The sequence below is a fragment of the Nocardia sp. XZ_19_369 genome, assembly GCF_015355715.1.
Classification (GTDB): domain Bacteria; phylum Actinomycetota; class Actinomycetes; order Mycobacteriales; family Mycobacteriaceae; genus Nocardia.
Map to the genome: position 1 here is coordinate 173,015 of NZ_JACVED010000011.1, position 112,729 is coordinate 285,743.

The window sequence follows — 112,729 nt, forward strand, 5'->3', positions numbered from 1 at the left end:
GCCCGCGGACCGTACAGCACCGCGCCCCACCCTCTATCTGCTCGACGGAAACGGCTCGACCGAGACTCAGCCACTGAGCACCTGGACCATGCGCACCGACATCGTGAGCTTCTTCGCCGACAAGAAGGCCAACGTCGTGATGCCCGTCGGCGGTGGCGGCACCTTCTACACCGACTGGCTGAAAGACGACCCCGCACTCGGGCACAACAAGTGGGAGACATTTCTGACCGAGGAGCTGCCACCGCTGGTCGATAATCTGCTGCACGGCAACGGAATCAACGCCATGGCCGGTGTCTCGATGGGTGCGCAGGCCGCGACCACGCTGACCTTCCGCCACCCCACGCTGTACCGGGCTCTTGCCGCCTACAGCGGCTGCCTGTACTCCAGCAACCTCGGGCAGGCCACCGTCCGCACGGTCGTGGCCGACAAGGGCGGCAATGCCGACAACATGTGGGGCAGCGTCGCCAACCCCGAGTGGCCCGCCCACGACCCGATCCGGCACGCCGAAGCCCTGCGCGGCAAACCCATCTACCTCTCCACCGGCACCGGTGTCCCAGGACCCTACGACCTCGCCTTCGACCCGAGTTACTCCTACCCCACCGACCTCCCGGCCGCCATCGCCATCGAGCAGGTCGCCCACGAATGCACGCTGCTCTTCGACGCGAAGCTGCGCCTGCACCGCATCCCCGCAACCATCCGCTACAACACCCCCGGCACCCACGCCTGGCCGTATTGGCAGGATGCCCTGCATGATTCGTGGCCGACGCTCAGAGCCGGTCTCGGAATCTGACCGATCCCGCCGGGTACTGATCAGCGCTCTGTCTCGTAACGATCGTGCCCGGCGAGCTTGTCGTAGGCGGCGCAGGCGGCGATCAGGGCTTGATGAGTGTCGACCTGGCGGGGCAGGTCGTCGCCGGTGCTGACATCGCGCCAGTCGACCCAAGCGCGGGCCAGTTCGTCGACGGCGTTGCCGACGCCGCCGATGCCGGGGGCCGCGGCGGCTATTCCTTCGATCAGGTAGCGGCGCAGGGTGCGCGCGGCGCGTTCGATCCCGGGGCCGTTCACCCGGCGCGACGTGGGCGGGCTCGCCTCGATCGCGGCGCGATGGCGGTGGATCCACTCGTCCACCGCGGCGAGCAGGCAGGCGGCCCGCAGGATCGGCGCGGCCGGATGCCGTTCGGGGACAACGTCATGCATCGCGTCCAGCAGTTCGTAGGCGGTGGGGAGGGCGGGCGATGGCCGCTGTCCCGGGGACGGTCGGTCGGGCTCGGACATGGTTCCGACTCCAGCTACTCGGCGTTCGGCAAACGAGCTGAGGCACAGAATCGCAGTCCAGGTGGTGAGCTGTCTTGGGCTGTGCACCAAGGACTAGTTCGTAACTTGTTCTCCGACACAGCCATTCGATAGGTCGATCAGCCTGGGTAGTTCCCCGGTCGAGGTGGCGACCCGATCTAGGCCCAGGACCGCCCGACGACCTCGTCGAGCCGCCATCGCGTCGAGTTGGGCGAATCGCCGTCCAGTGGGCTGCCCAATTGCCTTCGGCGTGTCGGCAAGCGGGCGGCAACAAGCGCTGGATAATTCGGAATGTGGCAGTGGTGACGATGCGTCGCAGGTCCGCGCTGGCCTTGGCGGCAGGCCTGCCTCTCGGCCTGCTGGCACTGAAGCACGCCGCGGCCACCGGACCGGTGATGCGGTACACGATGACCGCGTTCACCCATTCCAGCGAAACCGATTTGTACGTGTACGAATCGACCGATGCGACAAACTTCCAGCTCCTGCGCGGACCCGCCTACCGTCCGCCGACCGGCCTGTTGCGCGACCCGTCCCTCTTTCGCCACGTCGACGGCGTCTACTACCTGACGTACACCACCGCATGGGAGGGCCGCACGATCGGCTTCGCGCGCAGCGACGACCGCGTGAACTGGACGCACATGTACGACTACGAGGTGGCGGACCCGAGCGTCACGTCGACCTGGGCGCCGGAATGGCTCGTCGACGCGCAGGGGAACGTCACTGTGATCGTGTCGCTGTCCGACGGATGCCGGTTCACGCCGCATCTGATGCGGGCCGTAGACAAGGAACTGAGTACGTGGGGTCCGCTCACGCCGCTGGCCGGGCTAGGTCCGCCCGCCGGCTACCAGACCCCCGTCGATCGCCCCACCTGCGACCACTTCGGCTACGGCTACATCGACACCACCGTTGTGCACCACTACGGCCGCTACTTCGCGTTCACCAAGAACGAGACCAGCAAACTCGTCGAACTCGCCGTCGCCGCCGACCCGGCCGGCCCGTATGTGTTTGTCGCAACCGGAGATTGGGCGCGCTGGGGCGCGCCGCGCGAAGGTCAATGCGTCATCCCGCTGCCCGGCGGCGGCTGGCGGATCTTCTTCGACGACTACAACGAGGACCACCCCCGGTACTTCTACAGCGACAGCCGCGACGATTTCCGAACCTGGTCCGAGCCAATCGAACTCCCCCACCTGTCCGGCACCGTCCGCCACTTCACCGTGCTCCCCGAGACCAGCCGGTAGGCCACAGCTCGGCGCTGACCGCCGTCCGGCAGATTGCCCGAACATAACCAAAGAGGCCAAACCGGCCCAGGAATGACCTGAAATAGGGTTACGGTGAACCGCGTCACCGACGAGACTTGTAGTTGCATCCGGCGCCGGGCGCTTTGCTCCCTTATCTCGGGTACGCGCAGAACGACCGGCCTCACCCAGAGGATATGGCCGGTCGCCGGTGCCGGATGCACCTCGACCGTCGCTAGGGAAGGCCTACCTTGCCCACGCAATCGGAACATCGAACGATGGGGGACGCGCGGTTTCGCGCGTGCGCTATGCAGCAGAGTCTTCGCAGTGAGGCACGAGCCGGTCGCATTTGCCAGGCGCATGCACCAGGCCGCGCCGACCCCGTCACGTGACCGTGCAGACCGCCGACGGACCGAGGCCATGGGCGATGTGCGGCGAAGGCGGCCGCCGGCCGCTCCTGCCGGACTGGCACGAACTGTCCGCCGCATTGCGACTGCAAACCGGGGACCGTCCGGGCGACCACCTGGTCATCCAACTGGCTCGAGCGTTGGCGCAGTTGCACCACACCCGCCGCGCACAGCCGGACCGCCTGGTGGAAATCGACTGCCGCCGTGGCGAAGTCGTCACCGTGATCGATGATTGGGTGGCCAAGCAGGTCCCGCCGCGGCGCACGGACGACCAGCAGGCCGAGTCCCTCGGCAGCACCATCGACCGGATGGCGGCCGCCCAGATCCTCGCCGACCACCTGTTGATGACCGCCGAGAACGTGCCCGAACAGCGCGTGCACGCGGCGTGGTCCCGGCTGGCCGCGCTCGCCAACCAGTGGACCGATCTCGCGCACGACATCGAGACGCGCCGACCACGATCGATCGGCCATCGCTGAGTTGTTGTGTGAGTGCCGGTCTCGGCGCTAGGCCTGTTTCGGCGCTATGTGGGAATGGTCCAGAGATAAGCCGATATCGGCGGCAGTTCCGTGGTGTCTTCGAGGGGGTCGACGCGTAGTAGGCCGATGAATTCCTCGACCGACGTATAGCGCGCCAAAATGTCCTCCAGCAAGCGGCGCGCGGCTTCCTCCGGTTTCATGAGCCGGTTATGCCCACGGGTCCGAAATACAAACTGACCAACAGGTTTCTTTGGTGCTCGATAGTTCGCTGATCGCCGATCCGTTCATTACGGCCTCCACGTGTGGGGTCACTGCTGATCGGATGTGCCGAACGACTGCTGGAAAGATTCGCCGAAACGAGGCTTACTCACATTACCTATCCGGCGCACGTTCGGCTGCAACCAAGCAGTGTGCGTCGCGTAATCGAATGTGCCGCGCCCCGATACGCCGGGCAGCAGAATGAGCGCTATGACTGCCTTGGATCAGGAAGCCCTCGACTGGCTCGTGCAGTTCGGGGCACAGGCGCGCAGCGACGAGCAGACCCAGCAGCTGGTCGACCTGGTCGACGGCCGGATCAGTGCGGTCAACGCGCAACTGCCCGGTGACGCCGAACTCGCCGAGCAGTTGCATGCCGCGACCCGCTCGCACTGGCGCAGCTTCCTGGCCATGGTGAGCCGGGAGGTGTTCGAGGTGCATCCACCCGCGGAGGTGCTCGCGCTGTCGCGGACGGTCGCCCGGCGCGGGTTCGGCATCGACGTGGTGATGCGCACCTACCGGGTCGGGCAGGCCATGCTCTGGCAGTACATCACCGACTTCCTGAACAAGGCGATCGAGGACGACCAACTCCGCAGCGCCGTGCTGCTGCTGTTCTGGGATCGCGTGCTCGAATGGACCGACACCTGTGTGGAGGCCTCGGTCGCGGTGTACACCGACGAGCGTGAGCAGTGGCAGCGCGGCGCGCTGGCGCGGCGGTTCGGGCTCGCGGGTGCGCTGCTGCGCGGCGACGCGGTCGACGTCGATCAGGCCGAGACCCAGCTCGGCCACTCGCTGCGCCGCTACCAAACCGCGCTGGTGCTGTGGACCGACGAGTCGCTGGCCACCCCGGACCCGGTGCGCACCCTGGAGAAGTTCGGCAACGACATCGCCACCCTGCTCGACGCGCCGCGACCGCTGATGCTGTCGTCCGGGGTGCGCGGCATGTGGGCGTGGCTCGCCACGGCGGGCGTGCCGGACCTCGCCGCCCTGCCCGCGGCCGGCCAGCCCGGCCTGCATGCCGCTGTTGGATCGTCGGCCCCGGATATCGCCGGGTTCCGGCAGAGTCATCGCGAGGCCATCGCCGCACAGCGGGTGGCGATCGCAACCGATTACGCCGCGACGGTGATTCGCTACAGCGACGTCGAATTGGTCTGCCTCACCACCGGTGACGGCAGCGTCGAGGCGATGCGTGCCATGGCGACAAGGGAATTGGGCGCGTTGATGAACACCGACGAGACCACCGCCCGGTTGCGCGAAACACTGCTCGCCTATCTGGCCTGCGGCCGCAATGCCCCCGCCGCCGCTCAACAATTGAACGTGCACCCCAACACCGTTCGCTACCGCATCAACCAAACCGAGGAATTGCTGGGGCATTCCATCGAAGAGCGGGCCACCTATATCGAATTGGCGCTCCGCTGCGCACAAACCTATGGCGACAAATTCCTGACGCCCCAGCCGGACCGCGCGATCGCCTAGGCCTCGCGGCGTCGCCGGCCATCGTGTCCATGTCGTAGCCATCCATGGCCGGCTGGGTGCCACCTCGGCCGCGCCAGTCGATGGCGCGGCAGCGTCGGACTGTGCAATGTGCATAGTCCAGCGGGCGGTGAATTAGAACATTGCCTCTGGACCTATCACCCGCTTTAGCATTTGCTGTTACTTAGCCTTACAGAAATTCTGGTGGGTTACGCGCGGCGCGCCGTTCACCGGCGCGCAGTCGTGGCCGGAATACTTTCTCCGCCCGACAGATCCCTTCATCGGATCTCATCAGCACCGCTCACCAGCGAAAGAAGCCGCAATGAATACCGTCATCCCCGGTAAGCTCGGGCGATTCCGCACTGCGGTTCTCGTCGCCCTCATCGCGATTGCCGCGCAGGTTGCTGCCGGAATACCAGCAATTGCCGCACCGGCCGAGCAAAACCCTGTCGCGCAGCAGGTTCCGGTGCAACCGCCGCTGCCGTTCCCGATTCCGCCGTCCCCGCCGGAACTCGACCCGGCGTTCTACGCACCCCCGGCCGATGTGGTGGCGTCGAAGCAGCCCGGCGAGATCATCGCGGCGCGCGCGGTGCATCTCGCGTTCTACTCGACTATTCCGTTCAACATCGACGCGTGGCAGTTGTCCTACCGATCGACCAACACCCGGGACGAACCGATCGCCGCGGTCACCACGCTGATGAAGCCGCGCGGCGACAACGGCGGCGTGCCGCGCCCGCTGCTGTCCTATCAGTTCCCGCAGGACTCGAACGCCCAGTACTGCGCGCCATCGTATGTGCTGCAACAGGCTTCGGTGCCGGGCAACATCAGCGGCCAGTTCGACATCCCGTTCGAGTTCGTGCTCCCGCTGACCGGGCTCGGGGCGGGCTGGGCGGTGGCGATGCCGGACCACGAGGGCCCGAACTCCGCCTTCGCCGCCGGTCCGCTCGGCGCCCGGATCACCCTCGACGGCATCCGGGCCGCGGAGAACTTCGAGCCGATGGGCCTCGGACCGCAGACCAAGGTCGGGCTGGCCGGGTACTCCGGCGGCGCGATCACCACCGGGCACACCGCCGAACTGGCGGCGTCCTACGCACCGGAGCTCGATATCGTCGGAGCCTCGGAAGGCGGCGTCCCGGCCGACATCAAGGCGATGTACCAGATGGCCAGCGGCAATCTCGGCTCGGGACTGATCTTTTCGGGGCTGCTGGGTGTCGAGCGGGAGTATCCCGAGCTGGCCGCGTACAACGCGCAGCACATGAATGCGTTCGGTAAAGCCTTGGCTCCGGTCAAGAATTCGCTGTGCCTGTACTCCGCCGCGATCCTGCCGTTCATGAATCTGGAAGGCGGACTTTATGATTCACCGAACGCGTTGAACGATCCCGTGCCCACCAAGGTCTTCGACGCGCTCCGGATGGGTCATGCGGTCCCCGACATGCCGATGTTCATCTTCAACTCCAACCCCGACTGGATCGCACCGGTCGGCCCGGTGAACGCGCTGGTCGACCAGTACTGCCGTGACCCGAAGGCCCAGGTGCAGTACACCCGCGACCACTTCAGTGAACACATCACGCTCGAAATCGACAGCCTCGCACGGGTATTGCTGTGGCTGAAGGAACGCTTCGACGGTGTCCCCGCGCAGCCCGGCTGCGCGATCCACGACGAGGGCTCCATGGCGTTGGATCCCGCGAGCTGGCCGATCTGGCTGCAGGGTGCGGGCACGGTGCTCGCCGGGCTGGTGCAGCAGCCCATCGGCAGCCGGTAGCCCGCGTCAGAAGAGAGTCATCGGGTCGGTGGGCGCCGGTTCGGGCAGCGGTGCGAGCTCGGGCAGCTCGGCACGCACCGCCTCGTGGAACCGGCGCGCGAGCGGGACGGCCTCGGCATTGTCCGGGGTGTGGATGAAGACGGTCGGCGATCGGCCCTCGCGCAGCCATTCGACGACCGTGCCGATCCACGGCTGCCAGCCCTCGACCGTGCGCTCGGTCGAGTCGCGGCCGTGGTAGCGGACGATCGGGAACTCGGTGAGGGCGCGGGTCCGGCGCGGCACCCGCGGCTTCTTCGACCACGCTTCCTGCTCGGCGGCGGTGACCGGTAGTCCGTCGAAAAGTGTTGTGGTGTCGAAGGGTATCCACTCGGCGCCGACCCGGGCGAGCACGCTTTCCAGCTGCCGGGCGGCCTGCTCGTTCTCGAAGAACGCGCGATGCCTGACCTCGACCGCCGAGCGGTACTGCTGCGGCAGCCTGCGCAGGAACAGCGCGAGCGGGCCGAGATCGTTCGGGCCGAACGAGGCGGGCAACTGCACCCACAGGGCGTGCGCGCGCGGGCCGAGCGGTTCGATCGCCGACAGAAACGCGCGCATCTCCTCGTCGACCCCGGCCAGCCTGCGCTCATGGGTGATCGAGCGGTGCAGCTTCACCACGAACCGGAACTCGGGCGCGGTCTGCGCGGCCCACGACTCCACCGTGCGGCGCGCCGGTATCGCGTAGAAGGTGGTGTTGCCCTCGACCGCGTTGCACCGGTCGGCATAGGCGGCCAGCCGCGCCCCCGAAGACGGTTGCCATTCCTGCCATGCCGCGTGCGTCCACATCGCACAGCCCACGTGAAGCCGCATGCCAGCGACGGTAGTACAGCGCCGAGCCGGCCGAGACCCTGGCCAGCCCCGACGCCGGTTTCCCCCCGCCCGACGCCCCGCCAGTTGTTTTTCGGCGGCCGAGTTCGGCCGACGACGGAATGTGACGTTGTACCGAGTGGAAGCGGAATTCGGGCGAATATCCGTTCGGGTGCTTACAGTTTGAGTAACGCAGTAGCGGGCATCCGGCGTACGCGGGGATGCCCGCGTAATGTACCGACTCCGAGGAGATCGTCCGACCGTGGTTCGTTCAGACAAGTTCAGAGCTTCGCAGAAAGTATCCACGCATAAGACTGCCCGATCGGGTCCCGCCGTCGTGTGGCCAGACCCGAGCCCACTCGCCTCCTGGTGGCAGCAGGTGATGCAATCCGGGTCCGGCGAGCGCGCGAGCGCCTTCGAGGTCGCGCGATGACCGACGGCGAGAACTGGGTGCACGGCACCGTCCGGTGGTTCGACACCGCCAAAGGATTCGGCTTCCTCGAATCCCCCGAATACCCGAACGGGGTCTTTGTGGAGTATTCCAGCATCGACTCCCCCGGCTTCAAAACCCTCTCCGCGGGCCAGCCCGTAGTTTTCACCTGCGAGCTGCGCCCGCGCGGCGTCGAGGCCACCGCGGTACGCCCGATGGCATTGTTATCCACCGCTGCCGCATAAACCCGCACAGCCCTTGATGTCTCGCACGCCCCACGGTCGTGGTGTGCGACGCATCAAGCGAGGGCGAGCACTTCGGCGCCGATCGCCGCGGCCGCGGGCACGATGCCGGGGAACGCGCGCAGATGGGGAGTCAGTGCGAGGTCGTTCAGCATCGACTGCGCGGCCTGCACACGTATACGTGCGGGGATCGGGTCCCAGTCCGGGTGTACCTTGCGCAGCAGGTGTACCCACTCGGCGATATAGGCGCGCTGCGCGGCCTTCGCGCGGGCGCGGTCCGGGTCGGGCAGATGCCTGGCCTCCGACACGAGAATCTGCATGAGATAAGGGTTTTCGAAGACGAATGCCCCGTAGCCCGCGAGTAGGCGTTCGAGTCCGTCGCGCGGGTCGGCGGCTTGCGCGAGAGCACGGTTCAGATCTATGCGGAGCCATTCGTCGCCACGGACGATGCCCGCCATGAGAATGTCCGCTTTCCCGGCGAAGTGGTTGTAGACGCTGGGGCCGGCAATGCCGACGGCGGCACCGATCTCGTCCACGCTGACGCTCGCGAAACCCCGTTCGGCGAACAGCGTGATCGCCTCGGTGAGGATCGCTTCCCGCCGGGCCCGCGCGGCCAGCGGCACCGCCACGGCAGGCTGATCCGATCGCTGCCCCAGCTGCGGCACCGGCGCGGCCAGCACCGCGCCGACGAGTTCGCCGAGCAGCGTGCCGAATTCCGGCTCCGGCAACGAAAGACCGTGGAACGACACGCTATTGGCGACGGCCAAGGCGCTCCAGGAGAGCAGGTCGGCCGCCGCCGGATCCAGGTCGGGGCGGCGCGCGGCGACGACCTCGGCGAGCCGGGCCCCGATCTGCTTGGCCTGCTGCCGAAACGCGGCTCGATCATCGTCGGACAGGTGCCTGGCCTCGCGCCGCCACAGCACCCCGACATCACGGCGGGCCAGCACGGTCGCGGCCAACGTGCCCGCGATGTCGGCGGGCTCGCCCGCCGCCGCGTCGAGTGCGGCGGCGAATGCGGTCAGCGCCTCGTCGACAACGGTGGCCAGCAGACTCTGCTTGCCGCGGAAATGCCGGTACAGCGCGGACGGTCCGATGGCCACCGCCTCGGCGACCTCGCCCATGCCCACATTCGCGTATCCGTTGCGGCAGAACAGTTCCGCGGCCGCCGCGACGATCAGCGCCCGCCGATTCGCCGGCCGGGTGCCACGGGCCGGCCGGACCACGCCCGGCCCGTTCACCATTCGATGCCGCTCCCTCAGGAAACTTGACTGTCGCTGGGATCCCAATACTTCTTGCGAAGTTCGCGCTTGAGGATCTTACCTGCGCCCGATATGGGCAACGCGTCGGTGAACTCCACCGTGCGCGGGGTCTTGTACCCGGCGATCAGCGCTTTGCAGTGCGCACGCAGCTCCTCGCCGGTGGCCTGCGCGCCGGGCAGCAGCACCACCACGGCATGCACGCGCTCGCCCCACTCGGGGTCCGGCACCCCGATCACCGCGCAGGCGGCGACCGCAGGGTGCGCCGCGAGGGCGTTCTCCACCTCGGCGGAGTACACGTTCTCGCCGCCGGTGATGATCATGTCCTTGATCCGGTCGACGATGAATACATAGCCGTGCTCGTCCATTCGCCCGCCGTCGCCGGTGTGCATCCAGCCGTCGCGCACGGCGGCGGCGGTGTCCTGCGGCCGGTTCCAGTAGCCGAGCATGACGTTGTCGCCGCGCACGACGACCTCGCCGACCTCGCCACGCGGCACCTCGTTGTCGTCGGGGTCGACGATGCGTACCTCGACATGCGGCATGGCACGGCCCGCCGAACGCCGCAGCGCCGGATCGTCGTGGTCGGCCGGGGACAGCAGCGTCGCGACGGGCGCCAGTTCGGTCATGCCGTAGGCCTGGGTGAAGCCCGCGCCCGGGAAGACCTTGCGGGCCCGGCCGAGCACCGCCTCGGCGATCGGCGAGGCACCGTAGGTCACCGTCTCGACGCCGCTGAGGTCGAAGTCCGCGACGGCGGGATCGTCGACCAGCAACTGAATCATGGTGGGCACCAGCAACAGATTGGTGACGCCGTGTTCGCTGATCGCCCGCATGACGCCCGCCGGGGTGAACATCGGCACGATCACGTGCGTGCAGTTGACCAGGTTGCCCGCCGTCAGCATGGCGATATCGGCGAGATGGAACATCGGCGCCGCGTGCAGCACGGTGCCGCCGCGGCTGACGAACTCGCCGCCCGCGGTGCTGCCGAGCGCGGAGATGATCATGTTGTCGTGGCTGAGCATCACGCCTTTGGGATGCCCGGTGGTGCCGCCGGTGTAGAAGACACCCGCCAGGGCCACGTCGCCGGTCCTGGTGTCCTCGGCGGGCGCGTGCTCGGCGACGAGTGTCTCGTAGTGCAGTGTGTCGGCCGGTGGTTCGCCGTCGCCGCAGAAGATCACCGTGGCCAACTCCGGAAACTGTTGGCGGAGTGCGGGAATCATGGCGGCGAAGGCGTCGTCCACCAGCAGCACCCTGGTGTCGGATTCGCGCAGCGAGTAGCCGATCTCCGCCGGACTCCAGCGGATGTTCACCGGGTTGACCGCCGCCCCGATCCACGGCACCGCGTACAGATATTCGTAGTAGCGATCGGAATTGAGCGCCAGCATGCCGACCCGGTCGCCGGGCCGGACTCCGAGCGCGGCCAGCGCACCCGCGAATCGCGCTATGCGATCGGCCGATTCGGCCACGGTGCGCACCCGGTCGCCGTAGATCGTCAGTGGTCGATCCGGGCTCTGTTGCAGGTTGCGGTGCAGGGATTGGGTCAAATACATTGCGGGTCCTAGATGTTGAAGCCGCCGCCGCAGACCAGGGTCTGCGCGCTGACGTAGTCGGACTCGGGAATGCACAGCAGGTACACCGCGCCCGCGGCCTCGGCCGGCGTACCGCCGCGCCCGAGCGGCACCATCTGCTCCATCGCCGCGAGCAGGTTGGGGTTCACACCGACCTTGATCTCCTTGCCCTGCACGTCGATCGTGCCGCCGGTGCCCGCGGGCGCCTCGGTGAGCCTGGTCTTGATCAGTCCGAACGCCACCGCGTTCACCGTGACGTTGTAGCGGCCCCACTCCTTGGCCAGTGCCTTGGTGAGCCCCAGGATGCCCGCCTTGCCCGACGAGTAATTCGCCTGTCCCGCATTGCCGCCCGTGCCCGCCAGCGACGAGATGTTCACGACCTTGCGGCACGGCACCGGTTCACCCGCGGCCTTGGCCTGCTTCACCGCCGCGGCGATCACCGGCTGCGCCGCGCGCAGGATCCGGAACGGCGCCTTGAGGTGCACATCGAGGATGGCATCCCACTGTTCGTCGGTCATCTTCTGGATCACCGAATCCCAGGTGTAGCCCGCGTTGTTGATGATGATGTCCAAGCCGCCGAATTCGGCAACGGCGGTCTGCACGAAACGTTCCGCGAAGCCCTCCTCGGTCACGCTGCCGACACACGAAACCGCCTGCCCGCCCGCGGCTTCGACCGCCGCGACCGTCTCCGCGGCCGGCTCGGCGTCGAGGTCGTTCACCACGACCCTGGCCCCCTCGCTCGCCAGCTTCAGCGCGATCTCCCGTCCGATGCCGCGGCCGGAGCCGGACACAATGGCGACCTTGCCATCCAGAGTTCCCATGTGCTGCTTGTCCTTTCAGAAGGCGACAACGGCGTCGCCGGTGCGGGTGGGCGTTCGCTCACCGCACCTTCTCGTACAGGGTCACCACGGCCGCGCCGCCGAGCCCGATGTTGTGCTGTAGTGCGACCTTCAGATCGGCTGCGACCTGGCGTCCCTCGGCCTGTCCGCGTAGCTGCCAGACCAGCTCGGTGCATTGGGCGAGCCCGGTCGCGCCGAGCGGATGCCCCTTGGACAGCAGTCCGCCGGACGGATTGGTGACCACGCGGCCGCCGTAGGTGTTGTCCCCGTCGTTGACGAATTTCTCCGCCGTACCCTCCGGCGTGAGACCGAGCGCCTCATAGGTGAGCAGTTCGTTGGCGGTGAAGCAGTCGTGCAGCTCGACGACCCGGATGTCCTCGGGCGAGACCCCCGACGCTTCGTAAACCTGCTGTGCCGCAGCCTTGGACATGTCGTAGCCGACGATCTTCGTCATGTCCTTGTCCGCGAAGGTGGACGGGAAGTCGGTGGTCATCGCCTGCGCCCTGATCACGACCGACGGGTCGATGCCGTTGGCCGCGGCGAAGTCCGCGCTGACGATGACCGCGGCGGCCGCGCCACAGGTGGGCGGGCAGCACTGCAGCCGGGTCAGCGGGCCGTAGATGTGCGGCGAGGCAAGCACTTCGGCCACCGTCAGCGGATCGGTGAACACCGCTCGTACCCGAGACCGGCATCCAGCAGCGCGGCCCGCGCCGCCTCGGTGCCCATGACGTCATAGGTCCGGCTCCGGCTGGGCGTGGTGAACGGAATCATGCCCACTCCCGCCACGACGGCGTGTCTGCTCATGGCATTCCTATCGACAGTGACTAGCGGCTGTTCACTTATTGAACAGCACGACACCTGAAGCAGGGAGGAAAATCCACGAACTGGCTGGTCAGTGACCCGAGTTGCACTATCGAATATTCACTTAGCTCCACGTGAGCACCCCGGAAACGGCCCGAGCCCCCGCATCTCTCGAGGAGATGCGGGGGCTCGCGTCATGTCCGGCGTCAGGCGTGCGGCGGCGTGGCCTCCCCGAAAGCAGACCCGGAGCCGTCTTCGGCTCTGCTGAATACCGGCTGATGATGTACGTCACTGCTCTCGGCAGGCGTATACACCTGGATGGGAATGGTGTCATGGCTGAACAGCCCGGACCCTTGCCCGCTTTCCTGACTCATTCGTCGAGCCTCCTCCGATCGGCCGCGAATAGCCAATCCCCTCTATTGAACCCTGTCCGCGCCGCAGATTGCGCACGATCCCACTCCACTGGAATGTTGTCGTGCCCGGAAAGCCACGTTCCCGCGCAGCCATACACCGTTTTTCCGGCGGCCGTCTGCTGTTGACCTGGCGGTATCGGAAGCGCTGGTAGCGTCGAACCAAGAATCTCGTCGGCCTTTCGCATCGGCCGACCTTCGAGCTCGGTTCAGCTGAGCAACGCCGATCGCTCCCCGTGTCGGCGGCCCGACCGGGCTTCCCTGCGCCTGCGCAGCCGATCCATCCGAAGAGGACCCATGGCCATCACCGACATTGCTGTGTACGCGCACCTGAGCAAGGAAGACATCGAGGCGCTCGGTACCGAGCTCGACGCGATCCATCGGGACGTCAGTGAATCGCTCGGCGGCCGCGACGCCGCCTACATCCGGCGCACCATCCGGTTCCAGCGCGCCCTCGACACCGTCGCCCGGCTGCTCATCGCGACGAACCGGAACAAGGCGGGCTGGCTGCTCGGCACGGCGGCCCTGGCCGCGGCAAAGAGCATCGAGAACATGGAGATCGGGCACAACGTCTCGCACGGCCAGTGGGATTGGATGAACGACCCGGAGATCCACTCCACCAGCTGGGAGTGGGACATGGTCGGGCTGTCCAGCCAGTGGAAGTACTCGCACAATTTCCGCCACCACCTCTACACCAACGTGCTGGATATGGACGACGACATCGGCTTCGGCGTGATGCGGGTGACCAGGGACCAGCCGTGGCAACCGAGCCATCTCTTCCAGCCGGTGCAGAATCTGCTGCTGGCCACCACTTTCGAGTGGGGCATCGGCCTGCACGGGCTGTACGCGGACCGGGACCGTTTCGAGACGAAGGCCGAAAAGTCCGCTGTGACAAAGGCTTTCCTGAAGAAGATCTCCCGGCAGGCGCTCAAGGACTATGTGCTCTTCCCCGCGCTGAGCGGAAAGCGCTGGCGCCGTGCACTGACGGCCAACGTCACCGCCAATGTGGTGCGCAATGCCTGGACATACGTGGTCATCTTCTGCGGCCACTTCCCCGACGGCGCGGAGAAGTTCACGCCCGCCGCGCTCGAAGACGAGACCAAATCCGAGTGGTACCTGCGCCAGATGCTCGGCACCGCGAACTTCGACGCAGGCCCGACCCTGGCCTTCGCCAGCGGAAACCTGTGTTACCAAATCGAACACCACCTCTTCCCCGACCTGCCCAGCAACCGCTATGCCGAGATCGCCGTCCGGGTTCGCGCGCTCTGCGACAAATACGACCTGCCCTACACCAGCGGTTCGCTACTGCGCCAGTACCTGCTGGCCATGCGGACCATCCACAAGCTCGCGGTCCCGGATCGCTTCCTGATCGCCACGTCGGACGACGCGCCGGAGACCGCCTCGGAGCGCAAGTTCCAGACCGGCACCACCTTCGCCGTCCCGGAGATCTCCGATGTGACAACAGGTTTGCGCACCGCGCTGCACAACGGTCGCGTCCGGCTGGAACTCGAGGCCGGGCTCAAAGGTGGCCGGTTGCGCCGGACCGCCACCCGGGTCCGTTCGAATATCGCGGGGTCGCTGCGCGCTCCGGTTGCCGGCACCGGATAGGTAACACGGTCGGGGCATCTCGCCTCGGCGCGTAGCTTTGCCGCGAGCCGATCTGTCTCTGACGACGCACCGCTCGACGACGAAGCGCGTCAGGCGCCCTGCCGATGTCGTTTCGAGCGTAACCAGCCGAAGGTCAATTGCACTGCGCGCTGCCAGTTCTCGTACTCGTCCGCGCGATGGACCGGGTCCATCTGCGGCATCCATTGCGCGGCGAGGCGCCAGTTGTTGCGCAGGCCCTCCAGGTCCGGCCAGTAGCCGACGGCCAGCCCGGCGGCGTAAGCCGCACCGAGCGAGACGGTTTCGGCGTTGAACGGGCGCATGACGGGCACGTCGAGGACGTCGGCGACGATCTGCATGAGCAGGTTGTCCGACGTCATGCCGCCGTCGACGCGCAGCGCGCGGGCTTGTAAACCGGAGTCGGCGTTCATCGCGTCGACCACCTCGCGCGTCTGCCATGCCGTCGCCTCCAGCACGGCACGGGCGATGTGGCCCTTGGTGATATAGGACGTCAGGCCGGCGATCAGGCCGCGCGCGTCACTGCGCCAGTGCGGCGCGTACAGACCGGAGAACGCGGGCACGATGTAGCAGCCGCCGTTGTCTTGCACTGTGCGAGCGAGGGTTTCGATCTCCGGCGCGCTGGTGACCAGGCCGATGTTGTCGCGCACCCACTGCACCAGCGAGCCGGTCACCGCGATCGGCCCCTCCAGCGCGTACACCGGCTGTTCATCGCCGATCTGGTAGCCGATGGTGGTGAGCAGGCCGTGCGAGGACTGCACCAGTTCGCGGCCGGTGTTCATCATCAGGAAGCCGCCGGTGCCATACGTGCACTTGGTTTCCCCACGCGCGAAACAGGTTTGGCCGAACAGCGCGGCGTGCTGGTCGCCCAGCGCGGCGGCGATCGGGATTCCGGGCACCACCCGGCGGGTCGTGCCGTACGACGCCGTCGAGGGCTGGATGCGCGGCAGCATGGCCGCGGGGATCTCGAAGAAACTCAGCAGCTCCGCGTCCCAGGTCAGCGTGGTGAGGTTCATCAGCAGGGTGCGGCTGGCATTGGTGACATCGGTCAGATGCAGCCCGCCGTCGACGCCGCCGGTCAGATTCCAGATCAGCCAGGTTTCCATGGTGCCGAACAGCACCTCGCCGCGTTCGGCCCGATCCCGCAGGCCCGGAATGGTATCCAGCAGCCAGCGCAGCCGGGGCGCGGCGAAGTAGGTGGCCAGCGGCAGCCCGCAGATCTCTCGAATGCGTTGCGCGCCAGGCTTTTCCTCGAAGTCACGGACCAATTCCTCGGTGCGTGTGTCCTGCCAGACGATGGCCCGCCGGATCGGCGTGCCGGTACGGCGATCCCACACCACCGTGGTCTCCCGCTGGTTCGCGATGCCGAGGGCGGCCACCCGATCGGCGGTGATACCGGAGTCGCGCAGCGCCTGCGGCACGATCCGGTCCACATTGCGCCAGATCTCCATCGCGTCCTGCTCGACCCAGCCCGGCCGCGGATAGTGCTGCTGGTGCTCGCGCTGTGCCACACCGACCAGGCGTGCGCGCTGATCGAACAGGATGCACCTGGTGGAGGTGGTCCCCTGGTCGATCGCGAGCACAAACCGCTGCGTCATCCGTGTCCTCTCGTGCCATATAGGTGTGTCAGTGTCCGGCGCCGAGATCCCGCGAGACCGCGTGCGCGGCGTCGCGCACCAGGCCGATCAGCGTGGGACGGTGCCGTAATTGCGGGTCGCAGAGCCGGTCGACCGGTCCGCTGATGCCGATGGCGCCCACCACGAGTCCGCCGTGCGAACGAATGGGTGCCGCGATGCCCGCTTCGCCGGGCCGGAACTCCTCGGTGTCCCCGGCCCAGCCGGCCTGCCGCACCGCGGCGAGAGCTCGATTCAGTGCGGGACGGTCGACGATGGTGCGGCGGGTGAGCGAGGGCAGCTCGCCCGCGCGCATCGTGGCCGCGAGTTCCGCGTCGAAGGCCAGCAGCACCTTGCCGAGCGCGGTCGCGTGCGGCGGCAGCAATTCGCCCAGTTCCAGGGCCTGTTCGGTGTTGTCCGGACGGAAGACGTGGTGCACGACCACCACGCTGCCGTCTACCGGCGCACCGATGCGGACCGCCTCGCCGGTGCGTGCCGCCAGGGCGTCGGCCCAGTTGATGGCGCGCGAGCGCAGCTCGTTGGCATCGAGATAGCTGGTACCGAGATGCAGCAGGGCCGCCCCCAGCTGGTACTTGCCGGTCGCCGCGTCCTGTTCGACGAACCCGACGCCCTGCAGGGTGCGCAGGATGCCGTGTGCGGTGGGTTTGGCGAGGTCGAGCGCACCGGCGATCTCCCCGACGCCGAGGCGGCCCGCGCCGCGGGCGAGCAGCCGCAGAATGGCCGCCGCTCGTTCGATCGATTGGATCGGACCGGGCATGAACCGAAACCTAACCTCTCGATTCGACAATGTCGAACATCTGGTGAACGGCGAGCAACACACGCGCCGCGCCGGTGTGACGTGCGTCATGTCGACGCCCTCGGGCGCCCGACAGTAGCGGCAGCGGCCCCCCACAACCACCCCGGCCGTTCAGCATTGTCGAACGTGCCCTATGTCCGGTTCCTCGATCCGGTCGTAACGTCGAGGTCCGCAGGGTCGCATCGGCGGCCGCAGGGCGAACGGAGACTCAACGGTGAACTTCGGCTCGATCTTCCTGAGTGAAGCACTCGGCACGGGAATGCTGGTGCTACTCGGCGTCGGCGTGGTCGCGAATGTGTTGCTGACCAAATCCAAGGGATTCGACGGTGGCTGGTTACTGATCAACTTCGGCTGGGGCATGGGCGTGCTCGCCGGGGTGTATGTCGCCTATAAAACCGGCGGCCACCTCAATCCCGCTTACACCATCGGCGTCCTGTTCAGCGGCGCCGATCAATACGGCCCCGACATCGACATTACTGTCGTCACCACCATCGCCTACATCACCGGGCAGCTGGTCGGCGCGTTCATCGGCGCGAATCTGGCCTATGTGGCCTACAAGCGGCACTTCGACGAGGAGACCGACGAGGCGAAGAAGCTGGGTGTGTTCGCCACCGGTCCCGCCATCCGCGGGCTGCGCTGGAACTTCGCCACCGAGGTGATCGCCACCTTCGCGCTCGTCCTGGTACTGCTGTCCATCGGCCACACCGCGACCGGTCTCGGCCCGCTCGCGGCGGCGTTGCTGGTGGTCGGTATCGGCGCCTCGCTCGGCGGGCCGACGGGGTATGCCATCAACCCAGCCCGCGATCTCGGCCCTCGGCTGGCGCACGCGCTGCTGCCGGTCAGCAAGGGTGCGGCCGCCGCACCGGTTCGTGAGCCCGCGGGTGCGGGTGTCGGCGGCTCTTCCGCCGAACGACTCCCCGAACACACCGGTTCGCCCGGTCCCAATCGCAAGAGTTCCGACTGGAGCTACGCCTGGGTCCCGATCCTCGGTCCGCTGGCGGGCGGCGTGCTCGCCGGGCTGGCCTCTCAGGTCCTTTTCTGAATCTCTTTCTCGCTCAGTAGTTTTCTTTCGAAAGGACCACGATGAGCCAGTATGTCGGCGCCATCGACCAGGGCACCACTAGCACGCGCTTCATGGTGTTCGATCACAACGGCAACGAGATCGCTCGCCACCAGCTCGAACACCAGCAGATCCTGCCGCGCGCGGGCTGGGTGGAGCACGATCCGACCGAGATCTGGGAACGCACCAGGGCGGTCATCCAGAGCACCCTCACCAAGGCCGATCTCGACGCGAGCGACCTGGCCGCGGTCGGCGTCACCAACCAGCGCGAAACCACCGTGGTGTGGAGCCGCCGGACCGGGCGTCCCTACTGCAACGCCATCGTCTGGCAGGACACCCGCACCGACCGCATCGCCGCCGAACTCGAGCGGGCCGGCCACGGCGACACCATTCGGCACAAGGCCGGATTGCCGCCTGCCACTTACTTTTCCGGCGGCAAGCTGCGCTGGATCCTGGACAACGTGCCCGGTGTCGCCGAGGCGGCCGAGCGCGGCGAGGCGATCTTCGGGACCACCGACAGCTGGCTGCTGTGGAATCTGACCGGCGGGGTCGACGGCGGCGTGCACGTCACCGATCCGACCAATGCCAGCCGCACCATGCTGATGAACCTGGAAACCTCCGACTGGGACGACGAACTGCTGTCCATCTTCGGTATTCCACGGTCGATGCTGCCGACCATCGCGCCGTCGTCGAACCCCGAACTGTTCGGAAAGACCAGGGCCGATGGACCTTTCGGCGGTGAAGTACCGCTGGCCGGTGTGCTCGGCGACCAGCAGGCTGCCACGGTCGGCCAGGTGTGTTTCCGGCCCGGCGAGGCGAAGAACACCTACGGCACCGGAAACTTCTTGCTGCTCAACACCGGTACCGAGATCGTGCGCTCGCAGCACGGGCTGCTCACCACGGTCGCTTACCAGTTCGGCGACGACAAGCCGGTGTACGCGCTCGAAGGTTCGATCGCGGTGACCGGTTCGGCGGTGCAGTGGCTGCGCGATCAGCTCGGCATCATTTCCGGTGCGTCGCAAAGCGAATCGCTGGCCAGGCAGGTCGACGACAACGGCGGCGTGTACTTCGTGCCCGCGTTCTCCGGACTGTTCGCGCCCTACTGGCGCTCCGACGCGCGCGGCGCCATCGTCGGGCTGTCCCGCTACAGCACCAACGCCCACCTGGCGCGGGCGACGCTGGAATCCATCTGCTACCAGACCCGCGACGTGGTCGAGGCCATGCAGGCCGACTCCGGCGTGCAGCTCGACGTGCTGCGGGTGGACGGCGGCGTCACCGCCAACGAGCTGTGCATGCAGCTGCAGGCCGACTTCCTCGGCGTGCCGGTGTCGCGGCCGGTGGTCGCGGAGACCACCGCGCTCGGCGCCGCCTACGCGGCCGGGCTGGCCGTCGGATTCTGGAGCAACACCGACGAACTCGTGCAGAACTGGCACGAAGACAAGCGCTGGAACCCCACCGGAACCGAGGAGCAACGCGCACGCGGCTACGCCCGCTGGCAGAAGGCCGTGTCGCGCACCCTCGATTGGATAGACGTAGACGACTGAGTCGCCGACGCGAATATCACTGGAAATAGGAGAGATTCATGTCAGCACGATTAGACCCCACCTACCGCGCCACCGCGGTCGAGGCACTAGGCGACAACGAGATCGATGTGCTGGTGATCGGCGGCGGCGTGGTCGGCGCGGGCGCGGCTTTGGATGCGGCCTCGCGCGGCCTGAGCGTCACCCTGGTGGAGGCCAGGGACTTCGCGGCGGGCACGTCGAGCCGCTCCAGCAAGCTCATCCACGGCGGGCTGCGCTATCTCGAACAGCTCGACTTCTGGCTGGTGCGTGAGGCTTTGAAGGAACGCGGCCTGCTGCTGAACAAGCTGGCGCCGCATCTGGTGCGCCCGGTGTCGTTCCTGCTGCCGCTGCAACATCGGGTCTGGGAGCGCGCGTACATCGGTGCGGGCGTCGCCCTGTACGACACCATCGGTGGCGCACGGGCGCTGCCGATGCACCGGCACCTGACCCGCACGCGCGCACTGGAATTGGCGCCCGCGCTGCGCGAGGACTCGATGACCGGCGCCATCCGCTACTTCGACGCCCAGGTCGACGACGCGCGGCACACCATGACGATCGCCCGCACCGCGGCCCAGCACGGCGCGACCGTGCTCACCCGCACCAAGGTCACCGGGCTGCTGCGCGACGGTGAGCGGGTGATCGGCGCGCAGGTCACCGATCTGGAGACCGGGCGCGAGCACACCGTGCGGGCCCGCCGGGTGATCAGCGCGACCGGCGTCTGGACCGACGAGATGAACCGGATGACCGGCGTCGAATTCCCGTTCCACGTGCGCACTTCCAAGGGCGTGCACATCCTGGTGCCGCGCGAACGCCTCGACCTGGACACCGGGCTGATCATGCGCACCGAGAAGAGCGTGCTGTTCGTGATCCCGTGGCACCAGCACTGGATCATCGGCACCACGGACACGGATTGGTCGCTGGACAAGGATCATCCGGCCGCCAGCAACGCCGACGTGCAGTACATCCTCGATCACGTCAACGCGGTGCTGCGGGATCCGCTGACCCGCGACGACATCGTCGGCACCTATGCCGGACTGCGCCCGCTGGTCTCCGGTGCGTCCAGCGATACCGCGAAGCTGTCGCGCGAACACGCTGTGGCCGAACCGGTTCCGGGTCTGTTCGTGATCGCGGGCGGCAAGTACACCACCTACCGGGTGATGGCGGCCGACGTGGTGGACGCCGCAGTGCAGGGGCTCGGTCGTGCGGTTGCCCCGTCGGTGACCGAGAAGCTGCCGCTGCTCGGTGCGGTCGGCTACCAGGAGATGGCCGCCGACCTCGACAGCCTCGCGCAGCGCACCGGGCTGCCGAAGGCCACCGTCGAGCATCTGCTCGGGCGCTACGGGTCCGCCGTGCACGACCTGTTCGAGCTGATCGCCGAGGATCCGGCGCTGGGCGAGCCGCTGGCGGGTGCCGAGGAGTACCTCGCCGCCGAGGTCGTCTACGCGGTAACCCACGAGGGCGCACTGCATCTCGACGATGTGCTCACCCGGCGTACCCGGATCTCCATCGAGGCGTCGGACCGCGGTCTGCTCGCCGCGCCGGAGGTGGCCTTCCTGATCGGCGCCCGGCTCGGCTGGGATGCCGCCGACGCCGAGCGTGAGCTCAGCCGCTACCGGGACCGGGTCGAGGCCGAATTGGCGGCCAACCAGGCTGCCGACGACGAGGCCGCGAACGCCGCACGTTTGGTCGCCGTCGCCTGACACCCTGACGCTCGGTGAGCTCGATTTTGTTCCAGGCCTGCTGTTTCGGCCGCGGATCGAGCTCACCGAGTTTTCGGCGGAACCGGATTTCGGGTACCGATCGTTGACCTCAACCCGTGTTCAGGGTCGATCATCGTAGGTATGACCAGTCCTGCCGAATTCTGGAATGCCGCTTACGACAACGACAGCGCCCCTTGGGTGATCGGTGAACCGCAGCCTGCGATCGTCGCGCTGGAGCGCGACGGATGCATCTGGGGGCGGGTGCTCGACCCCGGTTGCGGGGCAGGCGAACACACGATCATGCTGACGAAGATGGGCTACGACGTGCTCGGTATCGACCTGTCCCCCAGCGCGATCGAGTTCGCCCGCGCGAACGCTGCCGCGCAAGAGGTTCCGGCTGCCGAGTTCGAGGTGGCCGACGCCATCGCGCTCGGCACTACCGAGGCTGCACCGATTTTCGACACGATCGTGGACAGTGCCCTGTTCCACATCTTCGGTACCGAACCCGAAGCACGCGCGGCCTACGTACGCAGCCTGCACGCACTGTGCAAGCCGGGCGGGCTGGTCAATATCCTCGCGCTGTCCGATGCGGGCCCCGGCTTCGGGCCGCAGATCAGCGACTCGATAATTCGCGAATCATTCACCGAGGGTTGGGAACTGGAAGACATCCAGCCGTCGCAGTACCGCGGCCGAGTCACTCGATCCGCACTGGAACAGCGGCCCGACCTCGGCCTGCAAGAGGGCAGCATCATCGACCTGGTGGCGTGGCAGGCTCGGATCCGCCGCGTCTAGCCATCCATTCCGGCGTGCCCGTCCGGGGTCGACTCATCGGTCTCCAACTCGGCCCCCTTCGGATGCTCCTCCGCATGCGTCGGCTTCGAATGCTCGCCGGCGAAGTCCGCCTCCTCCTGCTGCACCTCGGCCGTCGTCCGATCCTTCTCTGGTCCACTCATGCCCGCCGAATACCCGCCCTTGATCCGAGCATGCAGATGCATGTCGTGCCAGCCATCCGCGTGCAACCCCGCGCTCCGCTTCGTGCCCTCCAGGGCATAGCCGAGCTTGGCCGCTACGCGGCAGGACCGTTCGTTTGCCACCGAGTGGGTCAGCTCCAAGCGATGAAAGCCGGTCTCGAAAGCCCAGGCGGTGAGCGCGGATATCGCGCGCGGCGTGACAGCTCGGCCGCGGGCGGCGGGCGCCGTCCAGTAGGCGACCTCGGCTTGCCCGCCGTCGAGCTCCAAGTTCTTCAAGGAGGCTCGTCCGACGAGCCGACCGGTGCCCATATCGGCTACCGCCCAGTTGGCGGCGACACAGGTGCGCCACGTCCCCACCCACGCGTCGATCCATTCGCGAACCTCGGCGAGGGAGTCGGCGCTACGGACATGCCAGCGTCGGATCAGCGGATCGGTGAAAGCCTCCAGGACTTCCTGCGCGTCATCGGCCGTCCACGGCCGCAGGACCAGACCGTCGCCCGTGGTGAGCACGGGCTGGGTTGCGCGGGTGAATCTTTCGGCGGCGACCAAACTTTCCGTCAGCAGAGGCATGCCGCGAATTGTCCGCCTCGGGCGGCATTCGCGGCACGTCTTATTTCGGGGTCAGAGCCGCTTGGCCAGCAGAGCCTTGCCCTGTTCGCCGCCCTTCACGCTTTCGCGCTGGGCGCGGCGGAAGAATTCGCCGAGCTCGGCGTCGCCGTCGCGTTCGGCGTCCTGCGCGTAGAGCTCCATGCGCAGCGCGTTGCTCAGGCACTGTTCGGTGAACCAGATGAGGTTGTAGTTCTTGTCTTTGGTGCCGGTGATCGCACCGGTTTCCTGATCGATGGCCATGTGCCATACCTCCTTTGTCGTCCCGCTATCGCCGTACCCGGCCAATCCGCACGGAAACCGGTGGTGACCAGATGATCTAGGGTCGAGTTATGGAGACGGATGTGGCGGAGGTCGAGCGGGTTTCCGCGCTGCTGGCGGCGGAGGCCAAGGCTGTCGCGCTGTTCGACGAGGTGGTCCGCCGAGGCATCATCGCGCCGGGCATGCGCGAATCAGCGGTGAGCGACGCGGTGCGCGATCTCGCGGATGAGATGTTCGGCACGCGGCGGTACTGGCACAAGCGGATCGTGCGATCCGGGAGCAACACCCTCGAGCCGTACAGCGCGAACCCGCCGGACCGCGAAATCGGCGCGGACGACATCTGTTTCCTGGACTTCGGGCCGATCTTCGCCGAATGGGAAGCCGATTTCGGGCGCACCTTCGTGCTCGGCGACGATCCGGCCAAGCTGGCCCTGCGGGACGCGCTGGAACCACTCTGGGAGCAGGGCCGCGCCTACTTCGAAGCCCACCCCGACATCACCGGCGACCAGCTCTACACCTACGTTTCCGGCCAGGCCGCCGAGCAAGGGTGGGAACTGACCGCGGAAATCGCAGGCCATCTGGTGGGCGAGTTCCCGCACAAGCAGATCTCCGGCACCGAGCTCACCTCGTACGTGGCGGCGGGCTCGACCGTGCCGATGCGCCGCCTCGATCCGAAAGGCCGGATCTGCCACTGGATTCTGGAGATCCACCTGGTGGATCGCGCGCACAACATCGGCGGCTTCTTCGAGCAACTGCTGGATCTGCGGCCCGCGGCGGATCAGGCGACGGCCTCGTCCTGGCCGCGGTTCGAGCCGACGCCGTAGCCGGGCACATTGATCCCCGGCACGTCGGCGCCCAACGCGATGATCTGATTGAGCGTGTTGTGGTACTGGCGCACCTCGGCGATCGCGCCGCCGTCGAAGCGGACCTCACTGAGCACCATCGCGTGATAGAGCCGTTCGCTTTCCAGCGCGGTGAATTCACCCTCGACCTTGGCGAGCCAGGCGTGCGCGGTGGCGAACGGGCGGACGGTGATGCGGGACAGGCTGCCCGGACTCCACAGTTCGGTGCTCCACCAGAGCATGCTTTCGTGCAGCTCGGCGCGCCCCTCGATGATGGTGGGCAGGCCCGGTAGTTGCCACGGTGCGTGGAACAACACGTCGTCGGTGACCAGGTCCAGCACCTGTTCGTGGTCCTGCAGGAAAAGCAGTTCGTAGAAGCGTTCGAGCGCGGCGCGTTCGACAGCCGCGTCGGGGAGCCCGGCGGAGCCCGTGCTCCGGTTACCGACACGTCTCCGGTCCAGCGGAGCGGTTGTCATGCTGATCATCACAAGCCTTCCTATCGTGCCGGTTGATCGCTCAATGATGTGCCAGCAAATCATGAGCAAACAAGTGTCGTCAATGACGGTTACCGTTAATATCGCGCCAACCGACCAGCCGATCAGCGCATATAGGACGACCTCGACACCCTCGCCCGACCCGGATGCGGCCAGAAGTGCACCGCCCGCGGGCCGGTAAACTTCTGAACGGGACAAAAGTCGAGAGAGGTGCGCAGCGGGAAGCGCACGGCGAACACAGGAGAAATCATGTCGAGTCGCCGCTTCCGATCCAGCGTGGCCGGGATTGTCATCCTGGTCATCGCACTGGTGGTTGCCGGTTGTTCAGGGTCGGAGTCGAAGCAGCCGGGAGCGGCCGACCCCGCGCCGCCCGCCATCTCCTTCACCCCGGCGCAGGGCGCGAAGGACATCGACCCGACCGCACCGGTCCAGGTCAGCGCGGGTGACGGCATGTTGACCTCGGTCAGCATGACCAACGAGCAGGGCAAGCAGATCGAGGGCATCCTGACGCCGGACAAGACGGCGTGGAAACCCACCGAACCGCTCGGTTACGGCCACACCTACACCATCACCGCCGAGAGTCTCACGATCACCGGCCGCAGCGGCCCGCAGACCTCGACGTTCGCCACGCTGACGCCGAACAACCAGACCAAGGTCTACTTCGAGAACACCGGCGGCGGGCTGCTCGACGGTGGCACCTACGGCGTCGGCGCCGTCGTCGTCGCGCACTTCGACGAGGACGTCCCGGACCGGGCGCTGGCCGAGAAACGGCTGTCGGTGACCACGACCCCGCAACTGGAGGGCTCGTGGTACTGGCTCGACAACCGCCGCGCGCACTGGCGGCCGCGCGAGTACTACCCGCCGGGCACGAAGGTGAATGTCGCGGCGAACATCTACGCGGTGGACCTCGGCAACGGCCTGTACGGCCAAGAGGACAGCAAGGCCTCGTTCACCATCGGCGCCTCGCACGTGTCCATCGCCGACGACAACACCAAGCAGGTGCAGGTCTACGAGAACGGCAAACTCGTCCGCTCCATGCCGACCTCGATGGGCATGGGCGGCAGCGAAACCGTGGGCGGCAAGACGATCACCTTCTGGACCCAGCCCGGCGTCTACACGGTGATGAGCAAGGCCAACCCGGTGATCATGGACTCCTCCACCTTCGGGCTGCCGGTCAACTCGCGGCTCGGCTACAAGGAGACCATCAACTGGGCGACCAGGATCAGCACCGACGGCATCTACCTGCACGAACTCGCCTCGACCATGTGGGCGCAGGGCAACACCAACACCTCCCACGGCTGCCTGAACCTCAGCCCGGAGCACGCGCGCTGGTTCTACGACTTCTCGCTCCCCGGCGATGTGGTCGAGGTGCGCAATACGGGCGGCGCGCCGCTCGAGGTCTGGCAGAACGGCGACTGGGGCGTGCCCTGGGATCAGTGGCTGCAGGGCAGCGCGCTGAAGTAGCGGCAAGGCCAGCACCTTCGGACTGGCTCCCGACAAGACGGGTGCCCGGCTCGTAGCGTCGGCAGGGTGGACGAAAACCTTGCCAACGACCTGGCCGAGCTACCCGCACTGCTGGACACGGTGCGCGCGTCGGCGACGGACCTGTTGACCGGCATCGATACGCGACCGGTCGCGCGGGCGCCGAAAGAGGTGGGGCTCGAAGAACTTCCGGAGCACGGTGTCGGCCTGCGCCGGGCGCTCGCGCTGTTCCGCGAGCGATGGGAACCCGGGTTCTCCGGCAGCGCGGGACCGCGCTACCTCGGCTTCGTCACCGGCGGCGCCACCCCGGCCTCGGTCGCCGGCGACTGGCTCACCGGGGTGCTCGATCAGAACGCGATGTCGGGCGAGGACTCCACGTCCATCGCGCTCGAACAGCAGACCGTCGACTGGATCGGGCGGCTGTTCGGGCTGGACCAGCACACCGGGGCGTTCGTCAGCGGGGCGACCATGTCGAACTTCGTCGGGCTGGCGATCGCGCGGGAGTGGCTGGGCGAGCAGCGCGGAATCTCGGTGGCGCAGGCCGGCGTCGGCGCGCTCGGACCGGTGCACGTGCTGTCGGGGACGCCGCACTCCAGCATCGTCAAATCGTTGTCCATGCTCGGAATCGGCCGGGACAGTGTGCGATCGGTGCCGACCCTGCCGGGCCGGGAAGCTGTCGACGTGGCCGGGCTCGGCGAGGCGCTCGCGGCGCTGGACGGCGAACCGGCCATCGTGGTGGCCAATGCGGGCACGGTGAACACCGTCGACTTCGACGACCTGCGCGCGATTGCCGCACTGCGCCGGCGTTATCCGTTCTGGCTGCACGTGGATGGTGCGTTCGGCGCGTTCGCGGCGCTTTCGCCGGAGCACGCCGCGCTGGTCGACGGTCTGGGCGAGGCGGATTCGGTCTGCGTCGACCTGCACAAGTGGCTCAACGTGCCGTATGACGCGGCGGTCCAGTTCTCCCGGCACCGCGATCTGCAACTGCGCGTCTTCCTGAATTCCGCCGCGTATCTCACCGCGCCCACCGGCACCCCGGATTTCGGGCACCTGGTCCCGGAGAACTCGCGGCGGCTGCGTGCGCTCGCCGCGTGGTTCTCGCTGACCGCGTACGGCCGCGACGGCCACCAGGACATCGTGCGGCGCAATATCTCCTGCGCGAACAACCTCGCCGAGCAGCTCACGGCGACCGGACTGCTCCGGCTCACCGCGCCGGTCCGCCTCAATGTCGTCTGCTTCACGCTGGCCGACCGGGCCACCGCCGAGCGGGTCGACGCACTGGCCGAAGCCATTGCCGAGACCGGCGAAACCTTCGTGACGCCAACCGTTTACGAAGGGCAACCGGCGCTGCGGGCCGCGTTCAGCAACTGGCGCACCACCGACTCCGACGTGGATCGGGCCGCCAAGGCGATAACCGCAGCAGCCCTGGCCTTGGCCTGATCAGTCGGCCGCAGCCGTGGCGCGAGCCGGTCGCCTGGGCGCATGCTGGACACAGCCGGTATCGCCGGGCCCAGCAGGCGGGAGTCCCATGTCCTCAGCAGATCAGTCGATCGCCGACTACGTCCGTCTACTCGACCCCGCGGTGCGGTCGAACCCTTATCCGCTGTTCGCGCGATTACGGGAAGGCGGGCCGTTCCGGATCGGCACCGCACCGGTCGTCGTCGTGACCAGCCACGCCGACTGCACCGCCGTGCTCCGTGACCCGAGGGTGAGCGTGGACCGCTCGCTGGCGAAGCTGCAGCTCGGCTCGATGCCGATCTACGACGCCACGAAAACCACTGCCGAGCAGGCGAAACCGTCGTTTCTGTTCCTCGACCCGCCCGACCACACCCGGCTGCGGCGGCTGGTGTCGAAGGCCTTCACTCCGCGGGTGGTGCAGCAGCTCGCGCCGCGGATCACCGAGATCGTCGACGACATTCTCGACAAGCACTCGGCGGCAGGAGCTTTCGACGCCGTCACCGCGTTCGCCTATCCGCTGCCGGTGACCGTCATCTGTGAACTGCTCGGCGTACCGCTGGAAGACGAAGCGCGGCTGAGCCATTGGTCGGCCCTGCTGGCCCGCACGCTGGACCCGACCTCGAAGCAGGCCACCGAATTCCGCGCCGACCCGGCCGAGATACAGCGCGCCGGAACCGAACTCAGCAGCTACTTCGAGCAGCTGACCGAGCGCCGCCGCGCCACCCCCGGACCCGACCTGCTCTCGGAGCTGCTCGCCGCCGAGGACGCCGGGGACATGCTCAGCCACGACGAGCTGATCTCCACCTGCGCACTACTGCTCGTCGCCGGGCACGAAACCACGGTCAACCTCATCGCCAACGCCACCCTCGCCCTGCTGCGCCGCCCCGACGAACTCGCCGCACTGCGCGCGAATCCCGAACGCGCACAGGCCGTTGTCGAGGAGACGCTGCGCTTCGATCCGCCGGTACAGCTGATCCCGCGCATCGCCGCCGACGATCTGACGGTCGGCGACCTCGCCGTCGAGCGCGGCGATCTGGTGGTCATGCTGATCGCCGCCGCACACCGCGACCCCGCCGCATTCCCCGACCCCGACCGCTTCGACCCAGCCCGCGACAACCGCAACCTGGCCTTCGGACTCGGCGCGCACTTCTGTCTCGGCGCGCCGCTGGCCCGGCTCGAGGCGCGGATAGCGCTCACCCGTTTCGCGCAACGCGTCGAAATGCCCTGTCTCACCACGGATCCGCCGATCTACCGCGAACACGTGAACCTGCGCGGCCCGGCGCACATGCCAGTCGAGTTCGCGGCAATCCTGCCGCGCTAGGTCGTTCCTCCCAATCGGGGATTCATCGATTGCACTCGGTAGGCCGTCGGTCGGGCATCATGTTCGCCGCGGCGACGGCAGTAGCCGGCGATTCACCGATGATGGCCGCGGTGCTCGACGCGATCACGGTGCCGCGGTTGATCGGAGTTCCACCGCGGCGCAACCCAACGAGCGGTGTTGTTCAGATCAACGGGCAGAGCTGATCTCGCGTAGATTTCCCTCGTGGATGTTGATCGAGTAGACGTGGGGTTCCTACTCGACAACCTGTGCGTTGAACTCGGTTTCTGCCTGCCGCCGGACGAAAAGGACAGGTTCTGCACTTCGCCACCTTCCGACGTCGACTCGTTTACCGACGCTGTTTTTGTCGCCGAGGGTATGGACCCTTATGCGGATAAGCGCCTTCGTGAGTTGGTCCGCCAGAGGGTGATACGCGCGTTCCGGCCTGGATAGAGCCAGTTCGGCGGCCACAAACCAACAAGGCCGATCCCCTCGGTTCAACAGCCGGTCTGCAATGCGCGGTCTCGTCGCATCAGTGGGCGCGATCCGCGGAACAACCTATGTCTCTAGATCATTCAGTCGGCGGACCTGTTGTGGTGGTTGCGGGGGTGTTCGCCGTTGCCCAGCGGTGTCGACAAGAAGAACCTGACCACCACACCGGTGTATCCGGTGTGGTGGTCAGGGAGGTGGGTGCTATCGGGGTGCGGGTGGCACGGTGTGTGCTGACCGCCGATAGTGGGAGTTGTTCGGCGTCAGGATGCGACGATCATGATGCAACCGGGCTTTCCGGTCTCGCTGGCCGAACCAGATTTGCCTTGGATGCTGCCGCCGTAGACACCGCCCTTGCCGCCGCTACCGCCGGCGCCGCCCGTGCCGTTGGTGCCGCAGGCGGTGGTCACGGCGGCCGGTGCGTCGATTGTTCCACCGGTGCCCGCGGTGAGAGCGTTGCTTGCGGCACCTGCGGTGCTGGGGTGGACCGTGGCGGTTGCTGTCCGGCCGTCACCGGTTGCGGCGCAGGTCGGTTCGGTGCCCGGGCCACCGCCGGCGGACTCCTGGCTGGCGGTGCCACCCGTTCCGGGGGTGCCGCCGCCTTGTCCGTCAGGGCTTCCGCTGGTCCCGTCCCGACCGGGGACAATGCCTTTGCCGGTGTAGCCGCCGCCTCCGCCGCCACCGCCGGGGCTCAGCACGCTCACCCCGCCGGGACCGTAGACCGCGGTGGCCTCCTGGCCTCCGAACCCGCCTTCACCGCTGGCAGAGCCGGAGGTGCCGCCGCCGACGCCGCCTTGGGGAACGGTCAGGTCGAGTACGGTCCCAGCTTGCAGACCGGTGATGGTGCAGGTGATCGCGGCTCCGGCACCGCCGCCGGCACCGCCCTGTCCGTTCGCACCGTCACTATTGTTCCATCCGCGTCCGGCGTCACCACCGATTCCGCCCCCGCCGCCGCCGGCTCCGGCGCCGATGGTCGTGATGGCGAGCGAGGTCTTTCCTGCGGGCACCGTGTACTGGGTGGTCCCGGGGGCCACGCAAGCGGTCGTGTCACCGGTGACCTCGCATACCACGTCCGGGGTGATCACGACGCAGCCGTCCTGACCGGCTTTGGGATCTTTGTCGGGAAAGAGGGATTGCAGAAGGTTCGGGTCAGCGCTTGTGCCGCCGAAACCGGCCAGAGGAGGGCACTGGGGGGCGAAGTCGTCCGGTGTGATCGTCCCGCCGGTGCTCCCGATGCCGTGGTAACCAGCGTGCCCGGCCGTGCTGGTGGCGACGGCACCGAGGGTGGCCGTCAGCCCGGAACCGGCCGCGGTGCAGGTGGGCGAGGTGCCCGGGCTACCGCCGGTGCCAGCCTCAGGGTCAGTGCCATCCTGGCCGGCGGAGTCGTCGTCGGGCTGGGTGCCACCAGGGTCGTCTCCGTCGGTGTGGCTCCTTCCGCTGCCGCCTCCGGAGGCGGTGACGTCCACGCCGTCGGCGGTGGATCGCACCGAAGCGGACCCGCCACCGGTGGACTGGCCGGAGGTCGAGGGTTCCGTGCTCGGCTTGCCTCCGGCCGGGACCGTCACGTCCAGCACGGTGCCGGCCCGCAGACCACTGACGGTACAACGGAACCCAGCTCCGGCCCCGCCGCCGAACCCTTCGCTGTCCTCGGCCCCACCGGCGCCGATGACGGTGATCAGGATTCTGTTCACACCTTCGGGAACCGTGTAGCCGAAGTTGCCGGGGGTCGCACACATGGTCGAAGTGCCTTCGGTCGGACAGGCCGCCGCGGCAGCGGCCGTGCCCGGCACACTCAACGGCAGCAACGCACCGCCCATGGCCACAACCCCCAGCCAGGCCCACCCCGCCAGACCGGCACTGCCTCGGTTTTCACCGGGCATCGCTGTCGACTTTCCTGTTCTGGTCACCACTGGTTTGCCTTCCTCCTGCCTGTCACATTTCACGGTCCTACGCACACACACGATTTCTGCACTCAACGCTCGTCTCGCCGTCGCTGGTGCCGAGTAGCGCCTCGCGGCTCACGTCGGTGCCAAACATTCGTCACCGCGACGGTTCCGGATGGCAAAACCTCTCCACCAACGCGCTTCCCGCGCCCCGGGACCTTCATTGCGGCTGGCGTAGCAACGATGAGACGACGGCTCGCGCTGTGCCGATATCCGCAAATGACGCTGTGCGCGCTGAGCGATCAGTGACGAGGCGGTGGCTTGCGGGCCAGAGCCGCTGTGCTCAGAACATCCGCATCTAGCCGATGAGCGGGTATTGCGAAAATCTGGTTATCAAGCACCACAAGCTGCCAGAGGCCTGTCTTTCGGTAGGGATTGGCGCCGCACTATTGAAGACGAGACTGAGGCACGGTCTGGCGGACCATCCCGACCCGGGCCCGGCTCTCGATCGAGGACTGTGATGTGGAACGCGGGGTGGCGAGTGGTCACGTGCTCGCGGAAGGGGTTGGGGGAGCGGTGGCTTCCTTGGGTTTGGGGCCGGGGCGGCGGCTTCGTGCGGCGCGGGCGCGGATCTCTTCGGCGGCTGCCCGGTATGCAGGGGTTGCGTGTGCGAAGTAGTCGAAGAGGACCTCGCGCTGCTCGGCCGTGTAGCGGTCCAAAACCTCGGCGATCAGTCGGCGGGCGGGACCGACCACATCCTCGATGTCGGGGAAGGTCTCGGCTGAGGCTTCGACGATGACCCGCCGACGGTCGGCTGGATCCGCGGTACGGCGTAGGTAGCCCGCTTTCTCGAGGCGGTCGATGAGCCGGGTCGTCGCACCGGTGGTCAGGCCTACGCGGGCGGCCAGGTCGCCCGTGCTCATTCGCTCGGCCAAGGTGATCAGGCTCACCGCGTACCACTCGATGGGTGCGAGTCCGGCGGCTTCCGCGCCGGCCATGCCATGCAGGCCCACCGCGTCGAGGTACTCACGGAAGACCAGGTGCTGATCTCGAGGTGCCTTGGTTGCCATCGGTGCAGATGCCCCCTAATCTAATAGTTGCAATAATGCAGATATTGTTGAAGCGCAGATTCTGCTTCATCTTAACGACAAGGAGGACGGCATGAACACCCAGGACGACAAGGCGGCCATCGCCGCGGTGATGGCCGAGATGAACACCGCGTGGGCCCGCAACGATGCCGACGCCTACGGGGCACTGTTCACCCAAGACGCCACGTACGTCACGTTTGTCGGGACCTGCTACAGCGGCAGGGCCGACATCGTGGCGTGCCATCGCACGCTGTTCGCGAAGTTCTTGAAGAACACCAACCTCGCCTCGGAGATCACCGGCATCCGCTTCTACGGCCCCGACACTGCCCTCGTCACCGCCCGCGGCGACACCTACAAGGGAGCGACCGCGCCCAAGTCCTCGAAGCTGTCGAAAGTGCAGACGTGCGCGTTCGTGCGCGAGGCGGACGGGCAGTGGCGGGTGGCTGCGTTCCACAACACCCAGCGCAAGCCGCTGATGGAAGCCATCTCCTTCAAGACCGCCCCCGGCACCATCCCCGCCGCGCAGAAGTGACCCATCCGTCCCGGAACGGCACACCCTCTCCACACCGAAGGACTCGCAACGCATGATCACCACCAACCAGAAACCCGCACCCCAGGACGGGACGAAAGACCAGACTGCCGGGAAGTCTCCCGCAAGCCCCCGCCGACGACGGGTGCGCATGCTCGGCATCGGCCTACTCGCGATCGCGGTCGCGGGCGGCGGCGGATATCTGTGGCTCGACGCCTCCTCCGACGTGCATAACACCGGTCAGAACGAGTGTGTGAATGTCACCCCGACCGGCGAGGCTTCCCCCGGCGACCGCGACGCGGTGTGCGGTGTACTGGAGTCCTTGATCGACGCCTGGGACCGCAACGACGCCGTCGCCTACGGCTCGCAGTTCACCGAGGACGCCACCTACGCCACCTACGTCGGCAGCTACTACGAGGGCCGCGCCGACATCGTCAACTCCCACAAGGCCCTCTTCGGGGGATTCCTCGAGGGCAGCAAACTGGCCAACTCCTACCTCGGCATCCGCTTCCTGTCGCATGACGCCGCCATCGTCACCGGCCGCGGCGACGACTACACCGGAGACGCACCGGACGAGCTGTCCAAGGTTCAGACGTACACGCTCGTACGCGACGCAGACGGCCGGTGGCGGGTCGCGGCTTTCCAGAACACCCAGCGAAAGTCCGTCATGGAGCGCATTTCGTTCATCCTCTCTCCGGACACCCGGCCGGAGGCCGAGAAGTGACTGTGCCGTCGGCCCGTCGCACGGCCCTGGTGACCGGCGCGAGCGAGGGGATCGGCCGCGCGCTGGCCCACGCGCTCGCCGCAACCGGGTATGCGGTCACCGGCGTCGCGCGCAACGAGGACCGCTTGCACGCGGTCATCGACGGTCTCGGCCACGACCATGCGGCGCTCGTCGCGGACCTGGAGACGGAGGACGGCCTGGGGCGCGTGGTCCGCGCCGTGCAGCAGCGCTCGTTCGATGTCCTGGTCAACAATGCGGGCACCGCGACCGCTGGACCGTTCACCGAGGTCCCGCTGGAGCGCGCGGCGGCCATGGTGGACCTCAACTGCCACGCGTTGGTCGCCCTCGCCCACACCTTCCTGACCGGGGCGCGTCCAGGTGACGCATTGATCAACGTCTCATCCACCCTCGCGTTCGCTCCCATGGCGAACCTGAGCGTCTACTGCGCCACCAAGGCCTTTGTCACCTCGCTCTCGGAATCCTTGTGGCAGGAGCACAAAGCCCGCGGCGTCTACGTCATGGGCTTGTGCCCCGGGATGACTGCCACACAATCGCAGCCGCACAACGGTGCCGACGTACCCGCCAGCCTCGTGCAGACTCCCAGCCAAGTCGCCGTCAGAGCCTTGTCGGCACTGCACCGGCGTAGACAGCCCACCGTCATCTCCGGCAGGGTGAACACTCTGTTCGCCACAGCTGCCAGGGCCTTACCGCGCCGGACGGCCCTGCGCCTGCTCGGAACCGGACGAGAGTCTCCCGCCGTTCAAGGTTCGTCGTGCCAGCCAACCGATCCAGAAGGGTGGCCCCGACGATGTGCCGTTCGTCTTCGACGTACGGCTGGACAGCCTCGGGCCGACTGACCGCCTACCACCGCCGAAGCTCCTGACCTAGGCCTGTGCCGAAGTCCGGCCTTCGGCACAGCGCCTGGTCAGCCGTCGTAGGACGTGTGCGGTGTCCATTCGTCGAGAGGCCGCACCGCAGCCGCATGGAGTGCCTGGGCGACCCGGTCCCTGGTGAACGCTCCCTCGCCGAGCACGCCGTTGATCTGCACCGCTACCGCGCGAATACCCTTGGGCGCCAAGGTGGTGTCCAAGGTGGTGACGAGGTTGCGGACTGCCGCCTTCTGTACGCCGAGCGACGCGGCCTGATTCCATGGCTTGTCCGCCGCGGCGCTGCCGGTGACCAGCACCCGCGCGCCCTCGGCGAAGAACGGCAGTGCGGCCTGGACCGCGGGCAGCAGTGCTGCGGCGCCGATGGTGAAGTCCTCGATCAACTCGGGCACCGACAGCTGCAACGGGTCTGCCTGCCGGAACATGCTCGGGTTGAAGTGCAGCACGTCGATGCGGCCGTGCTGCTGCCCCACCTCGGTCACCACGCGGGTCACGTCGGCCGGATCGGACAGATCGACGCCGACGCCCTCCGCGTCGAAACCTTCGCCGCGTAACTGGGCGGCGAGCGGCTCGGCCTCCTCCGGCAGCCGGCAGGCCAGGAACACCGCGTGATCGTCACGGGCGAAGAGTCGGGCAACGGCCAATCCGACACCGGGACCGGCGCCGAGCACGAGAAGCACGGGAGCAGACATGGGCTCGAGCCTAGACCGCGTTCACCGCTACATAACCCGCGATGATCTGGGTATTACGCGCGCGTGCGTACTCTCGACTGAGTCGGACAGCGATCGAGACGGCGAGGAACAATCCGTGGCACGAGTGCCGAAGAAGGCGGAAGGCACTGAGTCCACGGCGATGGACCCAGCGGCCGCGGCGATGGACCGAGCGTCCGCAGCGATGAGCGATGACGATGACACCGTCGAGTTCGCCAAGGTCACCGATCCGCCCGCACGCCGCGCACGGCACCGTCGCGCCGCCCCGAAAGCCCGCCGCGTAGCCGCACCCCCGCACCGGTCCCGGAGCGTGGCGAAGAACGCGGTGCGGGTGCTGGTCTCGGTCACCGCCTTCGCGGTGCTGTCCGGTACCGGCTTCGCCTGGTCGGCCAAGGTCGACTTCAACAACGGGTTCAACCGCTCCGACGCGATCGGCGCCGACGCACCGCATTCGCTGGGGGGCGACCTCAACATCCTGCTGATCGGCCTGGACACCCGAAAGGACCAGAACGGCAACGACTTGCCGAAGGAGATCCTCGACAAGCTGCACGCGGGCGACAGCGACGACGGCGGCTACAACGCGAATACGCTGATCCTGCTACACATTCCGGCGGATATGCGCAAGATCGTCGCGTTCTCCATCCCACGCGACAGCTACGTATCGGTGTCCGGCATCCCGGGCTACGACAAGATCAAGATCAAGGAGGCGTACGGGCTCAAGAAAGCGGCCACGGAAGCCAAACTGATCGCGAACGGCGAAAAAGACCAGCTCACCCTGGAACGCGCAGGCCGAGAAGCGGGCCGGGCGTCCATCGTGTCCAACGTCCGCAACCTGACCGGTGTGCCGATCGACCGGTTCGCCGAGGTAGCCCTAGCCGGCTTCTATCACCTGGCCGAGGCGCTCGGCGGCGTCGACGTGTGCCTGAACAAGGCGGTCGACGACAGCTACTACTCCGGCGCCGTGTTCCCCGCCGGGCCGCAACACCTCAACGGTTCCGAAGCGCTCGCCTTCGTCCGCCAGCGCCACAACCTGGAGAACGGCGACCTCGACCGGACGCGCAGGCAGCAGGCCTACCTCACCTCGGTCGCCAAGTCGCTCAAAGACTCCGGAACGCTGACCAACCTGGGCAAACTCAACGAGCTGATGAAGGTGGCGCACCAGGACGTGGTGCTCTCCGACGGCTGGGACCTGCTCGACTTCGCCAGCAGCCTCGGTGCCGCGGGCTCGATAGGGGTCGAGTTCCGGACGCTGCCGGTGCTGCGCTACGACACGATCAACGGCCAGGACGTCAACATCATCGATCCGGCCGCGATCAAGAAAGAGGTGCGGTCCGCGTTCGGCGTCGAGACGCCGAGCACCACGCCGGCGCGCCCGCCGACGAGCACGGTCGACGTGCTGAACGCGGGCAGCGTGGCCGGGATGGCGGGCCAGCTGTCCACCGCGCTGACGGCCCGCGGCTATCGCGAGGGCACGGTCGGCAACCGCGGCAGCGCCACCACCACGACCACGGTGACCTATGGCACCGGCGCCGAGGCGGACGCGACCCAGCTGGCCGAGACCCTCGGCGGACTCACGGCCACCGCCGGATCGAGCGTCGCGCCGGGACACGTCCAGGTTGTCCTCGGCAGCGACTTCACCATGCCCGACGAACTGGCCGCGAGCTCGGCCACCTCGACCGCGCCGACAACGGTCGCGCCCACCACCCCGAGCGAGCCCGCCCCGGACACGGGCAAGCCCATCACGACGACGATCGGCAGCACCGTCCCCTGCGTGAACTGACGGCGCGGGTTACGCCTGTTCGACTACGGCTTTGATGCGGTTCAACGTCTCGCGCATGCCGTTGACATTGGTCTTGCGGCGCGCCCGACCGGCCAGCAGCCAGTACACCCGCAGAACCGGGTTGCTGTGCAGCTGAAACGATTCGGTGACGTCGGTGCCGCCGTCGACCGGCTCGAACCGATAGCGCCACGTATTGATCGGCATACTGCCGGGGCCGAGCACCGTGAAGGCGAATTCACGCCCCGGCTCGGCGGCGTCGATCCGGCACACCGTCCAATACTTCAGACCCCAGCCGTTGCGGTTCACGTGTCCGCGGAACTTCACCCCGACGGCGGGTCCGGTAGCGCCACCGAGCCATTCGGCGGCGAAGGTCTCCGGACTGAACCGCCCGGTATTGGTGATATCGCTGACCAGCTCCCAGATCTTGTCGGCGGGCGCGGCCATTCGCACTGTCACACTGTCCTGCATGCTCGAACGCTAGCAGGAGTAAGCACTCGCTAGGTGTGCGCGGAAACCGGCGTCAACGCGTCGAATTCGGCAACCCAGCGGTCCGGGTCGGCCAGCAGCGCGCCAGGGGGCAGCTCCCAGTAGGCGGCGAGCAGGTCGTAGCCGAGGTGGGCGGTGGCGGCGTGCGCGGGCCAGTGCTCGGCGGTCCACGCGGGTTCTTCGGTGGCCGAGTCGATTCCGCTGCGTGCGACGCCGACCAGTTCGAACTGCAACTGCTGGGTCAGCGCGACCGCAGGGGCACCGGCCGGCTCGGTGCGCGACAGTTCCAGCAGGTCGCGGGCGACGGCGCCCACCCGATGCTCGATCCAGCGGAAGGTGCGCCGGTGTGCGCGCGGGACGACGACGTGCGGGACGAGCACCGCGATACCCACACCCAGCACGGTCTCGATGAAGCGGTCGCGGATCAGCGGCGCGACGGCGCCGTCGGGGGTGCTGCCCACCGCGAGCAGCGCGATCGGCGTGATAAAGATCGCGGCCAGCGCGTAATTGCGTGGCACGAACAGCTCCATACAGAACAGCAGCGCGGCTACCAGCGCGACGAGGGCGTAGCCGGTGAACGCGAGCTGATGCACCACCCCGAACAGCACCAAACCGACGATCGTGCCGACGAACCGGTGGATGCCGCGCACCTTGCCGCGCACCCGGTCCGGGCCGATCTGCAACACCATCAGCGCGGTGAACACCGCCCAGTGCGGGCGCGGCTGGCCGAGCAGCGCGCTGAGTCCCCCGGCGGTCAGGCAGGCGACGCCGACCCGGAAAGCGCTGATGGTCGGGTGCGAGTCGAACGACAGCGCCCGACGCAGCCGGAACCAGACACCCGGGCGGACGAACGAGATCAGCGGGTCGACCACCAGCTCGTTGGTGTCGTCATAGGCCGGACCCGCGAGCCGGCGGCGGGCCGTCACCAGTTCGGCCAGCAGCTCCGAATCCGGTGTCCGGCTCGGCAGGCCCGCGTCGTAGACCGCCGCCCAGGCCTCCGCGACCGCGCCGCCCGCCTGATGGCGCAGGTCGATGGCGGGACGGCCCGCCGCCCGGGCCGACAGATAAGCATCGACGGCGTTGATCGCCGCTTCGACGGCGACCCGTTCGGGCTTGCGCCGATCGCGCAGCACGCCCGCCATCGACGCCAGCACCGACGCGCCGACACCGAAGGCGGTGCAGGACAACAGCGCTCCCGTCGAGATGCCCGCCTCGGCGGCCATCATCGCGCCACCGCAGGCGATCACGAACAGCAGCGCGCCCGGTGGACCGAGCCGCAACGCGTCGATCACGTAGACGGCGACCACCGCGACGATCGTCAGCAAGGACACGGTCAGCAGCGAGGCACCGAGTCCGCCGGCGAGCCCGTGCCCGAGCAGGGCACCGACGCCGCAGCACGCGAGCAACGCGAGGCCCGCGGTGAGCACCACGCCCGCCCGCATCCGGTACGCCCTGCGCTCCCCGTACATCACCGCGAAGGCGCCGAACAGCACGAACAGCGCGTGCGCCGGCTGTCCCAGCGCCACGACCACCGCGGCAGGCAATGCGAAGGCCAGCGCGGACCGCAGGCCGGGACTCCACCGTCGGCCCGCGGGCGGCAGCGCGAACAGCAGGGCGCCGATCCGCCCCTGCGGCGGCACCGGGTCGGAGACCGACGAAACCATCAACTTCCTTCCTGGTCGTCCAGCGGGGTTGCCGCTCCACCGTAGACCGCCGACCTGCGGGTGACGGCCGCCACTTGGACAGTCGACCCGGTGCCCGCGCGTGGCTAGATTCGTGGAGTGACCGCTGACGCTCAGACCACCCGCATCCATTCCTTCGCCGACGACGCGCTCGGCGAGCACGACGCGGTCGCGCTGGCCGAGCTGGTGCGCAGCGGGGAACGCAGCCCGCGCGAGCTGGCCGCGGCGGCGGCGGACCGGGCGCGCGCGGTCGAGGAATTGGCGGCCGTCGCGTACGAGAGTTACGAGCAGCCGCTGCTGCCCGCCGAACCGACCGGCAGGCTCTACGGCGTCCCGTCCTTCGTGAAAGACAATGCCGACCTCGTCGGGATGCCGAGCAACCACGGCACCCAGGCGTTTCAGGGCAAGCCCGCGCGGGAGCACGGTGGGTATGCCCGCCAATTCCTCAGTACCGGACTGACGGTGCTCGGCAAGAGCACGCTGCCCGAGTTCGGGTTCAACGCCACCACCGAGCCGCCGTTCGCCGCGCCGACCCGAAACCCTTGGCACACCGGTTATTCGGTGGGCGGTTCGTCGGGCGGGTCGGCCGCGCTGGTCGCCGCGGGCGTGGTGCCGATCGCGCACGGCAACGACGGCGGCGGGTCTATTCGTATTCCGGCGGCCTGCGCCGGGTTGGTCGGGCTGAAGCCGAGCCGGGGTCGGCACATCGATTCGGCGATGGCGCGCAAGCTGCCGATCAATATCGTCAGCGAGGGTGTGCTGACCAGGACTGTTCGTGACACTGCGGCGTATACCGCTGCGGTGGAAGAGTTTTGGCGCAATCCGGCGCTGCCGCCGATCGGTTACGTCGAAGGTCCGGGTTCCAAGCCGCTGCGTATCGCGCTGCTGCTGGAGAACGTGGGTGGCCCGGTGCCCACGGGTCCGATTCGGTCAGCTGTCGAAAACGTCGCTGCCATCCTGGAATCCCATGGCCACCGGGTCGAGCCTGTGCCGTTGCCGTTCGATGCGGCGCTGGAGACGGCGTTTCTGCACTATTGGGGTCTGCTCGCCACGTTCGTCGCCTCGACCGGCAAGATCGCCGACCGCAGCTTCGACGCCGGCCGACTCGACGATCTCACCCTCGGCCTGCGCCGCCACTTCCTGCGCAGCGCATGGCGTCTCCCGCTGACCCTGTACCGACTACGCGCCGCGGCCGCCACCTACGAGCGCGCCCTCGGACCGTACGACGCGATCCTGCTGCCCACCCTCGGCCACGAAACCCCCGAGCTCGGCTACCTCAGTCCCACAGTACCGTTCGACGAACTGCTCTACCGCCTGCGCACCTACGTCTCGTTCACCCCGATCAACAACATCACCGGCACCCCCTCGATCACCATCCCCGCCGGTCTCAGCCCCGCCGGCCTGCCCATCGGCGTCCAGTTCGCCGGCACCCGCGGCAACGAACGCACCCTTCTCGAACTCGCCTACCTCCTCGAAGCCGAACAGCCGTTCCCCCGCCTGGTCGGCTGACCGAGCCGAAAGCCCGCCGCCGCAACACAATCCCACAAAAGCAAGCCGGCCGACTTCGACAGAAGTGGACCGGCTTGCTCAGCGATAGATGTCGCTACGGGGCTAGTACACATAGACGACACCACCGGTGTGCCCGCACTGTTGTTCCATTCAGGCAGGTGGCTTCCGGCGACGTTCCACAAGCAGCCGGCCGCCGATTCAGCCGCCCCACACCGACTCACGGTATTCGGCTGAAGCCGCGTTCACGCGAACGCGCGCTCGTTGGCATCTCGGTGCACTCGGAAAACCCTGTCGGCCATCCAATCTGAACTCTGACCAACGCGCGGCCAGCGGCAATACCGGATGTTCGTGAGGCGCCGAGCTGCTGTCACAAAACGTGGCAACACCCAGCTGCCGGTTGTGTCGTTGCCACGCTAGCTCGTCGCGGGCTCACTCGCCTCGGGCCGGTGCTGCCGTTGGCTCAGCACGAGCGCGCCCGCTGCCAGCAGGTAGAACGGCGACGGGAGCAGCAAATCCCATCCCGCCGTGTCGTTGTGCTCGAGCGCCTTCATCCCGAGATATCCGTCTACCGTGCCGAGAACGGCCAGAATTCCTGCGGCCCAGCGTGTTCCGCGCCGGACATGCCTGCGCGGCAGCGCGAAGACGACTGCGGGCAGCAGCACCACGAGGCCGGACTCTGTGACGAATACGAGCAATTGCTCGAGCAGCGGCCGCGTCGGCAGGTAGCCCACCCCGGCGACGGTCTCTGAGACGACCACCGTGGCCTCGCTGTGGTCCACCCCGGCGTCACTGTCGGGCAGCTCCGGGAAGTGCGCATATAACACCCGTGGTAATGCGACCAAGACCAAGGTCACCACGCGCCAGCAGGTGACACATCGCCACCACCGCCCCAGCGACACCACCATGCCTCCATCCCCTCCGACCGAGCTCTGCGCGGGCGACGCTACCCGCGCAGCCCATCCGCAGCGAAATCCGGCCGCGCCTTCGGCCGGAAACCTGCAGGTCGACAACGGATCCCGTCTGAAGGCATGCCGGGATGACGAAGATGGAGTGCTGCAGACGCGAACGCCCGGGACACCAGAGCTACGGCACCCGGACAGACAACGAGAAACTACGGCATCGTTCCCCGCCATCCGGTATTCGGCTAGTTAGACACTTGCTGACAGGATCAGATCCTGGCCAGGATTTGATCCAGGTTCCCGGTGGGGTGCTCCCAATATTCGGCTGCCCACCGTCTGTACTGGTGTGGCTCTCTAATGGCTTGCCTCCCACCGGGTGCCGTGCAGGGAGTGGCTGAAGAGGGGCCTGCCCCAAGCTCGAACTAGCGGTGCCCTCCCGCACGGACACCACTACGTTTCGTTGACATGGGAGGCACGGCGATGACCGTCATCATCGGAATGGATCCGCACAAACGCTCGGCCACCATCGAAGCCCTCGACCCGACCAGCAAGATTCTGGCGACCGGCAGATACAGCACCGACAACACCGGCTATGCGGAAATGCTCACTGCTGGAAGGCAATTCCCCGATCGAGTCTGGGCGGTCGAGGGATGCAACGGCATCGGCCGCCACCTCGCACACAGGCTCGTCCATGACGGGGAAACCGTAATCGACGTGCCGGCGAAACTCTCCGCGCAGGTGCGGGTCTTCGCGACCGGCAACGGCCGCAAAACCGACCCGGTCGATGCCCACTCGGTGGCCCTGGCCGCGTTGCATGCACCAAATCTTCGTCGCGTCGAAGCCGACCCGGAGCTGGTCGCCTTGGGCATGCTCGCCGACCGCCGTGACGAACTCGGGCGTTCCCGCACCGAAACCGTCTGCCGGCTGCACCGGTTGCTGCTCGAGCTGATTCCCGGTGGCGCCAAGACGTTCCTGTCCGCCCGCCAAGCCCGCGAACTGATCGCCCCGATCACACCGTCGGATGCCGCCGCGAGAGTCCGACTGCGGTTGGTCGTCGAATTGATCGAGGACCTGGAAACCATCGACCGCAAAACCAAAGCCGCGGACAAAGAACTACGGCAATTGGTCGCCGAACGGGGCTCCACGCTGATGGACCTGCACGGGATCGGCCCTTCTTCCGCGGCAAGGCTTTTGGCCGATACCGGCGATATCCGGCGATTTCGGGACCGGGACCGGTTCGCGTCCTGGAACGGCACCGCACCCTTGGATGCGTCTTCGGGTGATCAACAGCGGCACCGGCTTTCCCGCGCCGGCAACCGCAAAATCAACCGGGTCCTGCACATCATGGCCATCGTTCAACTGCGCAACCGTACTCCCGGCCGGCTCTATTACGACGGCCGCAGAGCGGGCGGGAAGACCTCGATGGAAGCAGTCCGGGCGCTCAAGCGCCGGTTGTCGAACGTGGTCTATGCCCGGATGCTCGCCGATCAGCGGCAGCGTGATTTGGCAGGCCCGGGAGGGCAATCGGGAACGACTCTTGACTCCAGCGCGACCGGTTCCAACCCGCACACCGATCCTTCGGACAAGCCACATCCCGGACCCAACAAACAGGCTAACCCCACAACCATGCCGACGTCTTGACATAGAGGGGTGCCAATACAGTGTGTTCGGCCAAGCGGCCGAACTCGGGCCCGCACCTTGGACGGCGCCAGGGTCGGCGTCGATGGGCAGGCCTCGCCAGCTCGGTGTCGAAGCGCCCCAACGTATTCGCGGTACTCAACAGCGCCGACCAGCCGCCGGTGATACCCACCTGGGGGTCCCGCGTCCGCGCGGCGGCGGGTGGTCGAACGATGCTTGGGCCGCCAGGGGGCATCGAGCTGGGTGCGCAGGGAACGGCCCACGGCGAGACCCGGTCAGCTCCGCACCGGCGGCACGTCTCGCCGCGCCAAGCGGAGCTGAGCTGCCGCGATCGTTCCTGGAAAGTAGTGATGGCCCTCCGGCGATAGGACGAGATCATCGGCTTCTATCCCGTGAACCTCCCACACGTCCACCGGCCCGCCGGTGTTGTTCATCCGTACGAACCACTCACACTCGAAATCATCGAGCGCGAGGAAACAACCCTGTTGCTCGGGCCGGTGGCTGCCGGCAATGCCCGGTGCGGCACCCATACGACGCCAGTCCAGACCGAAGCGCGTGATGGAGACTCGGTTCAGGGCCGACGTTACGTGGAAGTGAGACGGCACTGCCCGACGTTAGCAATCGCGCTTCTGCGCTGGAACTGCGCGCACCATATTCTGGTGGACCCACAGACCGTGCATCCTCCCCCCGGAGCGAAATGATCCTGTGAGAGGTATGCACGGCCGACGGGCGTGGGCTCAGGAGTGACCGAGACCGGGACGTTCGCGGTGGATGGGGCCGTGGGAGTCGTCGCAGTGTTCCTCCAGCACCGGGAGTAGGCGGTCTGCGGTGGGGCCCGCGGCGGAGGCGACCAGTTGGGAGTGGTCGACTTGCAGTGTCGTGTGGGTAATTTCGTAGTCGTGGTCGAGGAGGCGTTCGATCTGCTGACGCAGGCCGTGGCAGTCGGCGCCCGGCTGGACGAGCACGTGTGCGGACAGTGCGACGTTGCCGGAGGTGATCTGCCAGACGTGCAGGTCGTGCACCTCGTCGACGCCGGGGATCTCGACGAGGCGACGACCAAGCGCATCCGGATCCACGCCGGCGGGCGCGGCTTCCAAGAAGATGCGGCCGGATTCGCGGACCAGGCCGAGGCCCGCCTTCACCATCAGCGCCACCACGACGAGTGTGGCGATCGCGTCCGCGCGGGCGAATCCGGTGAGCAGCACGACGATTCCGGCGACGGCGGTCGCGATGAAGCCGTACAGGTCGTTGAGCACATGCTGGAACGCGCCCTCCACGTTGAGGCTGGACCGGTTCGCCTTGCTGATCGCCCACGCCGCAACCACATTCACCACGATGCCGACCAGTGCGGTGACGACCACCAGCCCACCGGTCACCTCCGGCGGATCGAGCAGACGCCGGATGGCCTCGTAGGTCAGCCAGCCCGCCAGCACGAGCAGCGTGATGCCGTTCGCCTGCGCGGACAGAATCTCGGCCCGCTTGAAGCCGAAGGTATATTTGCCGCGGGCGGGCCGGGCAGCGATCCGAATCGCGGTGAGCGCGAGCACGATCGATGCCGCATCGGTCAGCATGTGTGCCGCGTCCGAGAGCAAGGCCAGCGAATTCGCCAGCAGACCCACCACGACCTCGATCGACATGAACCCGGCGATCAGCGCCAGCGCGACCGTCAGCCAGCGGCGATCGGCGTCACCGGACACCCCGTGCGAGTGTGCGTGGCCATTGCCATGGCCGTGTCCGTGCTCGTGTTCATGTCCCATTAGCCGCCTGCTTCCATCACCGCCACGTATGCGCATATCTGCATCTGTTTACCCACCTTAGCCGACCCTATGCCGACCGCAGCCTACTACCTAGGATGACCTGGATCACAGGGCTGCGGCCAGCTGGGGAGATCAGTTGTACAGGCCCTTGGCGAGCACCGGCCACGACGCGACGAACGCGTCCTGCCAGTAGCCCCACGAGTGCGTCCCGGTCAGGGTGAAGTCGAAGGTGGCCGGAATACCCAACTGGTTCAACCGATTCTGCAGATTTACCGAGCACATCCGGATACCCGCCTCGATCGCACCACCGACCACCAGCTGATCAGCCCACTGCGAGACACCGGGCTTGATCTGGAACGGTCCGTCGAGGGTGTCGTGCGGGCCGGGCAGGCCGCTGCCGCTGGAGACGAACAGGTTCACGCCGCGCAGTTTGTCCGCGTGCACGAGCGGGTCGTTGGCCGCCCACAGCGGGCTGCCGGGCGGGCCCCACATATTGGCGATGGTCCCGCCGCCGCGTTCGACCGTCATCTGGACGAACGCCTCGCCGATCGGATCGCTGGTCTGGGCGCAGCCGCTGTAGGAAGCGACGCTGCGATACAACTCGGGCTTCGCGATGGACAGCGCGAGCACCGAGGTGCCCGCCATCGAGAGACCGGCGATCGCGTTCACCTTGTTGGTGCCGAGCGCGGCGTCGATCAGCGGCGGCAGTTCCTCGGTGAGGTAGGTCTTCCATTTGTTCGGGCCGAGCACCGGGTCGTAGTTGATCCAGTCCGTGTAATAGCTGAACTGACCGCCGACCGGCTGCACCACATTGACGTTCTTGTCCGACAGGAAGTCCAGCACGTTCGTGCGCAACTGCCAGCTGGCATCGTCCACGCCGCCGCCCGCGCCGTTCAGTAGATAGAGCGTCGGCCTGGGCTGGGAGTTGTCGGCGGGACGCTGGATGTCGACCGGGAAGGTCGCGCCGTCCATCGCCGCCGACCGCACCCAAATACGGATATTGCGGCCGTCGGGTTCCTCGACCCGCGCGATCACCGAGCCGTCCGGGGCGGCGGGCGTGCCGACCCAGGCCGCGCTCGACGAGGCCGGCGCCTCAGCCTGCGCACCGGCCGCGGTGCCGGCACCGAGACACAGTGCCGCCGCGAGTACTACCGCGCGAGCCCGAATCCTCCACGTCGATCTGCGATCCACGAACACACTCCCAAAACCCCGACCCACACGACTGGCGAACTCGTACCCAACTCCCAGCGTGTCGGGCGTAAGTCCAGCTGCGTTACCCATTCGGGCTGTTCGATCGCACACATCGGTCCTCCTGCGACGGCCATCACAGCCTCCGTCGCAGGGCGAACCCGCGGGACCACCTGAACGCGAGACAACCCGATTCGCGTTCAGGCGCCCCTCCGCCGGGCGATCGGGGATCGCCCGTAGCTCAGCGCGCTCCCTCGGCGCCGCGCCGCGCGACCGAGTCGATGGCGACCGAGATCGCGAGGACGGCGCCGGTGACCATGAAGCGCACCGAGGAGTCCACGTTGAGCAGCAGCATGCCGTTCGTGATGGATTGGATGACGAGGATGCCGAGCAGGGCGGCGTAGGCGCGGCCGCGCCCGCCGAACAGGCTGGTGCCGCCGATGACCGCGGCGGCGATGGCGTTGAGCAGGATGTCGCTGCCGCCGGAGCTCTGGTTGACCGCGACCAGGCGGGAGGCGGCGAGGATGCCGCCGAGGGTGGCCAGGGCGGAGCAGCCGACGAAGGCGGCGATGCGGATCCCGGTGACGTTGATGCCCGCCCGGCGCGCCGCCTCGGCATTGCCGCCGACCGCGTACATGCGGCGGCCGAAGACCGTGCGGCGCAGGATCAGGTCGAGGGCCAGCACGAGACCGCCGAAGATCACCAGGGTCAGCGGAACGCCGCGATCGGTATTCAGCACCGCGACGGTGGCGCCGAGCAGGACGGCCAGGCCGCCCGAGCGCAGCACGATCCAGATCGGTGCCGGCACATCGAGTTTGGCGTGCACGCGTTGCTGCCGGGTGATCAGGCTCGCGGTGAGATGCCCAGCCACGAGCAGCGCGACGAGCAGCCAGCCGAGCGCGGGCGCGAGCCAGGTATCGCTGATGGTGGCGATGCCGCGGTCGAACGGCAGGTTGACCGTGCCTTCCTTGCCGAGCAGATACAGCATCAGCCCCTGCCAGCCGATCAGCCCGGCCAGCGTCACGACGAACGACGGCATGCTCAGCATCGTGCGCATGAGTCCGTGCAGCAGGCCGATCGCGGCGCCGACGGCCACCGCGGCGATCACCGCGACGACGACGTTCCAGCCGTGGCGCACGTAGAGCAGCGTCATCACCACGGCCGTCAATCCGCTGACCGAGCCTGCGGAGAGGTCTATTTCGCCGAGCAGCAGCACCAGAACAATGCCCAGCGCGATGGTTCCGGTCGCGGCCATCTGCAATGCAAGGTTCGTGAGGTTTTCGGCGGAGAGGAAATGGGCGTTGAGCCGGTAGAACACCGCCGCGATGATCACCAGCCCGATCGCTACCGGTACCGAGCCGACCTCGCCCCGACGCAGTCGATCCAATGCGGCATCGGCCAACCCGCGTCCCTGATTTCCTTGCCAGACAGTTTTTTTCACAACGATGTCACTCATGATTCCGCCTCGCTGGCGCTCGGCTCCATCATTCGTTCGCTACGCTCTCTCATGCAGCTGCTCCCGTGATCGCTGCCACGATATCTTCTTGAGTCGCGTTGGCGGTCTCGAATTCGCCCGCATTGCGACCCAGCCGCAGCACGACCACGCGGTCGCTGACCGACCGCACATCCACCAGGTTGTGCGAAATCAACAGCACGCCAAGGCCGCGCTCGCGCAGTCGGCCGATCAACGCGAGCACCTGGGCGGTCTGTTCGACGCCGAGCGCCGCGGTCGGCTCGTCGAGGATCACCATCCGCGGCCGCCCGAGCAGCGCCCGTGCGATGGCGACCGATTGCCGCTGCCCGCCGGACAGCGCGGAGACCGGTGCGCGCACGTCCTTGATCCGCACGTCGAGCGAGGCGAGCAGATCGCGGGCGCTGCGTTCCATCTCGATTTCGTCCAGCACGCTGCAGATTCGGGTCTCCGCACCGAGATGCAGGTTGGCGACGACGTCGAGGTTGTCGCACAACGCGAGATCCTGGAACACCGTCGTGATGCCCAAGGCCTGGGCGTCCTGCGGACGGTGGATCCGCACCGTCTCCCCCGCGAAGACGATCTCGCCCTCGTCGGCCACGGTCACGCCCGAGATCGCTTTCACCAGTGTGGATTTGCCCGCACCGTTGTCACCGACCAGCGCCACCACTTCCCCGGCACGCACCTCGAGATCCGCTCCCGCCAACGCCTGCACCGCGCCGTAGCGCTTGCTCAGCCCGCGCGCCGAGAGAACCGTTGTGGGAGCTGTCATTTGATACCTGCGGCCTGACATGCCGCCGCGACATCGGGCGTGCAGATATCGGCGACGGTGTACAGCCCGTCCTTGACGATGGTGTCCTTGATGTTGTCCTTGCCGACCGCGATCGCTTCCAGCAGATACGACGGGATGTCGGTCACGCCGTTGTTGGTTTTCGCGGGTGCCACCGGCTTCTCGCCGTACGCCAGCGCCACCGCCAATTCGGCGGCCTTCTCCGCCTGGGCGCGGTAATCGAGGTAGATGGTCATGGTCTGCTCGCCGGTCAGAATCCGTTGCACGCCTGCGAGTTCCGCGTCCTGCCCGGTCAACGGGGGCAACGTCGCATAGCCTGCCCGCTTCAGCGCCGCAATCGCGCCGCCCGCCATGCCGTCGTTCGCCGAGTACACGCCGACGATCGCGTCCTTGCCGAGCGCGGTGATGGCCTGCTCCATCTGCTGCTGCGCCTTGTCGGGCGACCAATCGGGCGTATCGAATTCGCGCCCGATCTTCACCTTGCCGTCCAGCGCCTCGTGCGCACCCTTCTTGTAGTCGCCCGCACTGGGGTCGGTCGGCGAGCCGTTGATCACCACGAGCTGGCCCTTGTCCAGGCTGCCGCGCTTGGTCAGCTCGGCCAGCAGCGCCTCGCCCTGCGCCTTGCCGACCTTCACATTGTCGAACGACACGTAGTAGTCGTAGCTGATGCCGGAGATCAACCGGTCGTAGGCGATCACCGGGATGTTCTTCTGGTTCGCCGTGTTCACCTGCGGCGCAACGGCATCGGCGTTGACCGCGTCGAACACGATGACGTCGGCGCCCTGGGTGAGCGCGGATTCGAACTGGCCCTGCTGCTTTGCCGCGTCTTGATCGGCGTTGAAGTAGAGCACCTTGCACTTCTCGCAGAGCTGCTTGACCTTCGCCTCGAACAGCGGGCGGTCGAAGGCTTCGTAGCGGGTGGTCTTGGATTCCGGGAGCAGCAGCGCGATCGTCGGGGTGTCGCCGCCCGATTTCGCATCTCTGGTGCTGTCGCCGGAGCTACAGCCTGCCGCCAGGACGAGTGCGGCCGCCGCCGCGGTGAGGAGCTGAATTCGACGCATGAGGTCACCGTGCCGAGAGGAGAGTGAGAGCGCCCGGTTGAGCGTTGGTAAGAAAGGTAGTTTACTAACACGGAGGTGTCCAGTGGTTCGAGCAGGAGGATTGATGAGTAGGGTCGGCAATCCCCAGCTCCTTCGGACGATGAACGAGCGGCTGCTGCTCGACTACCTGCGGGTGGACGGCCCCGCCTCGCGCGGCGAACTGGCCAAGGCCAGCGGCTTGTCCAAACCCACAGTGTCTGCGGCACTTTCGGGCTTGGAGCAGGCGGGTCTGGTACAGCTGGTCGGTTCGCTGAGCGGCAGGCCGGGACCGACCACCGCGCTCTACGACGTGAATGTACGCGCGGGCGTGGTGGCCGGAGTCGATATCGGCCGGAACTGGATTCGCCTCGCCATCGCCGATCTGCGCGGTGATTTCATCGGGCGTCGCGACGTGCGCAACACCGCGCGTTCGGCCGCCGATCTGGTGCGCCGGGTGCGCACGCTGGCCGACCAGGTCGCCGAGGAGGCCGGAATCGACTGGTCCGCGGTGCATTACGCGGTGATCGGCAGTCCCGGCGTGCTCAACCCGATCACCGGCCGCCTCGACTACGCGCAGAATCTGCCCGGTTGGGGCCGCGCCGGGCTGGTTACCCAGTTGCGGGCCGCGCTCGAGGTCGAGTCGACCATCGAGAACGACATCAATCTCGCCGCGCTCGGCGAGCTGACCTTCGGTGCGGGCGCGGGCATCCGCAATTTCGTGCTCATCTCGATCGGCACCGGCGTCGGCATGGGCATCGTGATCAACGGCGAACTCTATGTCGGCAACAGCGGTGCCGCGGGCGAGGTGTCGTTCCTGCCCGCCAGCGAGGTCGACGCTCCCCCGCTCGATGCCCGCGAGCGCGGCCTGACCGAAACCGTCGCCGCCGCAGGCGGTGTCGCCCGCGCCGCCGAACAGGCCGGACTGCCCGACGCCTCCGCCAAGGAGATCTTCGCCGCCGCGGCCGCGGGTGACCCACGGGCCGAGGCGGTGGTCGAGTCCGAGGGCCGCCGGATCGGCGCGCTCATCACCGCCGTCGCCGCGATCCTCGATCCGGAACTGGTGGTGCTCAGCGGTGGCATCGGCAACAACCTCGAGCTGCTCGGCGACGCCATCGAGCGCCGCATGGCCGAACTCGGTCCGCTGCATCCGCGCATTGTCGCCAGCACGCTCGGCGATGACGGGGTGCTCACCGGCGCCATCTCCCGTGCGCTCTCCGTGGCCAGGGATCGGCTCTTCGAAAGACGTTCTACCGGTGCGTGATCGAGCTCAGCGCACGCTGAGCGGTGGGCCGTACTGCGGGCCCTTCGGTTCGGCGAAGACGCTCGGGCAGGCGCGACGCATGCGGTCCATCGAGGAGTTGAGGTCGGTCAGGGCGGCGGTGACCGAGTCGGCGACCGGCTGAGCCGGGTGGCCGTTGTCCAGGACCGCGGCGAAATCCGACAGCGAGTCGTGTAATCGGCCGCCCGCGGTCGCCACGTCGCCGTAGGCGCTGCCGATCAGCGGGGAGCCCATCCGGTCGACCACGGGATTGATGGTGTTCGAGACCTGGTGGGACAGCCACATCCCCTGGGTGACACGAGTTTTCACCTCGACGAAATCACCACGGGCCGCGGCCGGACTCAGGCCGTCGAGTTGCTCGGACAACTGCCGGAAGGTATCTCGCAGACCGGCGACGGCTTGGCCACCGAGGGCGCAGTCCGTCTTGTCAGCGTCGGCAACCCGGGTGCGCAGGGTGTCCGTCGAACCCGAGCTGGAACACCCGCTCAGCAGCACGGCCACGAGCACGAACAGCGCGGCCACGGCCGGCCCGCCGAGGGCGGTTAGCCCTCGGCGGACCGGCCTTCCGCTGCGACGCGCGTTATGCGGCATGGGTCAGCACCGTGAGGATCGCGTTCTGCACCGCAGGCACGAACGCGAGGGTCGTGACCAACGCCATGCCGAACCCCGTCTGTACCTGCCGGTGCCGATTCCACCACCCGATCGGGGCGGTGCGGGACCGGGTGTTCCACTCGACGCCGGTGGCGACGGCGACCTCGTTACGTTCGTAGTAGCCGAACGCGACGGGGGCCGATCCGACGTCGAGCAGGCCACCGAGCGCATCGGTGCTGAGCCCACCGGAACCGATATTTCGCGAATCGAGCATGGTGCCAACCCCTTTCGTACTCTTCGCCGGTTACGCGTCGATGGTGCTGCTCCACGGCTCCATCAGCTCGTCATAAACGGCCTGGGTGAATTCGCCCTGGCCGATCAGGTCGCTCAGCACCGTCGCGGTGACGGCCTGACCGACCACGGCCACTGCGCCGATCGAGCCGAACGACTCCAGCAGGCCGCTGAGGTCGCCGGTGGTGCCGACCGAGGTCGGCGAGACGGCCTGACCGGCGATCATTCCCGCGAGCTGCACGTTGCGGGATCGCCCGAACGCCTTGGCGGTCGCGGTCGCGATATTCAGCGGATGTGCCGCCACCGATTGGGCATTCGCGCCCATGCCGAGGCCGGCCAGCAGTCCGCTGAGCCCGCCTTCGAGACCGGAGCCGTTGGACAGGGCCGAAACCTTGTCCTGGATCAGCTTTTTCGAGGCGGCGTTCAACTTCTCCCGTTCCTCGGCGGTCAGCTGGCCGGAGCGTTCGATGATGCGGACGGCCTGGTGCCACTGCGGGCCGTAGAGGTACTCCAGGTGCAGGGTTTCCGGTGTGTGCGTCATGTCTGATCTCCTTCGTCGGATGGCTTGGCACTGTGCATGTTTCGTCACAGCGAAACGCTGACGAGCCGCGAGGCGCGATCGTGCGCCACCGCTTCGGCGGCCCCCTTTCCGGAGTAGGGCAAGTCGGCGAACGCGACCGGCGCGGGCGCGGGTTCGCTCGGCAGTGGAGCGAGCAGCTGCTGCAACGAAGCGGCCAGTTGCTCCAGGCTCGGGTCGTCGGGAATGTCGTCGAGGAACTGCGTTCCGGTCGCCGCCGCCCCACCACCCCAACCACCAAGGGGCCCAGTGCGATCCAGCGCGGCCCGAATGGCGGAGATGATGCCGACCCGCGCCCCCGGCGTGAGCAGCACGGCAATCGCGACGGCAAGCGCCACCGCCGCCGCAGCCCCGAGCGCGGCTAGCGGCGCGCCGATCAACGCCGCGAGCCCGACCAGCGGAGCGGCGATCAGCGCCGCCACACCCAGTGCGGCAAAGGGTGCCAGCGCGGCAGCAACCGCCGCAGTCAGCGCACCACCGAGCAGCAACTTCGGGATCTCGATCAGCGCGAACAGCCCCAGCGCCGCCAACGGCAGCCCAACCACCGCGGCCAATGCCCCACCGGCAAGCAGCGCCGGAAGCGCAAGCAGCGCAAGCGCACCGACCGCCGCGAGCGGCACACCGATCAACGCGGCAAGTCCACCGCCGATCAACAAGACCGGAAGGGCAAGCAACGCAAGCGCACCGACCGCCGCGAGCGGAATGCCGATGATCGCGGCCAAGCCACCGCCGAGCAGCAAGACCGGGAGCGCAAGCAGTGCGAGCGCGCCGACTGCCGCCAGCGGCACACCGACCAGCGCGGCCAGCCCAGCCAACACACCACCGGCCAGCAGGACCGGAAGCGCGAGCAGCGCAAGCGCGCCGACCGCCGCCAGCGGCACACCGACCAGTGCGACCAACCCGGCCAACGCACCGCCCACCAGCAGCACTGGAAGGGCAAGCAGCGCAAGGGCACCGAGGGTGAGCGGCAGGCAGATCAGCAGTTTCACCGCGATGAAGGCGGCGGCGAGGGCAGCCAATCCACCGCCGATCAACAGCACCGGCAGGCCGACCAGTGCGGCCAGGGCGGCTCCGGCGAGCAGGACCGGGATGCCGATTGCCGCGAGCGGGATGCCTACGGCCGCAACGAGTGTGCCGCCGATCAGGAGTACCGGAAGTGCCAGCAGTGCAACGGCTCCCACCGCGGCGAGCGGGACGCCGATCAGGGCGGCCAAGCCGATCAGCGCACCACCGATCAGCACGACCGGGAGGGCGAGCAAGGCCAGCGCACCGAGTGCGGCGAGCGGGACGCCGATTGCTGCGGTCAAGGCCCCGCCGATCAACAGCACCGGAAGCGCGAGCAGGGCGAGGGCGCCGGCGGCGGCCAGGGCCAGCAGCGGGACGATCAGCAGCAAGGCCAGTGGGGCGCCGATGGCGAGGGTGCCGAGCACCGCGACCGCGAGGGCCGTTGCCCCGGCGACCGACCCTGCGACGAAGGTCGCCGCCAGCGCGGCCAGTCCGGCCAAGGCGAGCAGCGGCACCGCCACCAGGGCGAGCAACGCCAGCACCGGCAGCGCGAGCACCGCGATTACCGGAATGACCACGGCGGCAAGCGCGCCGAGTGCGGCGAGCCCGAGTACCGGCAGCGCGACCACGGCCAGCACCGGCAGCGCGACCACAGCCAGCGCACCCAGCGCGGCCAAGCCCAGCACCGGAACAGCGAGCAGGGCAAGCACCGGAAGCGCGAGCACCGCCAGTGCACCGAGCCCGGCCAAGGCAACCAGCGGCGCGAGTACAACCGCGGCGACACCGAGCGTGGCGAAGTCGAGCAGCAGACTGCCGAGGAACAGGGTGACCGCCAGCGCCGTCGTGACGGCAACCACCGAGACCCCGATCAGCGCTGCCAGTGCGGGCAACCCGACCAGTCCGAACAGGCCGATGCCGACCGCGAGCGCCGCGACCACCAACCCGGCAACGAGCACCGGCGACCACACCGCGAGCAAGGCGAGCGCGATGATCGGCGACAGCGCCGTCGACACCACCACCGCGAACGGCCCGAAGATCAGGAACGGCAGCGTCAGCACCGCGGCGAGCGCGAACCCGACCACCGCTACGGCTGCGGTGGCCAGCACCGCCGCCACCGCGAGCACAGCCGAAATCAGCCCGCCCGCCAACAGAATCGCGCCGAGACCGGCCCCGCCGACGGCGATGGTCGCGATCGCCAGCACCGCCATGATCGCGAAGGCCGCAGCCGCCAACGGCACGGTGACCAACAGCAGCGGCGGGAACAGCGCCGACGCCGCCAGGAACACCCCGAGCGCCAGCACGCCGAAGAACATCCAGGCGCCCACCAGCCCCAGCCCGAGCGCCGCGACGAATCCACCGAGCAGCGTGCTGACCACGGCCACCGTGCCGATGGTCGCCAGCGTGCCGAGCAGCACCCCGCCGAACAGCAGCGGCAGCGCGATCAGCGCGAGCGGCGGGTTGATCACGATCACCGCCAGCGCCGCGAAGCTGAGCATCACGAACGACAGCACCGAGACCACCAGCCCACCGGCGAACACCGTGGCGACCGCGGCGAGCGCGAACGCAAGCAGTCCGAGCACGATGGCGCCGCCGCCCAGCCAGGTCACCACCGTGAACGCCGCGGCAACCACGCCGATGCCAACGCCCGTGATGATCGAGAAGGCCAGTGCGGCAACCAGAATCAGTGGGATCGCATAAGGCATGGTCACCATGAATGCGAGCGTCGCGACGAGGGTGGCCGCGGCCAGCCCGGTGATCGCCAGCAGAACCGTCCCGGTCAACGCGAACACCGAGAACGCGATCAACCCGAACCCGCCGAACAACACGGCAAGCCCCAGCGCCGCCGGAATGGCGACCAGGCCGATGAACAGCAGCGGAGCCAGCAGCGGCCCGAGCACCGGGACGGCGAAGACCAACGCGAGGGTGGCGATCAACCCGCCGACCACCGCGAGCGCGACACCCGCCGCACCGAGCGCGGCGAACAGAATGCCCGCCGCGGACAGCCCCGCCCAGAACACCGCCGCGGCAACGAGCTGAATCGCGGTCGCCACCACCGCAAGCGCGAGCAGCACGGTCACCGCGGCACCCCCGGCCACCGAGAGGACCAGCAACCCGGCGAGCGCCACCACGGCCAGGATCACGCCGCCCGCGAGACCGACCGCGCCGAACGCCACCAGCGCCACCGCCGCGAGTGCGATCAGGATCGGAACGGCGATGAGCCCGAACGGGGTGAGCAGCGAAAGCAACCCGACGCCGACAAACAGTGCGGCAGTGGCGAGCCCGGCGACGCCGAGCACACCGAAGAACGCGACTGCGGTAGCGATCAGACTGACGACAAGAAAGGCGAGCGCACCGGTGAACATCAGCGGTGCGACCACCAGTCCGAGGACCGGCACGAAGACGGTGGCCAGCAGCGCGGCCGCGGTCAGCACCACGAACCCGACGACACTCAGCGCCAGCCCGGCGGCCAAAGCGACTACGCCAAGGGCGATTCCGCCGACAATGGCCACTGCGATCGCGGCGATACCACCCACCAGGACGACCGGCGCCAGCACCGCGAACGCGACGATGGCGACCGGAATCGCGATGAGCAGCACCGGAATCGCGATCACCGCGAGCACGATCAGCACCGGGATCGCCAGTACCGCGAGCACGAGCCCGCCGACAACCAGCGCACCGATCGCCAACGGGGCCAACAGGATCGCGCCGAGCACCACCGCGCCGAGGGTGAGTATGGCAGCGACCCCGATTCCGCCCGCGAACAACAGCGGCACCACCGCGAACAGCGCGATCACCGGCAAGGCGAGCAACGGCAGCGCCGCAGGCTGCCTGGCATCGGACACCAGCCCGCGCACGGCGTCGCGGATCTGGGTGAACACCGCGCCGATCGCGGCGGCCGGGTTCGAGGCCAAGGCGAGCAACGGCGCGAGGAATGCGAGCACCGGCGCGAGGCCCGCCAGCTGTGGTGCGAACAGGCCGATGACCGGTGCGGCGATCGCGAGCAGACCGGGCGGCAGTTGCTGTGCGGCCGGATTCTGTTGTCCCACAGTCGGAGTGAGCAGGTCACGCAGACCCTGGACCGGGTCCGGTCCGTCCTTGGGAAAGCCGAAGAGGGTGCGCGCCTGGTCGATCAGGTCGTCGATGGCCGGGGTCGCGCTGCTGCGCCGGGTGCCGGCCATTTCGGTGGCCTGCTGCACGAAGGCCAGCAGGTCGTTGACCGGTCCGCGCATCGGGCCGTCGGGAAAGGTTTTGTCCGCCCAGGTGGCCAGCTGATCGAGCTGCATGCCCGATCCGGCGATTTGCGCGACAGTAGCGGCGAGGTCGGCCACCGGCGCGGGAACGCGGCCCGCCACTTCGGAAACGACCGCACCGGGCTCGTTCTGCGCGGCTGGACCGCCACCCCACGATGGTTCGGGTGACGGGCCCCCGCCACCGCGATAGGTATCGATCGCCGAGTTCACCTGGTCGCCGAACGGAGTGTTCGCACTTGCCGCGCTCGCGGCGCCGAGTGCGTTGTTCAGCGCTTCCTGCTGCCCCGGATCGAGCAGCTGCCCCGCGACATCACCGGCGCCGGACAGCACGCCGTTCAGATCGGCAGGCGGCGCGGGCAACTCGATATCGGCCGAGGCGTGGCCTGCGCCGATCATGGCGGTCGCCATGGAGGCGAAAGTCGCGGCGGCATACATACCGCGCCGGGATTTCTGCACCGTCCTGCGGTGCCGTGCCGAAGCTTTGGTTTCTCTTTGACGATCCTTGGTGACTACGCGCATTACTGGAGCCTCTCCGTGAACCCGTCCCGTAGAACGTGCTGGTTACGATGCGCCCATGGCCCTGTCGTAGTGCGTTTCGCGGGCTCCGGCGCGAAGGCGATATCGGGGAAACAAAGCCCCGCCCGGATCAGACCGGACCGGTTTCGGCCGGGGCACAGGTGGCCCTGGACCAGCCGCCGTCGGCGCCGATGGTGGCGCCGATATGGGTGTGCGGCATGCCGAGCAGGTCGCGACAGCGGATGAAGGCGTGCTCGCCGACTCCGGAACCGGGGTCGCAGGTCACCGTCAGTTCATTCGGAACCGAGACGTCCGTGGTGCAACCGGGCAGGTCCGGATCCGCGGCCGCTGAGCCGGGTCCGGCGAACCACCCGCCGGCCAGCACTGTGCACAACACCAACACCGCGGCCGGGAACATGCGACCACGTCGCACGACCCTTTGCTGAAGGTTTGCTGAATGTGCCATGCGGTCCATGGTTCGCGCACGGCGGAATCTCAGTCAACATAACGGAGATCACTATTCGCCATTTCCCGAGGTCGAATCCGCCTTTTTGCCTTCAGGAATCGAGGGGTGCGTCAGAGAAGCGTAAATGAATATGTACGGGCTTTATTAATCGATCTACCATTCATCCCCGGAACTGGACGCATGACCAGTCTCCGCGAATGGCTGGAATCCGCGAGCTGACATGGGAATTGATATAGCTATTCCCGCGCGGCAGCGACACCGTCGGTCGCGAGCACCTCGGCCGCCGCGCGTTCGCCGGACCGGATGGCACCCTCGATATAGCCCGCCCATTCCGTCGCGGTTTCGCTCCCCGCCCAATGAATCGCACCGATCGGCTGACGCAACGCCGAACCGATACTGGTCAGCACACCGGGCGGAAAGAACGCTCCGTACCCGCCCCGGGCATAGGGATCGTCGGCCCAGACCTTCTCGCGCCAGTCGATCGGATCGCGGGCCGCGCGACCGAAAGCGCGAACGAGCGAACCGACGATCATGGTCCGGCGCTCGCCGGCGGAGAGCGCGGCCAGCCGATGCGCGGCGCGACCCGGCACCAAGGCGCCGAGTACCCCGGGGCCGCCGGGCCGGGTGGCGTCGAAGGTGATCGGGACCGGATCGTGCAGATTCAACGCCTGGCCGGTGAGTCGATCGTCGCGCCAGAAGGGACGATCGTAGACGGCGAACGCCTTCAGGACCGACCCCATCGGCATCCGCTGGGTCAGCTGGTCGCGGGCGGCGGGCAGCGGCGGGTCGTAGCCGATCCGCCCGGCCAGCGCGGGCGGCAGCGCGACGATCACCTGCCCGGCCCGCACCTCACCGAACTCGCCGCGCACCGAAAGACCTTCCGGCACTTGTCGAATCGAGGTGACCGGGGCGTTCAGCCGCAGCGCGGAGCCGAGCTCGGCGGCGATCGCGCGGGCCGGGCCGTCGGCACCATCGACGAACAAGCGGGTGACCGTCTCGGCCGTCACGCCGGCCTCGACGCCGCCAGCGGCGCGGATGGTGGTCAGCAGGGCGAGCATCGAGACGCTGCCGACGTCGACGCACAGTTCCTCGCCGACCATCACCTCGGCGATATGCCTGGCCCGCCGCTCGGGCAGGTTGCGCCGCAACCAGGTCGCCGCGGTCATCGCGTCGAGCCGGTCGGCGCCGGGGGTGGTCCACGGGCGGGCGAGGTCGATGCGCGCCGCGAGCCGCTCGATCCGCCACATGGCCTGCGCGAGGACGACCAGCACGAGCGGTGGCAGCGGCGGCCGTGCCCCGCGGAATGGTTGCCGGACGGCGCCCTCGACCAGCAGATTCGCGCCGTCGGACGGTGCCGGGTAGGTGTCCGCGCCGTACTTTTGCGCCAATGCGGCGAACCTGGTGTGGGCGCCGGAGATCCATTGGGCGCCGAGGTCCACCGCCCATTCATCCGCGATCCAGTCGGTCAACGCCCGGCCGCCGGCGCGTCCGGCGGCCTCGAGCACGACCACTGCGCGGCCACCCGCCCGCACTGCCCGCGCCGCCGCCAATCCCGCATATCCGGCACCGACGACAACCACGTCCGTGTGGTCCATGCCGGCCTCCCGTCGCTCCACCGCCATTGGACACCACTGTTGATCACCGTCCGCCGATGCGCAACCGCTCGGTGCCCGATCGTCGAACCCGCTTGCCGCGCCGCCGATCCGGTAGCGGGCAGCAGCCGGAACACACCGCGCGAGGCTGCGGCCGTGCTTTCCGACTCGCTCCAGATTTGCTAGGAAACTCGCGTCGGATTTGCTCGTTGGTTGCCATCGAGTGACAAACTGGCACGATGGCGGAAACCTTGGCGATTGTGGAACCAGGCGCGGCCGAACTGGGGCGGCGGGCGCGCAAGCGGGTCGGACGGCGGGCGCTGGGGGTGTGGGAGCCGCCTGCCGATCGGGCGGACCCGATCAGCGTGCTCGAACGCCAAGCCGCGACCCGGGTACCCGAGCTGGTACCCATCCGGTACGCCAGGATGGCGGCCGGGCAGTTCCCGTTCCTGCGTGGCGCGCCCGCGATCATGGCCGCCGATCTGGCCGCCTCGACCAACACGGGGCTGACCGTCCAGCTGTGCGGTGATGCGCACCTGTCCAACTTCGGCCTGTTCGCCTCACCGGAACGCGCACTGGTCTTCGACCTCAACGACTTCGACGAGACCTTGCCCGGCCCCTTCGAATGGGACGTCAAACGGCTGGCGGCCAGCGTCGCGGTGGCGGCACGGGCCAACGGGTTCGCCGATACCGACGCCGAAACCGCGGTCGGCGCCGCGGCCCGCGCCTATCGGGAGGCGATGGTCCGGCTGGCCGAGCTCGGCGAACTGGCCGTCTGGTACGAGAAGATCGACGCCGACCAATTGACGGCACTGGCTCGGAAACCCAAGCGCCGCAAGGGTATCGAGCAGGCGCTCGCCGAGGCGCGGACCCGTACCAATCTGCAGGCGTTGACGAAGCTGACCGAGCCGGACGCCGACGGCGTCCCGCGCATCCGGCACCGCCCACCGCTGCTGATCCCGATCGGGCAGCTGGACGCCGAAGTGATCCAGCGGGTGTTCGGCGACTACCGCCGCAGCGTGGCCGAGGAGCGCCGGGTGCTGCTCGACCGGCACGAGATGCTGGACCTGGCGGTCAAGGTGGTCGGCGTCGGCAGTGTCGGCACCCGCTGCTTCGTCGCCCTGCTGGCCGGGCGGATGAACAAGAGCCCGCTGTTCCTGCAGGTGAAGGAGGCCGAACAGTCGGTACTCGCGCCGCACACCGCGGCGAGCAAGTTCCGCAATCAGGGGCACCGGGTCGTGCACGGGCAGCGGCTCACCCAGGCCGCCAGCGACATTTTTCTCGGCTGGGCGACCGGCCCGGACGGGCGGCATTACTACTGGCGCCAACTGCGCGACATGAAGGGCTCGGCCGACATCGAGGAGATGTCGCGCGCTTATCTGCGCGACTACGCGGCACTGTGCGGGCACACCCTCGCCCGCGCGCACGCCCGTTCCGGCGACCGCGTCGCTATCGCCTCCTACCTCGGGTCGAGCGACACCTTCGACCGCGCGATGATCGACTTCGCCGTCGCCTATGCCGACCAGACCCACCACGACCACCGAGCGTTGCGCAACGCCATCGACGCCGGGCGCGTCGTGGCGGCGAAGCAGGCGTACTGAGCGCTCAGGCCGATTGCCGCGAGCGATGCTCGGCCACGTGCACCCGGTTCGAGCAGCGCGTCGAGCAGAAGCGCCGCCGGCCGTTGCGCGAGGTGTCGACGAAGACCTCGGCGCAGCCGGCGCGGGCGCAGCGGCCGATGCGATTCGGATCGGCGCAGAACAGCGCGGCGAGGCCGACGGCGGTGTAGGCCTTGACGCGTTCGTCGACGGGCGCGGTCTCCTGCGCGAAGTGCAGGTGCGGCGACCGGCTGTCGTGTGTCGAGATATAAGGCTGACTGGTCGTTTTAGCGAGCAAAGTGTTGAGCCGGTGCACGGTGGGATCGTCGAACACCGCGTCGAGTTCCGCGATCCACCGGCGCAGCTCGGCGGTCTGCGCGGCCGTGACAGTGCCGAGCGGTTTGTAGCCCGAGTCGGCGAGTAGGTCCCGCAGATCCTGGTTTCGGCCGGCGTTCACCAGCCGGGCGGCGAGTTCGGCGGCCGCGCCACCGTAAGGGTTGAAGTACACTGAGTCATTACACCAGGCTGGGCATATGGACCTGACCTGCCCCTCCTGTTCCTGGCCCACACCGATGCTGGTGTCCGCACACGGATACGTCCGCTACCTGCGCTGCCTCTGCGGGCAATGGTTGATCGCCGAGCATGGTCTCGTTGTGGCAACGACGGGAAACAGCTCGTTCGGTATGCGCGATACACCACATAGAGGTGATGACCCCGAAAGACCGTGCAGTGTCGGGCATTCGAGCTAGCCTCGATGGGCAGTCTCATGTGGAGGGTATTTCGACATGACCACGGCTACCGTCATCCGGCCGTTGGCACCGAGCGAAGAGATCTTCGCCGGTAGTGAGGTCCTCGTCGGCTACTCGATGCGACTGTCCGGTCGGTTGAATTTAGCGGCGCTCTCGGCCGCCTACGAGGCGGTGGTGCGCGCCTACCCGGCGTTCGGCGCCCACCTCGAGGCCAACGGGCGCGGGCACGTCATCGTCGAATCACCCCGCACCACACCGGAATTCACCGTTGTCGACGGAGATCCCGAACTGTTGCTCAGCGGCGCGCGGCTGGACCAGCGCACGGCACTGGCCGCACTGTGCGTGGTCCGGGACGGCGACAGCACCGGCGTCACGCTGGTGACCCACCACAGCATCGCGGACGCCTGCCACTCGCTGGCCGTGCTCGCCGAGTTATGGGCCTGCTACACCGAAGTGAGCCACGGGCGCGCGCCCACGCTGGAACCGCACCGGTTTCCGGACGCCGTGGAGGACCTGCTGCTCGCGCGATGCGTCGAGAAGATGTCCGGACTCCCGGTGTCGGCGCGACCGTTGGTGGTCGCCGAAGCACCCCGCGTCGTGCCGCCCGTCGTGGACGACGATGCCTATCTGCTGCCCCTCACGGCACGCTGCCGCCTGACCAAGCAGGAGACCAGCGCGCTCGCCGACCTCGCGCACCGCGAGGGGACGACGATCAATGGACTGGCCTCGGCCGCAATCCTACTCACCGAGGCCGAACTGCGCGAGCTGCCGCTGACCGAGCTCAGTTATACCTATTCCGTGGACCTGCGCAACCGGGTCACGCCCGCGATCGGCTGCACCGAAGGAACGAACGTTCTCGGCTTCGCCGACTTCGTCCCCAGCGTCGGCGCCAAGACGACTCTGGTCGAACTGGGCCGTGCCGTCAGCGACGGCCTACGCCGTGGGCTGGCGGCCGGCGTCGTGCAGCAGACACCGCTGCACATCCCCGATATCGCCGCCGGCCCACCGCCGCGCGCCCCCGGCATCGTGCTCGCCACCAACTGGGGGCGCATCGACCGGCCGCAGTTGCCCGAGGGGTTGCGGATCGACGACTTTCGCACGGTCATGATCGCGAAGCCGGACAAGGCCGGGCATCGACTACAGCAACCGAGCGGCACCATCATCATCAGCACGTTCGATGACCAGCTGAGCATCGAGATCCACCATCCGGTGGAGACGACCGCGCAGCAGAAGCGGCGGGTGCGGTTGCTGGCCGCGCATCTGGACGCGGTCAGCGAAGTCGGCGCCGCTTAGCGGTTGCCGCACCGAGCGCGATGGGGCGGCTGATCAGGAGGAGCCTGCGGTGGCACCGGACACGAGCATCGACATCGCCCAGGCGAAGCCCTGACCGAGTACCGTCATCCAGTCGCCTGCATTGAACGAACCCATGGCGGATTCCCTTCTGGTTGTGCGGGTTTCAGCGCACGCCCGCGTCCGGGCGCACCTCGTCGCCGGTGGCGGTCAGGTCACAGGAGTGGTCGTTGCTGCGGTTGGCGCCGGTGGACAGGATGACGGCGAACACCTTCTTGCAGTTCTGTTCGCCGAGTCCCGCGGTGTTCTGCGCGATGGTCGAGCCGCGCAGGATCAGCTTGCCCATACCGGGATTGACGACATCGGTGAACTGGTACGGCAGGCTGTCGAGGTAGGCGGGGGCGATATTGATGCCGCCGCCGCCCTCGTCGGCGCTGTTGCGCAGGACGACAGAGTCGATGAGCAGCACCTCGCCGACGCCCCGAATGTCGAGTCCGCCACCGCGGCCCGCGAATCCGCCGAACCGGTACCACTTGGTGCGCGGGTTGACCACCTGATTGTCGGTGATCTCGGTACGGGTGAAGGTGCAGGTGTTGTCGCAGCGGACACCGCCCGCCTCGCCCGCCGCATTGGCGGTGATGACGCTGTCGGTGACCTTCATGTCGGCGACGGGAATGTTGAAGATGCCGCCGCCATAATCGGCGGCGTTCCCGGTCACCGTCACGTGGTCGAGAATCAGCTTGCCGGAGTTGGCGATTCCGCCGCCGCCGGTCTCGAACAGCGGGATCTCGTGTTCGGCGGCATTACCGCCGGTGATGGTCAGGCCGGAGAGGGCGACCCGCGCGGTGGTCAGCATGACGCGATCGCGATGACCGGCATCGATGACGGTGCGGTCCTGGCCCGCGCCCTCGATGGTGGTGTCGGCGGTGACGTCGAGGTCGCCGGTGGCCGGATCGATGAAGGGGCCGTTGGTATTCCAGAAATTCGGCGGGATGGTCAGCACATACCGCCCTTCGGACACCCGAATGATGCTGCCCGGCCGGACATTCGCGGCCTGCACCGCGGCGCGCAGCGTGCACTCCCCCGCGTCGGTGCGGCACCGCCCCTCGAACGGATTCGCCGCCGCACCGTCGGCGGTGGTCGTCACGGTGAACACCTCGGGCGACGGGCCCGCCGAGCCGGTCTGCGCCGCCGCGCGATCCGGCATTCCATACAGCGTGCCGAGGAATACGACACCGATCATCGATATCGACGAGATCTTCATCCGACCAACCACTCTCGGCACGACTACTCCGGGTCGACAGTGCCTTCGCGGCACTGTCTCAGTCATTTCGGTTCTAACAGAACCTAAACCCGCGCCGTGGTGGGACCGGCAGTTCCTTCGCTATTGCACAATCGCACTGGGCATCTCGACGAGGCCGGCTGGTCACCGCAGCATCGAGCATCGACTACTTACGCTGCCGGAACCGCGACTCGCGCATGGTCTGCGCGGCCTTGTTGCGGTACATCGCGGTGTCGGCCGCGTGCATGAGCTGGTCCGGGGCGGTGGGTACGTCGTCGAGGAAGACGGTGCCGATGCTGGCGGCGACGGTCACCAGATGACCCTCCACCTCCATGGCCTCGACGAGTGCCTGCGACAACCAGCCGGATACCTCCGCCAATTTGTCTGCGCCCGTACATTTTTCGATCAGCACGATGAATTCGTCGCCGCCGAGCCTGGCGACGAGTCCGTCGACCGGGCCGACGGCCGCGCGTAATCGCTCGCCGACCACTCGAAGCACCTTGTCCCCCACCGTGTGTCCCCACACGTCGTTGATCTCCTTGAACCCGTCGAGATCGAGGTAGCACACGCCGATCGGGGGGCTCGCGTTCGCCAGCCGGTCGAAGAACAAGGTGCGGTTGGGCAGGCCGGTGAGGCTGTCGTGGTTGGCGTCGTGCCACAGCCGGTCGGCCAGCTGCTTGCGTTCGGTGATGTCGACCGCGACCCCGATCAGGAACCGCACCTGCCCGGCGCTGTCACGCACGGCCGACATCGACAGGTCGATGGTGGTGATGGCGCCGTCGGGGCGCAGATGCTCGGTCTCCAGCCGGAACCGGTCGGACGCCCCGCTGAGCAACCGTTGCAGCTCCGCGAAGGCGTAGCCGATGTTCGCCGGGCCGAGCAGCTCGTCCACCGCCCGGCCGGGCATGAGTTCCACTGGCAGACCGAGCATTTCGGCCATCGCCAGGTTCGCGTCGAGCACCTTGCCGGTGACATCGATGGTGCCGATGCCGACCGAGGCGCCCGCGAAGACCGCGGCGAACCTGGCCTCGGAGAGCTGCCGTTTGGCCTCGGCCTCCTGCGCCGCCGCCAAGGTCGCCGCCAGGGTGGCTTCCTGTTCGGCGAGCGCCGCCGTCCGCAGCGCCGCGGTGAAGCCCGCCGCGAACTCCGCGGCGGTGAGCACCGCCCGGTCGCGGATCCGCTCATAGTTCGGCCCGGCGGTGGTCGGGCAGATATCGGCCACCAGGTCGTGGCAGATGACCACCACCGAACGACTGACCGCCACCGCGTCGCGGTAGTTCGCCGCGACCAGTACCGAGGCGGCATCGCGGGCGACGGTGAGTTCGGCGGTGCCGAGCACCACCGCTTCGAGCGCCTCGCTCAATCCGGCGAGCATGGCTTCGATCTGGGTCCGCGTGAGAGTGGGGGCCACCGCGCCGTCCAGCGCCTCGGCCCACCGCATCGCTAGCTCATGCGACCCCACTCAGGGACCCCCTGCTGGTTCGTCTTCGCGCTTCAGGCCTTTCGGCCGACGCCGGCCAGACCGAGCGAACGGCCCGGTGCCTCGTGCAGATCTCGCTCGGACTCCGGGCGCCAGACCGGCAACTCGACCACGCCGGGCTCGATCAGGTCCCATCCTTCGAACATAGCGACGATTCCCTCGCGATTACGGAAATGGATACCAATTCGATTCTTATCGGAGGCATTGGCGCCCAGCTTGCCCGCGTCCTCGGGCCGCATTTCGGAGGTGAGATGAGAGATAGCGACGTAGCTGCCCGGCTGGACGGCGGCGCGCAGATCGGCCACCTTGGCGATGGGCTCGTCACTGTCCGCGAGCAGGTGCAGCACCGCGACCAGCAGCAGGCCGACCGGTTGGTCGAAGTCGATCAGGCCCGTCTCGGCAGCCTTGTCGAGCAGCTCGGCCGGCTTGCGCAGATCGGCCTCGATGGCGCCGGCTCGGCTGTTGCCGCGCAGAATCGCGCGCGAATGGGCGACGGCCACCGGATCGATATCCGCGTAGAGCACCCGGATATCGGGATCGATGGCGTGCACCACCTCGTGCACATTTCCGGCTGTCGGGATTCCCGACCCGATATCGAGGAATTGGCGAATCCCGGAATCGGCCAGGAATCGCACCGCGCGGCGCAGGAACGCCCGGTTGCTCAGCGCCAACCTGGGCAGGTCCGGCACGAGCGACTTGCCCATCTCGGCGGCCTTGCGGTCGATCTCGAAATTGTGCGAACCACCCAGCAGCGCGTCATACATCCGTGCCGGGCTTGCCTGCTGCATATCCACGCCTTCAGGCGCCCACGCCGGCCTATCCATCGAAAACCCCTTTATTGCTCACGCTCGAACACCGCCATCGGATCGGCCGACCCACTCGGGCACGGTGCGCTTGATCACCCGAACGGTGGTCTGCGCATAGTAGTCGGGTTTGGTGACCAGCGGGAAGCTCGCCGCCGACAACGGTCGGCCCGCTCGGAGCGCTTGCGAGCGCGAATGCGCGAGGCCGCACCCGATTTCAGGCGCGGGCCGCGGCGATTCTGGCCAGCGTCTGCACGGGGTCGGTGAGCACCTCGGTGAAGGCCAGCTCCGCAGCGCCGATCAGGGTCGCGTCGCCGCCGAGCGCGGAGGTGCGCAGCCGCACCCGCTCGCGGACCGCGAGCAAAGCGTCGACCGCTACCCTGCTGCGCACCTGGGCCGCCGAGGCGAGGTAGATCTCGCGCAGCACGCCGCCGAAGACCACCATCGACGGGTTGAAGATATTGACCAGGTTGGCCACGCCGTAGCCGAGCCAGTCGCCCACCTGGTGCAGAGCGTCCCTGGCCGTCGAGTCACCGCGCGCCGCCGCCTCCACGATGGCCTCGACCGCGGCCCGGCCCGCCGGGTCGGCACGGCCCGCGGCGGCGATTAAACCGAGCTCGCCCGCCTCGACCTCCAGACAGCCGTGCGACCCGCACGCGCAGGGCCTTCCGTTCCGGTTGACGATCATGTGGCCGACCTCGCCCGCGTAACCGCCCTCCCCGCCGAGCAATTGGCCGCCCATGATGATGCCCGCCCCGATACCGACGTCGCCGTGCAGATAGATCAGGTCGGACAGCCCCGCGGCGACGCCGCGCTCCCGCTCGGCCAGCGCACCGAGGTTGGCGTTGTTGCCGACGACGACCCGCAGGCCGAGGTCGAGTTCCCGAGTCAGGCTCGCGCCGAACGGCACATCGACCCAGCCGATGTTCGGCCCGTACCGGACGACGCCGTCCTCCTCGCGCACCATCCCGCAAAAGGCCACGCCCACACCGACACACACGGCGTCGCGGGCGGCCTGGCCGATCATGTCGCGGGCCATGCCTGCCAACGTGGCGATCACGTCCTCCGGATCGAAAGTGCCACGCGGGCGGGTGGTTTCGACCTGGGCAAGGACGAGCCCCCCCAAACCGACTCGGGCAGCGGCCAGCCGGTCGGCGCCGACGTCGAGCGCGATGACGTACACGCGCTCCGACTCCGGCCGGACCACCAGCGACGGGCGACCCGCCTTTCCCGTCTGCCCGGGCAGTTCCTCGCGCACCAGCCCTACTGCGGCGAGGTCGGCCGTCAACGCCAGAATGGTGCTGCGGTTCAGCCCCATTCGCTCCGCGAGCGTGGCCCGCGAGACCGGACCGTCACGATGGACGTGCCGGAGCAGCACAGCCAAGTTGCTCTTGCGGATCTCATCCGGAGATGGGGCTGCGCGCATTCACCGTCCTTCGCCGCGGAATGGGTTATCTACGAAGTAGCGTTCGTTTGCGCGACAAGGCGTCTACTCCGGCCGCCAAGAGCAGCACGAATCCTGTCACAACGAATTTCGTGCCCGCGCTGTAGCCCATCAGGCCCATCCCGTTGTCGATCACCGCGACCACGGCGGCGCCGAGCACCGCGTCCAGCATTCGACCTCGGCCACCGAACAGGCTGGTGCCGCCGATGACCGCCGCGCCGACCGCGAGCAACAGGACGCTGCTGCCGCCGGTGTTGGGGTCGACGGAGTTGGCGCGGGACGCCGCGATCAGGCCGCCGACCGCCGCCATGGTCGAACACAGCACGAACGCAGTGATTTTCACGCGATCCACGGTGATGCCCGCGCGACGAGCCGCCTCGGCGTTGCCGCCGACCGCGTAGATGTGCCTGCCGAAGGACGTGCGATTGAGCACGAAGGTCCACACCAGCAACAGGATCGCGATCAGCGGGACCACGATCGGCATGCCCTTGAGCGAGTGCAGTTCCGGGTTGCGGCTGCGTTCGCCGTTGAGCACGAGCACCGCGATGCCGAGTACCACCGCGACCGCCACGATCCGCGCCACGATCACCGGGGCGGTCTCACCGGTGAGGCCGAGTTTGGTGCGCGCCCGCAGCTTTCGGTATTGCACGAACGCGAACCCCGCGACCAGCACGGCGTACAGCAGCCAGCCGAGCAACGGCGGGACGTTCTTGTTCGCGACGGCGAGGATGGTGTCGTCGCGGATGGAGATGTTGCGGCCGTTGTCCATGATCTTCAGCGCGACACCCTGCAGCGCAAGGAAAGCCGCGAGCGTCACCACGAACGATGGAATACCGATCTTCACCACGATGGTGCCGATCGTCAGCCCGATCAGCACCCCGGTGAGCAGCGACACCACGACCGCCGCGTACCAGGGCCAGCCGCGGTCGGTGAGCAACACCGCGAGCACCGCCGCGCAGACGCCGCTGGTGAAACCGGCCGACAGGTCGATCTCGCCGAGCAGCAGCACGAAGATCAGGCCCATCGCGATCACCGCGATCGCCGCGCCCTGGGTGAACAGGTTCGCGAAGTTGGCCTCGGACATGAAGACCGGGCGCGCGGCCCAGAAGACACAGGACAGGATGATCAGTGCGAGCACCGAAGGCAGCGCGCCCATGTCGCCACTGCGTACTCGTCCGACGTAGGTGTTCACCAAGTCGGAAACCGGTGCGGTAGCGGGCTTTTCGGTCAAGATGGCGCTCATGCCTGCGCCTCGCTTGCGCTCGGCTCCGGCATAACCGCCGGGGCGGCTGTGCTCATTGTTCGCTCGCTGCGCTCGCTCATCCTTTTGCTCCATTCGCGTCCAGGCCCAGTGCGCCGCTGCGGCCTGCCGTGATCAGTTCGACGACCTGCCCGTGGGTCACGTCGGAGGTGCGGACCTGGGCGGCCATCCGGCCGAGGTACAGCGCCGCGATGCGATCCGAGACCGCGAACACGTCGTTCATGTTGTGCGAGATCAGCACCACCGCGAGCCCACGATCGGCCAGCCTGCGCACCAGCTCGAGCACCTGCTGGGTCTGCGCGACGCCGAGCGCGGCGGTCGGCTCGTCCAGGATCACCACCTTGCTGTTCCACAGCACGGCCTTGGCGATCGCCACCGTCTGCCGCTGGCCGCCGGACAGGCTCGACACCTGCTGCCGGACGCTCTTGACCGTCCGAACAGACAAGCTCGCCAAGGTCTTTCCGGCCAGCTCCTCCATCGCGTACTCGTCGAGCACGATCCCGGTCTTCTTCTCCCGCCCGAGAAACATGTTCTGGACGATGTCGAGGTTGTCGCAGAGCGCCAGATCCTGGTACACGATCTCGATGCCGAGCGCGGCCGCGTCGCGCGGGCTGTGCACCTGAACGGGCTTGCCCTCGAACAAGAATTCGCCCGCATCGATCGGGTGGGTGCCGCCGATGCACTTGACGAGCGTGGACTTTCCGGCCCCGTTGTCACCGACCAGTGCCGTCACCTCACCCGGATAGGCGGCGAAGGCGACGTTGTGCAAGACATGAACCGGCCCGAAACTCTTTTCCAGGCCGCGTAATTCGACTACGGGCGTATGCCCACCCGTCTCCCGGCCACCGCCCCCCACCGAATCGCTGCGCGATGCTTCATTCATGGTGCTGCTCCTGAGAAGTGCCCCCTCCGCCGTCCCCTCATCGAGAAGGCGGAAGGGGCTGGTGCGATCAGATGCCGTTGTCCGCGCAGAGTTTCGCGATCTCGCCGGTGCACAGCTCGGCCTTGGTCACATAGCCGTCCGCGACAACGTCTTTCACCTGCTGCGCGTAGATCGGCTTGGGCTCCAGCAGCACCGAGGGCACGTCGGTCTTGGCCTCGGGGTCCTGCACTTTGCCGTTCGCCTGACCCGGCTGGCCCTTGGTCAGCGCGATGGCCAGCTCCGCCGCCGCCTCGGCTTCCTTCTTGATCGCCTTGTACACGGTCATGCACTGGTCGCCCTTGAGGACGTTCTGCAAGCCCTGCACCGTGGCGTCCTGGCCGCTCACCGGAACCTGGCCGTTGAGCTTCTGCTTCTTCAGCACGGCGATCGCGGCATTGGCGAGACCGTCGTTGGCCGCCACCACGCCGCCGATGTTCGGCTGGCTGGTGAGCATCTGCTCGAAGATGGTGCCCGCCTGGGTGTTATCCCACTCCGGTACCGCCTGATCCGGTCCCTTCGCGTACTGGCCCGCGTCGAACTTCGGCTTCAGCACCGCGTCGTAGCCGGTCTTCAGCAGGGTCGCGTTGTTGTCCGTCGGCCCGCCGTTCAGGTACGCGACAACGGGATTGGCGGCGTTCTTGTCGGTCAGGCACTTCGCGACGCCCTCGCCGAGCAGGCTGCCGACCTTCACGTTGTCGAAGGACACGTAGAACTGGGCGCCGCCGCCCAGCGTGAGCCGGTCGTAGTCGATGACCGTGACGCCCTGCGCCTTCGCCTTCTGGATGACCGCCTTGCCGGTGCCGCTGTCCAGGTTCGTCATCAGCAGCACCGACGCGCCGTTGGTCATCATCTGATCGGCGATCGTCTGGAAGGCGTTCTTGTCGCCCTGCGCATTCTGGATGTCGGCCTTGACGCCCGCGGCGTCGAAGGCCTGCTGCAGGTACTTCCGGTCCGCCGTCTCCCATCGGGCCGAGGTCTTGCTGTCCGGCAGGATCACCCCGATCTTGGCTCCGCCACCGCCCGAACCCGTCGAGTCGTCACCACAAGCAGTCAAAGTCAAGGAAGTGAGCGCGGCGACCGAGACGGCCGCAACGCCGAGAATGCCCTTACGCATGAGGGGGCCTTTCGTGGAACCACCGCCCCGGAGTGCCCGGGCGGTCGAGGTCGAGCGAATGTTGTTCGCTGCAACATATTCGACTGTGACCCACAGCACAACCTGTTCAAGCGACCGATTTGTTGTTCGAGATAACAATCAGGACACGTCAAGATCGGCGCATTGCCCGACCGCGGGCCGGTTTAGCCGTCCGTCACCAGGGCCGCGGCCAGCTCGCGGGCTTCGCGCAGCCAGGCGGCGCGCGTCTCGTCGGCGGAGTCGGTGACTATCCGGAACACGGTGCGCCGGACATCGTGCACGCCGACGTAGGGCAGCACGCAGGCCGCCCAGATCTGGTGCAGCGGGTCGCCGAAGACGTCGCGCTCCCGTTCGATGGTGGTATCGGAGGTATTGAGCACCAAGGCGCGTCGCAGTCGTAGCAATCCGATCGGCCGGCCGGACGCGTCATCCAGCTTGTAGGCCACGGCGGGGGTGAGCACCCGCTGCACCCAGCCCGTCAGGATCGCCGGCGGCATGCCCCACCAGTTCGGGTGTACGAAGATCAAGGCGTCGAGGTCCGCCAGTTCGTTCTGGTGCTGCCGGACCAGCTCGTCACCCGACCGCGTGCCGTGCACGGTATCGGTCTCCGCCGCCGCCGACATCGGATCGAAGCCCTCCGCGTACAGGTCGTGCGGTACCACCTCGACCGCCCGGGACCGCAGTTCGTCGACGACCGCATCGAAGAGGGCCCTGTTGAAACTGTCGGCCCGGGGATGGGCGAGGTATACCGCTATACGCATGCGGATCACTGTGCCGGAGGTGACAGCGCCGTGGCCGTTGGGGTGCCCTCCGGCCGAGATGCACTGACCAGCAATATCATTCAGCCGAACGTGCGGGGATAGTGAGATCCTACTAATTTGCGAACAACACTATTCGTAGAGTGTCTCGATGCTCTAGATTCACCCTCGGGGATCGAAGCGCTCGAAGCCGATCCTCGAAGGAAAGGATCATCCGTTGCCACGACTCAGCAGCATCATTCTGGCAATCGCCACCGTAATCGCCAGCCTCGCTGCGCCTTTCGCCGTCGACGCACCGGCCTCCGCCGCGGCAGGCACGGTGCGCTGGGAAGCCAGGGTCAGCGACCGCATCCTCGATATCGGCATCTCCTCCCCCAACCTCGAAGGTCCCGACTGGTCCGTGAAGGTGGTGCGTCTGCTGCTGCCGCCCGGTTGGACCAAGGAATCCTCGCGCAGCTGGCCCACCGTCTGGGTGCTGCACGGTGGGTTCGACGACCACAAATCCTGGACCGACAAAGGCAACCTCGAGGCGCTCACCGCGGGTAAGGACGCGATCTTCGTGCTACCCGAAACCAGCTGGTGCAGTGCCTATTCCGACTGGTACAACGACGGACGTGGCGGTCCGCCCGCCTGGGAGCGGTATCTCCTCGACGACGTGCGCAACATCCTCGAATCCACCTACCACGCCAACACCACCCGGGCCATCGCGGGCAATTCCATGGGCGGTCTCGGCGCCATGAAATTCGCTGCCGCCCATCAGGGTTGGTTCGCCGCCGCCGCCAGCTTCAGCGGAAACGTCGACCCGTTGCACGCCTCCGGCGCACCCGGCGACCCCGATAAGCCCGGCCAGGGCTGCGCCGCCGACTGGAAACGAGTCTGGGGCGACTACCGCGACCATCGCGACATCTGGGTCGCCAACAACCCGTACAGCCAAGCCGCCAAACTCACCAACATCCCGCTGTTCGTCTCCTACGGCAAAGGCGACGCCGTCGAATCCCTTGCCTACGAACAGAACTACCGCTTCGTCGACCGCCTCCAAGAACTGGGCGCCCGAGTAGACGAACGCTACGTCCCCGCCCAAGGCCACAACTGGGACGCATGGAAGGTCCAAATGCGCAACGCCCTACCGATGCTCCTCAGCTCGATCGGCGTCGCCTGATCGGCCCGAAACCCCGGCGGAGCTGACAGAGCCGCGCCGGGGTCGCCTATCGGGGGCTCAGTTGAAATGCAGGGTGTTGATGGGGATCCGGCCACCTTGCATCGTCCCGTAGCGTAATTCCACGGCGAGTGGTCGATACCCGAGGGCATCGATACAAAACCTTCGACACCAGATTTATTCGCAGCAGCTCGCCGGTGAAAAAGTCCTCAACGATGGCGCGGCGGGGAGCCGGCGAGCGCTACCAGTTGGTCTACCACTTGGGTTATGGACCTTCGGGTGTCGATTTCCATGGTGGCCCCGGCGCGGAGCAGGGGTTCTATCTCGGCGGTATCCGACTCGATTTGCGCGCGCTCTTCGGGGGTTTTGCCGAAGGGGTTGGTGGTGCGGGTGGTTATGCGGGTGAGGATTACGGGTAAGGGGGCGGAGAGTAGGACTATTTCGGCGAAGCGGGGGTAGAACACTTCCTGGTTGATGACCGTGCCTGCGATGAAAAGCGGGACGCCGGAGCCCTCGTGCCGGGTCAGCAAGGCATCGATGCGGTCTTCGCGCCAATGAGGTTCTGCGCCGGCGCCGTCCGGTAGCGGGAGGTTTTCGATCCAGTCGCCGTAATCGGTATCGACCACACTGTATCCACGGTGCGCCAAATGGTTCAGCGCGGTCGATTTACCCGTGCCGGACATGCCAGTTACCAGAATCACCGTCACTCGGTCATGGTAGGGCCGTTAGCGGGCCGCAGTGGGAACAGGCTCACGCACAGCCGATTCAGGGGTGGCGGTGAGGGTTTTGTTCAGGTCGGTGCGCAAGGTGGTCACCGAGTCGATCAAGTAGTTCTGGCGGACTTTCCACGGGTGGCGGTCACCTTGGCGGGGGAAATCGTCGATCGAGCGCTGGATATAGCCTGCGGCCAGTTCGATCAGCGGTTGTTCGGTGAGTTTGCCGTCGGGCTCGGGGACGACGGCGGCGTAACCGCGGCGGTCCATGTGGTTGAGGATCTTGCAGACCAGGCGCGAGCTGAGATCGGCGCGCAGCGTCCAGGAGGCGTTGGTGTAGCCGACGCAGACGGCGAAGTTGGGCAGTCCGGTCAGCATGGCGCCCTGCCAGATGAACTGGTCGGCGAGGGCGATCGGCCGGCCGTCGACGCGCGGGACGATGCCGCCGAAGGGCAGCATCTGCAGGCCGGTGGCGGTGACGATGATGTCCGCCTCCAGGATTCGGCCGGACTTCAGCCGAATGCCTTCCGGCACAAAGGTATCGATGTGGTCGGTGACGACCTCGGCCTTGCCCTTCTTCATCGCCTTGAAGAAGTCGGCGTCGGGGACGGCGCACAGGCGCTGGTCCCACGGGTTGTAGGTGGGCGTGAAGTGCTCGGCCACCAGGCTCTTGTCCTTGAGGATTCGCGTGGTCAACGCGGTGAGAAGCTTGCGCGCGGCCGCCGGGCGGCGACGGCAGTACTGGTAGAAGCCGATGGTGAACAGGATGTTCTTGGTGCGAATCACCCGGTGCGCCAGGTTCGGCGGCAGCAGCTCACGAATCTTGTCCGCGCGCTTGTCGCGTCCGGGGACCGCGCTGATCCAGGTCGGGCTGCGCTGCAACATGGTCACCCGCTCGGCCTGCCCGGCCATCGAGGGCACCAGGGTGACCGCGGTGGCGCCGCTGCCGATCACGACAACGCGCTTACCGGTGTAATCGAGGTCTTCGGGCCAGAACTGCGGGTGCACCACCTGACCGGAAAACGTAGCGCGGCCGGGGAATTCGGGGGTGTAGCCGCGGTCGTAGTTGTAGTAGCCCGCGCACGCGTACAGGAAACTGCACGTCAGCTCGCGCTGCGATACCGCGCCGGTGGCATCGTGCTCCGCCAAAGTCAGTGTCCAGCGGGCAGTTTCGCTCGACCAGTCGGCGGCGACCACCTTGGTCTGGTAACGGATGTGCCGGTCGATGCCGAACTCGGTGGCGGTCTCGTTGATGTACCGGAGAATCGACGGCCCGTCGGCGATCGATTTCGCCTCGCGCCACGGCTTGAACGGGTAGCCGAGCGTGAACATGTCGGAGTCCGACCGGATGCCGGGATAGCGGAACAGATCCCAGGTGCCGCCCATCGCGTCGCGCGCCTCGAGGATGGCGTAGGTCTTGCCGGGGCACTCGGTCTGCAACCGGTAGGCGGCGCCGATGCCGGACAGTCCGGCGCCGACGATCACGACATCGAGGTGTTCGGGGGCTACGGCGGTCTCGTTCATCACTCCAGTGTGAGACCGCGCAGACCCGCATTCTTGACTTTGCGCGACAACTATTTGATTCTGGGCGACATGACGGTGATCCGGTCGGCCGGCCTGCGCGGCTTCCGCGCGACCGTGGCGGAACTGGGCGGCGATGCCGAGCAGTTCGCCACCGCCTGCGGGCTGCCCATCGCCGCGCTCGACACCGACGACCTGCTCATCCCCGACCAAGCGCTGGCCGCGGTGCTGGACCTGGCCGCGCAGCGCCTGGACTGCCCCGACCTCGGCTTGCGCATCTCGCGCAGGCAAGATCTCGACATGCTCGGCCCGCTGGCCCTGGCCATCCGGAACTCGCCGTCGCTGACCCACGTGCTGGAATGCTCGGCGCGCTACCTGTTCCTGCACGCCCGCTCACTCACCCTGACCACGGAGCCGGACCCGTACGGGGATCGCGGCGTCATCGCGCTGCGGTACGGCGTCGAGCCGGGGTTGCCCTCCCCTGTTCAGGCCACCGATCTCGGACTTGCCTTCGTACACCACACCATTCAGCGGCTGGCCGAAGACAGCTACGGGTTGCTCTCCGTCGAGCTGCCCTACCACCCGACGGTGCCGATCGCCCGCTACGAAGAATTCTTCGACGCACCGGTGCGGACGAACCGCCCGTACGCCGCGCTGCGCGTGCCACGAAATCTGCCGAACCAGCCGCTGAGCGGGGGCGACCACAATCTGCACCGCTTGGCGATGGCGTTCCTGGCCGAACAGGCGGGCGGCATCGACGCCTCGATCGTGCCCAAGGTGCGCGCCACCGTGCAACAGCTGCTCGGCACCCTCGCGCCCGAAATCGGTGCCGTCGCACGACTATTGACCGTGCACCCGCGCACCCTGCAGCGCAGGCTCGCCGCGGAGGGCACCTCGTTCGCCGCCATCCTCGACGACGTGCGCCGCGACGAAGCCCTGCGCTACCTCACCACCACCGACATGCCGATGAGCCAGGTCGCCTCCGTCCTCGGCCTGTCCGAGCAGTCGACCTTCACCCGCTGCTGCCGGCGATGGTGGGGCAGCACACCGACCGCCGTGCGCCGCGACGGTGCGCGCCATCGCACGTGACCACGGCGCTACACTCCCAGCGTTCGGGAGGTCGGTTGTTGCAGTTCGAGGTATTAGGCGAGGTCAGGGCGTGGCGCGGGGAGGCGCCGCTGCCGCTGGGCCCGCCCCAGCGTCGCGCCGTGCTGGCGGCCCTGCTGCTGCGGGCCGGCAGCGCGGTGACGGCCGCCGAATTGGTGGAGGGCATCTGGGGCGAGCGGCCGGTGCCGCGCGCGATCGCCGCGCTGCGCACCCACGTCACGCAGTTGCGCCGGACGTTGGAACCCGAGCGGCCGGCTCGCGGCCCGTCGACGGTGCTGGTGACCGTCGGGGACGGTTACGCGCTGCGGGTACCGCCGGAGACGACCGATGTGGCGGAGGTCGAGCGGCTCGTCGCGGCCGCCGGACAGCTGCGCGATCACGATCCTGCCGGGGCGCGGGCGAATCTGGTTGCCGCACTCGGTAAGTGGCACGGCCCCGCGCTGAGTGGGCTACCGGGGCCGTTCGCCGAGCGGCAACGCTCCCGGCTGGAGCAGTGGCGGCTGGCCATCCTGGAGGATCGGCTCGCGCTCGACATCGAGACCGGTCACGGCGCTGCCGCCGTCGCCGACCTCGGCTCGTTGATCGACGAACATCCACTGCGCGAACGGTTCCGGGCGCTGCTGATGACCGCGCTGTACCACTCGGGCCGCCAGTCCGACGCGCTGGACGCCTACGCCCAGGCCCGCCGGGCGCTGGTGGACGGCGTCGGCGTCGAGCCGGGGCCGGAGCTGACCGTGCTGCACGAGCGGATCCTGCGCGGCACCATGCCCGAGATCCGCGGCACGGCTCAGCCGCGCGCAATGACCGAGCCCCACGCCGCGCCTGCGCCGCGTGCCATACCTGAGCCGCGCGTCATCACCCAGCAGCACTCCATGAGCGAACCGCGCGTGATGACGGAACGCGGCGTAGAACCGGTGCCCGCCCAATTACCGCCGGACATTGCCGATTTCACCGGTCGGGCACGACTGGTCGATGAACTCGCGGCGCAGCTGACCGGGGCGGGGAGTGCGGTGGCGATCTCTGCGGTCGGGGGTATGGGCGGGGTGGGTAAGACGACGCTCGCGCTGCATGTCGCGCATCGAGTGCGGGATCGGTTCCCGGATGGGCAGTTGTACGCGAATCTGCACGGTGTCGACCCGGTGCCCACGCCGCCGGGGGCCGTGCTCGGTGGCTTTCTGCGCGCGCTCGGCGTTGCCGAAGGAGACATCCCGTCCACCGTGGAGGATCGTGCGGCGGAATTGCGAACGCGGTTGTCCGGCAAGCGGATACTGATGGTGCTCGACAATGTTCGGGACTATGCGCAGGTCGCCCCGCTGCTTGCCGGGTCGGCGGTGCTGATCACCAGCCGATCGGCGCTGACCGAGCTGCCCGCGGTGACCCGCACCCGGCTCGACGTGCTCGAGACTACGGAGGCGATGGACTTACTCGTCCGAATTCTCGGCACGGATCGCGTTGCGGCCGAGGAGGAGTCGGCCCGCGAGGTGGTCGCGCACTGTGGTCTGTTGCCGCTCGCGGTGCGGATTGTCGGCGCTCGGCTCGCGGTGCGGCCGCAGTGGACGATCGCGTCGTTCGCGGATCGGCTGGCCGATGAGAAGAGCAGGCTGAGCGTGCTGAAGACGGGCGAGCTGGCGGTCGAGGCGGCGTTCCGGCTCGGCTACGGGCAGTTGAATGCCGAGCAGGCCAGGGCTTTTCGCACGTTGGCCCTGGCGGAGGTGCCCGACCTGTCGATCGGTGCCATCGCGGCGGTCCTCGGCATCGCCGAGCTCGACGCGGAGGACGTCTGCGAGTCCCTGGTCGACCTCAGCCTGTTGGAGACCACCGCGCCCGGCCGCTACCGATTCCATGATCTACTGCGGCTTTTCGCGCGCTGCGTCGCCGACGAGGACGAATCCGCCGTGCTGGTGCGCGTTCTCGACTATCACCTGGCCAGCGCGAAGAATCTGCTCAGCGCGATCGACTACAGCAATACGACGCGACTGCTCGTCGCGACCGCAGTCCCGGGCCGCGCGTTCGCCAGTGGCTCGGATGGCCAGGCCTGGAACGATATCGAGCGGCCGGTCGTCATCGCGCTGCATCAGCAGGCGGCCAGGGTCGGCGGCCGCGCGCTCGATGTGGCGGCCGACCTCGCGTGGGTGATGGCCGAGTTGATGGACGCGGGCACCGGCGCCCGTGAGCTGTCCCGCGCACTGGAGTCGCTGCTGGAGGCCGCCATCGCGGCGGACAATCTGGCCGCCGAGCGGCGGATCAGGACCGCTCTGGGCGCGTTGCTCCAGGTCGGGCTCGGCGAGGTCGAGGCCAGCCTGCCGCATCTGCGGGCGGTGTCCGGGCCGCCGGCGACCGATGTCGACCGCAGGCTGTCGGTGCTCGCGTCGGTGCTGCTCGGCATCGCGGCGCGACGGCTGGGCGACGCGGACGCCTCGCATCGGCATTTCGAGCACGCCACCCAGCTCACCCGCGCCCTCGGTGACCGCTCGATGGAGGCGTGGTGCCTGGCACTGGTCACCCGAACCTACTGCGAGGCACAGCAATACGACCAGGCGGTGGCGGTCGCGGAGCGAGCCATCGCGCTCGCGCGGGAATCATCCAACCCGGTGGCACTCGGCTGGGCCACGCACGAATTGGCCGCCACCTTGTCGATGCGCGGCGAGCACCCGCGCGCGATCGAGCTCGGCATCGAGGCGGTGCGCACGGCGCAACGCAACGGTGTACGACTGTGGGAGGGCTGGGCACGCACCCGGCTGGCACAGATCCATTTGCAAGCGGGCAATGTGGCCGAGGCAGAGACACAGGCGGCCGGTGCGCTACAGCTGCTCACCAAAGCGGCGGACCCGATCGACCGGGCGCGGGCGATGGCGTTGCATGCCGCAGCGCTGGCAGCCCGGGGCCACCGGGACCCCGCCGAGCAGGAGCTGCGGGAGTCCGCCGAGATCTTCACGCGCGCAGGACTAGCGCCGCCGACCATCGACCGGCTGTACGGCGCCGCGGGCACCGAATAACGAACGTTTATTCATCATTTATCCGACGCTGAACCGCGGCTGGCATCCTGCTGTGTCGATGCGTCCACCACCGCCAGTGGTGGGCAGGAATGAGTCGTGCGGATTCGCGACCGCCCGCAACTGGGACCGAGCGACCGGTCGGGTCCGCGCCGACTCGCGCTCGCGGGGTGCGCGAGGCGTAGCGCGGACCCATTCCGGACGGTGGCACCTTCTAGCCAGCAGAGTTCGTTACCGGCAGACCGTCCCGCGCTCCGGCACGACACCCTCCCGCAGATACGCGTGCACCACCCGGTCGACGCACTTGTTCACGCCGCCGTACGCCCCATGCCCCGCACCGTGATACGTGACCAGGACACCCGAAGCCAGCGCCTCCGCGAGTTCGGACACCCAGCCGATCGGCGCCTCCGGATCACCGGTGTTGCCGATCAGCACGATCGGCGCGGCACCCGCGCCGCTGATCGGAGCGCGGCCCACCCCATGAACGGGCCAGTACGCACACTCCGCCAAGCGCAGTCCGGTCAGCTCGCCGAAACGCGGTGAGGCCGCGGCGAATTCGGGCATGAATTCGCGGATCTGCTCGATGCTGTAGAAGTCCGGATAGTCGGCACAGTTCGCGGCGGTGTTGATCGAGGCGAAGTTCGAGCGTGAGCCGTCGGGTCGGCGTCCCGCGAAAAGGTCGGCGTAACCGATGAGTTCGTTGCCGTTACCCGAAAAAGCCTGGGCGAGTGCGTTGATCAGGTGCGGCCAGATCTCCGGGGCGGCCGCGCCGAGGCCGAGGCCCGCCGTCGCGACCGAGCGGGTGAGCGGCGTGCCGCGATCGGTGGCCAACGGAGTCGCCTCGACGCGGGCGAGGAACGCGCCTATCTGCGCCAACGCCTCCTGCTCGGTCCGGCCGAGCGGGCACTTCCCTTCGGCCACACAGAAACTCAGAAACTGGCGCAACGCCGCCTCGCTGCCCGCGGACTGGTCGAGCAGGCTTTGCCGGAAGGTGCGCAACGGCGTGCCGGGCGCGTCCAGCAGCATGCGGCCGACGCGCTCCGGAAAGAGCGTGGCGTAGGCGGCACCGAGCTGACCGCCATAGGAGACCCCGAGGTAATTGAGTTTGTCATCGCCGACCGCCGCACGGACCAGGTCTATATCCCGCGCGGAATCGAACAAGCCGATGTGCGGGAGCAACGGACCCGACGCCGCGACACAGGAGTCGGTGAACTCCCGACTGCTCGTATCAATGGCCGCCCACTCGTCGTCGGTGCGCGGAACTCGCTCCGGCAGTGCGCCGTCCGAGCAGACGACCGCAGAGCTGCGGCCGACACCCCGAGGATCCCAGGACACCAGGTCGTAGTGCTCCAGCAGAGGCGCGAACCGGGTCGCCACGCCGACAACGGTTTCCAGCCCGGAGCCACCGGGACCGCCGGGGTTGTAGACCAGCGATCCGAGACGCTTCGCGGGATCGGCGCTGCGCGTGCGGATCAGCGCCAGCTCGATGGTGCCCGCCGCCGGATCGCGGTGGTCGCGGGGCGCGCTGATCGTCGCGCATTCCCACGGCCGTCCGTCGGGCGCCATGTCCTGACACGGCGACCAGATCGACGCTGCCTCCCGCGACTGATCGCCGGCACAGGCCCCCACCAGCAGGGCGATCACCGCGAGCATTACGCCGAACCACCGCATCATTGCCCCCTCTTTATCCGCACGACTGTATTGCCAATGAAAACTAACACAGTCGTGCTACAAATACGAGGTGGCACGAACCGTTGACCAACAGGCCCATCAGCAGCGGCGCCAGACGATCGCCGAGGCCGTCTGGCGGGTCATCCAGCGCGACGGGCTGGAGCACGCGTCGGTCCGCAAGGTGGCCACCGAGGCGGGCGTCTCGATGGGCAGCCTGCGGCACTACTTCTCCACCCAGTCCGAGCTGCTGGCCTTCTCCCTCGGCATGGTCGGTGAGGGGATGATGGACCGGATCCGGGAGCTGGACCTGGCCGAGGACCCCTGCGAGCGCGCGGCACAGATCCTGCTGACCGGACTGCTGCCGACCGGCCCGCACCAGCGCGCGGTCACCACGGTGTGGTTGGCGTTCCTCGGCCGCGTGCTCACCGAACCGGCGCTGCGACAGAGCAGCGACGAACTTTATGACGGCACAGCAGAACTCATCACCTGGGTGGTGGGCGAACTGGCAGCGAGCGGCCGGCTGCGCGACGATCTCGATCTGGAGTGGGAGACCGAACGCCTCTATATCTTCGTGGACGGGCTCACCGTGCAGTCGCTGATCCGCCCGGAAAAGATTCCGCCCGAGCGTGTTCGAGAACTTCTGCGGCACCATCTCGAAGAGTTGTGTCGCTGATCTCGGAGGGAAAGCCGAACATGATGACCAGGTCCGGATCGCAGAAAGCCGCGATCCGGGTGACGGCATCAGGCGTGGTGGTCAGCACGGCGACGCCGAAAGCCCGGTAACAGCCGAGCGTTTCACGCAGATACGCCGCGGCGGCGGGCTGTCCGTTGGCGCGCGTCGGAAACAGCATCCAGTCCCCCGGCACGCCGAGGACCTGTGCCGCAAGGTAAGCCACACAGGTGCGCTTACCCTCGAACCAGGTCTGGAAAGGCGGCATCTCGATCACGGCGTCGCGGTGCAGCAACCGTTCGAGGGCGGCCGCGTCGGAGTTCTGGAAGGCGGCCATGTACTCCGCGAGCAACGCCCGCTGACCCGGCTCGGTCGGTGCCGCGGCTTGCTCTGCGGCCGTGGCGATTTCGTCCAGCCGCGCCCGCGCCCGCTGCAAGGTGCTCTTGACCGCCGCGGTGCTGGTGTCCAGGATCGTCGCGACCTCCGCGGCCCGCAGGCCGAGGACGTCGCGCAGTAGCAGCACCGCGCGCTGCCTGCCGTTCAGGTATTGCAGGCAGGCGATGAGGGCGAGCCGCAGGCTGTCACGGGCGACCGCCACGCTGGCCGGATCTGCTGCTTCGGCGGTCACCAGCGCGTCCGGCATCGGTTGCAGCCACTGGGTCCCCGTCGGCGCCATGGCCGGTTCCGCAGCTGGATCGTCGCCTGCGGCGCCGAGCCCGGAGGGCAGCACCCGGCGACCGCGGTGCTGCAGCGCGGTGAGGCAAGCATTGGTGGCGATCTGATACAGCCAGGTCCGCACCGAGGAGCGCCCCTGGAAGCCGTCGAAGGAGCGCCAGGCGCGCAGATACGTCTCCTGGACCAGGTCCTCGGCGTCGTGCACCGAGCCGAGCATTCGGTAGCAGTGCGGATTCACCACGACAAGGAGACCGATGATGACCGTGCCCCTCGATGACACCGTGCGCGCCCTGATCGACGGCCCGCACGCCGCGATACTGGCCACCTCGAACGCCGACGGACGCCCGCAGTCCTCGGTGATCTTCGTCGACTACGACGGCGAGACGCTGCTGTTCAGCACGATCAAGGGTCGGCTGAAGACCCGCAACATGCAGCGCGACCCCCGCGTCAGCCTCCTGGTGCTCAGCAAGACCACCGGTCGATACGCGGAGGTGCGCGGCCGGGTTGAGATCACCGAGGACCCGGAAAAGACGCTGTCGCACCGGATGTACGCGAAGTACATGGACGGCGCCACGCCGCCGCCGGAGCCCGACGCCGAGCGGCTGATCGTGCGCATCACGCCGGAGAAGCTGTACGTCTTTCCGCCCGGGTAAGGCCGGGGCCGGCGTTTCGGTATCGTCGGGATGGTGCCCGGCCTGCGACGAGCTGGAGTCTTCTGCGGAGCCCTGCTCGCCCTGGTCCTGCTGATCGGGCTTGCGGGTCTGCCGGTGTACGTGCGTCCGCAGACCGATCCATTGCGCAAGGCCGATGCCATCGTCGTACTGGGCGGTACCGCCTATGAACGCTTCGATCTCGGGCTCGACCTCGCACAGCGGGGATACGCTCCGACACTGCTGATTTCGCGGTCCACCGGCCTCGATGACCACGAGATGGACCGGTACTGCGCGGGCCGATTCGACTTCACCGTCAGCTGTTTCGTCCCCGACCCGTGGACCACCGTGGGCGAGGCGCACGAAATCAGGCGGCGCGCACAGCAATTCGGCTGGCGGCACCTCATCGTGGTGACCCACACCCCGCATGTGTCGCGGGCGCGCTACATCGTGGCGAAATGCTTCGACGGCGACCTGACCATGGTGGCCAGCCCGAGCGCGTCCGGTCTGCGCTTCTGGACCTGGATGTATCTCCGGCAATCGGCGGGCTACCTGCGAACGTTCCTGTCGCCGGACTGTTGACCGGGCTACCGGTCGACAGGCCGAGCGTCGCTTAGTCTTCGCCTCATGGACGAAACGACCAGCGAACCCGCAGGCGCGCATCCGCACGAGCCCCATGCCGAGGGGCTGGCGTCCAAGCTGAACTGGTTGCGCGCGGGCGTGCTCGGCGCGAACGACGGTATCGTCTCGACCGCCGGTTTGGTCGTCGGTGTCGCCGCGGCGACGACCAATACGGGCACCATTTTCACCGCGGGCATCGCGGGGCTGTCCGCGGGCGCTATCTCGATGGCGGTCGGCGAATACGTATCGGTCAGCACGCAGCGCGATTCCGAACGTGCCCTGCTCGCCAAGGAACAACGCGAGCTCCGGGAAGAGCCAGACTTCGAGTTGGCCGAGCTGGCCGGAATTTACGAGGCCAAGGGGCTGTCCCCGGCAACGGCGCGCAAGGTCGCCGAAGAGCTCACCGCGCACGACGCGTTCACCGCGCACGCCGAGGCCGAGCTCGGGCTCAACCCCGAGGAGCTGACCAATCCGTGGCAGGCGGCGGGCTCCTCGGCGGTGTCGTTCACGCTCGGCGCGTTGCTGCCGCTGCTGGCCATTCTGTTGCCGCCGGTTCCGCTGCGGATTCCGATCACCTTCGCCGCCGTGCTGATCGCGCTGGCGATCACCGGTTCGGTCAGTGCCCGCCTCGGCGGTAGTGACCGCGGCCGGGCGGTGTTGCGGGTGGTGATCGGCGGGGCGCTGGCCATGGCGGTCACCTATGGCATCGGGCAACTCACCGACGTCGCCGGGGTCTGACGCCTGAAAACGTCGAAGCCGGTGCCAGCCGAGGGGCTTGACTTGCCCCTCGGCTGAACACCGGCCATCAGGTCAGCGCTTGAACGCGGCCCGGAGTTTGTCCGCGGCGCGTTTCATATTGCCGCCGGCCTGTTCTCGACGTCCCTCGGATTCCAGGCGACGGTTTCCGGCCGCCCGGCCGAGATATTTCTTGACGTTGCCCCTGGCGGCTTGCACCTGGTGCGCGATCCTGTCTTCGAATTTATTCACGGTCGATCCCTAGTAATACCAGCGCCGGCCACCGACCGGGCGGCCGACCGATCCGGCGATCATCAGCACGAGGCCGACGATGAGAATGATGATGCCTGCGGTAGTGAGCAATCCGATTCCGAGCAGCCACCCCGCGATGAGGAGGACAAGTCCGAGAATAATCATGGTCGTATTTCCTTTTCTCGATGATTATTTCGACGCCGGCGCCTGTACACGGGTCGTGCTTTCAGCGCGCGGTGTGTCACCGGCCGGAGCCGTGGCCGGGCGGCGCACGAATCGACTCCAGACTGGCTCGCGGTGCGACTGCGGTGCGGGCTCCTTGCGGGCCGGTGGGGTACCGTCCGCCAGATCGCGCCGGACCGCCGCCATTTCGCGGCGGGACTGCCTGAGCTCACGACGTGCCACCATGTTGCGCCGGGAGACACGCCAGACACCGGTCAGCAGCAGGGCCAGGCCCAGCGTGCCGATGGCGCCGAGGACGATGCCGTAGCCGAACAGCAAACCGCTGGAGCCGTGGAAGTGGTAGTCGAAAACCGCGAAATCACTTGGTAGCAAGTTGGCTTCGCCGTTGTTCGCCACCACGCCGGCGACTCCGACGATCACTGCTGCGATCAAGACGACGAGCCCGATGATGATGATCATGACAATCCTGTTGCGTCGAGTTGTGTGACACCCCGGCTATTCCCGGGGATACGACGACCAAACGTGGATCGGCGAAATCTACTGCTCGTCGGCGTTTACGCACGTCGATTCGGTCTATTCGGTGTTCATGAGCTCCTACACGATTACCTTGCACAACGTCACCCGCGAGTCCGCCTCGGCCATCGAGTCCACGCTGCGCGGCGTCAACGGTGTCGACAACGTCGACATCGATGTGGCGTCGGAGTCCGCCACCGTGAACTCCTCGCTGACCTATGAGGAGGTACTGGAGGCGATCCGTAACACGGGCGTGGCGGCCAGCTGATCCTGTTGCGCGCGTGCTGGTTCCGGTGTCGCCGGACTCAGCACCTGCGCAACGGTTCAGCGTCTGCCCAGATCCAGTCGCCGGGTCACCCGGTCGACCAGGTCCGGCGGCATGCCCGGCTCGCGGCGGGCGTTCTGGGCCTCGCGGCGGCCTGCCTCTACGACGTCCTCGCGGATGTCGCGTAATTTCCTGGCCAGCTTCGCGTTTCGTGCGGCCTCGGATTGCGCGTCCGCGTCGGCCGCCTGTGGGTCGGCCCGCGCCATGCGTTGCCGGAAGCCGTCGCGCAGGCGTTCGTAGACGTCGTCGGGGAGATCCTGTTCCACCGCAATAGCTTTCAGGCGCGCCAATTCGGCCTTGATGACGCGCTCCCAGAGCTGGCGTTCCAGTTCACGTTCCAGCTTGGTGTCCGCGTGTACGCCGGTGAGGCGCACGACAAGTGGGAGCGTCGGCCCCTGCAGGAGCAGGGTGAACAGGACAACTGCGAAGGCGGTGAACAGGATCTCGGTACGACCCGGAAAATCAGCGCCGTCGTCGGTGAGCAGCGGAATAGCCAGTGCCAGTGCCACAGTCGCCACGCCGCGCATGCCCGCCCACCAGGTGACGATTGTCTCGCGCCAGGTGTAGGGCTCGTCGGTGACCCGCCGCCACCACGATCGGCTGATCGCCCACGTGGTCATCAACCAGACCAGGCGCAGGCCGACGACCATTGCGACGACGGCACCCGCACCGCCGAGCAAGGTCGGCCAGCGGTCACCGGTCGCTTCCAGTACCGCTGCCAATTCCAAGCCGATCAGCCCGAAAGCGAAGCCACTCAGCAACATTTCGGTGATATCCCAGAAGGAATCGCCGACCAGTCGATAGTCCGGGTCGCTGAATTCGGTGACGGCGTCGGTCAGGTACAGCGCGCATACCAGCACGGCGAGCACGCCGGAACCACGCCAGGCCTCCGCGATGCCGTAGGCGGCGAACGGCAGCAGCAGGCTCAGCGCCACCTGCCAGGTGGCCACGCCCAGATAGTTGGTCAGCTTGCTACCGGCCCAGCCGAGCAGCAAGCCGACGACAACCGCGACCACCGCCGAGACAACAAACTCCGCGGCCGCGTGCGGCGCCGAGAACTGGCCGGTCACCACGGCCTGGATCGCGACACCGTAGATCACGATCGCGGTGACATCGTTGAACAGTCCCTCACCGCCCAGTACCACCACCAGCCGGCGCGGCAGACCGAGACTTCCCGCCAGCGCGGTCGCCGCCACCGGATCCGGCGGCGCGACCAGCGCACCCAGCGCGACCGCCGCCGCGATCGGCAGCCCCGGATACCAGGCGTGAAAAACCGCGGCCACCGCCACGGCTGTCGCGATGACCAGCCCGACCGCCCGCAACGCGATCGGCACCCAATTCTCCGCGAACTGCCGCCACGAGGTGCGCCGCGCCGCCGCATACAGCAGCGGCGGCAGCACCAGCGGCAGAATCAGATCCGGTGAAATATTGATCCGCGGAGCAAACGGCAGCAACGCGACCACGCAGCCGAACACCGTCATCAACACCGCCGACGCCACCCCGACCCGCTTGGCCAGCGGCTCAGCCAGAATCGCGGCGAACAGAATGACGATCATCAGCACCAACTGGTCCATGACCGTCCAGTCTGCGACGCAACCCCGGAGTAGCTCGCCCGCCGCGCCGGACCGATAGTGCTGCGGCCTAACCCTTCACCAGCGTCGGGCGGGTTCGGGCACCTTGCGGGCGGGGACCAGTTCCCACCAAGTGACGCAGCGCCACAGCCATTCCAGTGGGCCGTAGCGGAATATCTTCAGCCAGGCCCAGCTGACGAGGGCTTGCAGGGCGATGATCGCGGCGGCAAGGCCTAGGAGGATGCCGTACTTGGCGGAGCCGGACAGGGCTAGGCGAGGTTCGGCCAGCAGGATCAGGGCTGTGGCAGAGATGTAGTTGGTCAACGCCATTCGGCCCATGGGTTCGAGTACTTCGGAAAGGATGGCGCCGGTTTCGGTGCGTAGTACGAGTAATAGGCCGGTGAGGTAGGTGAGGGCACCGAGCAGGCCGGCAACTGCGGGGGCGCTCGTGGCCAAAAGGTCCAGGTATGGGGTGCGGTACTCCCAGATGCCGGCCACGACCGCGGCGGGTAAGGCCAAGGTGAAGACGGCGGCTAGTTGCCAGCCGCGGTCGTCGAGGGTGTGCGGGATGCCGTAGCGGGCGGTGGCCAGGCCGAGCAGGAAGAGGCCGGGGACCAGGCCGAATCCGCCGCTGAGTACCACGGCGACGCCCACCGTGCCGACGAGGCCGAGCAGCAGTACCGCCCAGTTCGGCAGGCTGGCGGCGGGCAGCAGGATCACCAATCCGACGATGGCGTAAGGCAACAGCGCCTCACCGGGCTGGAACTGGTGATGGAGCAGACCGAGCAGACCCAGCGCGACGAGGCGGCGGATCAGCACCAGCTTCGGATGATCGGTGCGCTGGGCCGCGCTGTCCAGGAACAACGCGAAGCTCAGTCCGAACAGGAACGAGAAGATCGGGAAGAAGCGGCCTTCGAACAGCACCGACAGCAGGTGCCGCAGCGGGACCAGCTCGCCGGGCGCGCGCACCGCCGTCATGCCGGTGAGCTGCCAGATGTTGACGACCAGGATGCCGCACAGGGCGAATCCGCGCACGGCGTCGAGCTCGTGGATGCGACCTGTGTCGTTCTGCATGCATCTCAAACTAACCATCGCCCGTGGCACAACCACGCTTCTCCGACGAGATGTCGCACACACACTTCGTGCATTAACTGTTAGTGCGTTAACATTGGCGGCGGTGCGACAGGAGGACAGATGGACGATCCGCTACAACTCGACCGGCAGGTGTGCTTCGCGTTGGCGGTGGCCAATCGCGCGGTGCTCGGCGTGTATCGGCCGCTGCTGGAGCCGCTCGGCCTGACCCACCCGCAGTATCTGGTGATGCTGGCGCTGTGGGGTGCGGCGCCGATGTCGGTCAAGGCGATCGCCGAGGCCATCCAATTGGACTCGCCGACGCTGTCGCCGCTGCTCAAGCGGTTGGCGAGCGCCGGGCTGATCACCCGCGAGCGCGACAGTCGCAACGAGCGCAACCTGGTCGTGAACCTGACCCCGGCCGGTGTCGCACTGCGCAAGCAGGCCGAGAAGATCCCGCCCGCGGTGGTCGAGCGACTCGGCGTCACGCTGGCCGACCTCGAGGAACTCCGGGAAGTTCTCACCCGCGTCAACGAGGCCGCGCGCCGATCGACGGCGGTCTAGACCCGATATCTGCGAGGAGTTCGCGCATGTCCCGAAAAACACCGCGGCCCAACCCGATCCAGTGGATCGGCTACGTCTTCGGCCGCCGCCTGCCCGATTCGATGATCGACTGGGTGCGCAACGACCTCACCGGAAAGTACGCCACCGCCCGCCACATCCTGCGCGGCATGGTCCCCTTCACCCCCCTGTTCGTCGTCTTCCTGCTCTTCCCCGGCGAACTCTGGCTACGCGGCGCCATGGTGCTACTCGCCATGCTCCTGGCCCTGTTCTACACAGCCGCCTTCATGCCGATGAACCGCGCCCACCGCCTCGCCAAACACGGACTCCCCGCCGACCTGGAGAACCCGGAACGCATGCGCCGCCGCGCCCTCGAACGCGTCAGGTACGCCGCCCAACACCCCCACTAACCGCACCCGCAGTCAGCGGAATCGCCACCGCCGACCCCACCTGCGACCAGGTGATCGTCCGGGCGGTGCGGTCACGGTCGTTTTCGCCCGCATCCGATCCCGCCACGGCGCATGCGCCGGTCGAACGGTTCGTCGTGCCCAATTACGCCGCATGGCACAAGACTCGAGACGGCGCGGTATCTCGCACAAGGACGTCATCCTCCACACGAGCGGCCTCGTACGCTCCTGTCCGCCCCCGCTCCCCCGCCTGTCCGGCGCGGCGTTCAGCGAAAAACTCCGGAACAATGCTCACCCTTCGAGCGTCTCAGCCGTGTCCAGCTAATTTCGGGGGGTGCGGGCGCCGAGGAGGGCTAGTTGGACTCGGTTGGTGGTACCGGTTTTGGCCATCAGATTGGTGATGTGGGTTTTGACGGTGGTGATGCCGAGGTGCAGGTGGGTGGCGATGTCGGCGTTGGGGAGGCCTTCGGCGACCAGGGCCAGTACTTCGAGTTCGCGGGGTGTGAGGCCAGGGGGTGTGCGGGGTTCGGGGGTGGGTGGGGTGGTGCGGGCTGCCAGAGCGGAGTCGACTACGCGGCGCAGGACGTTCGGGGAGAAGGGGTGGTCGCCTGCGGCGGCGCGGTGGATGCCGTGCAGTAGGTCGGTGGGTGAGGCGTCCTTGACGAGGAAGCCGCAGGCGCCTGCGGCGAGGGCCGGGTACAGGTGATCGTCGTCGTCGAAGGTGGTGAGGGCGAGGATGCGGGTGGCGGGTCTGCTCGCGAGAATCGCTGCGGTGGCACGGATTCCGTCCATGCCTGGCATGCGGAGGTCCATCAGGACGACGTCGGGGCTCAGTTGCTCGGCGAGCCGGACGGCGTCGCTGCCGGTGGCGGCCTCCCCAACTACCTCGAGAGTGTTGTCGGTTTCGCAGAGCATGCGCAGGCCCGCGCGGACCAGGTGCTGGTCGTCGACGAGAAGGACGCGGATGGTCATGCGGGCACCGGGCGTCCGGTCGGAAGACGTGCTGCGAGTTCCCATTCCGGGCCGACCCGAGCGGCTTTGAATTCGCCACCGAGCAGTTCGACGCGCTCGTGCAGTCCGATCAAACCGAGTCCGTGGCCGTCGGCGGGCCGGTGCGGAGCCGAACCGACGTGCGGGCTCGACGACGACGCGGAACCGTTGTCGCGCAATGTGAACCGAACTTCGCCGTCCTGGATCGCGATGGTCAACTGCGCTGTCGCACCGGAACCGACGTGCTTCGCGATGTTCGAGACACCCTCCTGGGTGAGTCGCAGCAGCGTAAGGGCAAGCACCGCATCGACTTCGGCGATGTCGTCGGTCACCGCGGCGTGCACGGTGATGCCCGATTGCCGCGCGCGGTCCACCACGGCGGTGAGCGCGGCGGGCAGGTCGGCGGGCGCGATGAACGAGTCGCCGGTCATCGCCGGATCCCGCAGAATGGCGAGCAGTCTGCGCAGGTCGGTGAGCGTGGCCTTGCCGCTGGCGTGGATGTCGTCGAGCACTTCGAGTGCCCCGGGCGGCGCGTCGGGCATGGCGTGCCGGGCGACGCCGACGCGCAGCACGGTCGAGGACACGTGGTGGGCGATCAGGTCGTGCAGTTCCCGCGCGATGGCGGTGCGTTCGACGGCGCGGGCGGCGGCCACCTCGGCGTCGCGGCGCTGGGCGATCTCGTGCGCCTCGCGGCGCGCGTGTTCGGCGCCCTCACGGGCCGTGCGCAGCAGCACACCGAGCAGCACCGGCGCGCCCGCCATGACCACCGCCCGATACCCGTTGGCGGCCAGGTCACCACTCGGATGCAGGAGATAGGCGCAGGCCAGCGCGCAGGCGGCCACCCATGGCTGCCAACCGGACCGGCGCGCCGACAACTCGACCAGCGCGACCGCGGCGGCGACCTTGGGCACCACCGGACCGGTATCGCCGATCTCGAAACCGAGCAGCAGCACACCGCTCACCGCGAGCGACGTGGCCAGCGGCCAGCGCACCCCACCCACGGTCACCAGCACTGCGAGCAGCCCGATCATCCAGTCGACAGTGCTCGGTGAATCGCCGAGGAACAGCAAGCAGCCCACCGCCGACACCAGCAGGACCAGCAACCGGACCGGCAAAAACCGCTCGTCGAGCCACGATTCCAGGCCACGCGTCACTTCCGCCGAACTCACCACGTCCTCATCATGCCGGGCACCACCACAGCCCGGCTCCTCCCTGCGGAGGAGTGACCTCCTCCGCGCGGCCGATATTCGGGCCGGCGGGCGGAGTCGCCGGATCTCGCTGGTCGAGAGGGTGGTGGCATGACGAACAACGATGATGCGGCACGCGTAGCCGATGGCGGCGAGCTCGGTCCGACCGAGGCACCCCGCCCCGCACCGGATAAGCAGCAGGCAGCGAAGCCGAGCCGCAGGCGGCTGCTCGGCACGATGGCGGCATCCGGCCTCGCGGTCGGCGCGGCCGCGGGGCTCGCCGGAGGTGTTGCGCTCGGCGCGAATTCGAACCCACCACGGTACGAACCGACCGCGTTGCGGCGCTTCGCGGGCAAAACCGTGGTGATCACCGGGGCGACCTCGGGCATCGGCGCGGCGGCCGCCCGCTTGTTCGCCGCGGAAGGCGGCCGGGTGGCATTCTGTGGGCGGCGCGAGGATCGAGGCCGTGCGGTGGAGCGCGAGATCCGGGCGGCAGGCGGTGAGGCAACCTATATTCGGGCCGATGTGCTGGTCGAGGACGATGTCCGGAACTTCGTCGACGCGGCCGCGAAACTCTATGGTGGGCTGGATGTCGCGTTCAACAACGCGGGCATCACCGTGCAGAAGAAGCTGCACGAGTACAGCACCGCCGACTTCGATCGAGTGCTGAACACCAACCTGCGCGGCACCTTTCTCGCGATCAAATACCAAGTGCCGCATCTGATTCGACGTGGCGGCGGCACCATCGTGGTCACCTCGTCGAGCAACGCACTCGCCACTGACGCTGGGCGCGGCGCGTACACCGCGAGCAAGCGCGGACTGGTCGGCTTGGTGCAGTCCGCGGCACTCGACTACGCGGCGGACGGCATCCGGGTCAACGCGCTCGTCCCCGGCACCACCGACACCGAATTCGTGCGCCGAGCCGCCGGATTGGAGCACCTTCCCGACGACGTGTACCAGGTGATGATGAAACAGTGGGCGGGCAGCAATGTTCCAGGCCTCGGCCGACTGGCCACCGCGGCGGAGATCGCCGCATTCGCGCTCACGCTCGCCTCACCCGAACACCCGTATCTCACCGGCGCCCAGCTGGTCATCGACGGCGGGAAAACCGCACACGCGTAGGGGTTCCGAGTTGTGGCGACCGTGCGGCGAAACCGATCAGCACAATGCCCAGGGCGCAATCTCCTGGACGGAGGGGTAGCCCGGGTCGTCACAGTCTTCGTCCTCGGCGAACCACAGCCAGTTGCGCGCGCACTGCACGAGGGTCCACGCGCGGGCGCGATCGGGGTCGAGGCCCGCGATGTCGACTACCGCGGCGAAGCGATTGTCGAGGGTGGATTCGGTTCTGCGGCTCCACAATAGAGACAGGGTGGTGAACTCAGGATCGCCCGCGAGCGGTTGCGGGTCGATGACCAGCCACGGTTCCCGTTGTGCCGCAAGCACATTCTCGAAATGCAGGTCCTCGTTCACCAGCAGCTGGGCGGCGGTGGGCCCGAGCTGGGTGCACACCTCCACGGCCGCGTCCAACAGTTTGCGCGAGTACGGCGCACCGAGCCGCTCCCATTCCCTGGGCAGTTCCTCCGCCCAGCCTGCCGACTCCGTGCGCAAGTTGCGTGAAATACCTTGCGGCACTGGGATAGCCAATCGGCGCATGAGCTCGCAGGTGATTCGCACAGCGTCATCGATCGGCTCGGTCTGCAATGAACGTCCGGCTTCGAGACGTTCCAGCAGCATCGCTCCGTTGTCGGCGTCACTGTCCAGCAGCAGCACCGCACCGTCGCCCTGCCATGCGGCCAGCGCGACCGGTTCGTCCTTGGTCTCGGGCGTCAGATAGTTCAGCTTGAGCACGGCCGCACTGCCGTCCGCACGCCGGACGGGCAGCACGAGCCCGCCGTAGCCGTGCATGGACGGTCCGTCGAAGGTGAGTTGCCAGCGATCGGCATAGTGCGCGGCGAGGTCGGGCAGGCGGTCGAGCCAGGCGCGGGCGGGTGCGCCCTCCTGGTTGGCGAGGCGGGTGGCGAAGAACTCGGGCACGACGGTCACGTCAACGAGCATCGCAGCCGTGTCGACCGATTTTCGCCGCCCTATTCGACAGACCCGATCGGCGTCGGATGACTCCGATCGGCACCGGCGGGCACCGGCGGAGGCGGTGGCGGGAGCCCGGGAAAGAGGGGCGGGAATGCCGGAACAGGCGGCAGCGGCGCTGGAGGAGGGGGTGGCGGCGCGGGAGCAGGCGGGGGTTCCGGCGCAGCAGGCGGTGGTTCCGGGACCGAGGGCGGCAGCTCTGGATTCGCGGGCGGTGGTCCCGGGTCGGCGGGCACCGGCTCCGGTCCGGGGCCTTGCTCCTGTTGTCCGGGCCGGCCCTGATCCTGCGGCTGGCATACCCAGCGCCCGTCCGGCCCCCGCATCCACTGCGCGACGATCCCGTCGTGCGAGCAGTCGTCCCCGATGTGGTGCACGCCCTGCCCCTGTGGAACACACGCCCATTCACCGCCGCGCAGATCCCACTGCGCGACGATGCCGCCCGCCGAGCAGTCGTCACCGATCTTGCGCGCGGGCTGCGGGGCGACCGGGGACGGCGGTCCCGGACTCACCCGGGTGGGCGACGGGGTGGTGCGGCCGGTGGTCGACGGCCGCGCCGAGGTCGTCGCGGACGGCGACTTGTCGTCCTTCGAGTCCTCACCCGACCGCAGCAGCATCCCGACCGCGACCACCAGCACCAGGACGGCGGCGATCACAGCCGCGATCACCAGGCCGCGGTTGTCGGCGCCGCGTCCACCGTCGGGCTCGTGACTGCCGCCGGGTGTCACCATCGAAACCGCCTTCTCTGCTGGACAGGGAAATACCGGTACGAATGTTGATCTTCACGGCACGCTACCCGAAGGTTGCTGTATCAACGTCGACTTTAGACAATTTTCATTTATGCAGGTAAAAGCCGTTTACCAGAAATAGCTATGGGTAAACTCGGCCCGTTTCAGCGACCGAGGGTTACTGCTTGGGCAGCGCGCCCGCCATCCCGCCGACGTCGGTGACCTTCCACCCGTTGTTCGGATCCACATTCACCGTGTAGGTGACCGTGGTCTGCGCCCCCTCGGGCGTCTGCGCGCTGGTCGAGGTGACATTGAGGAAGACATTCACCTTGTAGACCCCGTTGTCGGTGTTCATCACCTTGGCGGTGATCGGCGCCGAGGTCGAGGTCCACTTCAGCGGCACCAGGATGTCCTGCAGCTTCGGCGCGGTGGCGTCGAACTTGTTGGCCAGCTGCGGGGTGGTGTTGGCCTTGAGCTTGGCGACCCAGGCGTTGACGTCCTGGAAGTTGATGTTGGAGGCGCCGACCGCGTAATCGGTGGCGACCTGCTCGGCGTGCTTGTCGTCGGCGGCCGCGGCGTCGCGGTCGCTCAGGTCGCCGCGCGCCGAGGCCCACAGCGCGCCGAACACCACGGTCGCGGCGGTCAGCGCCACCAGCGCTGCGGCGACCGCGACGGTCGAGAGGCGAATCGAGACGGTCTTCGGGTCGCGCGCCGGGGCGGGCGTGGCCTCGGTGTCGACGTCCTGCTTCGGTTCGGTCACAACGTCGTTCGACATCGCGTCCTCCTTTCCTATTTGACGGCCACCCGCACCTTGACGGCGCCATCGGCGTCGACCTCGGCGAGGGCCTGGGAGATCAGGTCGGATATATCGATGCGCGGCGCGGCCGCGACCAGCGCATCGACGAGCGGGCGCAGCACCGGCGCCAGCGAACTGAGCTCCGGCTGGAGCTCACGCAACGCGTCGACCGTTTTCGCGGTGAACGGGGAGATCCCGTTTCCGGTCGTGTACTGGTCGATTGGCTGGCTGTCGACCATCCGGCCGACGTGCGCGACGAGATCGCTCAGCGCCTGGGTGAACTGGACCCACTCGGGCGCGGCGGCGCTGAAAGACGGTCCTACCCAATCCATGTTGGTGGCCGTGTTCTGGAGACTGTTGAGCAGCGAGGCGATCTGCGGATTGCGGCTCATGATGGCGGCGGCGAGCAGGTCGCCGGAGCGCGCGAGATTCGGGATCGCGCCGTCGGTGCCGGCCAGCGACTGCTCGGCGGTGCTCACCAGCGAGCCGACCACGGTCGGGTCGAGCTGGTTCAACGTCTTGGTGGCGAGCCGGGCGACCTCCGGAATCGACAGCGGCATACGCACATTCGAAGTCGTCAGCTGTTGGCCGTCGCGCAGGTACGGTCCGCCGTCGGCATTCGGCCGGAACTCGACGTACGGCTCGCCGAGCGCGGACAGGTGCTCGATGGTGACCGTGCTGTCGGTCGGCACCCGGCGGTCCGCGACGAGCTTCAGGCCGACCTCGACACCGCCCGCGCTCTTGCGCACCGAGCTGACCCGGCCCACCTCGATCCCGGTGAGCAGGATCGGCGACCCGACGGCGAGCCCGCCCGAATTGGTCAGCACCATGCTGGCATTGGTGTACTCGGCCAGCGGATCGGCCTGCACCACGTTGAACGTCAGATAGCCCGCGCCGAGCAAAGTGATGGCGGCGATGCCGCCGAGCGAGGCGATCGGCCCGAGCTTCATCGGACGACTCCGATCATGCGTAGGGTCTGGATGATCCGATCCGTCTGGTCCTGAATCGGCACCGGCGCATCGGTTTTCACGCCGGTGATGTTCACCTTGGGCCCGTGCTCGGCGAACGGAATGATCTTCTCGCGCACCAGCGAGACCAGCGCCTGCAGATTCGACGGCTGACTCAGGTCCAGCGGCCGGGCCGAGGCCAGCAGCGGCAGGAACGCCTGCACGGTGCCGTCGGCGCTGTTCAGCAGCGGGCCGAGCCAGGTGAGCGAGGTGCCGATCGGGCCGAGCTGGTTGAAGATCTTGGTCACCCCGACGATGGACGGGGCGATGCCGTTCATCTGGTCCACCGACTCCTGGGTGAGCAGGTCGGCGAGCACCGGCCGGATGCCGTGCAGCACATTGGTGTTGTTGTCGATCCCGTCGAGCAGCGAGTCGAGGTCGTCCAGGTGGTTGCCCAGGTCCACCGCGTCGTCGGCCAGGGTCTTGCCGATCTGCTTGGTCCGGGCGGGATCGGCGGGCAGCACATCGTTGAGCTGCTCGATGGTGTCCTGCACCTGCTGCACCGCGCCGCCCTGGGTGAAGGTGGCCAGCGCGGCCATCGTGTCCTCCAGCTGCACCGGCGGTTTCGTCTGTGCGAGCGGGATCGTGCCGCCCTCCGGCAGCAGCTTGTCGAAGCCGTTCGACGGGGTGATCAGCGCGAGATGGATGTCGCCGAGCACCGTGTTCTGCCGCAGTTCGGCCAGGGTGGCCGCGGGCAGTTGTGCCGACTTCGAGATCCGGGCATCGACGACCACGTAACCACCGCGGCCGCCCGCCTTGGCCGAATCCACCACGGACACCCCGGAAACCGTGCCGACCTGGGCGCCGTTGGCCATGATCTTGGCCCGCGCGGGCAGATTCAGCACATTGGCGAACTGGATGTGCACGTCGTAGGTGGCGCCGGAGACCTCGGAGCCGGGCACCGGCACCGACGACGGATCGAACGCGCAGCCCGCGGCGGGCAGCGCGGCCGCCAGCACCACCGCGAGTCCGGCGACGAAACGACCACCGCCACAGCCCTTTTCACGGCGGGAAAGTGTGACGACCAGTCGTCCGGTCTCGTCCCGATGGATGTTCATCGTGCACCCGCCATTCCGAACAGCAGTGCTGCCATGTCGACCTTCGCCATGCCGTCCGCGGCGTCGCAGCGCCCCGGCGCCATCGCGTTCACCACCGCGCAGACCTGATCGGCCTGCTGCTGCGGAATCGCGACCTTCGGTGGCGCATAAGTGATTCCGGACTGCCCGAACGACCGGAAGGCATCGGTCAGCACCGGCATCATCGACACGATCTGGGCCAGCGAGCCGACCCGGGCGCGCAGGAACTTCACCAGCGGCACGGTGACATCGAGCGACTTCATGATCGGATCGCCGAAGGCCGTGGTGAGGTCGTTGAGGATCGGGAGCAGCTGCCCGAGTCCGTCGATCACCTGGGCACCGGGTTCCAGGAGGTCGGTGCGCGCCGCATTCAGCGTCGGCGCCAACCGGCGGAACATCGATTCGATGTCGCCCCAGTGCTCCTCGACCTTCTTGCCCACCGAGGCGAAGGCGTCGAAGACCCCGACCAGATGGCCGATATCGGCGTCGGGCGAGGCCATCGCCCCGCTCAGCTTCTTGATGATGTCGTTGACCTGCGGCCCGGTCCCCACGGTCGCCGCGTTCAGCTGCGACAACCCCTGGGCGAGTGCGTCGGGAGTCTTGTTGTCCGGTCCCGAGATCTGCGCGGAGAGCTGCGCCACCGCGTTCAATGTCTCGGAGATGCTCTTGGGCGTCAGCGTTTTGGTGATGCACTGACCGGCGTTCCAGCGCGCGGTGTTCTGACCGGAGGTCACCACGGCGAGCTGGCGGGCCGCGACGATGCTGTCGGCCAACGTCGTCGCGCCCGCGTCGGCGTAGACCGGCTTGTCGGCCTCGACGTCGAACTCGACCTTCACCGACTTACCCTGCGGCGCAATCGACGTCACCGTGCCCACCGGGATCCCACGCATGGTCACCTGATTGCCGACGTACAGCCCGACGCTGTCGGGCATGATCGCGCAGTAACTCTCGGTCTTCTTCATCGGGTCGAAGGCGATGAAGTACCCCACGACGACGAGCACGACCGCGACCAGCGCACCCGAGACCGACATGAACGCCCGCGAGCCGAGCACCTTGTGCAGCATCAGCAGTCCCTCCCCGGCAACGGCACGCAGACCCGCGCGAGTGCGCCCGCCGGCGCGGTGATGGTCTGCCCGGACTGGTCGATCGTCACGCCGCCGTCGGGCCCGGCCAGCGCCGACAGCTTCTGCTGCATGTCCTGCACCGAGCCGATGACCGGGTCCAGCTTGTTCAGCAGCTCCGACATCCGGGGCACGGCGTCGAACAGCGGCTGGAGTTTCGGCTTCAGCTCGGCGTAGGTGGGCGCGATCGCCGCGGCCTTGCTGATGACGGCGTTCAGCAGCCGCAGCCCCTCCTGCAGTTCGGCCCGCTTGCCGAGGACCAGGTCTTCCATCCGGTTGGTGGCCTGCACCAGCCGGCCGAGCGAGCCCTTGGCGCCGTCGTACATGGTCACGTACTCATCGGCATTGGCGATCGCCTTGGAGATCATCTCGTGCTGACGGTTGAGGTCGTCGACGAAGCTGCTGAGGCTGTCGAGGGTGGTGCGCAACGTGTCCGGCGCCTCCGCGACGGAGGTGCCGAGCGCGGCGAGGTTGCGCCGCAAGGTATCGCCGTCGATCTTGCTGACCGGCTCGGCCGCGTCCTGGAAGGTCTGCACCAGGCTGTACGGCAGCCGCACCCGATCCATCGGAATGTGCTTGTCGCCCAACGGCTTTGTGCCCGAGGGGAACAGCGCCACGTAGTTGCCGCCGACGATGGTGAGCATGCGGACATCCAGCGTGGACTGATCGCCGACGAACAACCCGGAGTCCACGGTGAAGCGCATGACCACCCGATCCGGCTTCAGCTCCAGCGATTTCACCGTGCCGACGCTGATCCCGGCCACGCGGATGTCGTCACCGGCCTTCACCGACTGAGCCTCCGCGAGATCGGCCGTGTAGGTCTTCTTGCCGATCGGCACCGCGTAGAGCACGCCGGCCGCGACCGCCACGATCGCCACCAGGACGACGCCGATGATGCCGAGCCGGATCTCGCGCCGCTTGGTCTCCTGCTCACCGATCACGCGACGATCGGCGAACATGCCGCTCACCCAGCGCATACCGCCACCTGCTGTCCCGCGATCAGTACGCCGAATACCTGCGGCACGTCCGCCGCACCCTTGGTGCACTGCGGCTTCCAGCCCGCGACCGCCGATTTGGGGATCGCCGCGTCGAAGCCGGCCAGCAGCCCGGGCAGCTTGTCGAATATCTCGAGGGCCTGCTGCGGGTCGGGGAAGATCTGGTGGATCAACGCGTCCACATCGTCGGGGCTCTGTAGACCGAGGGCGTTGAACAGGTTGTCCAGCGGGCCGAGCACCGAGGGCGCGGCCGCGGCGAACTGGGCCAGCCCAGCCATATTGGACTCCAGCCCGGAGAAGATGTCGGCCAGCCTGGCCAGCAGCGGCACCATGTAGTGGATCTTTCCGCCGGCCGTTTCCTGCAGGTCGGACAGGTTCTGCAGCACCTTGTCGATCACCACCTGCCGGTCTTTCACGTGCGCCGCGAGTTTGTCGATCGCCGCCAGCGCGGGTCCGATGCCGTTGCCGTCGCCCTCGATCAAGGCGACCATGCTGGCGCTGAACTGGTTGATCTCCTCCGGGGAGATGGTGGCCAGCACCGGCTTCAGGCCGTTGAACATGCTGGTCACGTCGAACGAGGCCACGGTGTGATCGGTGCCGACCGTGGCGCCGCCCGGAATGCGCTTACCGGGCTGCGGCTGCTGCTGCAGGTCGATATAGCGCTGGCCGGTGAGGTTCTGGTAGCGGATGGCCAGCTTCGAGTTGTCGTAGATCGACGCATCGGTCTTGAGCGACAACCGAACTCGGGCCTGTACGCCGTCCAGCTCGATCCCGTTCACCTTGCCGACCTGCACGCCATACATGCGCACGTCGTCGCCCACTTTCAAGCCGTTGGCATCGGTGAACAACGCGCTGTGATCCTCGGTCGGCCCCGATACCGGGCGCTTGATCGCCGTGCAGACGATGATCAGCACACCGATCATCACCGCCGCGAACAGGCCGAGCCGCCAAGCGGCGGAACGTACTTTCATCGGGCACCTCCCAATAGCGGTGCCAGGACGGGCATGCCACTCAGATCGATCTCGGCGTTCAGCACCGGGCCGTTCGGGGTGTCGGGCATGGCCGCGCGCAGCCTGCGCAGTAACTCGGTGAGGTCGGCCCCCGACTGCCGCGGCTGCGGCACCATCTGCGCGAGCAGCGTCAGCACCGGCGCGAGCATGTCGGTGACGCCGGACAGATCGTTGCCCAGTGCGGTGCCGAGGTTGGCGATACCGGGCAGCAGCGTGTCGGTGTGCATCCGCACGCCGGCATCGAAGGATTCCCGATTCGATTGCAGCCGAGGGATATTGCGGATCATGTCCACCATCACCTCGTTGGCGCCCGCGAAGTTGCCCGCGCCGTAGAACGCGGGGCCCAGCGCGGCGGCCAGCTCGGAGAACGGCATCCGCTGGTTGTCGGTGACGATCTGGGCCGCCTGGATGATCGCCTGCGCCAGCGGGGTGAACGCCTTCATGTCGTGCGAGACCTGGCCGATCACCGTCGCCATCTGCGGCGTGAGCACCGAGTCACCGGACGCCGACAGGCTGCGCAGCATGCTGCCCATGGTGGCGTCGAAGATCGCGGCGGAATTGGCGCCGGTCAGGTCGAGCACGCTGTCGTCGCGCAGCGCGGATCCGCCCGCACCGCGGCGCAGCTCGATCTCGCTGATGCCGAACAGGTTCGCGGGCGCGTAGTCGACCCGCATGCTGTCGTCGATGCCGTGCAGTTGCGAACGATCCAGCCGCAACCCGATGCGCTGGGTGCCGCGCTCGGCCGGGTCGACGCCGGTGACCGTGCCGACCTGCACGCCGTCCACTCGCACCGGGGTGCCCGCCAGGATGCCGTCGCCCACCTGTTCGGTGTGCAGCGAGATGTGCATCCCGTCGTCGGTGCGCAGTTCGCGTTGCACTACGAGGATCGCGACCACCGCCACGATCACTGCGACCGCGACCAGGCCGACGAGCCGGGACCGCTGCTTGTCGACCGCCACTCCGGGCAATCCATACTTCGGCATCGCCATTACCCCGTGAAGCTGATCGTCGCGTTGAAACCCCACAGCACGATGGTGAGCACCATGTCGATGGCCACGATCGCCACCGAGGAGGCGCGCACCGCGCGGCCGGAGGCGATACCGACGCCCTCGGGTCCGCCGGTGGCGAAGAAGCCGTAGTAGCTGTGGATGAGAATTACCACCGTGGCGAAGATGGCCACCTTGATCACCGCGGCGATCACGTCGAACCCGGCCACGAACTGGAAGAAGTAGTGGTCGTACACGCCCGCGGATTGCCCGTGCACCAGCGTGATCAGGCCGCGGCAGGACAGGTACGCCAGGATCAGCCCGATCAGGAAGGTCGGCACGATCGAGATGGCGCCCGCGATCACCCGGGTCGTCACGACGAAGGGCACCGAGCGCAAGCCCATCGCCTCCAGCGCGTCGATCTCCTCGGAGATGCGCATGGAGCCGATCTCGGCGGTGATGCGGCAGCCCGCCTGCGCGGCGAAGCCGATGGCCGCGGCGATCGGCGCGAGCTCGCGGGTGGTCGCATAGGCCGAGACGATGCCGGTGACCGGACCCATGCCGAGCATGTTCAGCATGGTGAACGATTCGACGGCCACCGAAGCGCCCATGACCAGGCCGAGCACGATCATCATCGGCACGGTGCCGCCACCGACGATGACCGAGCCGCGGCCCCAGGTCATGTCGGAGATGATGCGCAGCGTCTCGTCGCGGTAGTGCTTGATCGTCGACGGAATCGACGAGAGCACCTGCCAGACGAACGCCAGCACGAAGCCGAGCGCCTCGAACCGGGCGAGCAGCAGGCCGCGGCGCTGGTAGAAGCGGGCGAGCCAGCCCAAACCCTTGGGCACATAGGTCGATGCGGACATGTCAGACCAACCTCGTCGGCAGGAACATCTCGACCACCTGCGTGACGCCCAGGTTGACGACGGCGATCGACACCACCGACAGCACCACGGCCGCGTTCACCGCGTCGGCCACCCCGCGCGGTCCGCCCTTGGCCTCCAGCCCGCGCTGGCAGGCGATCACCACCACCAGGAAGCCGAACAGGGCCGCCTTGAGCAGCGAGACCCAGACATCGGCGACGGTGGTGAAGGAACCGAAGGTGGCCCAGTAGCTGCCCGGCGTGACGTTCTGGCCGCCCACCGCGACCGCGTAACCGGCGACGATGCCGACGAAGATGATGAGGATGTTCAGCAGCGGTGCCACCAGGATCATCGCGACCAGCCGCGGAATCACCAGGCGGGGAATCGGACTGATGCCCATGGTGTTGAGCGCGTCGATCTCCTCGCGGATCGTGCGCGCGCCCAGATCGGCGGCGATGGCGGCGGCGCCCGCACCGCCGAGCAGGAATCCGGTGGCCAGCGGGGCGCCCTGCTTGATCACGCCGAGGCCGCCGGTCGCGCCGAGCAGCGAGTCCGCGCCCAGCGTGTGGATGAGATTGCCGACCTGAATCGAGACGATGACGCCGAACGGGATGGCGATCAGGATCGCCGGAATCGCCGTGACGGTGACCAACCGCCAGGCCTGGGTGGTCGCCTCGCGCCACTCGAACTGGCCGCGCGCGATCCCGGTGACCGTGCCGGTCACCGATTCCCGTGCGATGTCCACGGCGCGACCGAAGGTCCGCAACGACGAAACGACAGTGTCGGAGAAGTTCTTGCGGACGACGCGGACGGCGGTGGCACTCGAGCGAGCCCGGGTCATAGACGCCACTCGAGGCCCGAGCCGGGCCGGTGTGTCTCAGGTTTCACAATCGTTCTCTCCATGATGGGCGTCACTGCCACCATGAAGCTATCGGTGACACCTGGTAACAGTAAAGCTGATCACGGTGTGACCATCGCCTCCTGAACGCTTGCCGGTGACTAGCTTCGTTGCCCGGTCAACAGCACAAGATGGAAGTAAATGGCCGTTCTGGTACGGGTTATCAGCGCGTTTCGGTATCACTGTGACGTGCGTCATGTGATTTAGCTAACTGCCAGCAAGATCACGGACCGATTACGAAAGGGCGTAATCGGCAAATGGGACAAGCGAGACGGTCGCGCAGCGACTAAAGGGCCGGAGCTGGGCCAATAGTCAGCACACCGCCCATACGGCTTGCCTCGACTGCCTCGCGTGAGTCGAATCACACGGCCTACGGACTCACCGCGAGGAAGGCGAACGCGGAGAACAGGGCCAAGTGGACGCCGCCTTGCAACAGCGTCGCCCGGCCGGGCACAACCGTGAGCACCCCGACCACGATCGTCAGCGCGAGCAGCACCATCTGCGTGGCGCCGAGCCCGAGCTCCAGCGGCCCGTCCAGCCAGATGGTGGCCACGGCGATCGCCGGGATGGTCAGGCCGATGCTGGCCATGGCCGAGCCGAGGGCGAGATTGAGGCTGATCTGCACCTGATCGCGGCGCGCGGCCCGCACCGCGGCGAGGGTTTCCGGCAGCAGCACGAGCAAGGCGATCACCACGCCGACCGCGGACGGCGGCAGGCCTGCGTCGGCGACGGCCGACTCGATGGACGGCGACACCACCTTCGCCAGTCCGACCACGCAGACCAGCGCGACGAACAGCATCACCAGGCTGAGCAGCGCGGCCTTGGCGGTGGGCGACTCGCTGTGCACGTCCTCGTCGGTGACCACGCCGTTGCCCTCGACGGGCAGGAAGTCGTCCGGGTGCCGCACCGTCTGCACCATGACGAACAGCCCGTAGAGCGCGAGCGAGGCGACCGCGGCGAAGGCGAGCTGGCCGGCGGAGAACTCCGGCCCGGCCTGGCTGGTGGTGAAGGTCGGCAGTACCAGGCTGAGCGTGGCCAGCGTCGCGACCGTGGCCAGTGCCGCGCCGGTGCCCTCCGCGTTGAACACCGCCACCCGTCTACGTAGCGCGCCGACCAGCAGGGACAGCCCGAAGATGCCGTTGCAGGTGATCATGACCGCGGCGAAGACGGTATCGCGGGCCAGCGACGCGGCCTTGTCACCGCCGGAGATCATCAGCGTGACGATGAGCGCCACCTCGATGACGGTCACCGCGACCGCGAGCAGCAGCGACCCGAACGGCTCGCCGACCCGGTGCGCGACCACCTCCGCGTGATAGACCGCCGCGAGCACCGCGCCGATGAGCGCGGCGGCCACCACGACCACCGCCACGCCGGAGAGACTTCGCCCCCAGGTTACGGCCAGCGCGAGGGCGGCGATGATAGGTACGAACACGGTCCAGCGGTCGGTCAACACACGGATCATGAGATCCATCGTTGCAGCTAACCCTCCGCACACAGGTCAGCGCGGTGTGGCGGCCCGGAAATGGCACCGAATCGGACAATGCCCCCACTGGCAGGGGCAGATAACCGAGCGCCGAGCCGATACCCTGGCTCGGCCTTGATCGAGACGAACCAGCAGCGGGGACGCATGTCAAACCCACCCGGCCCCTACCCCGGGCAGCCTTACGATCCACACGCGCAGCCCGGTCCACCCGGTGAGCAGAGCGCAGCGAAGGATGAACAGCAGGCTCCTGGCTACTCGCGCGCCGACCCGACCATGCTGAATCAGCCGAGCGCCTCCGACGCCGGGGCGCAGTCGCCGCATCCACGCGCGGACCCGACGATGCTCAACCCGCTCGGCCAGCCGGATCCGGGGTATCAGCAGGTACCGCCCGCGGATCCGACGATGCTGAACCCACTGAGTCAACCGAACCAGGCCTACCAACCGGTGCCGCCCGCGGATCCGACCCTGCTGAACCCGTTGAGTCAGCAGGATCCGGCGTACCACCAGGGCCAGCCCTACGATCCGCAAGGGCAGCCGTACCCGTCGGTCCCGCAGTATCCGGTCCCGCAATATCAGCAGGCACCGCAATACCAGCAAGCGCCGTATCAGCAAGCACCGATGTATCAGCAAGCGCCGCAGCAGTATCCGCCGCAGCAGGGCGGCTTCCCACCCGGTCCGCCCGGGCAGGGGTACCCGCCGCAGTACGGACCCGGCGGACCCGGCTCGGGTGGCGGCGGCGGGGGCAAGGTGCTCGCCGTGATCGGTTCGGTCCTGCTCACCCTGCTCGTGATCGGCGGGGTCATCGGGCTGAAGGTGCTGAAGAACTCGGCCAAGAACGACCGGGTCGACGCGAGCGGCGCCGACACCACCAGCTTCGCCGTTGCCACCAGCACCGCGGGCGCGCCGACCACCCGGACGAGCGCCAAGCTCCCGCCGATCAGCACGGCACCGCCGACCACGCCGAAGGTGACCAACGTGTGGATCGCGGCCGCCTACAACGAGGCGACCGAGGAGGTGCACTGGGCCAGGAGCTCGATCAGCCAGGACGCCGCGGTCGGGCAGGCGCAAATCGCCTGTGGCGCTTCCTGTCAGGAGCCGGTCTGGTCGAAGGACAACTGTGTCGCGTTCGCCTTCGGCAGCAGCGGTGGCTGGGCCTCCGACTGGGGCAGCACCATCACCGAAGCGCAGGACAAGGCAGCGGGCAGGGGACAGAACGCCTTCGGTCTCGCGGGGCCGTTCCAGTTCTGGTCGAAGTGCGCGAAAGAGTAGCGCGCGCTTAGTCGTCCAGGTCGACGCGGACGGTGAGCAGATCGGTGCCGACCAGCTGGACCACCGCGCTGTTACCGCGGGGCAGCTCGCGCAGCCGGGCGCGCGCGTCGTCCTCGGGCAGCAGGTGCGCGGTGCCGGTGTGCCAGCGGCCGTGCAGGCGTACTCGAACTCGGTTGTTCGCCTTGATGTTCCGGATGTACTGGGAGCGATCACCGAACTCGGAGACCAGCCAGAACTCGTTCCCCACCTTGCGGCCGCCGATCGGGGTGACGCGCGGCTGTCCGCTCACCCGGCCGACGGTTTCCAGCAGCTGCTGGGCCGGCACCTTGCGCTGCAACGGATTGACGACGCGGCGCTGCAACGTGGTGACCACTCGATGTTGAATATCGCGCTTGCTCGGCATGCGGCGACGGTAGCACCGGGGCGCGACCCGCGAGCACCGAAGCCGTCGGCCCGAACCCGTTGGCACAGTGCCACAGCCGAATACCATCGCGGTGGGCAATCCGACGAATTATCGGAATAACCTTCGTTCCACTGTGATGCACGTCATAAAGTCCGGATCCCCCGCTTTATCACTGCGCACACCAGGACAATTCATGTACGCTCCCTCCCCTCGCCCGCGCGGCGTGATTCTCGCCGCGGCCGCCGCGACGTTCGGCCTACTCGGCTCGGTCCTGACCGCCCCCGCTCCCGCGCATGCCGCGGGAGCGATCAATTTCGCGCCGAAAGTGGATTCGCCCTCCGGTGGCCAATTTCCGTCGTGGGGGCCCGGTCCGTCCGCGATCGGCACCGTCACCGCCGACTTCGACGGCGACGGCAAGGCCGATATCGTCTCGGCGGATTTCCAAGGGGCAGGGCCGATTCTGATGACCGGCCGGGGCGACGGCCGGTTCAACACCGGCACCAGGGTGGGCGACGCCGGCAACGGTTTCGGCGCGGTGGGTGTCGGCGACCTCAACGGCGACGGCAGGCCCGACGTAGTCGCGCAGGCCTGGACGACGGTCGCGACCTTCCTGAACAACGGCAACGGCACTTTCAAGCCGGCCGAGAAGTACCTGACACTCGAAGGCGCACAACAGGAAGTGATCGTCGCGGACGCCAACGGCGACGGCAAGGCCGATGTGCTCAGCCTGGTGCCCGCCGGGGTGAAGACCTGGCTCGGCAAGGGCGACGGCACCCTCGAAGGCGGGTCGACCAGCCTGATCCCTGGCGTCGCCGCCGCGTTCACCGTCGGAAAGTTCAACTCGGACAACAAGATCGATATCGCGATCAACAACGACGTGCTGCAACAGGTGCACGTGTTCACCGGCAACGGCGACGGCAGCTTCACCCGGCGCGGCGCGAGCACCAGCGGCTTGATCACCGAGGATGTGCGGGCGGGCGATTTCGACAACGACGGCATCGATGACGTGATCACCGCCGACTCGTTCTCCTTCAGCACCACGCTGCTGCTGTCGGACGGTCAGGGTGACTTCAAGAAGACCGACCGGGTGAACATCTCCGGCCTCGGCCCGACCAGCATCGCCGCCGGCGACTTCAATCGGGACGGGAAGCTGGACGCCGCGATGTCGGCCGTGCTGAACTCCAAGATGGTGATCTTCACCGGCAACGGCGGAACCATCAGCAAGACAGGCGATTTCAGCGTCACGGCACAGCCGCAGACGCCGGTCGTTGCCGACTTCGACGGTGACGGCAAGCTCGACATCGTGGTGGCGGGTAGCGCGAACGCGGTGTCGTTCCTGAAGAACATCTCCTGATCGCGCTCAGCAGACCGCGGTCGGGGTGAGGTTGTCGTCGAAGGGCAGCAGGCCGTCCACCGTGGCGTGGATCTGCAGGCTGCGCACCTTCATCTCACCGCCGTGGTTGTCCAGGAACGCGATATCGGAGGCGTCCCGGCCGGTGGCGATCCGGACCAGGGTCGAGCGCGGCGCCAGGCCGGTGGCGTCGAGGGCGCGCCAAGCGCCGTCGATGTAGGCCTCGGCGACGGCGTGGAAGTCCATCGGCGCGCAGCCCGGCGCGTACACCGACGCCACCCGCGCGGGCACCTTCACCGCGCGCAGCAGCGCCACGACCAGATGCGCGAAGTCGCGGCACACGCCCGCTCCGGACAGCAGCGTCTCCACCGCGCCGTCGATCGGGTCGCTGCTGCCCGCGACGTAGCGGATCCGGCGCCCGACCCACTGCGACACCAGCACGGCGAGCTGGGCATCCGGTGTGCCGGAACCGAATTCGGTGGCGGCGAAGCCGAGCAGCTTGTCCGACTCGGCGAACCGGCTCGGCCGCAGGTACAGCGCGCGGTCGTAGTCGGTGGTGGTCTCCGGTGTCGCGTGGCCGAGCACGGTCGCGCGGTAGTGCGCCCGCACAATGCCCGGGCCGACCGAGAATTTGTGGATCCGGGTGCCGTGCGGACCGAGTATTTCCCAGGGCGTGATGGCCCAGCCGTCCAGTTCGAACACCAGCGACTCGGTCAGATCCAGGTTCGGCTGGCGGGCGACGGCGATCTGGAATTCGAGGGTGGTCGGCGCGGTGATCGCCACCTCGAGCTGAGCTGAGACATCGCGCTTCACACCACAATCCTGTCCGTCGCGGTCAAGTGCCCTGCCTATTCTCGACTAGATAACGGCGAGTTGGCATCATCTGCACCGTCAATTCATGGCCAGGTGGGGATTAATGCGACCGGCCGCGCGGTTATGGGCGAGAATTTGCCCGTGCGCACCCAGTTCACTCGCGAGCTAGTCGCGTTGACCAATGATTTGACGTTGATGTGCAGGCTTACCCATGACGCGGCCGAGCGGGTGACCGACGCATTGGTCGGTGCCGACCTCACCGCCACGTACGAGGTTTTCGCCCTCGATGAGCGACTACAGACGATGTACGGCTCGTGCGAGGCGCGGACGGTGGTGCTGCTCGCGTTGCAGGCGCCGGTCGCCCGCGACCTGCGTCACGTGGTCACCGCCATCCAGATCGCGACCGAGTTGTCGCGGATCGGCGCGCTGTTCAGCCGGGTCGCCGACCAGGTCTATCAAAGCCATCCGGGACATGTTGCGCCGCAACCGATCCTCGACATCCTGGCCGCCATGGGCACGCTCGCCGCGACCCGCACCGCGCTCAGCGGTCAGGCCGTCGCGACCGGTCACCAAGAACCGCCCGCCGAGCAGGATCCCGGACTGCATGCGATGGAACTGCTGCACAAGCAACTACATTCGGCCCTCGCCGCCCCCGGCCCTGAGCAGTCGACCACCACCGCCGCCATCACCATCGCCCTGCTCGCCAACCACCTCGAACGCTGCGTCGACCACACCGCCCGCATCGATCGCCTGATTCGCTTCCTGGACACCGGAGTTCCCCCGACAGCCCAGCCCGCCGACAGTGCGTAGGCACTACCGGGCGGTGGCGCGGGCGATCGTGTAGAGGTCGCGGGCCGGGCCGGTCGGCCGCTGTCCGGTCGGCCACACGGCGCGCAAGGTGCGCTCCAGTGCCAAGTCGGTGACCTTCGGCGAAACCAGGGTGCCCGCGGCGATTTCGGCTGCCACGGCCAGGGAGCTCAGCACGGCCGGACCCGCGCCCGAGGCGACCGCCGTCTTGATGGCGGTGGTGGAGGACAACTCCAGCGCGACCTCGGGTCGCCAGCCGGGGATTTCCCGAGACATCGCGTGCTCGAACCAGTTTCGGGTGCCGGAGCCGGATTCCCGTTGGATCAATGGGGTTTCGGCGAGTTCGGCGCGGCCCACCGAGCCGCGCCGGGCCCAGCGGTGCGCGGGCGCGACCACGACGACCAAGCGGTCGTACGCGACGACATGGGACTCCAGGCCGCGGAAGCTCTGCGGGCTCTCGATGAAACCGATCGCCGCCTTGTTGTCCAGGACCTGCTCGGCGACCTCGACGGAGTTGCCCGACTCCAGAGCTATCGCGGTGCCCGGCGCACTGGCCCGCAGCTTCATCAGCCAGGCGGGGAAGAGGTATTCGGCGATCGTCTGACTGGCCGCGACCCGCAGGTGCGAGTCGCGTTCGGCGCGCAAGGTGTCGATTCCGGCATCGAGTTGCTCGGCCGCGCGGATCACCCCGCGGGCCCACTCCGCGATCAGCGAACCGGCGGGGGTCGCCCGGGAGCCGAGCGTGGTGCGCTCCAGCACCGGCACGCCGACGAGCTTCTCCAGGTACCGGATGCGCGAGGACGCGGAGGGCTGACTGATGCCGTGTGCCGCCGCCGCCCGGCCGAGGCTGCCCAGTTCGATGACCGAAAGCAGCAGGTCGAGCGCGGCCAGGTCGGGGACTCGCGGCGACAGGGGCATAGAACGAGTCTATGCATACATAGGAACATGCCCGCTACCTGACCCGGCGACATCCGGCGACGCTGGAGACATGACCGCCACCGTGACCTTCCGCCCCGCACCTCGGCGTCTGGTCGGCGAGCTCGACCACCGTCCGCACCGGTCCGGCTCGCTGCGCCAACTCGGCCCCAACTGGTTCGCCGCGGTGATGGGCACGGGCATCGTCGCCACTGCCGCGGCCACCCTGCCGTGGCAGTTCCCCGGACTGCGCGGCGCCGCGACTGTCGTGTGGGCGCTGGCCGCCGCATTGCTGGTGGCCTTGAGCGTCGCGTGGGTCACCCACTGGGTGCGCTTCCCCGACACCGCTCGCGACCATCGCAACCACCCGGTGATGTCGCAGTTCTTCGGCGCGCCGCCGATGGCGCTGCTGACCGTCGGCGGCGGCACCCTGCTGCTCGGTTCCGACGTGATCGGGATGCCCGCCGCGGTGGCGATCGACTGGGTGCTCTGGATCGCGGGCACCGTGCTCGGCCTGCTCACCGCCTTCGCCGTCCCCTACCGGATGTTCACCAGGCACCGGGTCGGCGCCGATGCCGCGTTCGGTGGCTGGCTGATGCCGGTGGTCCCGCCGATGGTGTCCGCCGCGATGGGTGCCCTGCTCATCCCGCACACTCCCGCGGGTCAGCTGCGGATGACCATGATGCTGCTCTGTGTGGCGATGTTCGGTCTCAGCCTGATCGCCGCCCTGATCACCATCACCATGATCTGGTCGCGGCTGGTGCATCACGGCGCCCCGGCCGCAAGCATGGTGCCCACCCTGTGGATCGTGCTCGGGCCGCTCGGCCAATCCGTCACCGCCGCAGGTCTGCTCGCCAATGTGGCCCCCGCGGCCATGCCCGACCTCTATGCCAAGGGCCTCTTGGTCTTCTCGGTCATCTTCGGCCTCGTCACCTGGGGATTCGCCATGCTGTGGCTGGCACTGGCCTGCGCCGTCACCGTAAAAACCTATCGTGCAGGCGAATTGACCTTCAACATGACCTGGTGGGGCTTCACCTTCCCCCTCGGCACCTGTGTCACCGGGAGCACTGTCCTCTACACCCACACCGGCGCAGACTTTTTCGCCGCCATCGCGATCATTCTGTATGCCGGGTTGGTCGCCGCGTGGTCGGCGGTGGCGGTGCGCACTGCTCGCGGCGCGCTGAACGGCGCGCTGCTTCGGCCCGCCCCCGCGACCAGTTGACCGATCAGTAGTTCTGCAAGGTGACGAGTTCGGTATCGGCCTCCGGCGGGTTGGCGGCCATCGCGTCGAACACCTCCTGCGGCGGCGGTTCGGCGAACATCATGCCGACCACTTCCTCAGCCCCGGCCTGGTTGGTCTTCACGTAGTCGCGCAGCTGGTTCTCGTAACTGGCGAACGCGGCCGCGTAATCACCTGCGGCGGTAGCCAGTTCACCCGCCAGGATGTAAGCGCCGATCAGAGCCTGTGAGGTGCCGCGACCGGACAGCGGTGACGCGCAGGCGCAGGCGTCGCCGAGCAGCACGATCCGGCCCTTCGACCAGGTGTCCATGCGGACCTGGCTGACCGGCGTCAGGTACAGGTCCGATGACGCGGCCAGATACTCCAGCAGGCGCGGCATCTCCCAGCCGTCCCCGGCGAAACGTTCCGCGAGCAGCCGCTTCTGGGCATCGAGATCACGCCGGTCGTAGTCGAGCAGCTCCGCGGCGAAGTACAGCGCGGCACGGGCCTCGGTGTTGTCCCTGGCGCTGAACACATTCGCCGACCTACCGTCGCCGAGCTGGCAGGCGCGGCCCTCGTAGTCGAGGTTCAGGAAGTTGTCGGTAGCGAAGATGGCGTTGTAGACGCCCAGGTGGTGGAGGTAGTCCGCGTGAGCGCCGAAGGCGAGAGCCCGCACCTTCGAATACATCCCGTCCGCACCGACCACCAGGTCGAAGCGGCGCGGCTCGCCTCGTTCGAAACGCACGAGCACACCGTCGGCGTCCTCGTCGAGCGCGGTGATCGAGTTGTCGAAGAGGTACTCGGTCTCGTCCTCGGTCAGTGCGTAGAGGATGTCGGTCAGATCGCTCTTGAGCACCTCCAGTTCACCGGCGAAGATCGCCGCCGGCATGGTGACGACGTGGCGCCCGTCGCTGTCCACCACCTTGCTGTCACGAACGGTGGTGCTGTTCTTGCGCACCTCGTCGAGGATCCCCATCCGCTCGAGCACCGTGATCGCCGCGCCGCGGAAGTCGACCGCGTACCCGCCGGGGCGCGGCGCCGCCGCCCGCTCCGCCACCGTCGGGGTGTACCCGTGCCTGCGCAGCCAGTACGCCAGCGCCGGGCCTGCGACTCCGGCGCCAGAAATCAGGATGTTCGTGTTCGTCATGGCGTTCTCACTTCTGCTGCGCTTCGAGCTGTCGAAGTACAACGTACATGGCAGTCCGTACGTTGTACATAGCGTACTAGTGCAGATAAGCCTGGTGAAGTGGCTAATATTCGTGCCATGCGTACTAGTACAGCTGACGCCGCGGACGCCACGCCGCCCTACCTGCGCATCGCTGCGGAGATCCAGCAGCGGATCGCCTCCGGCGTGCTGCGGGC

Annotated in this window: 107 protein-coding genes and 1 pseudogene (2 of these 108 cut by a window edge); 40 read left to right on the forward strand and 68 right to left on the reverse strand. The window is 67.7% G+C overall.

Features of this window, described 5'->3' with window-relative positions; translation table 11 throughout:
• Positions 1 to 790: the 3' portion of an alpha/beta hydrolase family protein gene (locus tag IBX18_RS35350; protein ID WP_194837805.1), read on the forward strand. It extends 191 nt beyond the left edge of the window; only the last 790 of its 981 coding nucleotides appear in the window; the start codon falls outside the window, past its left edge; its stop codon occupies positions 788 to 790.
• A 20-nt stretch (positions 791 to 810) separates the two neighbouring features.
• On the opposite strand, the gene IBX18_RS35355 is transcribed toward IBX18_RS35350, so the two are convergent.
• Positions 811 to 1,275 (reverse strand): hypothetical protein, encoded by a 465-nt coding sequence (locus IBX18_RS35355; protein WP_194837806.1) that lies wholly within the window; start codon positions 1,273 to 1,275, stop codon positions 811 to 813.
• A gap of 311 nt (positions 1,276 to 1,586) precedes the next feature.
• Between IBX18_RS35355 and IBX18_RS35360 the strand changes: the two genes are divergently transcribed.
• Both IBX18_RS35360 and IBX18_RS35365 read left to right on the forward strand, forming a co-directional pair.
• Positions 1,587 to 2,531 carry a glycoside hydrolase gene (locus IBX18_RS35360; RefSeq protein WP_306796551.1) on the forward strand — a complete coding sequence of 315 codons (945 nt, stop codon included), beginning with the start codon at positions 1,587 to 1,589 and terminating at the stop codon, positions 2,529 to 2,531.
• A gap of 385 nt (positions 2,532 to 2,916) precedes the next feature.
• Positions 2,917 to 3,411: a DUF4254 domain-containing protein gene (locus tag IBX18_RS35365; protein ID WP_159080157.1), complete on the forward strand. Its 495-nt coding sequence runs from the start codon at positions 2,917 to 2,919 to the stop codon at positions 3,409 to 3,411.
• A 44-nt stretch (positions 3,412 to 3,455) separates the two neighbouring features.
• Here IBX18_RS35365 and IBX18_RS35370 read toward each other — a convergent pair whose 3' ends face one another.
• Complete coding sequence (locus tag IBX18_RS35370) at positions 3,456 to 3,611, reverse strand: hypothetical protein (protein WP_186818298.1); 156 nt, start codon at positions 3,609 to 3,611, stop codon at positions 3,456 to 3,458.
• A 268-nt stretch (positions 3,612 to 3,879) separates the two neighbouring features.
• On the opposite strand from IBX18_RS35370, the gene IBX18_RS35375 reads away from it, so the two are divergent.
• Positions 3,880 to 5,142, forward strand: coding sequence for a CdaR family transcriptional regulator (locus IBX18_RS35375; protein WP_194837807.1), 1,263 nt, complete (start codon positions 3,880 to 3,882; stop codon positions 5,140 to 5,142).
• Positions 5,143 to 5,461: 319 nt separating this feature from the next.
• Positions 5,462 to 6,901, forward strand: a complete 1,440-nt coding sequence (locus IBX18_RS35380) for a lipase family protein (protein ID WP_194837808.1) — start codon at positions 5,462 to 5,464, stop codon at positions 6,899 to 6,901.
• A 6-nt stretch (positions 6,902 to 6,907) separates the two neighbouring features.
• On the opposite strand, the gene IBX18_RS35385 is transcribed toward IBX18_RS35380, so the two are convergent.
• A complete protein-coding gene (locus tag IBX18_RS35385) occupies positions 6,908 to 7,747 on the reverse strand; it encodes a DUF72 domain-containing protein (RefSeq protein ID WP_228542293.1) in 840 nt (279 codons plus the stop codon).
• A 426-nt stretch (positions 7,748 to 8,173) separates the two neighbouring features.
• Between IBX18_RS35385 and IBX18_RS35390 the strand changes: the two genes are divergently transcribed.
• Positions 8,174 to 8,419 (forward strand): cold shock domain-containing protein, encoded by a 246-nt coding sequence (locus IBX18_RS35390; RefSeq protein ID WP_147129046.1) that lies wholly within the window; start codon positions 8,174 to 8,176, stop codon positions 8,417 to 8,419.
• 53 nt (positions 8,420 to 8,472) lie between these two features.
• Here the strand turns inward: IBX18_RS35390 and IBX18_RS35395 are convergent, their stop codons facing one another.
• From IBX18_RS35395 to IBX18_RS35415, 6 genes and pseudogenes are all read right to left on the reverse strand, one after another.
• A complete protein-coding gene (locus IBX18_RS35395; RefSeq protein WP_194837809.1) occupies positions 8,473 to 9,657 on the reverse strand; it encodes a TetR/AcrR family transcriptional regulator in 1,185 nt (394 codons plus the stop codon).
• 14 nt (positions 9,658 to 9,671) lie between these two features.
• Entirely contained in the window at positions 9,672 to 11,219 is a 1,548-nt protein-coding gene (locus tag IBX18_RS35400) for a long-chain-fatty-acid--CoA ligase (protein ID WP_194837810.1), read from the reverse strand.
• An 8-nt stretch (positions 11,220 to 11,227) separates the two neighbouring features.
• The gene (locus tag IBX18_RS35405; RefSeq protein ID WP_194837811.1) at positions 11,228 to 12,058 is read right to left on the reverse strand and encodes an SDR family NAD(P)-dependent oxidoreductase; all 831 of its coding nucleotides are present in this window, start codon (positions 12,056 to 12,058) and stop codon (positions 11,228 to 11,230) included.
• 58 nt (positions 12,059 to 12,116) lie between these two features.
• Positions 12,117 to 12,749 (reverse strand): annotated as a pseudogene (locus IBX18_RS35410) (lipid-transfer protein); the annotation flags it as partial.
• Positions 12,728 to 12,880 carry a hypothetical protein gene (locus tag IBX18_RS42500; protein ID WP_228542294.1) on the reverse strand — a complete coding sequence of 51 codons (153 nt, stop codon included), beginning with the start codon at positions 12,878 to 12,880 and terminating at the stop codon, positions 12,728 to 12,730. The gene IBX18_RS42500 and the pseudogene IBX18_RS35410, both read right to left, overlap by 22 nt.
• Before the next feature lie 203 nt (positions 12,881 to 13,083).
• Entirely contained in the window at positions 13,084 to 13,251 is a 168-nt protein-coding gene (locus IBX18_RS35415) for a hypothetical protein (RefSeq protein ID WP_194837812.1), read from the reverse strand.
• Positions 13,252 to 13,584: 333 nt separating this feature from the next.
• On the opposite strand from IBX18_RS35415, the gene IBX18_RS35420 reads away from it, so the two are divergent.
• On the forward strand, positions 13,585 to 14,895 hold the full coding sequence (locus IBX18_RS35420) for an acyl-CoA desaturase (protein WP_194837813.1): 1,311 nt from the start codon (positions 13,585 to 13,587) through the stop codon (positions 14,893 to 14,895).
• A gap of 89 nt (positions 14,896 to 14,984) precedes the next feature.
• Here IBX18_RS35420 and glpK (IBX18_RS35425) read toward each other — a convergent pair whose 3' ends face one another.
• Together glpK (IBX18_RS35425) and IBX18_RS35430 are read right to left on the reverse strand one after the other, a co-directional pair.
• On the reverse strand, positions 14,985 to 16,508 hold the full coding sequence (gene glpK / locus IBX18_RS35425) for a glycerol kinase GlpK (protein WP_194837814.1): 1,524 nt from the start codon (positions 16,506 to 16,508) through the stop codon (positions 14,985 to 14,987).
• Between the two features lie 28 nt (positions 16,509 to 16,536).
• Positions 16,537 to 17,301, reverse strand: a complete 765-nt coding sequence (locus tag IBX18_RS35430; RefSeq protein ID WP_194837815.1) for an IclR family transcriptional regulator — start codon at positions 17,299 to 17,301, stop codon at positions 16,537 to 16,539.
• Between the two features lie 253 nt (positions 17,302 to 17,554).
• Here IBX18_RS35430 and IBX18_RS35435 point away from each other — a divergent pair, with 253 nt between their 5' ends.
• From IBX18_RS35435 to IBX18_RS35450, 4 genes are all read left to right on the forward strand, one after another.
• A complete protein-coding gene (locus tag IBX18_RS35435) occupies positions 17,555 to 18,382 on the forward strand; it encodes an MIP/aquaporin family protein (protein WP_194837816.1) in 828 nt (275 codons plus the stop codon).
• 41 nt (positions 18,383 to 18,423) lie between these two features.
• Entirely contained in the window at positions 18,424 to 19,944 is a 1,521-nt protein-coding gene (gene glpK, locus IBX18_RS35440) for a glycerol kinase GlpK (RefSeq protein WP_194837817.1), read from the forward strand.
• A 38-nt stretch (positions 19,945 to 19,982) separates the two neighbouring features.
• Entirely contained in the window at positions 19,983 to 21,662 is a 1,680-nt protein-coding gene (gene glpD, locus IBX18_RS35445) for a glycerol-3-phosphate dehydrogenase (protein WP_194837818.1), read from the forward strand.
• A 141-nt stretch (positions 21,663 to 21,803) separates the two neighbouring features.
• Positions 21,804 to 22,454 carry a class I SAM-dependent methyltransferase gene (locus tag IBX18_RS35450; protein ID WP_194837819.1) on the forward strand — a complete coding sequence of 217 codons (651 nt, stop codon included), beginning with the start codon at positions 21,804 to 21,806 and terminating at the stop codon, positions 22,452 to 22,454.
• On the opposite strand, the gene IBX18_RS35455 is transcribed toward IBX18_RS35450, so the two are convergent.
• Both IBX18_RS35455 and IBX18_RS35460 read right to left on the reverse strand, forming a co-directional pair.
• Positions 22,451 to 23,203 carry a GNAT family N-acetyltransferase gene (locus IBX18_RS35455; protein WP_194837820.1) on the reverse strand — a complete coding sequence of 251 codons (753 nt, stop codon included), beginning with the start codon at positions 23,201 to 23,203 and terminating at the stop codon, positions 22,451 to 22,453. The genes IBX18_RS35450 and IBX18_RS35455 overlap by 4 nt on opposite strands.
• Positions 23,204 to 23,254: 51 nt before the next feature.
• Positions 23,255 to 23,482 carry a hypothetical protein gene (locus IBX18_RS35460; RefSeq protein WP_194837821.1) on the reverse strand — a complete coding sequence of 76 codons (228 nt, stop codon included), beginning with the start codon at positions 23,480 to 23,482 and terminating at the stop codon, positions 23,255 to 23,257.
• A gap of 89 nt (positions 23,483 to 23,571) precedes the next feature.
• Between IBX18_RS35460 and IBX18_RS35465 the strand changes: the two genes are divergently transcribed.
• The gene (locus IBX18_RS35465; protein ID WP_194837822.1) at positions 23,572 to 24,324 is read left to right on the forward strand and encodes a M24 family metallopeptidase; all 753 of its coding nucleotides are present in this window, start codon (positions 23,572 to 23,574) and stop codon (positions 24,322 to 24,324) included.
• On the opposite strand, the gene IBX18_RS35470 is transcribed toward IBX18_RS35465, so the two are convergent.
• Entirely contained in the window at positions 24,279 to 24,827 is a 549-nt protein-coding gene (locus IBX18_RS35470; RefSeq protein WP_228542295.1) for a nuclear transport factor 2 family protein, read from the reverse strand. The genes IBX18_RS35465 and IBX18_RS35470 overlap by 46 nt on opposite strands.
• Positions 24,828 to 25,085: 258 nt before the next feature.
• Between IBX18_RS35470 and IBX18_RS35475 the strand changes: the two genes are divergently transcribed.
• From IBX18_RS35475 to IBX18_RS35485, 3 genes are all read left to right on the forward strand, one after another.
• On the forward strand, positions 25,086 to 26,300 hold the full coding sequence (locus IBX18_RS35475; protein ID WP_194837824.1) for an Ig-like domain-containing protein: 1,215 nt from the start codon (positions 25,086 to 25,088) through the stop codon (positions 26,298 to 26,300).
• Between the two features lie 66 nt (positions 26,301 to 26,366).
• Positions 26,367 to 27,758, forward strand: coding sequence for an aspartate aminotransferase family protein (locus IBX18_RS35480; protein WP_194837825.1), 1,392 nt, complete (start codon positions 26,367 to 26,369; stop codon positions 27,756 to 27,758).
• A gap of 88 nt (positions 27,759 to 27,846) precedes the next feature.
• The gene (locus IBX18_RS35485; protein ID WP_194837826.1) at positions 27,847 to 29,097 is read left to right on the forward strand and encodes a cytochrome P450; all 1,251 of its coding nucleotides are present in this window, start codon (positions 27,847 to 27,849) and stop codon (positions 29,095 to 29,097) included.
• A 749-nt stretch (positions 29,098 to 29,846) separates the two neighbouring features.
• Here IBX18_RS35485 and IBX18_RS35490 read toward each other — a convergent pair.
• Entirely contained in the window at positions 29,847 to 31,463 is a 1,617-nt protein-coding gene (locus IBX18_RS35490) for a hypothetical protein (protein WP_194837827.1), read from the reverse strand.
• A 548-nt stretch (positions 31,464 to 32,011) separates the two neighbouring features.
• Entirely contained in the window at positions 32,012 to 32,536 is a 525-nt protein-coding gene (locus IBX18_RS35495) for a MarR family winged helix-turn-helix transcriptional regulator (RefSeq protein WP_194837828.1), read from the reverse strand.
• Between the two features lie 91 nt (positions 32,537 to 32,627).
• Here IBX18_RS35495 and IBX18_RS35500 point away from each other — a divergent pair, with 91 nt between their 5' ends.
• Genes IBX18_RS35500 through IBX18_RS35510 form a run of 3 tightly spaced genes read left to right on the forward strand, consistent with a single transcriptional unit; the run spans position 32,628 to position 34,664 of the window.
• Entirely contained in the window at positions 32,628 to 33,086 is a 459-nt protein-coding gene (locus IBX18_RS35500; protein WP_194837829.1) for an SgcJ/EcaC family oxidoreductase, read from the forward strand.
• A gap of 52 nt (positions 33,087 to 33,138) precedes the next feature.
• Positions 33,139 to 33,807 carry an SgcJ/EcaC family oxidoreductase gene (locus IBX18_RS35505; RefSeq protein ID WP_228542296.1) on the forward strand — a complete coding sequence of 223 codons (669 nt, stop codon included), beginning with the start codon at positions 33,139 to 33,141 and terminating at the stop codon, positions 33,805 to 33,807.
• A complete protein-coding gene (locus IBX18_RS35510) occupies positions 33,804 to 34,664 on the forward strand; it encodes an SDR family oxidoreductase (RefSeq protein ID WP_194837830.1) in 861 nt (286 codons plus the stop codon). The genes IBX18_RS35505 and IBX18_RS35510 overlap by 4 nt, the downstream gene beginning before the upstream one ends.
• Before the next feature lie 68 nt (positions 34,665 to 34,732).
• Here IBX18_RS35510 and IBX18_RS35515 read toward each other — a convergent pair whose 3' ends face one another.
• Positions 34,733 to 35,386, reverse strand: a complete 654-nt coding sequence (locus IBX18_RS35515; RefSeq protein ID WP_194837831.1) for an SDR family oxidoreductase — start codon at positions 35,384 to 35,386, stop codon at positions 34,733 to 34,735.
• A gap of 202 nt (positions 35,387 to 35,588) precedes the next feature.
• On the opposite strand from IBX18_RS35515, the gene IBX18_RS35520 reads away from it, so the two are divergent.
• Positions 35,589 to 37,184 (forward strand): LCP family protein, encoded by a 1,596-nt coding sequence (locus IBX18_RS35520; protein ID WP_194837832.1) that lies wholly within the window; start codon positions 35,589 to 35,591, stop codon positions 37,182 to 37,184.
• Positions 37,185 to 37,193: 9 nt separating this feature from the next.
• On the opposite strand, the gene IBX18_RS35525 is transcribed toward IBX18_RS35520, so the two are convergent.
• On the reverse strand, positions 37,194 to 37,652 hold the full coding sequence (locus IBX18_RS35525) for an SRPBCC family protein (RefSeq protein WP_194837833.1): 459 nt from the start codon (positions 37,650 to 37,652) through the stop codon (positions 37,194 to 37,196).
• Positions 37,653 to 37,681: 29 nt separating this feature from the next.
• Positions 37,682 to 39,334: an FUSC family protein gene (locus IBX18_RS35530; RefSeq protein ID WP_194837834.1), complete on the reverse strand. Its 1,653-nt coding sequence runs from the start codon at positions 39,332 to 39,334 to the stop codon at positions 37,682 to 37,684.
• Between the two features lie 117 nt (positions 39,335 to 39,451).
• Here IBX18_RS35530 and IBX18_RS35535 point away from each other — a divergent pair, with 117 nt between their 5' ends.
• Entirely contained in the window at positions 39,452 to 40,861 is a 1,410-nt protein-coding gene (locus tag IBX18_RS35535; RefSeq protein ID WP_194837835.1) for an amidase, read from the forward strand.
• 413 nt (positions 40,862 to 41,274) lie between these two features.
• On the opposite strand, the gene IBX18_RS35540 is transcribed toward IBX18_RS35535, so the two are convergent.
• Positions 41,275 to 41,766, reverse strand: a complete 492-nt coding sequence (locus IBX18_RS35540; RefSeq protein WP_194837836.1) for a hypothetical protein — start codon at positions 41,764 to 41,766, stop codon at positions 41,275 to 41,277.
• Positions 41,767 to 42,240: 474 nt separating this feature from the next.
• On the opposite strand from IBX18_RS35540, the gene IBX18_RS35545 reads away from it, so the two are divergent.
• A complete protein-coding gene (locus IBX18_RS35545; RefSeq protein ID WP_194837837.1) occupies positions 42,241 to 43,401 on the forward strand; it encodes an IS110 family transposase in 1,161 nt (386 codons plus the stop codon).
• A gap of 272 nt (positions 43,402 to 43,673) precedes the next feature.
• Here the strand turns inward: IBX18_RS35545 and IBX18_RS35550 are convergent, their stop codons facing one another.
• The 6 genes from IBX18_RS35550 to IBX18_RS35575 all read right to left on the reverse strand — a co-directional run bounded on the left by IBX18_RS35550 (position 43,674) and on the right by IBX18_RS35575 (position 49,665).
• Entirely contained in the window at positions 43,674 to 44,003 is a 330-nt protein-coding gene (locus IBX18_RS35550) for a hypothetical protein (RefSeq protein ID WP_194837838.1), read from the reverse strand.
• Positions 44,004 to 44,135: 132 nt separating this feature from the next.
• Positions 44,136 to 45,155, reverse strand: a complete 1,020-nt coding sequence (locus IBX18_RS35555; RefSeq protein WP_194837839.1) for a cation diffusion facilitator family transporter — start codon at positions 45,153 to 45,155, stop codon at positions 44,136 to 44,138.
• 132 nt (positions 45,156 to 45,287) lie between these two features.
• Entirely contained in the window at positions 45,288 to 46,322 is a 1,035-nt protein-coding gene (locus tag IBX18_RS35560) for an alpha/beta hydrolase (protein ID WP_373889255.1), read from the reverse strand.
• 262 nt (positions 46,323 to 46,584) lie between these two features.
• On the reverse strand, positions 46,585 to 47,799 hold the full coding sequence (locus IBX18_RS35565; RefSeq protein WP_194837840.1) for a sugar ABC transporter permease: 1,215 nt from the start codon (positions 47,797 to 47,799) through the stop codon (positions 46,585 to 46,587).
• A 49-nt stretch (positions 47,800 to 47,848) separates the two neighbouring features.
• Complete coding sequence (locus IBX18_RS35570) at positions 47,849 to 48,586, reverse strand: ATP-binding cassette domain-containing protein (RefSeq protein WP_194837841.1); 738 nt, start codon at positions 48,584 to 48,586, stop codon at positions 47,849 to 47,851.
• Positions 48,583 to 49,665 (reverse strand): sugar ABC transporter substrate-binding protein, encoded by a 1,083-nt coding sequence (locus tag IBX18_RS35575; protein WP_194837842.1) that lies wholly within the window; start codon positions 49,663 to 49,665, stop codon positions 48,583 to 48,585. The genes IBX18_RS35570 and IBX18_RS35575 overlap by 4 nt, the downstream gene beginning before the upstream one ends.
• A gap of 103 nt (positions 49,666 to 49,768) precedes the next feature.
• Here IBX18_RS35575 and IBX18_RS35580 point away from each other — a divergent pair, with 103 nt between their 5' ends.
• On the forward strand, positions 49,769 to 50,944 hold the full coding sequence (locus tag IBX18_RS35580; protein ID WP_194837843.1) for an ROK family transcriptional regulator: 1,176 nt from the start codon (positions 49,769 to 49,771) through the stop codon (positions 50,942 to 50,944).
• 6 nt (positions 50,945 to 50,950) lie between these two features.
• Here the strand turns inward: IBX18_RS35580 and IBX18_RS35585 are convergent, their stop codons facing one another.
• The 6 genes from IBX18_RS35585 to IBX18_RS35610 form a co-directional block, all read right to left on the reverse strand.
• Positions 50,951 to 51,553, reverse strand: a complete 603-nt coding sequence (locus IBX18_RS35585) for a hypothetical protein (protein ID WP_194837844.1) — start codon at positions 51,551 to 51,553, stop codon at positions 50,951 to 50,953.
• Positions 51,543 to 51,827: a hypothetical protein gene (locus tag IBX18_RS35590; protein ID WP_194837845.1), complete on the reverse strand. Its 285-nt coding sequence runs from the start codon at positions 51,825 to 51,827 to the stop codon at positions 51,543 to 51,545. The genes IBX18_RS35585 and IBX18_RS35590 overlap by 11 nt, the downstream gene beginning before the upstream one ends.
• A gap of 30 nt (positions 51,828 to 51,857) precedes the next feature.
• Complete coding sequence (locus IBX18_RS35595; protein WP_194837846.1) at positions 51,858 to 52,385, reverse strand: hypothetical protein; 528 nt, start codon at positions 52,383 to 52,385, stop codon at positions 51,858 to 51,860.
• A 44-nt stretch (positions 52,386 to 52,429) separates the two neighbouring features.
• On the reverse strand, positions 52,430 to 57,085 hold the full coding sequence (locus IBX18_RS35600; protein ID WP_194837847.1) for a hypothetical protein: 4,656 nt from the start codon (positions 57,083 to 57,085) through the stop codon (positions 52,430 to 52,432).
• Positions 57,086 to 57,323: 238 nt separating this feature from the next.
• Positions 57,324 to 57,626, reverse strand: coding sequence for a hypothetical protein (locus IBX18_RS35605; RefSeq protein WP_306796552.1), 303 nt, complete (start codon positions 57,624 to 57,626; stop codon positions 57,324 to 57,326).
• Positions 57,627 to 57,895: 269 nt separating this feature from the next.
• A complete protein-coding gene (locus tag IBX18_RS35610; RefSeq protein WP_194837848.1) occupies positions 57,896 to 59,254 on the reverse strand; it encodes an FAD-dependent oxidoreductase in 1,359 nt (452 codons plus the stop codon).
• Between the two features lie 236 nt (positions 59,255 to 59,490).
• On the opposite strand from IBX18_RS35610, the gene IBX18_RS35615 reads away from it, so the two are divergent.
• On the forward strand, positions 59,491 to 60,852 hold the full coding sequence (locus IBX18_RS35615) for a DUF2252 domain-containing protein (RefSeq protein ID WP_194837849.1): 1,362 nt from the start codon (positions 59,491 to 59,493) through the stop codon (positions 60,850 to 60,852).
• A gap of 4 nt (positions 60,853 to 60,856) precedes the next feature.
• Here IBX18_RS35615 and IBX18_RS35620 read toward each other — a convergent pair whose 3' ends face one another.
• Positions 60,857 to 61,357: a CGNR zinc finger domain-containing protein gene (locus IBX18_RS35620; protein WP_194837850.1), complete on the reverse strand. Its 501-nt coding sequence runs from the start codon at positions 61,355 to 61,357 to the stop codon at positions 60,857 to 60,859.
• A 277-nt stretch (positions 61,358 to 61,634) separates the two neighbouring features.
• Here IBX18_RS35620 and IBX18_RS35625 point away from each other — a divergent pair, with 277 nt between their 5' ends.
• Positions 61,635 to 62,891: an acyltransferase gene (locus tag IBX18_RS35625; RefSeq protein WP_194837851.1), complete on the forward strand. Its 1,257-nt coding sequence runs from the start codon at positions 61,635 to 61,637 to the stop codon at positions 62,889 to 62,891.
• A gap of 163 nt (positions 62,892 to 63,054) precedes the next feature.
• Here IBX18_RS35625 and IBX18_RS35630 read toward each other — a convergent pair whose 3' ends face one another.
• The 8 genes from IBX18_RS35630 to IBX18_RS35665 all read right to left on the reverse strand — a co-directional run bounded on the left by IBX18_RS35630 (position 63,055) and on the right by IBX18_RS35665 (position 71,973).
• Positions 63,055 to 64,152, reverse strand: coding sequence for a CSLREA domain-containing protein (locus tag IBX18_RS35630; protein ID WP_194837852.1), 1,098 nt, complete (start codon positions 64,150 to 64,152; stop codon positions 63,055 to 63,057).
• 184 nt (positions 64,153 to 64,336) lie between these two features.
• A complete protein-coding gene (locus IBX18_RS35635; protein ID WP_194837853.1) occupies positions 64,337 to 65,611 on the reverse strand; it encodes a diguanylate cyclase domain-containing protein in 1,275 nt (424 codons plus the stop codon).
• Positions 65,612 to 65,664: 53 nt separating this feature from the next.
• The gene (locus IBX18_RS35640; protein WP_194837854.1) at positions 65,665 to 66,474 is read right to left on the reverse strand and encodes an SAM-dependent methyltransferase; all 810 of its coding nucleotides are present in this window, start codon (positions 66,472 to 66,474) and stop codon (positions 65,665 to 65,667) included.
• Positions 66,475 to 66,670: 196 nt separating this feature from the next.
• Positions 66,671 to 67,879, reverse strand: coding sequence for an ROK family protein (locus IBX18_RS35645; RefSeq protein WP_194837855.1), 1,209 nt, complete (start codon positions 67,877 to 67,879; stop codon positions 66,671 to 66,673).
• Between the two features lie 25 nt (positions 67,880 to 67,904).
• Positions 67,905 to 69,140, reverse strand: coding sequence for a sugar ABC transporter permease (locus IBX18_RS35650; RefSeq protein WP_107654543.1), 1,236 nt, complete (start codon positions 69,138 to 69,140; stop codon positions 67,905 to 67,907).
• A gap of 76 nt (positions 69,141 to 69,216) precedes the next feature.
• Positions 69,217 to 70,041 (reverse strand): ATP-binding cassette domain-containing protein, encoded by an 825-nt coding sequence (locus IBX18_RS35655; protein ID WP_194837856.1) that lies wholly within the window; start codon positions 70,039 to 70,041, stop codon positions 69,217 to 69,219.
• A gap of 67 nt (positions 70,042 to 70,108) precedes the next feature.
• On the reverse strand, positions 70,109 to 71,194 hold the full coding sequence (locus IBX18_RS35660) for a sugar ABC transporter substrate-binding protein (protein ID WP_194837857.1): 1,086 nt from the start codon (positions 71,192 to 71,194) through the stop codon (positions 70,109 to 70,111).
• 182 nt (positions 71,195 to 71,376) lie between these two features.
• On the reverse strand, positions 71,377 to 71,973 hold the full coding sequence (locus IBX18_RS35665) for an NAD(P)H-dependent oxidoreductase (protein WP_194837858.1): 597 nt from the start codon (positions 71,971 to 71,973) through the stop codon (positions 71,377 to 71,379).
• Between the two features lie 214 nt (positions 71,974 to 72,187).
• Between IBX18_RS35665 and IBX18_RS35670 the strand changes: the two genes are divergently transcribed.
• Positions 72,188 to 73,129, forward strand: coding sequence for an alpha/beta hydrolase family protein (locus IBX18_RS35670; RefSeq protein ID WP_228542297.1), 942 nt, complete (start codon positions 72,188 to 72,190; stop codon positions 73,127 to 73,129).
• A 206-nt stretch (positions 73,130 to 73,335) separates the two neighbouring features.
• On the opposite strand, the gene IBX18_RS35675 is transcribed toward IBX18_RS35670, so the two are convergent.
• Positions 73,336 to 73,824, reverse strand: coding sequence for an AAA family ATPase (locus IBX18_RS35675; RefSeq protein ID WP_373889256.1), 489 nt, complete (start codon positions 73,822 to 73,824; stop codon positions 73,336 to 73,338).
• Between the two features lie 27 nt (positions 73,825 to 73,851).
• Positions 73,852 to 75,363 (reverse strand): NAD(P)/FAD-dependent oxidoreductase, encoded by a 1,512-nt coding sequence (locus IBX18_RS35680; protein WP_194837860.1) that lies wholly within the window; start codon positions 75,361 to 75,363, stop codon positions 73,852 to 73,854.
• Positions 75,364 to 75,432: 69 nt separating this feature from the next.
• On the opposite strand from IBX18_RS35680, the gene IBX18_RS35685 reads away from it, so the two are divergent.
• Positions 75,433 to 76,449: an AraC family transcriptional regulator gene (locus tag IBX18_RS35685; protein WP_194837861.1), complete on the forward strand. Its 1,017-nt coding sequence runs from the start codon at positions 75,433 to 75,435 to the stop codon at positions 76,447 to 76,449.
• Between the two features lie 35 nt (positions 76,450 to 76,484).
• Positions 76,485 to 79,463 (forward strand): BTAD domain-containing putative transcriptional regulator, encoded by a 2,979-nt coding sequence (locus IBX18_RS35690; protein WP_194837862.1) that lies wholly within the window; start codon positions 76,485 to 76,487, stop codon positions 79,461 to 79,463.
• 228 nt (positions 79,464 to 79,691) lie between these two features.
• Here IBX18_RS35690 and IBX18_RS35695 read toward each other — a convergent pair whose 3' ends face one another.
• Complete coding sequence (locus tag IBX18_RS35695) at positions 79,692 to 81,134, reverse strand: alpha/beta hydrolase (RefSeq protein WP_194837863.1); 1,443 nt, start codon at positions 81,132 to 81,134, stop codon at positions 79,692 to 79,694.
• A gap of 67 nt (positions 81,135 to 81,201) precedes the next feature.
• Here IBX18_RS35695 and IBX18_RS43280 point away from each other — a divergent pair, with 67 nt between their 5' ends.
• Complete coding sequence (locus tag IBX18_RS43280) at positions 81,202 to 81,804, forward strand: TetR/AcrR family transcriptional regulator (RefSeq protein ID WP_194837864.1); 603 nt, start codon at positions 81,202 to 81,204, stop codon at positions 81,802 to 81,804.
• Here the strand turns inward: IBX18_RS43280 and IBX18_RS35705 are convergent.
• Complete coding sequence (locus IBX18_RS35705) at positions 81,713 to 82,756, reverse strand: RNA polymerase subunit sigma-70 (RefSeq protein ID WP_306796553.1); 1,044 nt, start codon at positions 82,754 to 82,756, stop codon at positions 81,713 to 81,715. The two genes, IBX18_RS43280 and IBX18_RS35705, sit on opposite strands and share 92 nt — an antisense overlap.
• On the opposite strand from IBX18_RS35705, the gene IBX18_RS35710 reads away from it, so the two are divergent.
• From IBX18_RS35710 to IBX18_RS35720, 3 genes are read left to right on the forward strand one after another with little or no spacing between them, the layout of a single operon-like run.
• Positions 82,731 to 83,129, forward strand: coding sequence for a PPOX class F420-dependent oxidoreductase (locus IBX18_RS35710; RefSeq protein ID WP_228542298.1), 399 nt, complete (start codon positions 82,731 to 82,733; stop codon positions 83,127 to 83,129). The genes IBX18_RS35705 and IBX18_RS35710 overlap by 26 nt on opposite strands.
• Positions 83,130 to 83,159: 30 nt before the next feature.
• The gene (locus IBX18_RS35715; RefSeq protein WP_194837865.1) at positions 83,160 to 83,708 is read left to right on the forward strand and encodes a YdcF family protein; all 549 of its coding nucleotides are present in this window, start codon (positions 83,160 to 83,162) and stop codon (positions 83,706 to 83,708) included.
• A gap of 45 nt (positions 83,709 to 83,753) precedes the next feature.
• Entirely contained in the window at positions 83,754 to 84,485 is a 732-nt protein-coding gene (locus tag IBX18_RS35720) for a VIT family protein (protein ID WP_194837866.1), read from the forward strand.
• 72 nt (positions 84,486 to 84,557) lie between these two features.
• On the opposite strand, the gene IBX18_RS35725 is transcribed toward IBX18_RS35720, so the two are convergent.
• From IBX18_RS35725 to IBX18_RS35735, 3 genes are read right to left on the reverse strand one after another with little or no spacing between them, the layout of a single operon-like run.
• Complete coding sequence (locus IBX18_RS35725; RefSeq protein WP_107654532.1) at positions 84,558 to 84,734, reverse strand: CsbD family protein; 177 nt, start codon at positions 84,732 to 84,734, stop codon at positions 84,558 to 84,560.
• 9 nt (positions 84,735 to 84,743) lie between these two features.
• Positions 84,744 to 84,899, reverse strand: a complete 156-nt coding sequence (locus IBX18_RS35730; RefSeq protein ID WP_167768950.1) for a DUF6131 family protein — start codon at positions 84,897 to 84,899, stop codon at positions 84,744 to 84,746.
• Between the two features lie 24 nt (positions 84,900 to 84,923).
• Complete coding sequence (locus IBX18_RS35735; RefSeq protein WP_194837867.1) at positions 84,924 to 85,376, reverse strand: hypothetical protein; 453 nt, start codon at positions 85,374 to 85,376, stop codon at positions 84,924 to 84,926.
• A 127-nt stretch (positions 85,377 to 85,503) separates the two neighbouring features.
• Between IBX18_RS35735 and IBX18_RS35740 the strand changes: the two genes are divergently transcribed.
• Entirely contained in the window at positions 85,504 to 85,698 is a 195-nt protein-coding gene (locus tag IBX18_RS35740; RefSeq protein WP_194837868.1) for a heavy metal-associated domain-containing protein, read from the forward strand.
• Between the two features lie 56 nt (positions 85,699 to 85,754).
• Here the strand turns inward: IBX18_RS35740 and IBX18_RS35745 are convergent, their stop codons facing one another.
• Positions 85,755 to 87,329, reverse strand: a complete 1,575-nt coding sequence (locus IBX18_RS35745) for a Na+/H+ antiporter (RefSeq protein WP_194837869.1) — start codon at positions 87,327 to 87,329, stop codon at positions 85,755 to 85,757.
• Between the two features lie 75 nt (positions 87,330 to 87,404).
• Positions 87,405 to 88,400 carry a DUF418 domain-containing protein gene (locus tag IBX18_RS35750; protein ID WP_194837870.1) on the reverse strand — a complete coding sequence of 332 codons (996 nt, stop codon included), beginning with the start codon at positions 88,398 to 88,400 and terminating at the stop codon, positions 87,405 to 87,407.
• A gap of 120 nt (positions 88,401 to 88,520) precedes the next feature.
• Here IBX18_RS35750 and IBX18_RS35755 point away from each other — a divergent pair, with 120 nt between their 5' ends.
• Both IBX18_RS35755 and IBX18_RS35760 read left to right on the forward strand, forming a co-directional pair.
• Positions 88,521 to 88,961: a MarR family winged helix-turn-helix transcriptional regulator gene (locus IBX18_RS35755; protein ID WP_194837871.1), complete on the forward strand. Its 441-nt coding sequence runs from the start codon at positions 88,521 to 88,523 to the stop codon at positions 88,959 to 88,961.
• Positions 88,962 to 88,987: 26 nt separating this feature from the next.
• Positions 88,988 to 89,368 (forward strand): DUF5313 family protein, encoded by a 381-nt coding sequence (locus IBX18_RS35760; RefSeq protein WP_194837872.1) that lies wholly within the window; start codon positions 88,988 to 88,990, stop codon positions 89,366 to 89,368.
• Positions 89,369 to 89,686: 318 nt separating this feature from the next.
• Here the strand turns inward: IBX18_RS35760 and IBX18_RS35765 are convergent, their stop codons facing one another.
• Together IBX18_RS35765 and IBX18_RS35770 are read right to left on the reverse strand one after the other, a co-directional pair.
• Complete coding sequence (locus tag IBX18_RS35765) at positions 89,687 to 90,337, reverse strand: response regulator transcription factor (protein WP_194837873.1); 651 nt, start codon at positions 90,335 to 90,337, stop codon at positions 89,687 to 89,689.
• A complete protein-coding gene (locus IBX18_RS35770) occupies positions 90,334 to 91,524 on the reverse strand; it encodes a histidine kinase (protein ID WP_306796554.1) in 1,191 nt (396 codons plus the stop codon). The genes IBX18_RS35765 and IBX18_RS35770 overlap by 4 nt, the downstream gene beginning before the upstream one ends.
• A 129-nt stretch (positions 91,525 to 91,653) precedes the next feature.
• On the opposite strand from IBX18_RS35770, the gene IBX18_RS35775 reads away from it, so the two are divergent.
• On the forward strand, positions 91,654 to 92,664 hold the full coding sequence (locus IBX18_RS35775; RefSeq protein WP_228542299.1) for an SDR family NAD(P)-dependent oxidoreductase: 1,011 nt from the start codon (positions 91,654 to 91,656) through the stop codon (positions 92,662 to 92,664).
• Between the two features lie 36 nt (positions 92,665 to 92,700).
• Here the strand turns inward: IBX18_RS35775 and IBX18_RS35780 are convergent, their stop codons facing one another.
• The 12 genes from IBX18_RS35780 to IBX18_RS35835 all read right to left on the reverse strand — a co-directional run bounded on the left by IBX18_RS35780 (position 92,701) and on the right by IBX18_RS35835 (position 104,569).
• Positions 92,701 to 93,585: an aminoglycoside phosphotransferase family protein gene (locus tag IBX18_RS35780; RefSeq protein ID WP_194837875.1), complete on the reverse strand. Its 885-nt coding sequence runs from the start codon at positions 93,583 to 93,585 to the stop codon at positions 92,701 to 92,703.
• 41 nt (positions 93,586 to 93,626) lie between these two features.
• Positions 93,627 to 94,355, reverse strand: coding sequence for a hypothetical protein (locus IBX18_RS35785; protein ID WP_194837876.1), 729 nt, complete (start codon positions 94,353 to 94,355; stop codon positions 93,627 to 93,629).
• A 175-nt stretch (positions 94,356 to 94,530) separates the two neighbouring features.
• On the reverse strand, positions 94,531 to 95,127 hold the full coding sequence (locus tag IBX18_RS35790) for a hypothetical protein (protein ID WP_107654523.1): 597 nt from the start codon (positions 95,125 to 95,127) through the stop codon (positions 94,531 to 94,533).
• 14 nt (positions 95,128 to 95,141) lie between these two features.
• The gene (locus IBX18_RS35795) at positions 95,142 to 96,098 is read right to left on the reverse strand and encodes an MlaD family protein (RefSeq protein ID WP_194837877.1); all 957 of its coding nucleotides are present in this window, start codon (positions 96,096 to 96,098) and stop codon (positions 95,142 to 95,144) included.
• A complete protein-coding gene (locus tag IBX18_RS35800; RefSeq protein ID WP_194837878.1) occupies positions 96,095 to 97,213 on the reverse strand; it encodes an MlaD family protein in 1,119 nt (372 codons plus the stop codon). The genes IBX18_RS35795 and IBX18_RS35800 overlap by 4 nt, the downstream gene beginning before the upstream one ends.
• Positions 97,210 to 98,295, reverse strand: a complete 1,086-nt coding sequence (locus tag IBX18_RS35805) for an MlaD family protein (RefSeq protein ID WP_194837879.1) — start codon at positions 98,293 to 98,295, stop codon at positions 97,210 to 97,212. Before IBX18_RS35805 ends, IBX18_RS35800 begins: the two co-directional genes overlap by 4 nt.
• Complete coding sequence (locus IBX18_RS35810) at positions 98,295 to 99,329, reverse strand: MlaD family protein (RefSeq protein WP_194837880.1); 1,035 nt, start codon at positions 99,327 to 99,329, stop codon at positions 98,295 to 98,297. The genes IBX18_RS35805 and IBX18_RS35810 overlap by 1 nt, the downstream gene beginning before the upstream one ends.
• On the reverse strand, positions 99,317 to 100,318 hold the full coding sequence (locus IBX18_RS35815) for an MlaD family protein (protein WP_107654518.1): 1,002 nt from the start codon (positions 100,316 to 100,318) through the stop codon (positions 99,317 to 99,319). Before IBX18_RS35815 ends, IBX18_RS35810 begins: the two co-directional genes overlap by 13 nt.
• Positions 100,315 to 101,340 (reverse strand): MlaD family protein, encoded by a 1,026-nt coding sequence (locus IBX18_RS35820; RefSeq protein ID WP_194837881.1) that lies wholly within the window; start codon positions 101,338 to 101,340, stop codon positions 100,315 to 100,317. The genes IBX18_RS35815 and IBX18_RS35820 overlap by 4 nt, the downstream gene beginning before the upstream one ends.
• A 5-nt stretch (positions 101,341 to 101,345) precedes the next feature.
• On the reverse strand, positions 101,346 to 102,212 hold the full coding sequence (locus IBX18_RS35825; RefSeq protein ID WP_107654517.1) for an ABC transporter permease: 867 nt from the start codon (positions 102,210 to 102,212) through the stop codon (positions 101,346 to 101,348).
• Position 102,213: 1 nt separating this feature from the next.
• Positions 102,214 to 103,050 carry an ABC transporter permease gene (locus IBX18_RS35830; protein ID WP_147136191.1) on the reverse strand — a complete coding sequence of 279 codons (837 nt, stop codon included), beginning with the start codon at positions 103,048 to 103,050 and terminating at the stop codon, positions 102,214 to 102,216.
• Between the two features lie 427 nt (positions 103,051 to 103,477).
• Entirely contained in the window at positions 103,478 to 104,569 is a 1,092-nt protein-coding gene (locus IBX18_RS35835; RefSeq protein WP_228542301.1) for a calcium:proton antiporter, read from the reverse strand.
• Positions 104,570 to 104,734: 165 nt separating this feature from the next.
• Between IBX18_RS35835 and IBX18_RS35840 the strand changes: the two genes are divergently transcribed.
• Positions 104,735 to 105,859, forward strand: coding sequence for a DUF4189 domain-containing protein (locus IBX18_RS35840; protein ID WP_194837883.1), 1,125 nt, complete (start codon positions 104,735 to 104,737; stop codon positions 105,857 to 105,859).
• 7 nt (positions 105,860 to 105,866) lie between these two features.
• Here IBX18_RS35840 and IBX18_RS35845 read toward each other — a convergent pair whose 3' ends face one another.
• A complete protein-coding gene (locus tag IBX18_RS35845) occupies positions 105,867 to 106,262 on the reverse strand; it encodes a nitroreductase/quinone reductase family protein (RefSeq protein ID WP_194837884.1) in 396 nt (131 codons plus the stop codon).
• Between the two features lie 193 nt (positions 106,263 to 106,455).
• On the opposite strand from IBX18_RS35845, the gene IBX18_RS35850 reads away from it, so the two are divergent.
• The gene (locus IBX18_RS35850) at positions 106,456 to 107,616 is read left to right on the forward strand and encodes a VCBS repeat-containing protein (protein ID WP_194837885.1); all 1,161 of its coding nucleotides are present in this window, start codon (positions 106,456 to 106,458) and stop codon (positions 107,614 to 107,616) included.
• 6 nt (positions 107,617 to 107,622) lie between these two features.
• Here IBX18_RS35850 and IBX18_RS35855 read toward each other — a convergent pair whose 3' ends face one another.
• Positions 107,623 to 108,426, reverse strand: coding sequence for a transglutaminase family protein (locus tag IBX18_RS35855; protein WP_194837886.1), 804 nt, complete (start codon positions 108,424 to 108,426; stop codon positions 107,623 to 107,625).
• Positions 108,427 to 108,567: 141 nt separating this feature from the next.
• Between IBX18_RS35855 and IBX18_RS35860 the strand changes: the two genes are divergently transcribed.
• Positions 108,568 to 109,236: a phosphate uptake regulator PhoU gene (locus IBX18_RS35860; protein ID WP_306796555.1), complete on the forward strand. Its 669-nt coding sequence runs from the start codon at positions 108,568 to 108,570 to the stop codon at positions 109,234 to 109,236.
• 3 nt (positions 109,237 to 109,239) lie between these two features.
• On the opposite strand, the gene IBX18_RS35865 is transcribed toward IBX18_RS35860, so the two are convergent.
• Positions 109,240 to 110,151, reverse strand: a complete 912-nt coding sequence (locus IBX18_RS35865; protein ID WP_194837888.1) for a LysR family transcriptional regulator — start codon at positions 110,149 to 110,151, stop codon at positions 109,240 to 109,242.
• A gap of 70 nt (positions 110,152 to 110,221) precedes the next feature.
• On the opposite strand from IBX18_RS35865, the gene IBX18_RS35870 reads away from it, so the two are divergent.
• The gene (locus IBX18_RS35870; RefSeq protein WP_194837889.1) at positions 110,222 to 111,370 is read left to right on the forward strand and encodes a TDT family transporter; all 1,149 of its coding nucleotides are present in this window, start codon (positions 110,222 to 110,224) and stop codon (positions 111,368 to 111,370) included.
• 4 nt (positions 111,371 to 111,374) lie between these two features.
• Here the strand turns inward: IBX18_RS35870 and IBX18_RS35875 are convergent, their stop codons facing one another.
• Entirely contained in the window at positions 111,375 to 112,514 is a 1,140-nt protein-coding gene (locus IBX18_RS35875) for an FAD-dependent monooxygenase (protein WP_194837890.1), read from the reverse strand.
• Between the two features lie 117 nt (positions 112,515 to 112,631).
• On the opposite strand from IBX18_RS35875, the gene IBX18_RS35880 reads away from it, so the two are divergent.
• Positions 112,632 to 112,729, forward strand: partial view of a TetR/AcrR family transcriptional regulator C-terminal domain-containing protein gene (locus IBX18_RS35880; protein WP_194837891.1) — the beginning only. The gene runs 832 nt beyond the window's last position; 98 of the gene's 930 nt are visible here — the first part of the coding sequence; the start codon lies at positions 112,632 to 112,634; the stop codon falls past the right edge of the window.

Excerpts from the sequence above, each read along its gene's own strand:
- IBX18_RS35355 (WP_194837806.1), bottom strand. The coding sequence starts at position 1,275 with ATGTCCGAGCCCGACCGACCGTCCCCGGGACAGCGGCCATCGCCCGCC.
- IBX18_RS35370 (WP_186818298.1), bottom strand. The coding sequence starts at position 3,611 with ATGAAACCGGAGGAAGCCGCGCGCCGCTTGCTGGAGGACATTTTGGCG.
- IBX18_RS35375 (WP_194837807.1), top strand. The coding sequence starts at position 3,880 with ATGACTGCCTTGGATCAGGAAGCCCTCGACTGGCTCGTGCAGTTCGGG.
- IBX18_RS35380 (WP_194837808.1), top strand. The coding sequence starts at position 5,462 with ATGAATACCGTCATCCCCGGTAAGCTCGGGCGATTCCGCACTGCGGTT.
- IBX18_RS35385 (WP_228542293.1), bottom strand. The coding sequence starts at position 7,747 with ATGCGGCTTCACGTGGGCTGTGCGATGTGGACGCACGCGGCATGGCAG.
- IBX18_RS35390 (WP_147129046.1), top strand. The coding sequence starts at position 8,174 with ATGACCGACGGCGAGAACTGGGTGCACGGCACCGTCCGGTGGTTCGAC.
- IBX18_RS35395 (WP_194837809.1), bottom strand. The coding sequence starts at position 9,657 with ATGGTGAACGGGCCGGGCGTGGTCCGGCCGGCCCGTGGCACCCGGCCG.
- IBX18_RS35400 (WP_194837810.1), bottom strand. The coding sequence starts at position 11,219 with ATGTATTTGACCCAATCCCTGCACCGCAACCTGCAACAGAGCCCGGAT.
- IBX18_RS35405 (WP_194837811.1), bottom strand. The coding sequence starts at position 12,058 with ATGGGAACTCTGGATGGCAAGGTCGCCATTGTGTCCGGCTCCGGCCGC.
- IBX18_RS42500 (WP_228542294.1), bottom strand. The coding sequence starts at position 12,880 with ATGAGCAGACACGCCGTCGTGGCGGGAGTGGGCATGATTCCGTTCACC.
- IBX18_RS35415 (WP_194837812.1), bottom strand. The coding sequence starts at position 13,251 with ATGAGTCAGGAAAGCGGGCAAGGGTCCGGGCTGTTCAGCCATGACACC.
- IBX18_RS35420 (WP_194837813.1), top strand. The coding sequence starts at position 13,585 with ATGGCCATCACCGACATTGCTGTGTACGCGCACCTGAGCAAGGAAGAC.
- glpK (WP_194837814.1), bottom strand. The coding sequence starts at position 16,508 with ATGACGCAGCGGTTTGTGCTCGCGATCGACCAGGGGACCACCTCCACC.
- IBX18_RS35430 (WP_194837815.1), bottom strand. The coding sequence starts at position 17,301 with ATGCCCGGTCCGATCCAATCGATCGAACGAGCGGCGGCCATTCTGCGG.
- glpK (WP_194837817.1), top strand. The coding sequence starts at position 18,424 with ATGAGCCAGTATGTCGGCGCCATCGACCAGGGCACCACTAGCACGCGC.
- glpD (WP_194837818.1), top strand. The coding sequence starts at position 19,983 with ATGTCAGCACGATTAGACCCCACCTACCGCGCCACCGCGGTCGAGGCA.
- IBX18_RS35450 (WP_194837819.1), top strand. The coding sequence starts at position 21,804 with ATGACCAGTCCTGCCGAATTCTGGAATGCCGCTTACGACAACGACAGC.
- IBX18_RS35455 (WP_194837820.1), bottom strand. The coding sequence starts at position 23,203 with ATGCCTCTGCTGACGGAAAGTTTGGTCGCCGCCGAAAGATTCACCCGC.
- IBX18_RS35460 (WP_194837821.1), bottom strand. The coding sequence starts at position 23,482 with ATGGCCATCGATCAGGAAACCGGTGCGATCACCGGCACCAAAGACAAG.
- IBX18_RS35465 (WP_194837822.1), top strand. The coding sequence starts at position 23,572 with ATGGAGACGGATGTGGCGGAGGTCGAGCGGGTTTCCGCGCTGCTGGCG.
- IBX18_RS35470 (WP_228542295.1), bottom strand. The coding sequence starts at position 24,827 with ATGATCAGCATGACAACCGCTCCGCTGGACCGGAGACGTGTCGGTAAC.
- IBX18_RS35475 (WP_194837824.1), top strand. The coding sequence starts at position 25,086 with ATGTCGAGTCGCCGCTTCCGATCCAGCGTGGCCGGGATTGTCATCCTG.
- IBX18_RS35485 (WP_194837826.1), top strand. The coding sequence starts at position 27,847 with ATGTCCTCAGCAGATCAGTCGATCGCCGACTACGTCCGTCTACTCGAC.
- IBX18_RS35490 (WP_194837827.1), bottom strand. The coding sequence starts at position 31,463 with ATGCCCGGTGAAAACCGAGGCAGTGCCGGTCTGGCGGGGTGGGCCTGG.
- IBX18_RS35495 (WP_194837828.1), bottom strand. The coding sequence starts at position 32,536 with ATGGCAACCAAGGCACCTCGAGATCAGCACCTGGTCTTCCGTGAGTAC.
- IBX18_RS35500 (WP_194837829.1), top strand. The coding sequence starts at position 32,628 with ATGAACACCCAGGACGACAAGGCGGCCATCGCCGCGGTGATGGCCGAG.
- IBX18_RS35505 (WP_228542296.1), top strand. The coding sequence starts at position 33,139 with ATGATCACCACCAACCAGAAACCCGCACCCCAGGACGGGACGAAAGAC.
- IBX18_RS35515 (WP_194837831.1), bottom strand. The coding sequence starts at position 35,386 with ATGTCTGCTCCCGTGCTTCTCGTGCTCGGCGCCGGTCCCGGTGTCGGA.
- IBX18_RS35520 (WP_194837832.1), top strand. The coding sequence starts at position 35,589 with ATGAGCGATGACGATGACACCGTCGAGTTCGCCAAGGTCACCGATCCG.
- IBX18_RS35525 (WP_194837833.1), bottom strand. The coding sequence starts at position 37,652 with ATGCAGGACAGTGTGACAGTGCGAATGGCCGCGCCCGCCGACAAGATC.
- IBX18_RS35530 (WP_194837834.1), bottom strand. The coding sequence starts at position 39,334 with ATGGTTTCGTCGGTCTCCGACCCGGTGCCGCCGCAGGGGCGGATCGGC.
- IBX18_RS35540 (WP_194837836.1), bottom strand. The coding sequence starts at position 41,766 with ATGGTGGTGTCGCTGGGGCGGTGGTGGCGATGTGTCACCTGCTGGCGC.
- IBX18_RS35545 (WP_194837837.1), top strand. The coding sequence starts at position 42,241 with ATGACCGTCATCATCGGAATGGATCCGCACAAACGCTCGGCCACCATC.
- IBX18_RS35555 (WP_194837839.1), bottom strand. The coding sequence starts at position 45,155 with ATGGGACATGAACACGAGCACGGACACGGCCATGGCAATGGCCACGCA.
- IBX18_RS35565 (WP_194837840.1), bottom strand. The coding sequence starts at position 47,799 with ATGAGTGACATCGTTGTGAAAAAAACTGTCTGGCAAGGAAATCAGGGA.
- IBX18_RS35570 (WP_194837841.1), bottom strand. The coding sequence starts at position 48,586 with ATGACAGCTCCCACAACGGTTCTCTCGGCGCGCGGGCTGAGCAAGCGC.
- IBX18_RS35575 (WP_194837842.1), bottom strand. The coding sequence starts at position 49,665 with ATGCGTCGAATTCAGCTCCTCACCGCGGCGGCGGCCGCACTCGTCCTG.
- IBX18_RS35580 (WP_194837843.1), top strand. The coding sequence starts at position 49,769 with ATGAGTAGGGTCGGCAATCCCCAGCTCCTTCGGACGATGAACGAGCGG.
- IBX18_RS35585 (WP_194837844.1), bottom strand. The coding sequence starts at position 51,553 with ATGCCGCATAACGCGCGTCGCAGCGGAAGGCCGGTCCGCCGAGGGCTA.
- IBX18_RS35590 (WP_194837845.1), bottom strand. The coding sequence starts at position 51,827 with ATGCTCGATTCGCGAAATATCGGTTCCGGTGGGCTCAGCACCGATGCG.
- IBX18_RS35595 (WP_194837846.1), bottom strand. The coding sequence starts at position 52,385 with ATGACGCACACACCGGAAACCCTGCACCTGGAGTACCTCTACGGCCCG.
- IBX18_RS35600 (WP_194837847.1), bottom strand. The coding sequence starts at position 57,085 with ATGGCGACCGCCATGATCGGCGCAGGCCACGCCTCGGCCGATATCGAG.
- IBX18_RS35610 (WP_194837848.1), bottom strand. The coding sequence starts at position 59,254 with ATGGACCACACGGACGTGGTTGTCGTCGGTGCCGGATATGCGGGATTG.
- IBX18_RS35615 (WP_194837849.1), top strand. The coding sequence starts at position 59,491 with ATGGCGGAAACCTTGGCGATTGTGGAACCAGGCGCGGCCGAACTGGGG.
- IBX18_RS35625 (WP_194837851.1), top strand. The coding sequence starts at position 61,635 with ATGACCACGGCTACCGTCATCCGGCCGTTGGCACCGAGCGAAGAGATC.
- IBX18_RS35630 (WP_194837852.1), bottom strand. The coding sequence starts at position 64,152 with ATGAAGATCTCGTCGATATCGATGATCGGTGTCGTATTCCTCGGCACG.
- IBX18_RS35635 (WP_194837853.1), bottom strand. The coding sequence starts at position 65,611 with ATGCGGTGGGCCGAGGCGCTGGACGGCGCGGTGGCCCCCACTCTCACG.
- IBX18_RS35640 (WP_194837854.1), bottom strand. The coding sequence starts at position 66,474 with ATGGATAGGCCGGCGTGGGCGCCTGAAGGCGTGGATATGCAGCAGGCA.
- IBX18_RS35645 (WP_194837855.1), bottom strand. The coding sequence starts at position 67,879 with ATGCGCGCAGCCCCATCTCCGGATGAGATCCGCAAGAGCAACTTGGCT.
- IBX18_RS35650 (WP_107654543.1), bottom strand. The coding sequence starts at position 69,140 with ATGAGCGCCATCTTGACCGAAAAGCCCGCTACCGCACCGGTTTCCGAC.
- IBX18_RS35655 (WP_194837856.1), bottom strand. The coding sequence starts at position 70,041 with ATGAATGAAGCATCGCGCAGCGATTCGGTGGGGGGCGGTGGCCGGGAG.
- IBX18_RS35660 (WP_194837857.1), bottom strand. The coding sequence starts at position 71,194 with ATGCGTAAGGGCATTCTCGGCGTTGCGGCCGTCTCGGTCGCCGCGCTC.
- IBX18_RS35665 (WP_194837858.1), bottom strand. The coding sequence starts at position 71,973 with ATGCGTATAGCGGTATACCTCGCCCATCCCCGGGCCGACAGTTTCAAC.
- IBX18_RS35680 (WP_194837860.1), bottom strand. The coding sequence starts at position 75,363 with ATGAACGAGACCGCCGTAGCCCCCGAACACCTCGATGTCGTGATCGTC.
- IBX18_RS35685 (WP_194837861.1), top strand. The coding sequence starts at position 75,433 with ATGACGGTGATCCGGTCGGCCGGCCTGCGCGGCTTCCGCGCGACCGTG.
- IBX18_RS35695 (WP_194837863.1), bottom strand. The coding sequence starts at position 81,134 with ATGATGCGGTGGTTCGGCGTAATGCTCGCGGTGATCGCCCTGCTGGTG.
- IBX18_RS35710 (WP_228542298.1), top strand. The coding sequence starts at position 82,731 with ATGATGACCGTGCCCCTCGATGACACCGTGCGCGCCCTGATCGACGGC.
- IBX18_RS35715 (WP_194837865.1), top strand. The coding sequence starts at position 83,160 with ATGGTGCCCGGCCTGCGACGAGCTGGAGTCTTCTGCGGAGCCCTGCTC.
- IBX18_RS35720 (WP_194837866.1), top strand. The coding sequence starts at position 83,754 with ATGGACGAAACGACCAGCGAACCCGCAGGCGCGCATCCGCACGAGCCC.
- IBX18_RS35730 (WP_167768950.1), bottom strand. The coding sequence starts at position 84,899 with ATGATTATTCTCGGACTTGTCCTCCTCATCGCGGGGTGGCTGCTCGGA.
- IBX18_RS35735 (WP_194837867.1), bottom strand. The coding sequence starts at position 85,376 with ATGATCATCATCATCGGGCTCGTCGTCTTGATCGCAGCAGTGATCGTC.
- IBX18_RS35740 (WP_194837868.1), top strand. The coding sequence starts at position 85,504 with ATGAGCTCCTACACGATTACCTTGCACAACGTCACCCGCGAGTCCGCC.
- IBX18_RS35745 (WP_194837869.1), bottom strand. The coding sequence starts at position 87,329 with ATGGACCAGTTGGTGCTGATGATCGTCATTCTGTTCGCCGCGATTCTG.
- IBX18_RS35750 (WP_194837870.1), bottom strand. The coding sequence starts at position 88,400 with ATGCAGAACGACACAGGTCGCATCCACGAGCTCGACGCCGTGCGCGGA.
- IBX18_RS35755 (WP_194837871.1), top strand. The coding sequence starts at position 88,521 with ATGGACGATCCGCTACAACTCGACCGGCAGGTGTGCTTCGCGTTGGCG.
- IBX18_RS35760 (WP_194837872.1), top strand. The coding sequence starts at position 88,988 with ATGTCCCGAAAAACACCGCGGCCCAACCCGATCCAGTGGATCGGCTAC.
- IBX18_RS35765 (WP_194837873.1), bottom strand. The coding sequence starts at position 90,337 with ATGACCATCCGCGTCCTTCTCGTCGACGACCAGCACCTGGTCCGCGCG.
- IBX18_RS35775 (WP_228542299.1), top strand. The coding sequence starts at position 91,654 with ATGACGAACAACGATGATGCGGCACGCGTAGCCGATGGCGGCGAGCTC.
- IBX18_RS35785 (WP_194837876.1), bottom strand. The coding sequence starts at position 94,355 with ATGGTGACACCCGGCGGCAGTCACGAGCCCGACGGTGGACGCGGCGCC.
- IBX18_RS35790 (WP_107654523.1), bottom strand. The coding sequence starts at position 95,127 with ATGTCGAACGACGTTGTGACCGAACCGAAGCAGGACGTCGACACCGAG.
- IBX18_RS35795 (WP_194837877.1), bottom strand. The coding sequence starts at position 96,098 with ATGAAGCTCGGGCCGATCGCCTCGCTCGGCGGCATCGCCGCCATCACT.
- IBX18_RS35800 (WP_194837878.1), bottom strand. The coding sequence starts at position 97,213 with ATGAACATCCATCGGGACGAGACCGGACGACTGGTCGTCACACTTTCC.
- IBX18_RS35805 (WP_194837879.1), bottom strand. The coding sequence starts at position 98,295 with ATGCTGCACAAGGTGCTCGGCTCGCGGGCGTTCATGTCGGTCTCGGGT.
- IBX18_RS35810 (WP_194837880.1), bottom strand. The coding sequence starts at position 99,329 with ATGCGCTGGGTGAGCGGCATGTTCGCCGATCGTCGCGTGATCGGTGAG.
- IBX18_RS35815 (WP_107654518.1), bottom strand. The coding sequence starts at position 100,318 with ATGAAAGTACGTTCCGCCGCTTGGCGGCTCGGCCTGTTCGCGGCGGTG.
- IBX18_RS35820 (WP_194837881.1), bottom strand. The coding sequence starts at position 101,340 with ATGCCGAAGTATGGATTGCCCGGAGTGGCGGTCGACAAGCAGCGGTCC.
- IBX18_RS35825 (WP_107654517.1), bottom strand. The coding sequence starts at position 102,212 with ATGTCCGCATCGACCTATGTGCCCAAGGGTTTGGGCTGGCTCGCCCGC.
- IBX18_RS35830 (WP_147136191.1), bottom strand. The coding sequence starts at position 103,050 with ATGACCCGGGCTCGCTCGAGTGCCACCGCCGTCCGCGTCGTCCGCAAG.
- IBX18_RS35835 (WP_228542301.1), bottom strand. The coding sequence starts at position 104,569 with ATGATCCGTGTGTTGACCGACCGCTGGACCGTGTTCGTACCTATCATC.
- IBX18_RS35840 (WP_194837883.1), top strand. The coding sequence starts at position 104,735 with ATGTCAAACCCACCCGGCCCCTACCCCGGGCAGCCTTACGATCCACAC.
- IBX18_RS35845 (WP_194837884.1), bottom strand. The coding sequence starts at position 106,262 with ATGCCGAGCAAGCGCGATATTCAACATCGAGTGGTCACCACGTTGCAG.
- IBX18_RS35850 (WP_194837885.1), top strand. The coding sequence starts at position 106,456 with ATGTACGCTCCCTCCCCTCGCCCGCGCGGCGTGATTCTCGCCGCGGCC.
- IBX18_RS35865 (WP_194837888.1), bottom strand. The coding sequence starts at position 110,151 with ATGCCCCTGTCGCCGCGAGTCCCCGACCTGGCCGCGCTCGACCTGCTG.
- IBX18_RS35870 (WP_194837889.1), top strand. The coding sequence starts at position 110,222 with ATGACCGCCACCGTGACCTTCCGCCCCGCACCTCGGCGTCTGGTCGGC.
- IBX18_RS35875 (WP_194837890.1), bottom strand. The coding sequence starts at position 112,514 with ATGACGAACACGAACATCCTGATTTCTGGCGCCGGAGTCGCAGGCCCG.